Source organism: Streptomyces odontotermitis (genome assembly GCF_050510915.1).
Taxonomy (GTDB): domain Bacteria; phylum Actinomycetota; class Actinomycetes; order Streptomycetales; family Streptomycetaceae; genus Streptomyces.
The window spans coordinates 57,166-170,519 of the sequence record NZ_JBNJLS010000013.1; the positions used below are offsets into that span (position 1 = coordinate 57,166).

At 71.5% G+C, this 113,354-nt stretch carries 101 protein-coding genes, 1 tRNA gene and 1 pseudogene (2 of these 103 only partly in view); 63 read left to right on the top strand and 40 right to left on the bottom strand.

Annotation, left to right across the window (positions count from 1 at the left end; translation table 11 throughout):
* The 7 genes from ssd to ACQB60_RS30045 all read left to right on the top strand — a co-directional run.
* Positions 1–1,022 carry the 3' portion of a septum site-determining protein Ssd gene (gene ssd, locus ACQB60_RS30015; RefSeq protein WP_496929238.1) on the top strand. It extends 94 nt beyond the left edge of the window, so the window shows 1,022 of its 1,116 coding nt (coding positions 95–1,116); the start codon falls outside the window, past its left edge; it ends in the stop codon at positions 1,020–1,022.
* Positions 1,019–2,215: a TadA family conjugal transfer-associated ATPase gene (locus tag ACQB60_RS30020; protein ID WP_496929239.1), complete on the top strand. Its 1,197-nt coding sequence runs from the start codon at positions 1,019–1,021 to the stop codon at positions 2,213–2,215. The genes ssd and ACQB60_RS30020 overlap by 4 nt, the downstream gene beginning before the upstream one ends.
* Positions 2,212–3,060: a type II secretion system F family protein gene (locus ACQB60_RS30025; protein WP_496929240.1), complete on the top strand. Its 849-nt coding sequence runs from the start codon at positions 2,212–2,214 to the stop codon at positions 3,058–3,060. Before ACQB60_RS30020 ends, ACQB60_RS30025 begins: the two co-directional genes overlap by 4 nt.
* Positions 3,057–3,878, top strand: coding sequence for a type II secretion system F family protein (locus tag ACQB60_RS30030; protein WP_496929241.1), 822 nt, complete (start codon positions 3,057–3,059; stop codon positions 3,876–3,878). The genes ACQB60_RS30025 and ACQB60_RS30030 overlap by 4 nt, the downstream gene beginning before the upstream one ends.
* A gap of 70 nt (positions 3,879–3,948) precedes the next feature.
* On the top strand, positions 3,949–4,116 hold the full coding sequence (locus ACQB60_RS30035; protein ID WP_496929242.1) for a DUF4244 domain-containing protein: 168 nt from the start codon (positions 3,949–3,951) through the stop codon (positions 4,114–4,116).
* Complete coding sequence (locus ACQB60_RS30040; protein WP_496929243.1) at positions 4,103–4,546, top strand: TadE family type IV pilus minor pilin; 444 nt, start codon at positions 4,103–4,105, stop codon at positions 4,544–4,546. Before ACQB60_RS30035 ends, ACQB60_RS30040 begins: the two co-directional genes overlap by 14 nt.
* A complete protein-coding gene (locus ACQB60_RS30045) occupies positions 4,543–4,932 on the top strand; it encodes an Rv3654c family TadE-like protein (protein WP_496929244.1) in 390 nt (129 codons plus the stop codon). Before ACQB60_RS30040 ends, ACQB60_RS30045 begins: the two co-directional genes overlap by 4 nt.
* A gap of 120 nt (positions 4,933–5,052) precedes the next feature.
* Here ACQB60_RS30045 and ACQB60_RS30050 read toward each other — a convergent pair whose 3' ends face one another.
* Positions 5,053–7,575 (bottom strand): DEAD/DEAH box helicase, encoded by a 2,523-nt coding sequence (locus ACQB60_RS30050; RefSeq protein ID WP_496929245.1) that lies wholly within the window; start codon positions 7,573–7,575, stop codon positions 5,053–5,055.
* An 81-nt stretch (positions 7,576–7,656) separates the two neighbouring features.
* On the opposite strand from ACQB60_RS30050, the gene bldG reads away from it, so the two are divergent.
* The 11 genes from bldG (at position 7,657) to ACQB60_RS30105 (ending at position 24,244) form a co-directional block, all read left to right on the top strand.
* The gene (gene bldG / locus ACQB60_RS30055) at positions 7,657–7,998 is read left to right on the top strand and encodes an anti-sigma factor antagonist BldG (protein ID WP_003975386.1); all 342 of its coding nucleotides are present in this window, start codon (positions 7,657–7,659) and stop codon (positions 7,996–7,998) included.
* 110 nt (positions 7,999–8,108) lie between these two features.
* On the top strand, positions 8,109–8,558 hold the full coding sequence (locus tag ACQB60_RS30060) for an ATP-binding protein (protein WP_496929246.1): 450 nt from the start codon (positions 8,109–8,111) through the stop codon (positions 8,556–8,558).
* A gap of 509 nt (positions 8,559–9,067) precedes the next feature.
* Complete coding sequence (locus ACQB60_RS30065; protein ID WP_496929247.1) at positions 9,068–11,476, top strand: sodium-translocating pyrophosphatase; 2,409 nt, start codon at positions 9,068–9,070, stop codon at positions 11,474–11,476.
* A gap of 213 nt (positions 11,477–11,689) precedes the next feature.
* On the top strand, positions 11,690–12,277 hold the full coding sequence (locus tag ACQB60_RS30070) for a small secreted protein (RefSeq protein ID WP_496929248.1): 588 nt from the start codon (positions 11,690–11,692) through the stop codon (positions 12,275–12,277).
* Positions 12,278–12,505: 228 nt separating this feature from the next.
* Positions 12,506–14,071: a DUF7059 domain-containing protein gene (locus ACQB60_RS30075; RefSeq protein WP_496929249.1), complete on the top strand. Its 1,566-nt coding sequence runs from the start codon at positions 12,506–12,508 to the stop codon at positions 14,069–14,071.
* Between the two features lie 444 nt (positions 14,072–14,515).
* Entirely contained in the window at positions 14,516–14,713 is a 198-nt protein-coding gene (locus tag ACQB60_RS30080) for a hypothetical protein (RefSeq protein ID WP_384834968.1), read from the top strand.
* Positions 14,714–14,927: 214 nt separating this feature from the next.
* Positions 14,928–17,765, top strand: coding sequence for a type I DNA topoisomerase (gene topA / locus ACQB60_RS30085; RefSeq protein ID WP_496929250.1), 2,838 nt, complete (start codon positions 14,928–14,930; stop codon positions 17,763–17,765).
* Positions 17,766–17,907: 142 nt separating this feature from the next.
* Positions 17,908–21,045: a dTMP kinase gene (tmk, locus tag ACQB60_RS30090; RefSeq protein ID WP_496929251.1), complete on the top strand. Its 3,138-nt coding sequence runs from the start codon at positions 17,908–17,910 to the stop codon at positions 21,043–21,045.
* Between the two features lie 111 nt (positions 21,046–21,156).
* Positions 21,157–22,362 carry a DNA polymerase III subunit delta' gene (locus ACQB60_RS30095; RefSeq protein WP_496929252.1) on the top strand — a complete coding sequence of 402 codons (1,206 nt, stop codon included), beginning with the start codon at positions 21,157–21,159 and terminating at the stop codon, positions 22,360–22,362.
* 129 nt (positions 22,363–22,491) lie between these two features.
* Complete coding sequence (locus ACQB60_RS30100) at positions 22,492–24,066, top strand: alpha/beta hydrolase (RefSeq protein WP_496929253.1); 1,575 nt, start codon at positions 22,492–22,494, stop codon at positions 24,064–24,066.
* Between the two features lie 101 nt (positions 24,067–24,167).
* A tRNA-Thr gene (locus ACQB60_RS30105) sits at positions 24,168–24,244 on the top strand.
* A 43-nt stretch (positions 24,245–24,287) separates the two neighbouring features.
* Here ACQB60_RS30105 and ACQB60_RS30110 read toward each other — a convergent pair.
* The 14 genes from ACQB60_RS30110 to ACQB60_RS30175 all read right to left on the bottom strand — a co-directional run bounded on the left by ACQB60_RS30110 (position 24,288) and on the right by ACQB60_RS30175 (position 37,069).
* Complete coding sequence (locus ACQB60_RS30110) at positions 24,288–25,712, bottom strand: tyrosine-type recombinase/integrase (RefSeq protein ID WP_496929254.1); 1,425 nt, start codon at positions 25,710–25,712, stop codon at positions 24,288–24,290.
* Between the two features lie 61 nt (positions 25,713–25,773).
* A complete protein-coding gene (locus ACQB60_RS30115) occupies positions 25,774–25,974 on the bottom strand; it encodes a helix-turn-helix domain-containing protein (protein WP_496929255.1) in 201 nt (66 codons plus the stop codon).
* A gap of 144 nt (positions 25,975–26,118) precedes the next feature.
* Positions 26,119–27,375, bottom strand: coding sequence for a DUF3631 domain-containing protein (locus ACQB60_RS30120; RefSeq protein ID WP_496929256.1), 1,257 nt, complete (start codon positions 27,373–27,375; stop codon positions 26,119–26,121).
* 367 nt (positions 27,376–27,742) lie between these two features.
* Entirely contained in the window at positions 27,743–28,645 is a 903-nt protein-coding gene (locus ACQB60_RS30125; RefSeq protein WP_496929257.1) for a bifunctional DNA primase/polymerase, read from the bottom strand.
* A gap of 526 nt (positions 28,646–29,171) precedes the next feature.
* Positions 29,172–29,630 carry a single-stranded DNA-binding protein gene (ssb, locus tag ACQB60_RS30130; protein WP_496929258.1) on the bottom strand — a complete coding sequence of 153 codons (459 nt, stop codon included), beginning with the start codon at positions 29,628–29,630 and terminating at the stop codon, positions 29,172–29,174.
* Positions 29,631–29,900: 270 nt separating this feature from the next.
* The gene (locus ACQB60_RS30135) at positions 29,901–30,212 is read right to left on the bottom strand and encodes a hypothetical protein (RefSeq protein ID WP_496929259.1); all 312 of its coding nucleotides are present in this window, start codon (positions 30,210–30,212) and stop codon (positions 29,901–29,903) included.
* Between the two features lie 214 nt (positions 30,213–30,426).
* A complete protein-coding gene (locus tag ACQB60_RS30140) occupies positions 30,427–32,595 on the bottom strand; it encodes a hypothetical protein (protein ID WP_496929260.1) in 2,169 nt (722 codons plus the stop codon).
* Positions 32,595–34,262, bottom strand: a complete 1,668-nt coding sequence (locus tag ACQB60_RS30145; protein WP_496929261.1) for a hypothetical protein — start codon at positions 34,260–34,262, stop codon at positions 32,595–32,597. Before ACQB60_RS30145 ends, ACQB60_RS30140 begins: the two co-directional genes overlap by 1 nt.
* Positions 34,263–34,347: 85 nt before the next feature.
* Positions 34,348–34,581, bottom strand: a complete 234-nt coding sequence (locus tag ACQB60_RS30150) for a hypothetical protein (protein ID WP_496929262.1) — start codon at positions 34,579–34,581, stop codon at positions 34,348–34,350.
* A 27-nt stretch (positions 34,582–34,608) separates the two neighbouring features.
* On the bottom strand, positions 34,609–34,923 hold the full coding sequence (locus ACQB60_RS30155) for a hypothetical protein (protein WP_496929263.1): 315 nt from the start codon (positions 34,921–34,923) through the stop codon (positions 34,609–34,611).
* A gap of 26 nt (positions 34,924–34,949) precedes the next feature.
* Entirely contained in the window at positions 34,950–35,336 is a 387-nt protein-coding gene (locus ACQB60_RS30160) for an RRQRL motif-containing zinc-binding protein (RefSeq protein ID WP_496929264.1), read from the bottom strand.
* On the bottom strand, positions 35,336–36,337 hold the full coding sequence (locus tag ACQB60_RS30165; RefSeq protein WP_496929362.1) for a DUF2637 domain-containing protein: 1,002 nt from the start codon (positions 36,335–36,337) through the stop codon (positions 35,336–35,338). The genes ACQB60_RS30160 and ACQB60_RS30165 overlap by 1 nt, the downstream gene beginning before the upstream one ends.
* A complete protein-coding gene (locus tag ACQB60_RS30170) occupies positions 36,330–36,779 on the bottom strand; it encodes a hypothetical protein (protein ID WP_496929265.1) in 450 nt (149 codons plus the stop codon). The genes ACQB60_RS30165 and ACQB60_RS30170 overlap by 8 nt, the downstream gene beginning before the upstream one ends.
* Positions 36,776–37,069, bottom strand: coding sequence for a hypothetical protein (locus tag ACQB60_RS30175; RefSeq protein ID WP_496929266.1), 294 nt, complete (start codon positions 37,067–37,069; stop codon positions 36,776–36,778). Before ACQB60_RS30175 ends, ACQB60_RS30170 begins: the two co-directional genes overlap by 4 nt.
* A 624-nt stretch (positions 37,070–37,693) precedes the next feature.
* Between ACQB60_RS30175 and ACQB60_RS30180 the strand changes: the two genes are divergently transcribed.
* From ACQB60_RS30180 to ACQB60_RS30200, 5 genes are all read left to right on the top strand, one after another.
* Entirely contained in the window at positions 37,694–38,059 is a 366-nt protein-coding gene (locus ACQB60_RS30180; protein WP_496929267.1) for a GntR family transcriptional regulator, read from the top strand.
* A 242-nt stretch (positions 38,060–38,301) separates the two neighbouring features.
* Positions 38,302–39,516 (top strand): helix-turn-helix domain-containing protein, encoded by a 1,215-nt coding sequence (locus ACQB60_RS30185; protein WP_496929268.1) that lies wholly within the window; start codon positions 38,302–38,304, stop codon positions 39,514–39,516.
* A gap of 52 nt (positions 39,517–39,568) precedes the next feature.
* Positions 39,569–40,018, top strand: coding sequence for an NUDIX domain-containing protein (locus tag ACQB60_RS30190; RefSeq protein ID WP_496929363.1), 450 nt, complete (start codon positions 39,569–39,571; stop codon positions 40,016–40,018).
* Positions 40,019–40,448: 430 nt separating this feature from the next.
* Positions 40,449–41,243, top strand: coding sequence for a hypothetical protein (locus ACQB60_RS30195; RefSeq protein ID WP_496929269.1), 795 nt, complete (start codon positions 40,449–40,451; stop codon positions 41,241–41,243).
* A 40-nt stretch (positions 41,244–41,283) separates the two neighbouring features.
* The gene (locus ACQB60_RS30200) at positions 41,284–41,715 is read left to right on the top strand and encodes a helix-turn-helix domain-containing protein (RefSeq protein ID WP_496929270.1); all 432 of its coding nucleotides are present in this window, start codon (positions 41,284–41,286) and stop codon (positions 41,713–41,715) included.
* Between the two features lie 1,250 nt (positions 41,716–42,965).
* Here the strand turns inward: ACQB60_RS30200 and ACQB60_RS30205 are convergent.
* Both ACQB60_RS30205 and ACQB60_RS30210 read right to left on the bottom strand, forming a co-directional pair.
* The gene (locus ACQB60_RS30205) at positions 42,966–43,859 is read right to left on the bottom strand and encodes a DUF4231 domain-containing protein (protein ID WP_496929271.1); all 894 of its coding nucleotides are present in this window, start codon (positions 43,857–43,859) and stop codon (positions 42,966–42,968) included.
* Positions 43,860–44,485: 626 nt separating this feature from the next.
* Positions 44,486–46,093, bottom strand: coding sequence for an MFS transporter (locus tag ACQB60_RS30210; protein ID WP_496929272.1), 1,608 nt, complete (start codon positions 46,091–46,093; stop codon positions 44,486–44,488).
* A gap of 216 nt (positions 46,094–46,309) precedes the next feature.
* Here ACQB60_RS30210 and ACQB60_RS30215 point away from each other — a divergent pair, with 216 nt between their 5' ends.
* Complete coding sequence (locus ACQB60_RS30215) at positions 46,310–47,047, top strand: TetR/AcrR family transcriptional regulator (protein WP_496929273.1); 738 nt, start codon at positions 46,310–46,312, stop codon at positions 47,045–47,047.
* 93 nt (positions 47,048–47,140) lie between these two features.
* Here ACQB60_RS30215 and ACQB60_RS30220 read toward each other — a convergent pair whose 3' ends face one another.
* Positions 47,141–48,058 carry a pirin family protein gene (locus ACQB60_RS30220; protein WP_496929274.1) on the bottom strand — a complete coding sequence of 306 codons (918 nt, stop codon included), beginning with the start codon at positions 48,056–48,058 and terminating at the stop codon, positions 47,141–47,143.
* A 118-nt stretch (positions 48,059–48,176) separates the two neighbouring features.
* On the opposite strand from ACQB60_RS30220, the gene ACQB60_RS30225 reads away from it, so the two are divergent.
* Positions 48,177–48,581: a hypothetical protein gene (locus tag ACQB60_RS30225; RefSeq protein ID WP_496929275.1), complete on the top strand. Its 405-nt coding sequence runs from the start codon at positions 48,177–48,179 to the stop codon at positions 48,579–48,581.
* A 66-nt stretch (positions 48,582–48,647) separates the two neighbouring features.
* On the opposite strand, the gene ACQB60_RS30230 is transcribed toward ACQB60_RS30225, so the two are convergent.
* Both ACQB60_RS30230 and ACQB60_RS30235 read right to left on the bottom strand, forming a co-directional pair.
* Positions 48,648–49,337 carry a response regulator gene (locus tag ACQB60_RS30230; protein WP_496929276.1) on the bottom strand — a complete coding sequence of 230 codons (690 nt, stop codon included), beginning with the start codon at positions 49,335–49,337 and terminating at the stop codon, positions 48,648–48,650.
* A gap of 69 nt (positions 49,338–49,406) precedes the next feature.
* Positions 49,407–51,095 carry a sensor histidine kinase gene (locus ACQB60_RS30235; RefSeq protein WP_496929277.1) on the bottom strand — a complete coding sequence of 563 codons (1,689 nt, stop codon included), beginning with the start codon at positions 51,093–51,095 and terminating at the stop codon, positions 49,407–49,409.
* A gap of 141 nt (positions 51,096–51,236) precedes the next feature.
* On the opposite strand from ACQB60_RS30235, the gene ACQB60_RS30240 reads away from it, so the two are divergent.
* Both ACQB60_RS30240 and ACQB60_RS30245 read left to right on the top strand, forming a co-directional pair.
* Complete coding sequence (locus ACQB60_RS30240) at positions 51,237–51,779, top strand: hypothetical protein (protein ID WP_496929278.1); 543 nt, start codon at positions 51,237–51,239, stop codon at positions 51,777–51,779.
* Between the two features lie 234 nt (positions 51,780–52,013).
* Positions 52,014–55,379, top strand: a complete 3,366-nt coding sequence (locus ACQB60_RS30245) for an AfsR/SARP family transcriptional regulator (RefSeq protein ID WP_496929279.1) — start codon at positions 52,014–52,016, stop codon at positions 55,377–55,379.
* Positions 55,380–55,458: 79 nt separating this feature from the next.
* Here the strand turns inward: ACQB60_RS30245 and ACQB60_RS30250 are convergent, their stop codons facing one another.
* On the bottom strand, positions 55,459–57,219 hold the full coding sequence (locus ACQB60_RS30250) for a bifunctional 3'-5' exonuclease/DNA polymerase (protein ID WP_496929280.1): 1,761 nt from the start codon (positions 57,217–57,219) through the stop codon (positions 55,459–55,461).
* Positions 57,220–57,518: 299 nt separating this feature from the next.
* On the opposite strand from ACQB60_RS30250, the gene ACQB60_RS30255 reads away from it, so the two are divergent.
* Together ACQB60_RS30255 and ACQB60_RS30260 are read left to right on the top strand one after the other, a co-directional pair.
* Positions 57,519–58,358, top strand: a complete 840-nt coding sequence (locus ACQB60_RS30255; protein WP_496929281.1) for a nitrilase-related carbon-nitrogen hydrolase — start codon at positions 57,519–57,521, stop codon at positions 58,356–58,358.
* Between the two features lie 425 nt (positions 58,359–58,783).
* Positions 58,784–59,272, top strand: a complete 489-nt coding sequence (locus ACQB60_RS30260; RefSeq protein WP_496929282.1) for a hemerythrin domain-containing protein — start codon at positions 58,784–58,786, stop codon at positions 59,270–59,272.
* Here the strand turns inward: ACQB60_RS30260 and ACQB60_RS30265 are convergent.
* Positions 59,235–61,529, bottom strand: coding sequence for an FtsX-like permease family protein (locus tag ACQB60_RS30265; RefSeq protein ID WP_496929364.1), 2,295 nt, complete (start codon positions 61,527–61,529; stop codon positions 59,235–59,237). The two genes, ACQB60_RS30260 and ACQB60_RS30265, sit on opposite strands and share 38 nt — an antisense overlap.
* A gap of 242 nt (positions 61,530–61,771) precedes the next feature.
* Positions 61,772–62,545: pseudogene (locus ACQB60_RS30270) on the bottom strand (ABC transporter ATP-binding protein); the annotation flags it as partial.
* Positions 62,546–62,706: 161 nt separating this feature from the next.
* Here ACQB60_RS30270 and ACQB60_RS30275 point away from each other — a divergent pair.
* Positions 62,707–64,026 (top strand): DUF2786 domain-containing protein, encoded by a 1,320-nt coding sequence (locus ACQB60_RS30275; RefSeq protein WP_496929283.1) that lies wholly within the window; start codon positions 62,707–62,709, stop codon positions 64,024–64,026.
* A gap of 72 nt (positions 64,027–64,098) precedes the next feature.
* A complete protein-coding gene (locus ACQB60_RS30280) occupies positions 64,099–66,408 on the top strand; it encodes an FUSC family protein (protein ID WP_496929284.1) in 2,310 nt (769 codons plus the stop codon).
* Between the two features lie 35 nt (positions 66,409–66,443).
* Here ACQB60_RS30280 and ACQB60_RS30285 read toward each other — a convergent pair whose 3' ends face one another.
* Positions 66,444–66,965, bottom strand: a complete 522-nt coding sequence (locus ACQB60_RS30285) for a hypothetical protein (RefSeq protein WP_384835027.1) — start codon at positions 66,963–66,965, stop codon at positions 66,444–66,446.
* Positions 66,966–67,145: 180 nt separating this feature from the next.
* On the opposite strand from ACQB60_RS30285, the gene ACQB60_RS30290 reads away from it, so the two are divergent.
* The 4 genes from ACQB60_RS30290 (at position 67,146) to ACQB60_RS30305 (ending at position 68,769) form a co-directional block, all read left to right on the top strand.
* On the top strand, positions 67,146–67,523 hold the full coding sequence (locus ACQB60_RS30290) for a VOC family protein (protein ID WP_496929285.1): 378 nt from the start codon (positions 67,146–67,148) through the stop codon (positions 67,521–67,523).
* A 6-nt stretch (positions 67,524–67,529) separates the two neighbouring features.
* Positions 67,530–67,874, top strand: a complete 345-nt coding sequence (locus ACQB60_RS30295; RefSeq protein ID WP_384835033.1) for an ArsR/SmtB family transcription factor — start codon at positions 67,530–67,532, stop codon at positions 67,872–67,874.
* The gene (locus ACQB60_RS30300) at positions 67,871–68,389 is read left to right on the top strand and encodes an SRPBCC family protein (RefSeq protein ID WP_496929286.1); all 519 of its coding nucleotides are present in this window, start codon (positions 67,871–67,873) and stop codon (positions 68,387–68,389) included. Before ACQB60_RS30295 ends, ACQB60_RS30300 begins: the two co-directional genes overlap by 4 nt.
* Before the next feature lie 140 nt (positions 68,390–68,529).
* Entirely contained in the window at positions 68,530–68,769 is a 240-nt protein-coding gene (locus tag ACQB60_RS30305) for a DUF397 domain-containing protein (protein WP_496929287.1), read from the top strand.
* Positions 68,770–68,834: 65 nt separating this feature from the next.
* Here the strand turns inward: ACQB60_RS30305 and ACQB60_RS30310 are convergent, their stop codons facing one another.
* Entirely contained in the window at positions 68,835–69,320 is a 486-nt protein-coding gene (locus tag ACQB60_RS30310) for an ATP-binding protein (RefSeq protein ID WP_496929288.1), read from the bottom strand.
* A gap of 342 nt (positions 69,321–69,662) precedes the next feature.
* Between ACQB60_RS30310 and ACQB60_RS30315 the strand changes: the two genes are divergently transcribed.
* The 6 genes from ACQB60_RS30315 to ACQB60_RS30340 all read left to right on the top strand — a co-directional run bounded on the left by ACQB60_RS30315 (position 69,663) and on the right by ACQB60_RS30340 (position 74,516).
* Positions 69,663–70,520 (top strand): Sco1979 family transcriptional regulator, encoded by an 858-nt coding sequence (locus tag ACQB60_RS30315; protein ID WP_384835042.1) that lies wholly within the window; start codon positions 69,663–69,665, stop codon positions 70,518–70,520.
* A gap of 68 nt (positions 70,521–70,588) precedes the next feature.
* Positions 70,589–72,046 carry an aldehyde dehydrogenase family protein gene (locus tag ACQB60_RS30320; protein WP_496929289.1) on the top strand — a complete coding sequence of 486 codons (1,458 nt, stop codon included), beginning with the start codon at positions 70,589–70,591 and terminating at the stop codon, positions 72,044–72,046.
* Between the two features lie 115 nt (positions 72,047–72,161).
* Positions 72,162–72,707 (top strand): DinB family protein, encoded by a 546-nt coding sequence (locus ACQB60_RS30325; RefSeq protein ID WP_496929290.1) that lies wholly within the window; start codon positions 72,162–72,164, stop codon positions 72,705–72,707.
* Between the two features lie 53 nt (positions 72,708–72,760).
* On the top strand, positions 72,761–73,402 hold the full coding sequence (locus ACQB60_RS30330) for a PadR family transcriptional regulator (protein WP_496929291.1): 642 nt from the start codon (positions 72,761–72,763) through the stop codon (positions 73,400–73,402).
* A 94-nt stretch (positions 73,403–73,496) separates the two neighbouring features.
* Positions 73,497–74,255: a MerR family transcriptional regulator gene (locus ACQB60_RS30335; RefSeq protein WP_496929292.1), complete on the top strand. Its 759-nt coding sequence runs from the start codon at positions 73,497–73,499 to the stop codon at positions 74,253–74,255.
* An 84-nt stretch (positions 74,256–74,339) separates the two neighbouring features.
* A complete protein-coding gene (locus ACQB60_RS30340; RefSeq protein ID WP_496929293.1) occupies positions 74,340–74,516 on the top strand; it encodes a hypothetical protein in 177 nt (58 codons plus the stop codon).
* 42 nt (positions 74,517–74,558) lie between these two features.
* On the opposite strand, the gene ACQB60_RS30345 is transcribed toward ACQB60_RS30340, so the two are convergent.
* The gene (locus ACQB60_RS30345; protein WP_384835060.1) at positions 74,559–74,927 is read right to left on the bottom strand and encodes a YbjQ family protein; all 369 of its coding nucleotides are present in this window, start codon (positions 74,925–74,927) and stop codon (positions 74,559–74,561) included.
* A gap of 152 nt (positions 74,928–75,079) precedes the next feature.
* On the opposite strand from ACQB60_RS30345, the gene ACQB60_RS30350 reads away from it, so the two are divergent.
* The gene (locus ACQB60_RS30350; RefSeq protein ID WP_496929294.1) at positions 75,080–75,769 is read left to right on the top strand and encodes a DedA family protein; all 690 of its coding nucleotides are present in this window, start codon (positions 75,080–75,082) and stop codon (positions 75,767–75,769) included.
* Between the two features lie 93 nt (positions 75,770–75,862).
* Here ACQB60_RS30350 and ACQB60_RS30355 read toward each other — a convergent pair whose 3' ends face one another.
* Together ACQB60_RS30355 and ACQB60_RS30360 are read right to left on the bottom strand one after the other, a co-directional pair.
* On the bottom strand, positions 75,863–77,533 hold the full coding sequence (locus tag ACQB60_RS30355) for a threonine/serine exporter family protein (RefSeq protein WP_496929295.1): 1,671 nt from the start codon (positions 77,531–77,533) through the stop codon (positions 75,863–75,865).
* Positions 77,534–77,665: 132 nt separating this feature from the next.
* Entirely contained in the window at positions 77,666–78,157 is a 492-nt protein-coding gene (locus ACQB60_RS30360) for an inorganic diphosphatase (protein ID WP_496929365.1), read from the bottom strand.
* A 160-nt stretch (positions 78,158–78,317) separates the two neighbouring features.
* Between ACQB60_RS30360 and dacB the strand changes: the two genes are divergently transcribed.
* The 8 genes from dacB to ACQB60_RS30400 all read left to right on the top strand — a co-directional run bounded on the left by dacB (position 78,318) and on the right by ACQB60_RS30400 (position 88,188).
* Positions 78,318–79,766, top strand: a complete 1,449-nt coding sequence (dacB, locus tag ACQB60_RS30365) for a D-alanyl-D-alanine carboxypeptidase/D-alanyl-D-alanine endopeptidase (protein WP_496929296.1) — start codon at positions 78,318–78,320, stop codon at positions 79,764–79,766.
* 150 nt (positions 79,767–79,916) lie between these two features.
* Positions 79,917–81,038 (top strand): zinc-dependent metalloprotease, encoded by a 1,122-nt coding sequence (locus ACQB60_RS30370; protein ID WP_496929297.1) that lies wholly within the window; start codon positions 79,917–79,919, stop codon positions 81,036–81,038.
* Positions 81,039–81,282: 244 nt separating this feature from the next.
* Complete coding sequence (gene tilS, locus ACQB60_RS30375; protein ID WP_496929298.1) at positions 81,283–82,329, top strand: tRNA lysidine(34) synthetase TilS; 1,047 nt, start codon at positions 81,283–81,285, stop codon at positions 82,327–82,329.
* Between the two features lie 64 nt (positions 82,330–82,393).
* Entirely contained in the window at positions 82,394–82,954 is a 561-nt protein-coding gene (gene hpt, locus ACQB60_RS30380) for a hypoxanthine phosphoribosyltransferase (protein ID WP_384835232.1), read from the top strand.
* 199 nt (positions 82,955–83,153) lie between these two features.
* Positions 83,154–85,181, top strand: coding sequence for an ATP-dependent zinc metalloprotease FtsH (gene ftsH, locus ACQB60_RS30385; RefSeq protein ID WP_384835075.1), 2,028 nt, complete (start codon positions 83,154–83,156; stop codon positions 85,179–85,181).
* A gap of 123 nt (positions 85,182–85,304) precedes the next feature.
* On the top strand, positions 85,305–85,910 hold the full coding sequence (gene folE, locus ACQB60_RS30390; RefSeq protein WP_496929299.1) for a GTP cyclohydrolase I FolE: 606 nt from the start codon (positions 85,305–85,307) through the stop codon (positions 85,908–85,910).
* A gap of 116 nt (positions 85,911–86,026) precedes the next feature.
* Positions 86,027–87,022 carry an aldo/keto reductase gene (locus ACQB60_RS30395; RefSeq protein ID WP_496929300.1) on the top strand — a complete coding sequence of 332 codons (996 nt, stop codon included), beginning with the start codon at positions 86,027–86,029 and terminating at the stop codon, positions 87,020–87,022.
* Positions 87,023–87,189: 167 nt separating this feature from the next.
* Complete coding sequence (locus tag ACQB60_RS30400; protein WP_496929301.1) at positions 87,190–88,188, top strand: aldo/keto reductase; 999 nt, start codon at positions 87,190–87,192, stop codon at positions 88,186–88,188.
* Positions 88,189–88,220: 32 nt separating this feature from the next.
* On the opposite strand, the gene ACQB60_RS30405 is transcribed toward ACQB60_RS30400, so the two are convergent.
* The 6 genes from ACQB60_RS30405 to ACQB60_RS30430 form a co-directional block, all read right to left on the bottom strand.
* A complete protein-coding gene (locus ACQB60_RS30405; protein WP_496929302.1) occupies positions 88,221–88,712 on the bottom strand; it encodes a DUF3180 domain-containing protein in 492 nt (163 codons plus the stop codon).
* Positions 88,713–88,761: 49 nt separating this feature from the next.
* Entirely contained in the window at positions 88,762–89,373 is a 612-nt protein-coding gene (gene folK, locus ACQB60_RS30410) for a 2-amino-4-hydroxy-6-hydroxymethyldihydropteridine diphosphokinase (RefSeq protein ID WP_496929303.1), read from the bottom strand.
* Complete coding sequence (gene folB / locus ACQB60_RS30415; RefSeq protein WP_496929304.1) at positions 89,370–89,729, bottom strand: dihydroneopterin aldolase; 360 nt, start codon at positions 89,727–89,729, stop codon at positions 89,370–89,372. Before folB ends, folK begins: the two co-directional genes overlap by 4 nt.
* Before the next feature lie 200 nt (positions 89,730–89,929).
* A complete protein-coding gene (locus ACQB60_RS30420) occupies positions 89,930–90,427 on the bottom strand; it encodes a nuclear transport factor 2 family protein (protein ID WP_496929305.1) in 498 nt (165 codons plus the stop codon).
* Entirely contained in the window at positions 90,424–91,293 is an 870-nt protein-coding gene (folP, locus tag ACQB60_RS30425; protein WP_496929306.1) for a dihydropteroate synthase, read from the bottom strand. The genes ACQB60_RS30420 and folP overlap by 4 nt, the downstream gene beginning before the upstream one ends.
* 116 nt (positions 91,294–91,409) lie before the next feature.
* Positions 91,410–93,230: a phosphatidylglycerol lysyltransferase domain-containing protein gene (locus ACQB60_RS30430; protein WP_496929307.1), complete on the bottom strand. Its 1,821-nt coding sequence runs from the start codon at positions 93,228–93,230 to the stop codon at positions 91,410–91,412.
* A 228-nt stretch (positions 93,231–93,458) separates the two neighbouring features.
* Between ACQB60_RS30430 and ACQB60_RS30435 the strand changes: the two genes are divergently transcribed.
* Positions 93,459–94,616 carry an alpha/beta hydrolase gene (locus ACQB60_RS30435; protein ID WP_496929308.1) on the top strand — a complete coding sequence of 386 codons (1,158 nt, stop codon included), beginning with the start codon at positions 93,459–93,461 and terminating at the stop codon, positions 94,614–94,616.
* 69 nt (positions 94,617–94,685) lie between these two features.
* On the opposite strand, the gene ACQB60_RS30440 is transcribed toward ACQB60_RS30435, so the two are convergent.
* Entirely contained in the window at positions 94,686–95,843 is a 1,158-nt protein-coding gene (locus ACQB60_RS30440; protein WP_496929309.1) for an ABC transporter ATP-binding protein, read from the bottom strand.
* A gap of 155 nt (positions 95,844–95,998) precedes the next feature.
* Here ACQB60_RS30440 and ACQB60_RS30445 point away from each other — a divergent pair, with 155 nt between their 5' ends.
* From ACQB60_RS30445 to ACQB60_RS30460, 4 genes are all read left to right on the top strand, one after another.
* A complete protein-coding gene (locus ACQB60_RS30445) occupies positions 95,999–96,727 on the top strand; it encodes an ABC transporter permease (RefSeq protein ID WP_496929310.1) in 729 nt (242 codons plus the stop codon).
* The gene (locus ACQB60_RS30450) at positions 96,724–97,407 is read left to right on the top strand and encodes an ABC transporter permease (RefSeq protein WP_384835113.1); all 684 of its coding nucleotides are present in this window, start codon (positions 96,724–96,726) and stop codon (positions 97,405–97,407) included. The genes ACQB60_RS30445 and ACQB60_RS30450 overlap by 4 nt, the downstream gene beginning before the upstream one ends.
* A 36-nt stretch (positions 97,408–97,443) precedes the next feature.
* Entirely contained in the window at positions 97,444–98,415 is a 972-nt protein-coding gene (locus tag ACQB60_RS30455; protein ID WP_496929311.1) for an ABC transporter substrate-binding protein, read from the top strand.
* A 242-nt stretch (positions 98,416–98,657) separates the two neighbouring features.
* Positions 98,658–99,809, top strand: coding sequence for a hypothetical protein (locus ACQB60_RS30460; RefSeq protein WP_496929312.1), 1,152 nt, complete (start codon positions 98,658–98,660; stop codon positions 99,807–99,809).
* Between the two features lie 106 nt (positions 99,810–99,915).
* Here ACQB60_RS30460 and ACQB60_RS30465 read toward each other — a convergent pair whose 3' ends face one another.
* Both ACQB60_RS30465 and ACQB60_RS30470 read right to left on the bottom strand, forming a co-directional pair.
* Entirely contained in the window at positions 99,916–101,259 is a 1,344-nt protein-coding gene (locus ACQB60_RS30465) for a PH domain-containing protein (protein ID WP_496929313.1), read from the bottom strand.
* The gene (locus tag ACQB60_RS30470) at positions 101,256–101,765 is read right to left on the bottom strand and encodes a PH domain-containing protein (protein ID WP_496929314.1); all 510 of its coding nucleotides are present in this window, start codon (positions 101,763–101,765) and stop codon (positions 101,256–101,258) included. The genes ACQB60_RS30465 and ACQB60_RS30470 overlap by 4 nt, the downstream gene beginning before the upstream one ends.
* A 98-nt stretch (positions 101,766–101,863) precedes the next feature.
* On the opposite strand from ACQB60_RS30470, the gene ACQB60_RS30475 reads away from it, so the two are divergent.
* Complete coding sequence (locus ACQB60_RS30475) at positions 101,864–103,018, top strand: NADH-quinone oxidoreductase subunit D (RefSeq protein WP_384835125.1); 1,155 nt, start codon at positions 101,864–101,866, stop codon at positions 103,016–103,018.
* Here ACQB60_RS30475 and ACQB60_RS30480 read toward each other — a convergent pair.
* Positions 102,983–104,059, bottom strand: coding sequence for an SAM-dependent methyltransferase (locus ACQB60_RS30480; protein WP_496929315.1), 1,077 nt, complete (start codon positions 104,057–104,059; stop codon positions 102,983–102,985). The genes ACQB60_RS30475 and ACQB60_RS30480 overlap by 36 nt on opposite strands.
* Before the next feature lie 110 nt (positions 104,060–104,169).
* Here ACQB60_RS30480 and ACQB60_RS30485 point away from each other — a divergent pair, with 110 nt between their 5' ends.
* Positions 104,170–105,372 (top strand): sensor histidine kinase, encoded by a 1,203-nt coding sequence (locus ACQB60_RS30485; RefSeq protein WP_496929316.1) that lies wholly within the window; start codon positions 104,170–104,172, stop codon positions 105,370–105,372.
* A gap of 58 nt (positions 105,373–105,430) precedes the next feature.
* Positions 105,431–106,105 (top strand): response regulator transcription factor, encoded by a 675-nt coding sequence (locus tag ACQB60_RS30490; RefSeq protein WP_496929317.1) that lies wholly within the window; start codon positions 105,431–105,433, stop codon positions 106,103–106,105.
* A gap of 75 nt (positions 106,106–106,180) precedes the next feature.
* On the opposite strand, the gene ACQB60_RS30495 is transcribed toward ACQB60_RS30490, so the two are convergent.
* Positions 106,181–107,293: a DUF5937 family protein gene (locus tag ACQB60_RS30495; protein ID WP_496929366.1), complete on the bottom strand. Its 1,113-nt coding sequence runs from the start codon at positions 107,291–107,293 to the stop codon at positions 106,181–106,183.
* 242 nt (positions 107,294–107,535) lie between these two features.
* Here ACQB60_RS30495 and ACQB60_RS30500 point away from each other — a divergent pair, with 242 nt between their 5' ends.
* On the top strand, positions 107,536–107,754 hold the full coding sequence (locus tag ACQB60_RS30500) for a hypothetical protein (protein WP_496929318.1): 219 nt from the start codon (positions 107,536–107,538) through the stop codon (positions 107,752–107,754).
* A gap of 22 nt (positions 107,755–107,776) precedes the next feature.
* Here the strand turns inward: ACQB60_RS30500 and ACQB60_RS30505 are convergent, their stop codons facing one another.
* The gene (locus ACQB60_RS30505; RefSeq protein ID WP_496929319.1) at positions 107,777–108,937 is read right to left on the bottom strand and encodes a threonine aldolase family protein; all 1,161 of its coding nucleotides are present in this window, start codon (positions 108,935–108,937) and stop codon (positions 107,777–107,779) included.
* 160 nt (positions 108,938–109,097) lie between these two features.
* Here ACQB60_RS30505 and ACQB60_RS30510 point away from each other — a divergent pair, with 160 nt between their 5' ends.
* The 4 genes in view from ACQB60_RS30510 to nadC are tightly spaced (each overlapping or abutting the next) and all read left to right on the top strand, a layout consistent with a single transcriptional unit that may run on beyond the window.
* A complete protein-coding gene (locus tag ACQB60_RS30510) occupies positions 109,098–110,150 on the top strand; it encodes a Rossmann-like and DUF2520 domain-containing protein (RefSeq protein WP_496929320.1) in 1,053 nt (350 codons plus the stop codon).
* On the top strand, positions 110,147–111,160 hold the full coding sequence (panC, locus tag ACQB60_RS30515) for a pantoate--beta-alanine ligase (protein ID WP_496929321.1): 1,014 nt from the start codon (positions 110,147–110,149) through the stop codon (positions 111,158–111,160). The genes ACQB60_RS30510 and panC overlap by 4 nt, the downstream gene beginning before the upstream one ends.
* Positions 111,157–112,860 carry an L-aspartate oxidase gene (locus ACQB60_RS30520; RefSeq protein WP_496929322.1) on the top strand — a complete coding sequence of 568 codons (1,704 nt, stop codon included), beginning with the start codon at positions 111,157–111,159 and terminating at the stop codon, positions 112,858–112,860. Before panC ends, ACQB60_RS30520 begins: the two co-directional genes overlap by 4 nt.
* A protein-coding gene (gene nadC, locus ACQB60_RS30525) for a carboxylating nicotinate-nucleotide diphosphorylase (protein WP_496929323.1) crosses the window boundary here: on the top strand, positions 112,857–113,354 show its start. The gene runs 519 nt beyond the window's last position; 498 of the gene's 1,017 nt are visible here — the first part of the coding sequence; the start codon lies at positions 112,857–112,859; its stop codon lies off the right edge, out of view. Before ACQB60_RS30520 ends, nadC begins: the two co-directional genes overlap by 4 nt.

Genomic DNA, 113,354 nt, shown 5'->3' on the forward strand with positions numbered 1-113,354 from the left:
ATCTGCTGAGGCTGTGCGCCGCGGCGGGGGCGCGGCCGGAGGTGCACCACGGGCCGCCCGAGCGCAGAGGCGGCTGGGAGACGGCACCGCTCGTGCTGGTCGGGGACGACGCGGCCGCCCGGGTGCGGTCGGCTCCGCGGCGGCGCGGGGTCGTGCTCGTGGGGCGCGACCAGGACGATCCGGGGGTGTGGCGGCGCGCGGTGGAGATCGGCGCCGACGACGTGCTGCTCCTGCCCGACGGTGAGCGGTGGCTGGTGGACCGCATCGCCGATGTCGCCGAGGGCGCGGGCCGTCCCGCGCTCACGGTGGGGGTGATCGGCGGCTGCGGCGGGGCCGGGACCTCCACGCTGGCGTGCGCGCTGGCCGTCACGGCGGCGCGGGCGGGGCGGCGCACGATGCTCGTCGACGGCGACCCGCTGGGCGGCGGCCTCGACGTCCTCCTCGGCGGCGAGACGGCGGACGGGCTGCGCTGGCCCGCGTTCGCGCAGTCGCGGGGCCGGGTCGGCGGCGGCGCCCTGGAGGAGTCGCTGCCTGAGCTGCACGCGCTGCGGGTGCTGAGCTGGGACCGCGGGGACGCGGTCGCCATTCCCCCGGAGGCCATGCGGGCGGTCCTCGCGGCGGCCCGGCGGCGCGGTGGCGTGGTCGTCGTGGACCTGCCGCGCCGGGTGGACGAGGGCGTGGCCGAGGCGCTGGCGCAGCTGGACCTGGGGCTGCTTGTGGTGCCGTCGGAGCTGCGCGCGGTGGCGGGGGCGCGCCGGGTGGCGGAGTCCGTCGGGATGGTGCTGCGGGACCTACGCGTCGTGACCGCGGGCGGCACGGGACTCGGCGGGCTCGACGCCGAGGAGGTGGCGCGGCTGCTCGACCTTCCCCTGGTGGGCGAAGTGCCCACGGAGCCAGGGCTGTTGGAGGCGCAGGCCGCAGGGGTTCCGCCCGGGGGTGACGCGCGCGGGCCGCTGGCCCGGTTCGGCGCCGCCTTCTGGGAGCGGGCGGCCGTCGCGGAGAGCGCTGGAGGGGGCGTATGAGCGCGGTCGTCGGGGCGCGCCTGCTGGACGGCGTGCGGCAGTGGCTCGCGGAGAAGGGCATCGAGCCGACCCCCGCGCGCGTGGCGGAGGCGCTGCGGGCCCAGGGCGGCGTCCTCGGGGACGCCGAAGTCCTCGGTGTCGCCGCGCAGTTGCGCTCGGAGCTGGTGGGCGCGGGCCCGCTGGAGCCGCTCCTCGCGGATCCGTCCGTGACCGATGTGCTGGTCTCTGCGCCGGACAGGGTGTGGGTGGACCGCGGCGGCGGACTGGAGCTGACCCAGGTGTCCTTCCCGGACGTGACAGCGGTGCGCAGGCTCGCCCAGCGCCTCGCTGCCGTGGCGGGGCGGCGCCTGGACGACGCCCGCCCCTGGGTGGACGCCCGGCTCCCTGACGGGACGCGGCTGCACGCGGTGCTGTCCCCGGTGGCCGTCGGCTCGACGTGCCTCTCGCTGCGGGTGGTCCGGCCGCGGGCCTTCACCCTCGCGGAGCTGGTCGATGCGGGGACGGTGCCCCCCGGCGGCGACCGGATGCTGCGGGCGCTCCTCGACGCCAGGCTGTCCTTCCTGATCAGCGGAGGGACGGGCTCGGGCAAGACGACGCTCTTGAGTGCCCTCCTCGGTCTCGTCGGACGCGGGGAGCGGATCGTACTCGCCGAGGATTCCGCCGAGTTGAGGCCCGATCACCCCCATGTCGTACGGCTGGAGGGCCGGCCGGCGAATCAGGAAGGCGCCGGTCTGGTCGGTCTGGACGACCTCGTGCGGCAGGCGCTGCGGATGCGCCCCGACCGCCTGGTCGTCGGCGAGGTGCGGGGCACGGAGGTCGTCCATCTGCTGGCCGCTCTGAACACGGGCCACGAGGGCGGTTGCGGCACGCTGCACGCGAACGCGGCCTCGGACGTCCCGGCCCGTCTCGAAGCCCTCGGCATGGCGGCCGGGCTCGACCGGGCGGCCCTGCACAGCCAGGTGGCGGCCGCCCTGTCGGTGGTGCTCCATCTCGTACGGGACCGGGCCGGGCGGCGTCGCATCGCCGAGGTGCACGTGCTGGAGCGGGAGGACTCCGGGCTCGTGGTGACGGTTCCGGCGCTGCGGTGGGGAGCGGAGGCGTTCGTCCGTGAGCGGGGCTGGGAGCGGCTGAGCTCCTTGCTCGGGGAGTCCGGGGAGTCCGGGGAGTTCGAGGAGTCGGGGGAGGGGCTGTGAGTGCGGTGGTCGGTGCGGCGGTGCTGTGTGCGGGGGCCGCAGCCTGGCTGACGGTGGGCGGCCGGGACGGGGTGTTGCGGCGGGCGCGGGGGTTGGCCGGGGTCGTGGTGCCCGGCCCGGCGGCGGTCGGGGCGCGGTGGCGTAGGGGGCTCGCGGTCGTCCGGGATCGGTTGCGGCCTGAACTGTGGTGTGCGATCGGCGGGTTGGTGGTCGCGTTCCTGGGGGAGTCCTTGGTGCCGCTGGCCGTGGGTGTGCTGGGGACACCGGTTGTCGGGCGGGCGCGGAAGGCCGGATGGGTGCGCCGGGAGCGGGAGCGGCGGGCCGACCAGGTGATCGCGGTGTGCGGGGCGCTCGCGGGCGAGGTGCGCGCCGGGAGACAGCCGGGAGAGGCGCTGTGCGACGTCGCGGGGGACGGGTTCGGGGCGGCGCGGGGCGCGGTCCTGGCGGCGGCGCGGTTCGGCGGGGATGTGCCGGGGGCGCTGCGTGCGGCGGGGCGGGAGCCGGGCGCGGAGGGGCTGTTGGGGCTCGCCGCGTGCTGGCGGGTCGCGGTGGACCGGGGCGCCGGACTCGCGGCGGGACTTGAGCGGTTGGAGGAGGTACTGCGGACGGAGCGCGATCAACGGTCGGACTTCCGGGCCCAGTTGGCGGGCGCGCGCTCGACGGCGGTGCTGCTCGCGGGGCTGCCCGTGATGGGCCTCCTGATGGGCACGGCCCTGGGCGCGGATCCCCTGCGGGTGCTGCTGCACACGGGCGCGGGGCTCGGTTGTCTGGCCGTGGGCGCGGCACTTGAGGGGGTCGGCGTGTGGTGGGCGGTGCGGATCATGCGGGGAGCGGAGGAGCGATGAGTGTTGTCCACAGGGTGGGGTTGCTCGTGTGGGGTGTGACGGCCGCACTGTGGCTGGTCCTGACGGTGACGGCCGCGCGGCGCGAACGGGTGCTGCGGCGGCGGGGTGCGGTGGTGCTCGGGGTCGTGAGATCTCCGGTGCGGCGATGGCGGTCGGGTTCGGGTTCGGGGCTGAGGCCGGTGCTGGGGCGGCTGGTTCGGTCGGCGGGGATGCGGGGTCCGGCCGTTGTGGCCGGGGTGGGGTGCGCTGGATACGTGCTGGTCGGCGGTGGTGCCGGGGTGCTTGTGGGAGTGGTCGCGGGAGTCGGGGCGTGGTGGCTGCGGCGTGGGCGGGGCCGGGATCCGGAGGCCGGGTTCGACGCCGCCGATGCGGGGCGGCAACTGCCGCTGGCGGCTGACCTGCTGGCCGCGTGCGTGGCGGCGGGGGCGGGGCCGGTCGTCGCTGCGCAGGCCGTGGGGGAGTCGCTTGAGGGGCCGGTGGGGGACCGGCTCGCCCGGGGCGCGGCGGAGGTCCGGCTTGGGGGTGAACCGGCCGAGGCGTGGCGGTGGTTGGGCGAGATACCGGGCGCCGGGCCGCTCGCCCGCCATCTGGAGCGGGCGGGTGCCTCGGGGGCACCCGCGGCGGGGCCGGTGGCGCGGCTCGCCGCGGACTGCCGGGCCGAGCGGGGGCGAGCGGCGACGGCCGGTGCGCGCCGGGCGGCGGTGCTGATGACGGCTCCTGTGGGGCTGTGCTTCCTGCCCGCGTTCATCGCGGTCGGGGTGTTGCCGGTGGTGATCGGGCTGGCCGGCGGAGTGCTGGGTGGCATGACGGGTGGCTGAGACAACTCGGCCGGGAATCTGGGGGATCGGGATGCGGGGAAACAGGTGGGTGCGAGCGGTGTGGCGCCGGATGGTTCGTGCGTGGGGGCGAGAGGCGGGGATGGTGACCTCGGAGTACGCGATGGGGCTGATCGCCGCGGTGGGGTTCGCCGGGCTGCTCTACAAGGTGGTGACGAGTGGGCAGGTGCGGGCTGCGCTGCAGGCGGTGGTGGAGAAGGCGCTCGATGTTCAGTTCTGAGGCCGGCTCCGAGTTCGGCCTCGAGGTCGACCCTGAGTGCGCTTCTCGGTCCGGTGCTGGCGAGCAGCGGGACAGGCACGGTGACGGTGGGTTCGTGACGGCTGAGGCGGCCGTGGTGCTGCCCACGCTGGTGCTGTTCGCGATGGCCCTGGTCTGGGCCCTGTTGGCCGCGGCCGCGCAGATCCAGTGCGTGGACGCGGCCAGGGCGGGGGCCCGGTCGATGGCTCGGCAGGACCCGGAGGGGGTGGCTGTCGCGGCTGCCCGGCAGGCGGCTCCGGGCGGTGCCCGGGTGTCGGTGCGGAGGGCCGGGGACCTGGTGCGCGTCGAGGTCATCGCCGACGCTCCGGGGCCCAGGGCGCTGGGGCTCGGGCTGCGGCTCAGGTCCGAGGCGGTGGCGTTGGCCGAGGAGACGGTGGGGGTGGGTCCGTGAGGGGGAGGGGGGATCGAGGAGCGGCGACCGTGTGGGTCGTCGTGGTGATGGCCGCGCTGTGTGTGGTGTGCGGCGCCGGGCTCGCGCTGGGGCAGGTCGTGGTGGCCCGGCACCGGGCGGGCGGTGCGGCGGACCTGGCCGCCCTCGCGGCGGCGGACCACTGGATGGAGGGGCGTGCAGGGGCCTGTGCGCGGGCGAGACAGGTGGCTGCGGCGCAGGGGACGCGTGTGGTGCGGTGCGCGGTCGTGGGAGAGGTCTCGGATGTGGAGGCCGCGGCGGAGTTCGGGCCGTTCGTCGCGCGGGTCAGGGCGCGGGCTGGGCCTGCGGGGGCGGTGGGGGACGGTGGGGCTGGTGGAGCTGGTGGAGCTGGTGGGGTCAGAGAGTAGGTCAGGGGCGTGGGGGCGTGGGGGTGTAGGGGCTGAGGGGCTGAGGGGCTGGCGAAGGCGCCGAGGGGGGCAGCGGCGAGCGTGGCTGAACCGGCCGGGCAGGGAGGCCAGGTGGGGCCGTCAAGGGCCCGGGGCGGCGGGGCCCGAGTCCGGGTTCTTGTCCGGGTCGGAGCCCGAGTCAGAGTCCGGTTCGACGTCCGGGGCGTCTCGGAGCAGGACCGAGAGGAGGCGGACCGCGCCGCGCTTGTGCAAGGGGTCGTTGCCGTTGCCGCACTTGGGGGACTGGATGCAGGAGGGGCAGCCCGCGTCGCACTCGCAGGAGGCGATGGCGTGGCGGGTGGCCGTCAGCCACTCCCGCGCCGTGTGGAAGGCGCGCTCGGCGAAGCCCGCCCCACCGGGGTGCCCGTCGTACACGAAGACGGTCGGAAGCAGGGTGTCCGGGTGCAGGGGCACCGAGACGCCGCCGATGTCCCAGCGGTCACAGGTGGCGAAGAGCGGCAGCATGCCGATCGAGGCGTGCTCGGCGGCGTGCAGGGCGCCGCCGAGGATCTCCGGGTTCACGCGGGCGGCGTCCAGCTGGTCCTCGGTGACCGTCCACCACACCGCGCGGGTGCGCAGGGTGCGGGGCGGCAGATCCAGCTTGGTCTCGCCGAGCACCTCGCCCGTGATGAGCCTGCGCCGCAGGAAGGAGACGACCTGATGGGTGACCTCGACGGAGCCGTAGCACAACCGCCCCTCGCCCCAGGGGACTTCGACGTCGGTCTCCAGGACGGAGATGGCCGTGGTGTCGCGGGCCGTCGTGGAGTAGGGCGGGGCGGCCTCCTCGACGAGCGCCACCGAGTCCTCCAGGTCCAGGTGGCGGACGAGATACGTGCGGCCCTGGTGCAGGTGGACCGCGCCCTCGTGGACGGTGGTGTGCGCGGCGGAGGCGTCCACGGTGCCGAGGAGGCGGCCCGTGCCCTCCTCGACGATCTGGACGGGCTTGCCGCCCTCGCCGCGGATGTCGGTGAGGTCGGCGGCGCGCTCCCGGCGGGTCCAGTGCCACGCCGTGGTGCGGCGGCGCAGCAGCTTGGCGGCCTCCAGCTGGGGCAGCAGTTCCGCCCCGGCCGGGCCGAAGAGCTCGAAGTCGGCTTCGGTCAGCGGGAGTTCCGCGGCGGCGGCGCAGAGGTGGGGCGCGAGGACGTACGGGTTGTCCGGGTCGAGGACCGTCGACTCCACGGGCTGCCGGAACAGGGCCTCGGGGTGGTGGACGAGATACGTGTCCAGCGGGTCGTCGCGGGCGACGAGGACCGCGAGGGCGCCCTGCCCGGAGCGGCCCGCGCGGCCTGCCTGCTGCCAGAGGGAGGCCCGGGTGCCGGGGTAGCCCGCGATGACGACGGCGTCCAACCCCGAGACGTCGACGCCGAGTTCGAGGGCGGTGGTGGCCGCGAGTCCGAGGAGCTCGCCGGAGTGCAGGGCCCGCTCGAGGGCCCGGCGCTCCTCGGGGAGGTAGCCGCCCCGGTAGGCGGCGACGCGGCGGGCCAGGGAGCGGTCGACCTCGGCGAGCCGCTCCTGGGCGATCACGGAGATCAGCTCGGCGCCCCTGCGGGACCGTACGAAGGCGACGGAGCGCACGCCCTGCACGGTCAGGTCGGTGAGGAGGTCGGCGGTCTCGGCGGTGGCGGTACGGCGGACGGGGGCGCCCTTCTCGCCGTGGAGCTCGGTGAGCGGGGGCTCCCAGAGGGCGAAGACCAGGTCGCCGCGGGGCGAGGCGTCGTCGGCGACCTCGTGGACGGTCAGGCCGGTGAGGCGGCGGGCGGCCACGGCCGGTTCGGCGGCGGTGGCGGAGGCGAGGAGGAAGACGGGCTCGGAGCCGTAGCGGGCGCACAGGCGCCGCAGCCGGCGCAGCACCTGGGCGACGTGCGAGCCGAAGACGCCGCGGTAGGTGTGGCACTCGTCGATGACGACGTAGCGCAGGGCGCGCAGGAAGGAGGACCAGCGCGGGTGGGACGGGAGTATCCCGCGATGCAGCATGTCCGGGTTGGTCAGGACGTAGTTGGCGTACTGCCGGACCCACTCGCGCTCCTCGACGGGGGTGTCGCCGTCGTACACCGCGGGGCGGATCGCGTTGCCGAGGGGGTCCGCGAGCTCGCGGACGGCGCGGCGCTGATCGGCGGCGAGGGCCTTGGTCGGGGCCAGGTACAGGGCGGTGGTGCCCCTGCCGTTGGGGGCCTCGGAGCCGTCGAGGAGGGCGGAGAGCACCGGAGTGAGATAGGCCAGGGACTTTCCGGACGCGGTGCCGGTGGCGACGACGACGGACTCCCCGTCCAGGGCGTGCTCGGCGGCGCGGGCCTGATGGGCCCAGGGGTGCTCGATTCCGGCCGACTGTACGGCGGCGATGACCTCGGCGCGGATGCGGTCGGGCCAGACGGCATACCGGGCCGCCCGCGGGGGCAAGTGCTCCGTATGAGTGACGCGCGCAGCACGGCTCGGCCCCGAGGCCAGCCGGTCAAGGACGGTCCTCGGAGAGGGGCGTGCCGGGGTGTCCGCCGAGGGTCCGCCGGTAGGGGAAAAGTTGGCCATCGACCCCGAGTGTGTCACTGGCGGGATGGACAATGGTCCCAAGGCGTCGTGCTCGCCTGCCGGTAAGTGATTGAATGCCATCGCGGCTGGCGATCCGTCCCGGGGGCGTGGGCCGAGGTGTCCCGAGGGACGACCGCTCGATAGCAAGGTGCTGGAGGATCCGTGGACCTGTCCCTGTCGACCCGTACCGTCGGCGATCGTACGGTCGTCGAGGTCGGTGGCGAAATCGATGTATATACCGCGCCCAAGTTGCGCGAGCAGTTGGTCGAGTTGGTGAACGACGGCAGTTTCCACCTGGTCGTCGACATGGAAGGCGTGGACTTCCTGGACTCGACCGGGCTCGGCGTGCTGGTCGGTGGGCTGAAGCGGGTGCGTGCCCATGAGGGCTCGCTGCGCCTGGTCTGCAACCAGGAGCGCATTCTCAAGATCTTCCGTATCACTGGCCTGACCAAGGTGTTCCCCATTCACACCTCGGTCGAGGAAGCGGTCGCGGCCACTGACTGAGGCCGACCGGATGGGAAGCCCCGGGTCTCGGCCCGGGGCGGCACAGCAGCAGGGGACCGGGCCGCTGGCCCGGCCCCCTGACAGCACGCGCGTATGTCCGAGGGGGATGCATGGCCACCGTTGAACTCCGCTTCAGCGCGCTGCCCGAGCACGTCCGGACCGCCCGCCTGGTGGCGGCCGCGGTCGCGCGCAGGGCCGGAGTGGACGAGGCGGTCCTCGACGAGGTCCGGCTCGCGGTGGGCGAAGCCTGCACCCGCGCTGTCGGACTGCACCAGAGCAGCGGGATCTCCGCGCCGGTGCGCGTCGCACTGATCGAGGACGAGAAGCAGTTCTCCATCGAGGTGGGCGACGAGGCTCCTCGTGCCACGGCCGGTGAGCGGGTGCCGGGGGCCGGGGGCGGCGGCGCCGACGACCCGGACGCCGCCGAGGGCGAGGGCGAGGACGAGATGGGCCTCGCCGTCATCAGCGGGCTCGTGGATGACGTGGAGGTCACCGCGGGCGAGAGCGGCGGCCTGATCCGGATGAGCTGGCCGACGACTCCGGCGACGCTGCTGCCTTGAGTGTCCGGCAGCGCCTTCCGAGCCTTGAGCGTCCGGCAGCGCCTTCCGTGCCCTGAGCGTTCCGAAGTCCCCGGTCCCGGGTGGGCCGATGCCGGACGATGCCGGACTGTGACTGACCTGTTTTCGCCCGGTGGTGAGGGTGTCTCCCGCGGGCCGGGGGCGGTCGTGCGGCGGTCCGGTGGACCTTGACGAGGCCCCAACTCCGTAAGCCTGCTTGAGCGTTGTGCCGTGCGACGCGGGTGTGGATCGTGTCGATGAGCAGGGTATTTCTGCTGGTGGCCGGGGTCCGGAAAATGCTTTTGGACTTTGCCCGGCGCATTGACCTAGATCGTCGATCTTTCGTCAACGCTTTTGGGGCATTACCGCTTTCGGGGGGTAATCGGTGACGTCGATCATTTGCTGAGTAGCAAGGTCACGCCAATTCCGTTTGTGGCGCACTGTTTTGATCAGGTTCCGCTCCCTACAATCCGTCCACATCTTGAGCTCAGCCCAAGCGTCAAGGAGGACGAATGGCGGGGCTTTCTACCCCTCAACAGTTTGACCACCCCTCAACCTTCGCAGCCGCAGTACTGACCGACGACAACCGCCTCATCGTGATGGTCATCGCGGCCGTCGCGGTGGCGGCGCTCGCCGTCGCCTGGGTGCTCGTACGCCAGGTCCTCGCGGCCGGCGAGGGCACCGACAGCATGAAGAAGATCGCAGCGGCGGTCCAGGAAGGCGCAAAAGCCTATCTGGGGCGGCAGTTGCGCACCCTCGGCGTATTCGCCGTCGTGGTGTTCTTCCTGCTCATGCTGCTGCCCGCGGACGACTGGAATCAGCGCGCCGGACGATCGATCTTCTTCTTGATCGGTGCGGCGTTCTCGGCGACCACCGGCTATATCGGCATGTGGCTCGCCGTGCGCAGCAATGTCCGCGTCGCGGCCGCGGCCCGGGAAGCGACCCCCGCGGAAGGTGAGCCGGAAAAGGATCTCACCGCCGTCTCGCACAAAGCCATGAAGATCGCTTTCCGCACGGGCGGCGTCGTCGGCATGTTCACGGTGGGGCTCGGTCTTCTGGGCGCCTCCTGTGTGGTGCTCGTCTACGCGGCCGATGCGCCGAAGGTGCTCGAAGGCTTCGGCCTCGGGGCCGCGCTGATCGCGATGTTCATGCGTGTCGGCGGCGGCATCTTCACCAAGGCCGCCGACGTCGGCGCCGACCTGGTCGGCAAGGTCGAGCAGGGCATTCCGGAGGACGATCCGCGCAATGCCGCGACCATCGCCGACAACGTGGGCGACAACGTCGGCGACTGCGCCGGTATGGCCGCTGACCTCTTCGAGTCGTACGCGGTGACCCTCGTCGCCGCCCTGATCCTCGGGAAGGCGGCGTTCGGTGACTCCGGGCTCGCGTTCCCGCTGATCGTGCCCGCGATCGGTGTCGTCACGGCGATGATCGGCATCTTCGCGGTGGCGCCGCGCAGGGCCGACCGCTCCGGCATGAGCGCCATCAACCGTGGCTTCTTCATCTCCGCGGTGATCTCGCTCGTGCTCGTGGCCGCGGCGGTCTTCGTCTATCTCCCGTCCACGTACGCCGACTTGGACGGTGTCACGGACGCGGCGATCAAGGCCAAGGACGGCGACCCGCGGATCCTCGCGGTCGTCGCCGTCGCCATCGGCATCGTGATGGCCGCGCTGATCCAGCAGCTCACCGGGTACTTCACCGAGACCAACCGGCGTCCCGTCCAGGACATCGGCAAGACCTCGCTGACCGGTCCTGCCACGGTCGTGCTCGCGGGCATCTCCATCGGGCTCGAATCGGCCGTCTACACCGCGCTGTTGATCGGGCTCGGCGTGTACGGGGCGTTCCTGCTCGGCGGTACGTCGATCATGCTCGCGCTGTTCGCGGTGGCGCTCGCCGGTACCGGCCTGCTCACCACGGTCGGCGTCATCGTCGCCATGGACACCTTCGGGCCGGTCTCCGACAACGCGCAGGGCATCGCCGAGATGTCCGGCGACGTCGAGGGCGCGGGCGCACAGGTGCTCACCGACCTGGACGCCGTCGGCAACACGACGAAGGCCATCACCAAGGGCATCGCCATCGCGACGGCCGTGCTCGCCGCGTCGGCGCTCTTCGGCTCGTACCGGGACGCCATCGCCACCGCCGCCAAGGACGTGGGCGAGAAGCTCGGCGACGGGGCGCCCATGAACCTCGTCATGGACATCTCGCAGCCCAACAACCTGGTCGGCCTGGTCCTCGGCGCCGCGGTCGTGTTCCTCTTCTCGGGGCTCGCGATCAACGCCGTGTCCAGGTCCGCCGGAGCGGTGGTCTACGAGGTGCGGCGGCAGTTCCGCGAGCACCCCGGGATCATGGACTACAGCGAGGAGCCCGAGTACGGGCGCGTCGTCGACATCTGCACCAAGGACGCGCTGCGCGAACTGGCCACCCCCGGCCTGCTCGCCGTGCTCACGCCGATCGCGGTCGGCTTCTCGCTCGGCGTCGGCGCGCTCGGTTCGTTCCTCGCGGGCGCGATCGGCACGGGCACGCTGATGGCGGTGTTCCTCGCCAACTCCGGTGGCGCGTGGGACAACGCGAAGAAGCTCGTCGAGGACGGCCACCACGGCGGCAAGGGCTCCGAGGCCCACGCCGCGACCGTCATCGGCGACACCGTGGGCGACCCGTTCAAGGACACCGCGGGCCCGGCCATCAACCCCCTGCTGAAGGTGATGAACCTGGTGGCGCTGCTCATCGCGCCCGCCGTCATCAAGTTCAGCTACGGGGACAACGCGAGCGTCGGGATGCGGGTGCTGATCGCGGTGCTCTCCATCGCGGTCATCATCGGCGCGGTGTACGTGTCCAAGCGGCGCGGGATCGCCGTGGGTGACGAAAGCGACTCCGACCGGGTCGCCAACAAGTCGTCAGCCGATCCAGCGGTGGTGTCGTGAGCGGGTCCGCATAAGACCCGGCACAGCCCAACAGGCGGGCGGACGGCGCTTTTTGAGGCGCCGTCCGCCCGCCTGCGTTTGCCTCCCGTGAGCCTTCTCTCGCCTCGCGCGCCCCGTCGCTCCTTGGTGCAAATGGCTGCAATAGCGGTTGTACCGGACCCCTGTCGTGCAAAGGTCGCCCAGTTGGCGTGTAAGTTCCGGGGCCGAGAGGCCATGGAAGGGACCAATCCGGTGAACAAGAAGCTCGCGGCCGCACTGTCCGGCGGTGCGGTACTGGTACTGGCGTTGTCGGGATGCAGCAGTGACGACGGCAACAAGAAGCTCGACGACTGGGCCAAGAAGGTCTGCGACCAGGTGCAGCCGCAGTCGAAGAAGATCGCGGACGCCAACGCCGCGATCCAGAAGGAGACCTCGGACAACAGCGCGCCGGCAGACGTCCAGAAGACCGACTCCAAGGCGTTCCAGGACATGTCCGACGCCTACAAGGCGATGGGCACCTCCGTGAAGAACGCGGGTGCTCCGCCGGTCGACGGCGGCCAGAAGAAGATGGACGACGCGGTCAAGGAGCTCAACGACATCTCCAAGTCGTACGGGGACTTGAAGAAGAAGGTCGACGGCCTGGACACCAAGGACCAGGCCGCGTTCGCCGACGGCCTCAAGGGTGTCGCGGGTGAGCTGGACAAGTTGAGCAAGAGCGGGAACGAGGCGCTGGACAAGCTGCAGGACGGGGACGTGGGGAAGGCGATGGGCAAGCAGGAGAGCTGCAAGAGCGCGTCTGCCACGCCGTCTTCCAAGAGCTAGGGCGCTCTTCTACGGGGAGTTGGTCTCCCTCTTGCTTGCTCGCCCCCGTCGCCGGTGTGCTCTTCCCGGCGACGGGGGCGGCGTTGTTTCGGGAGGCGCCCGGCGCCGGGGCTGTGCCCACCCGTTCCGCCGTGCGGAACGCCTGCCCACAGCGGGCGGGCTGCCGGGCGGGGTCACGCCTGCGGCACGACTGGCCGCAGCAGCGGACGGTCTCTCGCAGCGGTCACAATGGGGAGCGTGAGTAACAGCAGCCCCTCCTCTTTCCCCTCGTCCGGCCAGCCCGAGATCGCCGCCCGCCTGCGCGACGCGCTGCTCGCCGTCGACTTCACCGCCGACGGTCTGCTCGAACTGCTCGGTGCCCCCGCCTATGCCGCGCTCGCGCGGAGCGAGACCGTGCCTGCCTTGCGGGCGACTCGGGGGGACGGGGCGCTGGCGGCGGTCGTCCGGCTCTTCCTGCTGCAGCAGGCCGTTCCACGCGCGCGCGTGGAGGGGGTCCTGCCGGTGGGCGAGTGCCTGGAGAGCGGGTGGCTCATCGAGGACGAGCACGAGGGCGAGGACGCGGACGGCGACGGTGACGGTGGCTGCGTACGGGCCGGTGTGGATGTGCGGCCGTACGGCGGGCCCGATGGGGAGGACTGGTTCGTCGTCTCCGACCTGGGGTGTGCCGTCGGGGGCGCCGGGGGGATCGGGAGCCGGGACGAAGGGGTCGTGCTCGGGGTCGGAGGGGCGTCCACGACGCTCGCCGGGATCACCGTGCGCACGCCCGTCGCGAGTGCGCTCGATCTCGGTACCGGTTCCGGTATCCAGGCCCTGCACGCCGCCCGGCACGCGACCCGGGTGACCGCGACCGACCTCAACCCCCGTGCCCTGCACATGACCCGGCTCACTCTCGCCCTGTCGGGCGCGCCCGAGGCCGATCTCCGGGAGGGCTCGCTGTTCGCGCCGGTGGAGGACGGAGAGACGTACGACCTGGTCGTCTCCAATCCGCCCTTCGTGATCTCCCCGGGGGCGCGGCTCACGTACCGCGACGGCGGGATGAGCGGGGACGATCTGTGCCGCTTGCTCGTTCAGGGGGCGGGGGAGCGGTTGAACGACGGGGGGTACGCACAGTTCCTCGCCAACTGGCAGCACGTGGAGGGGGAGGAGTGGCAGGACCGGGTGCGGTCCTGGGTGCCGCGCGGCTGTGACGCGTGGATCGTGCAGCGCGAGGTGCAGGACATCACGCAGTACGCGGAGCTGTGGCTGCGGGACGCGGGCGACCACCGCACGGACCCCGCCGAGTACGCGGCCCGCTATGACGCCTGGCTGGACGAGTTCGAGGCGAGCGGGACGCGGGCCGTCGGCTTCGGGTGGATCACGCTGCGCAGGACCGGCGCGGCCGAGCCGTCCGTGACGGTGGAGGAGTGGCCGCACCCCGTGGAGCAGCCGCTCGGCGAGGTGGTGCGCGGGTTCTTCGAGCGCCAGGACTACCTGCGGAGCCACGACGACGCGGCGCTGCTCGCCGGGCACTTCAAGCTCGCCGACGCCGTCGTGCAGGAGCAGGTCGGGCTGCCCGGCGCCGAGGACCCGGAGCACGTGGTGCTGCGCCAGCACCGCGGGATGCGGCGGGCGACGCAGGTGGACACGGTGGGCGCCGGCTTCGCGGGCGTGTGCGACGGGACGCTGAGCGCGGGCCGGATCATCGACGCGATCGCCCAACTCGTGGGCGAGGACCCGGCGTTGCTGCGGGAGCGCACTCCGGCGCAGATCCGCCTCCTGGTCGAGCAGGGGTTCCTGGAGCCGGTTGAGGGCTGAGTCGCTCGGAGCTTGCCTGCCGGTCGGGGGCTGAGTCGCTCGGAGCTTGCCTGCCGGTCGGGGGCTGAGTCGCTCGGAGCTTGCCTGCTGGTTGAGGGCTGACTCCCTTGGAGTCCGCCCGCCGGTCGAGGGTTGAGCCCCTCGCTGCCCGTCCGCCCGTCCGTCCGCCCCGCCTGCCCGTCCCAGGTCCCTCGGGCCCGGGCGGCGGGGGAATCCGGCCAACATCACGGGTACGCGCATCGCGGGTGGACCCGTACGCGGGAAGCGGCAGGCCGTATACGCCGGTGCACAGACGTGCGCGGGTCCGTGCGCAGAAAAGATACGTGCGCCACAGTCGCCACCGGCGCCTCCCGCCGTTCACCCCGAGTTCGCGCTCCCGCCGTCCCGCCGTGTCAGCCTCCCAGGCCGGGGAACCCGCAGCGGTGTCGGAGGGGGAGTCAGGTCATGGAGAGCGCACCAGCGATCTTCGCCGGAACGGTGTTCGCGCTGTTCGGAGCGGCGCTGCTGCTCTGGACGGGGGTGCGCGTGGCCCATCGCTCGCCGGTCGCGCACGGGGTGAGCCCGGTCGCGTCGGCGACGCTCGCCGCGCTGGCCGGGGCGGGGGCGCTGGTCCTCGGGGCGTGGTGCTTCACGCGGCTCTGACCGGGGCCGCGGGTCCCGGCCGACTCCACGGGTCGCCACTCCGGGCGGCAGGAATGGCGGTAGTCGGGTTACCGTTCGAGTGGCCGTTGCGGGCTTTTCCCGTTTGACACGGGGGCGGGATGTACCGTCACACTCCGCAGCGACAGCGCAACGCATACCGCGTACGCAGCGCCGTACGCCTGCCACCGAGCGTCGACCGGAGAGAAGAGCGAAGTTGTCCCCGACCAGCGAGACCGCACAGGGCGGCCGCCGACTCGTCATCGTCGAGTCGCCTGCCAAGGCGAAGACGATCAAGGGCTACCTCGGCCCCGGATACGTAGTCGAGGCGAGCGTCGGGCACATCCGCGACCTCCCGAACGGCGCCGCCGAGGTGCCGGACAAGTACACCGGCGAGGTGCGCCGCCTCGGTGTCGACGTAGAGAACGACTTCGAGCCCATCTATGTCGTCAACGCCGACAAGAAGGCGCAGGTCAAGAAGCTCAAGGATCTCCTGAAGGACTCGGACGAGCTCTTCCTCGCCACCGATGAGGACCGCGAGGGCGAAGCCATCGCGTGGCACCTCCTCGAGGTCCTGAAGCCCAAGGTCCCGGTCAAGCGCATGGTGTTCCACGAGATCACCAAGGACGCGATCCAGGGCGCCGTCCGCAACCCGCGCGAGCTCAACAAGCGCATGGTCGACGCCCAGGAGACCCGCCGCATCCTCGACCGCCTGTACGGCTACGAGGTCTCGCCGGTGCTGTGGAAGAAGGTCATGCCGCGGCTCTCGGCCGGGCGCGTCCAGTCGGTGGCCACCCGGCTCGTCGTCGAGCGCGAGCGCGAGCGCATCGCCTTCCGCTCCGCCGAGTACTGGGATCTGACGGGCACCTTCGGCACCGGCCGCGCCGGTGACGCCAGCGACCCCTCCCAGCTCGTCGCCCGCCTCACCACGGTCGACGGCAAGCGCATCGCGCAGGGCCGCGACTTCAACTCGGTCGGGCAGCTCAAGTCCGACACCCTGCACCTGGACGAGGCGAACGCCCGCGCGCTCGCCGCCGCCCTGGAGCAGACGCAGTTCTCCGTGCGGTCGGTCGAGTCCAAGCCCTACCGCCGCTCCCCGTACGCGCCCTTCCGCACGACGACGATGCAGCAGGAGGCCTCGCGCAAGCTGGGCTTCGGCGCGAAGGCGACGATGCAGGTGGCGCAGAAGCTGTACGAGAACGGCTTCATCACCTATATGCGTACGGACTCCACGACGCTGTCCGACACGGCGGTCACCGCCGCCCGGGCGCAGGTCACGCAGCTGTACGGCAGCGACTACCTGCCGGACAAGCCGCGCACGTACGCCGGGAAGGTCAAGAACGCCCAGGAGGCGCACGAGGCGATCCGCCCCTCGGGGGACCGTTTCCGCACGCCCGCCGAGACCGGCCTGACCGGCGACCAGTTCCGCCTCTACGAGCTGATCTGGAAGCGGACCGTCGCCTCCCAGATGAAGGACGCGACCGGCAACTCGGTCACGGTCAAGATCGGTGGCCGCGCCGCCGACGGCCGCGACGCCGAGTTCAGCGCGTCCGGCAAGACCATCACCTTCCACGGCTTCCTCAAGGCGTACGTGGAAGGCGCCGACGACCCGAACGCGGAGCTGGACGACCGCGAGCGCAGGCTCCCGCAGGTCAGCGAGGGCGACGCGCTGTCCGCCGACGAGATCTCGGTGGACGGCCACGCGACCAAGCCGCCGGCCCGCTACACCGAGGCGTCGCTGGTCAAGGAGCTGGAAGAGCGCGAGATCGGCCGCCCGTCGACGTACGCGTCGATCATCGGGACGATCCTGGACCGCGGCTATGTCTTCAAGAAGGGCACGGCGCTCGTGCCGTCCTTCCTGTCGTTCGCCGTGGTCAACCTCCTGGAGAAGCACTTCGGGCGGCTCGTCGACTACGACTTCACCGCCAAGATGGAGGACGACCTCGACCGCATCGCGCGCGGTGAGGCGCAGGCCGTGCCGTGGCTGCGGCGCTTCTACTTCGGTGAGGGCGAGGGCACCGGCGGCGCCGCCGACGCGGGCAACGGCGACGGCGACCACCTCGGTGGCCTCAAGGAACTCGTCACCGACCTGGGCGCCATCGACGCCCGCGAGGTGTCGTCGTTCCCGGTCGGCAACGACATCGTGCTGCGCGTCGGGCGCTACGGCCCCTACATCGAGCGCGGCGAGCGCGACTCCGAGAACCACCAGCGCGCGGACGTCCCCGACGACCTGGCGCCGGACGAGCTCACCGTCGAGTACGCGGAGGAGCTGCTCGCCAAGCCCAGCGGCGACTTCGCGCTCGGCACCGACCCGGAGTCGGGCCGCGAGATCATCGCCAAGGACGGCCGCTACGGCCCGTACGTCACCGAGGTGCTCCCCGAGGGCACCCCGAAGACCGGCAAGAACGCGGTGAAGCCGCGCACGGCCTCGCTCTTCAAGTCGATGTCCCTGGACACGGTGACGCTCGCGGACGCCCTGAAGCTGATGTCGCTGCCGCGCGTCGTGGGCGCCGACGCCGAGGGCGTCGAGATCACCGCGCAGAACGGCCGCTACGGCCCGTACCTGAAGAAGGGCACGGACTCGCGGTCGATCGAGACCGAGGACCAGATCTTCTCCATCACGCTCGAAGAGGCCCTGGAGATCTACTCCAAGCCCAAGCAGCGCGGGCGCGCGGCCGCGAAGCCGCCGCTGAAGGAGCTCGGCGAGGACCCGGTCAGCGGCAAGCCCGTCGTGGTGAAGGACGGCCGCTTCGGCGCGTACGTCACCGACGGCGAGACGAACGCGACGCTGCGGGCGGCGGACTCCGTCGAGGACATCACTCCGGAGCGGGGCTACGAGCTGCTCGCGGAGAAGCGGGCGAAGGGGCCCGCCAAGAAGAAGACGGCCAAGAAGGCGCCCGCCAAGAAGACCGCTGCGAAGAAGACCGCCGCCAAGAAGACGACGGCCAAGAAAACAGCGGCAAAGAAGACGACGGCCGCGAAGAAGACGACTACGAAGAAGGCCGCTGCCAAGACGACTGCCGCCGCGAAGACGGCTTCGTCCGACGGCGAGTAGGACGCCGCGCAGGAGGGCGAGCAGGACGCCCCGTACGAGTACGCCTCGTACGTCTCGTACGCCGGAATCGTCGCCACCGAAGGGGTGCCCGTATGTTCGGGCGCCTCTTCGGGGAGGCATCCCCTCCAGATAGGCTGGACGGATGACGCGTGCCGAGCAGCCACCGGTCTCAGACCCGGCCCCCGACGACGCCCTGGTCGCAGATTCCCGAGAGCGTGCCGTCCGCGCCCTGCTGCGGGTGCCGCAGCTCAAGCGGTTGTGGAGCGCACAGCTCGTGGGCGGGGTGGGTGACGCGCTCGGCCTGTTCGTCCTGGTGATCCTGGCCCTCCAATCGGCCATCGCCGAGGGCTCCTTCGGGGGCGGCTACCGAGGCGTGGCCTTCGCGGTCACGGCCGTGTTCGGGGCGCGCGTGCTCGCGACGCTGCTCTTCGGGGCGGTGCTGCTCGGGCCGCTGACCTCCCTGACGTCGCCCGACGGGCCCCTTGACCGGCGCTGGACCATGGTCGGCGCGGACGGGGTCAGGGCGGCGCTGCTGATCGTCGCCCCGCTGTGGATCGACTGGACCCCTGACGACGCGCTCGCCATGCTCCTCGTCACCGCCTTCGTCGTCGGCGTCGCCGAGCGCTTCTGGACGGTCGCCAAGGAGAGCGCGGCTCCCGCGCTGCTGCCCGCGCCACCGCTCGAAGGCGCCACGGTGCGGCCGCTGCCGGACCACATGGAAGCGCTGCGGCGCCTCTCCTTGCGGACGAGTTTCGTGGCGCTGCCCCTCGCGGCCGCCACGCTGATCGCGGTCGCCCTCGTCAACAACCTGCTCGGCTCGGGGCTCGACTGGTTCGAGCTGCACCAGGCGGGGCTCTCCTCCTTTGTCGCGGCCGGTCTTCTCGCCGCCTCCTTGTCGATCGTCTACTTCCTGGAGCTGCCCGACGCGCAGACGCCCCGCGCGCGGAGCCCGCTCGAGGGGCTGCGCCGGCCGCGCACCGGCAGCGGCACCGACAAGGGCCGCACCGGCGCGATCCCGCTGCTCGTCGCGGCCTGCGCCGCCGTCGCCGGAGCCATCGCCGCGGCCGTCGCCGTCGCCGTGCTCGAGGCCAAGGACCTGGAGGGCGGGCCCGTCACGTACGGACTGCTCGTCTTCGGACTGACCGGCGGCACCGTCGTCGGCATCCGCATCGCGCCGAAGGTGCTGCCCTCCCTGTCGCGTCGGCGCCTCCTCTCGCTCGCGATCGCCGTCACCGGTGTGGCGCTGCTCGCCGGGGGCCTGGTGCCCGACCCGACGACCGTGCTGCTGATCCTGACGCTCGCCGGAGTGGCCGCGGGCGTCGCCGCCCACACCGGGCACGCGCTGCTCGACCAGGAGGTCGAGGACTACCGCCGGGTGCGCACGACGGAGCATCTCCAGGCCGTCGTACGGCTGTTCATCGCGCTCGGCGCGCTGGCCGCCCCGGTGCTCGCCGCGCTGATCGGGCCGCACCGGCTGGTCAACGGCAAGTTCGTGTTCGACCACGGGGGCGCCTCCTTCACGCTGATGCTGGTGGGCGCGCTGCTGCTCCCGGTGGCCGCCCTGGTCCTCGCCAAGGCCGACGACCGGCAGGGCGTACCGCTGCGCCAGGACCTCCTCGACGCGCTGCGCGGCGGCGACGACCCGGCGCAGGCGCCCGCCGCCGCGGGCTTCTTCATCGCACTGGAGGGCGGCGACGGAGCGGGCAAGTCGACGCAGGCGGAGGCCCTCGCCGAGTGGATCCGCGCCAAGGGCCACGAGGTCGTGGTGACCCGCGAGCCGGGGGCGACGCCCGTCGGCAAGCGGCTGCGGTCGATCCTCCTGGACGTGTCGAGTGCCGGACTCTCGCACCGCGCGGAGGCCCTGCTGTACGCGGCGGACCGCGCCGAGCACGTGGACACGGTGGTGCGGCCCGCCCTGGAGCGCGGCGCCGTCGTCATCTCCGACCGCTACATCGACTCGTCGGTGGCCTACCAGGGAGCGGGCCGCGACCTGTCCCCGACCGAGGTCGCCCGCATCAACCGGTGGGCCACGGGCGGGCTCGTGCCGCATCTGACGGTGCTGCTCGACGTGGCGCCCGAGGCCGCGCGGGAGCGGTTCACGGAGGCGCCGGACCGGCTGGAGTCGGAGCCCGCCGAGTTCCACGCGCGCGTGCGCTCCGGTTTCCTGACCCTCGCCGCCGCCGACCCCGGCCGCTACCTGGTGGTGGACGCGGCCCAGGAGCCGGAGGCGGTCACCACCGTGGTCCGGCACCGGCTCGACGTCGTCCTGCCCCTCTCCGAAGCCGAGATCAAGGCCAAGGAGGAGGCGCGCAAGGCCGCCGAGGAAGAGGCGCGCCGCAAGGCCGAGGAAGAGGCCGCGCGCAAGGCCGAGGAGGAGCGCCTCGAACGCGAGCGCCAGGAGCAGCTCGCCAAGCTCCGCGCCGAGGAAGAGGAGCGCAAGCAGCGCGAGTTGGAGGAGGCGCAGCGCCGCGAGGCCGAGCGCCAGGCCGAGGAGGCCAGGCAGCGCGCCGAGGAGGCCCGGCGCCGGGCCGAGGAGGAGCAGGCGCGCCTGCTCGCCGAGGAGAAGGTGCGCAAGGCCGAGGAGGAGCGCCGCCGCCGGGAGCAGGAGGAAGAGGCGCGGCTGCGGGCCGAGGCCGAGGAGCGCCGGGTCGAGAAGCAGCGCAAGGCGGAGGAGGCGCTGCTGCGCGCGGAGGAGGCGCGGCGCCTCGCGGAGGCGGCTGCGGCCTCGGCGGCCGCGGCCGCGCAGTCCCGGAGCGCGGCGCCTCTCGACAGGCCGCACCTCGACAAGCCGCGCCCTGAGAAGCCGCACTCCGACACGTCGCACCCCGACAACGAGACGACGGTGCCGACGCCGGTCGTGCAGCCGCCCGCGCCCTCCGGTGCGGCGGACGAGACCACGGTGCTGCCGTCCGTACAGCCCGACGCGGAGCAGACCGAGGTGCTGCCGCAGCCGCCCGCGCCGGGTGCGGCCGACGAGACGGCGGTGCTGCCTCCCGTACGGGACGAGCGCCCTGCCGTACGGGACGAGCCTCCGGTCGACAAGGTGCCGCCGGGGTACTTCCGCGACGAGCGGCCCGCCGCCCCGGCCCGGCCTGCGGGCGACGGGAACGACCGGACGCGCGAGCTGCCCCAGGTAGACGCCGAGGGGACGCCGCGCAGGCGCCCCCGCTCGGACTGGGCCGAGGAGACGCCGCTGGACGATCTCCCGTCGCTGGCGGACGAGTTGCTCGGCTCGCCGGACGAGGACGACGAGAGCGGGCGGCGGGGTCGCCGCCGCTGACCTGGGCACATGAGGTGTGGGGCGGCGTTGTCAGTGCTGTGCCCCACAATGAATCCCGCGGCGCGAACCGGGCGTCGCGGGATCGACGGGGCGAAATGAGGGCGGTGACCCATGACCGTATGGGACGACGTGGTGGGTCAGGAGCGCGTCAGCGCGCAGCTCGACGCCGCCGCCCGTGACGCGGACGCGCTGGTCACGGCGGCGGGGACGGACACCCCGCCGCCCGAGGCGTCCAAGATGACCCACGCCTGGCTGTTCACGGGCCCGCCCGGCTCGGGCCGTTCCACTGCGGCGCGCGCCTTCGCGGCCGCGCTCCAGTGCGTCAGCCCGGACCGCGCGCTCGGCGGCGCCCCCGGCTGCGGCTTCTGCGACGGCTGCCACACCAGCCTCGTCGGCACGCACGCGGACGTGGAAGTCGTCCGCACGGACCTGTTGTCCATCGGCGTCAAGGAGACCCGCGACCTGGTCCGCAGGGCCCAGCTCTCCCCGGCGGGCGGACGCTGGCAGGTCATCGTCCTGGAGGACGCCGACCGCCTCACGGAGGGCGCGGGCAACGTCCTGCTGAAGGCGGTGGAGGAGCCCGCTCCGCGCACGGTCTGGCTCCTGTGCGCCCCCTCCATCGAGGACGTGCTGCCCACGATCCGCTCCCGCTGCCGCCACCTCACGCTGCGCACGCCCCCGGTCGACGCGGTCGCCGACGTCCTGGTGCGCAGGGACGGCATCGAACCGGAGGCCGCGGCCGCCGCCGCGCGCGCGACGCAGGGCCACATCGGCCGCGCCCGCCGCCTCGCGACGGACGAGCGGGCCCGCGCGCGCCGCGCCGCCGTCCTCAAGCTGCCCCAGCGGGTCGAGGAGATCGGCGGCTGTCTGCGGGCCGCCCAGGAGCTCATCGACTCGGCCGGGGAGGACGCGAAGCAGATGGCCGAGGAGCTCGACACCAAGGAGACCGAGGAGCTGAAGGCGGCGCTCGGCGCGGCGCAGGGCGGCCGGATGCCGCGCGGCACGGCGGGTGTGATGAAGGAGCTCGAGGACAAGCAGAAGCGCCGCAGGACCCGCACGCAGCGCGACAGCCTTGACCTCGCGCTCATCGACCTGACCGGCCTGTACCGCGATGTCCTCGCCCTCCAGCTGGGCTCTCACCTGGCCCTCGCCAACACGGAGGTGCAGGACATGCTCCAGCGCATGGCGGTCGGTACGTCGCCCGAGTCCACGCTCCGCCGTATCGAGGCGATCGGCGCGTGCCGCACGGCACTCGACCGCAATGTGGCGCCGCTGCTCGCGGTGGAGGCGATGACGGTGGCGCTGCGGGCGGGCTAGCTCTCGCAGGGCGGGCGAACTCTCGCAGGGGGAGGGCTCTCAACGGCCTGGCCGGACGGGCCGGTTGACGAGGTCACTCGTACGAGCGCTCATGGTGACCGTCCGGTCGCGGACGGTTACGCTCGCTTGATGCGCACCAAAGGCTTCCGCCGTGCCAGGCGGCTCCGCACCGCCCCCGCCACCGCCCTCCTCTCCCTCCCCCTCGCCGCTGGGCTGCTCATCTCCGGCTGCTCGGCGGGGAGTTCGTCGGTGGACGCCTCGATGGCCGCGCTGCCCCGCTCGACCCCGCGCGCGCTGTCGGCGTACTACGAACAGCAGTTGAGCTGGCGCGAGTGCGGCGTCCCCGGCTTCCAGTGCGCCACGATGAAGGCCCCGCTGGACTACGCGGACCCCGGCTCCGGCGACATCAAGCTGGCCGTGGCCCGCAAGAAGGCCACCGGCAAGGGCAAGCCGCTGGGCTCGCTCCTGGTGAACCCCGGCGGCCCGGGCGGCTCGGCGGTCGGCTACCTCCAGTCGTACGCGGCGCTCGGCTACCCCGAAGAGGTCCGCGCCCGCTACGACATGGTCGCCGTGGACCCGCGCGGCGTGGCCCGCAGCGAGCCCGTCACCTGCCTCGACGGCAAGCAGATGGACGCCTACACGCAGACCGACATGACCCCCGACGACCCGCGCGAGACGGCCGAACTGACCAGGGCCTTCAAGGAGTTCGCGGCGGGCTGCGAGAAGCGGTCGAGCAAGATCCTTCCGCATGTGTCGACGGTGGAGACGGCCCGCGACATGGACGTGCTGCGCGCGGCGCTCGGCGACGACAGGCTCACGTATGTGGGCGCCTCCTACGGCACCTTCCTGGGCGCGACGTACGCGGGCCTCTACCCGGACCGGGTGGGCCGCCTCGTCCTGGACGGCGCGATGGACCCGGCCCTGTCCGCCCGCCGCATGAACCGCGACCAGACGGCGGGGTTCGAGACGGCGTTCCGGTCCTTCGCGGCGGACTGCGTGAAGCGCGCGGACTGCCCGCTGGGCGGCGGCAGCGCGACGGACGCGGGCACCCGCCTCAAAGCCTTCTTCAAGGACGTGGACCGCAAGCCGGTCCCCGGCGGCGACGGCCGGGAACTGGGCGAGTCCCTGGCCACCACGGGCGTGATCGCCGCGATGTACGACGAGGCGGCCTGGCCCCAGCTGCGCGACGCCCTCGCGGCCGCGATGCGCGACAAGGACGGCGCGGGCCTGCTCGCCCTCTCCGACAGCTACTACGAGCGCGACGGCGACGGCTCCTACGGGAACCTGATGTACGCCAACGCCGCCGTGAACTGCCTGGACCTGGCCCCCTCCTTCACGTCCCCCGACGAGGTCCGCGCCGCCCTCCCCGACTTCGAGAAGGCGTCCCCCGTCTTCGGTGAGGGCCTGGCCTGGGCGTCCCTGAACTGCGCGTACTGGAAGGTGAAGCCCACCGGCGAGGCCCACCGCATCACGGCGGAGGGAGCGGCCCCCATCACGGTGGTCGGCACCACCCGCGACCCCGCCACCCCCTACCGCTGGGCCCGCTCCCTCGCCGCCCAGCTCTCCTCCGGCAAGCTCCTCACGTACGAGGGCGACGGCCACACCGCGTACGGGCGCGGCAGCGAGTGCGTGGACTCGACGATCAACAGGTACCTGCTGAAGGGCACGCCACCCGCGGACGGAAAGCGCTGCTCGCAGGGGTGAGGACGGCCTGTCGGCCGAGCGGGACGGGGGTGTGCGGAGCACCCCCGGAAACTGTGTAGACTTGGCGACGTTGCTGATCGCACCATAGGTGCGGACGGCGTGCCGCCTTAGCTCAGATGGCCAGAGCAACGCACTCGTAATGCGTAGGTCTCGGGTTCGAATCCCGAAGGCGGCTCCACTGGAACCCCAGCTCAGATCGCCCTGAGCTGGGGTTTCGTCGTTCAGCGGATGCGGCGTCGGCGGCGGGAGCGGGCGGCGCGGGTGTCGGGGGTCTCAGTTGTGGTCTCAGTGGGGCCGGACTCCTGCGGGTTGCCTCCCATGCGAGGCAAGATCACAGACATGGGCGGCATGAAGGTCTCTCCCATGCGGCGCATGGCGTCCTTCGAGAGGTGGGAGCGTCCCTTCACATAGCGGCGGGTCTGGCTGATCTGGGTGTGCCGCAGGATCTCCATGATCGTGGGCATGTCGACCCCGAGCTCATTGAGGATCGTGCCCGCTGTGTGACGGCTGCCGTCGTAGAGACGACGGTCGTCGATCCCGGCTTCGGCGAGCAGTTCCTTGAACTCCTCCCAGTCGTCCCGGGGGTCCAGGGGGCGGCCGTCCGGTCGTGAGAACAGGACTTCGTGTTCCTGCCACAGCTCTTCGGCTGCGGTTCGCATCTCCTCCTGTGCTGTGCGATGGCTGAGCAGGTAGGGGATGAAGGCGGACGGGATCGGCACCGGATTGGTGCTCTTCTTCGTCTTAGGGCGGGTGAAGACGAGACCGCCGCCCTTGCGCTCAGGGCAGGCACTGGCGTGCTTCGCGCACGTCTTGGTGCACGGCTTCGGGCAGCCGCGCTTGTAGTTCTTGTGCCGGGTGCAGTTCGGAGGGCAGGGATCGAAGCGGTGGAGGCGCTCGCCGCAGGCGTGCGGGTCGTCGCAGCCGTGCCGCCATTTGAGGCGCTGCAACTGCCACTGGGGGTGGAACAGCTCCGCTTCCAGGTCGACGTAGGGCCAGCGCAGCCCGAGCGTCTCGCCCTGCCGGAACCCCATGCCGACGCCGACGATCCACCGCATGAAGGTGGGCCGCTTCGCGGCGGCTTCGAGGAACGCCTTGGCCTCCTCCTTGGTGAAGGGGTTGGCCTCGGTCTCGTCGATGCTCGGCGGGTCCACGAGGGTGGCGACGTTCTCGCTGATGAGGCGGCGGCGGTGGGCAATCTTCAGGGCGCGGGACAGGATGCGGTGCACCTTCACCACGTGCGAGGGGGCATGCCCGGCATCGAGCATCGCCCGGTACATCCGCTCCAGGTGCTCGGGCTGCAGCTTGTCGATGCGGTGCTGACCGATGCCCGGGATGATGTCGTTGCGGGTCTTGGACCAGTAGTCGTCCAGGGAGCGGGGCTTGAGCTTCAGGCTCGCGATGTCGGTGAGGTAGGTCTCCATCCATTTGGCGATGGTCGGCTTGCGACCCACCTTGGTGGCTCGGCCCTCGTCGCGCTGGCGCTCCAACTCCTTGACCTTGCGCTTGATTTCGGGCTCGGTCTTGGCGCGGCGGTGGCGACGGTCGGGGCTGCCGTCGTCCTTCACACCCATGGTGACGCGGCCGTGCCACCAGCCGTCGCTGCCCTCGTAGATGGACGATTCCATATTGGGCTTGCGGGGGCTCATGCGCTCCTCCGTAAGGGAGGTGGCCCCGAACTTGGTTCGGGGCCACCTCAGTTGGGATGGGTCAGCTGGCCTGGGGGATGAGGCTCGACACGTACGTTTCGAGGTCCGTGCGGCGGATGCGGCGGCAGCGGCCCAGCTTGATGTAGTTCACGACTCCGGCGGCCATGAGTTCGTAGAGGGTCGAGCGGCCGATGGCGAGAGCTTCGGCGGCTTCCTCCGGCGTGTAGAGGAGTCGATCGACGGGTGTGGCGGCGGTGCTCATCCGGGGTGTCTCCTCACGGGCGTGGGACGGGGGCTCTTGGCCCCCGTCCTGTGGGTGCCGCTACTGCCGCTACCTCCGCTACCGCCCTGGTCAGGGGCCTGTTTTCGGTAGCGGGTCGGGTAGCGGTAGCGGATAGGGCGTGGTCTAGCGGCCGATGCGTGGTGATCGGGCGGTAGCGGGTTGGGGGAGCGCGGTAGCGGCCGGAATCGTGCTTCCCGCTACTGGATTCAGGGCCCTGACCTGCGAGGTAGCGGCGGTAGCGGCAGTAGCGGACTTTGCGGGGGGTGGGGGGCAGTAGCGCCGCCAGGCGTCGCTGAGATCGGCGGCGTAGTAGCCCTTGAGGACCCCCGTCCCGGACTTGATGTTGCGGGGTTTGATGGGGGTGAGGTCCTCGGTCGTGTACTCGCCGAGCATCTTCGCCAGGGTCCGTGAGGTGAGGGGCTTGCCGTCCAGGTCGCCCCAGGGGGCCTCGTCCAGGGCGCAGAGGCGTTCGAGGATGGCGACGGTGGGCAGGCGGTCGATGCCGTTGAGGACGTGGTCTCGCAGGTCGGTCAGCAGCCGGACGCCGAGCGATCCCTTGTCGTCGAGCTGGCCTGCGGCGACCAGTTCGACGCAGGCCGCTCGGGCGCGCTCGGGCCAGTGGCCACCGGCCGCGTCGGCGACCGCCAGGAGCGGCTCCCACACATCGGCGGGCCGGTCGGAGACATCCTGGGGCATCTCCGGCCATGCCTCGGCGACCTGGTCGTGCACGGTGGCGGTCCAGTCGGCGAGCCGGTCGCGCAGGGCGTGGCCCTGCTTCTCGTGGACGCGCCGGCGGTAGGGCTCGGCCTTCTCGTTGGGGGCCTTCTTACGCATGCGGATGATGACGGAGCGGGTCAGGATCGTGTCGGGCAGGGAGCCGAGCCCGGCCATGGCGACCGCGCAGAACGAGGAGAACCACTCGGTGCTCTGGTTGGAGCCATCGCCTACGCAACGGAGCGACTTGGCGCCGCGCCGGTAGCCGGAGTTGAGGAACCCACGGACCTCTTCGTTGCCGCCTGCCTTGGGGCCGAAGACGGTGTCGATCTCGTCGAACAGGAGGGTGGGGGTGCCCCCGTCGGCCTCCACGAGGCGGAACAGGGCGTTGGCGGAGGCATTGACCGTGGTCGCCGCGCGTGGGGTGAGGGTTTCCACGATCTCCAGCGCGCGGGACTTGCCCGAGCCGGGTTCCGGGGAGAGGAAAGCGAGGCGGGCGGTGCCGTCGAAGGCGTCGATGAGGTGGGCGTGCGCGTCCCACAAAGCGACGGCGACGTAGGCAGCCTCGGTGGGGAAGACGTTGAAGCGGCGGTGGAACGCTTCGACCTCGTCGAGCAGGGCCGCGCCGTCGATGGTCGGCGTGGGTGAGGTGTTGGTGCTGGTCATGCGGCGTTCCTCCCTTCTGGGGTGGTGCGGAGTGGGCAGAGGGCGCGGTGGACGCTGTGGTCAGCAATCAGGGCGAGCACCTTGGCGCGGCCCACGGCGCTGCGGTCACGGCCGCACAGGCACCGCGAGGTAGCCGTGGGGACGGCATCGCGCGGCGCGCTGATGTGCAGCCAGGCCACGGGAAAACGGCCGTCGCCACGGGGCGGGGCGCTCGGGGCCTGGTCGGTGGGAAGAGCTGAAAGGACGGCCTGACGGCCGTCGCCCTTCGTGCCACGGCCCTCGTCGGGGCCGGCCGCAGACGGGCGTGTACGGCCCGGATGAACGAGCGTGAGGGGCTTTTCAGGGCGGCGGTTCGGGAGTTGGTGGCTCATGCCGTCTGCCGGGGCCGGGCGTTGCGAATGGACCAGTTCAGGGCGGAGCGCAGGGTGGAGCGGCACTCGTACGCCTTGAGTCCGGCCGCCTCCCCCGCCCACTGAAAAGCCTCTTCGACCTCGTGGCGGGAGATGTCGCCCCAGGCCACGAAGCGCCCCATGGCGCGGGCGGAGGTGAACAGCGTCGACTCCCTGGTGCCCTCGGGTGCGGCGGCGATGGCGGCCCGTTCGCGGTCCAGCACCACGCGCGCGAGGCGGGTGGCGTTACGGGGCGGCGCGATGGCGGGCGAGGTGCTGCCCTCGGGCGCGTCCCAGAGCGGGCCGAAGAGCCATCCGGGCAGTTCCGCGAGGGGCACGTCGGCCGTGACTTCGTAGGCGACGCCGTCGACGATGCTGCCTGGGGCGACGACGTAGCCGCCCCAGGCGCGGGTGTCGACCAGGTCAGCGAGGCGGCGGGCGGTGTTGCCTAGGCGGGTGTGGGGCGGGGCGGTGAAGTACAGATGCTGGCCGCCGCTGGGGGTCCGCACCGTGTAGGTGGTGGGGTAGGGCTGCCCGGCGCGCTCGCAGAGCGCCAAGAGGTTTTCCGCGCCGCAAGGCGCGTCCGCACTGCCCTTGCCCTTCGGCACGTCCAGGTCGACGACGACCAGGTTGGCGGGGCCGGTGGCGATGCCGACGTTGAACGGGCTTGTGGCCCAGGCGCGTTGGATGCGCTCGGGGTTGGTGGTGGCGCGCTGCTCCCACTTGCGGTGGCCGGCGGTGCACTCGCCGGTGCCGGTGCAGGTGCGCTCGCCGTGCAGGGCCGGGCTCTTGGCTCCGGGCCGCAGCGGGTGGACGGGCCAGCCGCGGGCGGCAGCCTGAAGCGCTGCGGACAGCAGCGCGGAGGCGTCGGAGTGTGGCATTTTGGAGGTCTCCTGTTCCGTGAAAGGGATGGGGAGGGCCGGGGCGGACGCGGTTCTTTGGCGAGAGAGCGTCCGCCTCGGGCGTGGTGGGATGTGTGCGGGCAGGGCAGACCACGGCGACCGGCAGCCGGGGCGGCGGGCCGTCGCGATCCACGTACAAGAGTCCGGAGGATCCCCGATTTCGGTAGGCCGGGATCCGCTGCTACGCTCCGCCTCTTTGCCCGGACCCGAGGGCTCATCTGCGGGGGCGGCTCGGGCGTCTGCTCGGTGCGTTGAGCAGGACCGATTCGATGGCGCGGCGAGCAAGTTATCCGCGAAGCTACTCTTCGCGGGCCCCGCCAGGGCGGAGCAAGCTGGGCGGGAAGCTACGCTTCCCGCGAGCCCGGCCGGAGGCCGAGCAAGCCATCCCGTTCGCATTGCTTCCGGGAGTCCTGACTGGTCCTCCCCGAGGGCGGGGAGGACCGTAGGCGGGGAGGGCCGGGGAAGCCGTGGTCCTTTGGCGAGAGACCGACCGCCCCGGGCAGAGCTAGAACGGCGGCTCGGCGTCGGCCTTCGCGCCGGTGGACGCGGCGCTGTCCGTACTCCAGGCGTCCGAGCCGGGTGCGGGGGTGGATGCCTGCGGGGCGCGTTCGGGGCGGGCCACGACGAAGCGCAGCGAGGGCCCGATTTCATCGATCTCCAGGGCGAGCATGGAGCGGTTGTCGCCCTCCGGGGTCTGCCAGTTGTGCTGGCGGATACGGCCGAAGGCGACCACGCGCGAGCCCTTCGTCAACGACTCCGCGACGTGCTCGGCGAGCTGGCGCCAGGCCGCGCACTTGAAGAACGTGGAGGTGCCGTCCTTCCACTGGTTGGTGGTCTTGTCGAAGGTGCGCGGGGTGGAGGCGATGGTGAACTTGGCGAGTGCGGTGCCGTTCTCGGTGAACTTCACCTCGGGGTCGGAGGTCAGGTTGCCGACGACAGTGATCGGGGTTTCTCCGAAGGACACGGTTTCTCCCGGTGGGTGTGGTGGGGCCAAAAAGCAGGGCTGATGCGCGGGACGGACTCGCCGTCGTGCACGAGTCATGGTGTGGAGAATCGGGGATTTGACCCGGCCGCAACGTCGCCGTACGGTTCGCCGCTGTCCATGCCTGGCGGAGGCGGGACCGGCGCGAGGCCGAGCAAGCTATACCTTCCGAAACTCCTTGCCACCGTGGGTGGCTGCGGGATTCGGAAGGGGCCTCCCCGAGGGCGGGGCGGCGGTGGCCCGCCGGGCGGGTCAGCCGCTCTTGCGGCCGGCGAGTTTGAGGGTGATGCCGCCGACGCCGATGGGTCCGGCGGCGCCGCTGATGGCGACGGCGGTGTGCACGGCGAAGTCGAGCAGAGTCAGCAGCGCGGCCACCGTCGCGAAGATGCCAAGCGCCCCGGCCGTGGCGAAGGCGATGGGGAAGAGGTAGCTGCCCAGAGGGCGGCCCTCGTGGTTGCTGGTCTGGACGACGATGACGACGGGCTGCCCGGTGGCCTCGGCTCGGCGGTAGGCGTCGGCGGGGATGTGCGGGGCGATGATTCCGGGCGGTGCGCGGTGGGGCATGTGGTGCTCCCTTCCGGCAGTCCAAGGGCACCGCGAGGCGCCCGCACGACGGGTTTGTGCGGGCGCCTGGTGGTGACGGTGTGTGGTTGTACTGGCTAGTGACTACTGGCAAGCGAGGAAAGCCTGTTGAGGGGCGTGGCTTGTCAGTAGCGGGGTTCTACTGGCTAGTGGCAAGTTGGCAGTGGCCACTAGCCAGTAGCTGTGCGTGACCGTTTCAGGCGTGGTCGGGGTGGACGTAGACGGAGTGCGGGCCGTTGTCGCGGTAGACCAACTCCCCGCGTTCGGCAGCGGCCTTGAGCGCGTCGCGCACGGCCTGCCGACTGCGGCCCACGAGGTCGGCCACGGCGGAGGGCTTCATGCCCATCGTCCCGGCGGACTCGATCGCGTCGATCGCTTCGGCCAGCCACTCCGGCCCCTGCGCCTCTGGCTCGCGGGCCGGGGGCTCGGTGTCGTCCTTGCGGAAGGCGGACAGGTTCAGCCCCGGCCGCTGAGGGCGCTCCTCACGCGGCCGGCGGGCGGGTCGGGGTTCCTCGGTGGTACCGAAGTGCTCGTCGATCTGTTCCAGGAACCGTGCGGCGAGTTCGTCCTCCGCGCTGCGCCCGCTCTCGTCGGGCCCGGGGTCGCGCAGGGCGGTCAGGTTCAGCCCGCGCCGCTCCTCCTGCCCGCCGTCGGCCGTATTGACCGGTCCGAGGGCGGCAGGGGTGGCGCCGTCGCGCATCCACGCGATGCGGTCCGCGTCCCAGCGTCGTGCGTACGCGTCCCCGGCGGCCTTGGCGGAGACGGCATCCAGGCGGGGATGCCGGTCGCTGGTGGCGGCGACGATCTCGCGGATCTGGTGGGGCAGGATCCGCCACGCCTTGAACAGGCCGACCGGCGACTCCGGGGTGCCCATGAACCCGGCACCCTTGTACGGGGCCTGCTCCGGGCGCAGGCCCCGTGAGCCGGGGAACATCTTGGAGAGGTCCATGCCCTCGGTCTCGCCGCCGGTCAGGGCGACGCGGACCTTGGCCTCACGGCGGATCATCAGGTTCCCCAGCACGCTGCCGGTGGCGCCGAGGGCGGTGAGGACGGTGCGTACGCCCATGGCGCGGGCGATCCGGATGACTTCGAGGATCTTCTCTCCGAGCTTGCGCACGGACCGGTCGTTGCTGGTGAGGATCTCGGCGCCCTCGTCGATGACGAGCTCGATCTGGGGAATCGACGGGCTGATGGGGAGCAGGTCGGTGTTCTCGCGGGCGAGGAGGTCTTGGTAGGCGACCTTGCGGTAGCGGGCCACCGCGAGCGCGGTGTCCAGCATGAGGAGGGCCTCCTCGTGGGTGGAGGCGAGCCAGTCGATGCCCGGCCGCATCGGCCGCCCCGATCCGGTGGAGTCGAGTGCGGGCAGGACCCAGGGCAGGCCCGCGGATCCGGCGTTGAGGTCGATGACCCAGGTGAGCACGTCGGTGGCGCGGGCGAACCCGGCCAGGATGACGTGCACCATGTTCGTCTTCCCGGAGCCGGTGGGCCCGACCACCAGGGCGCACTGTTCGCGCAGGTGGGTCAGGATCTCGTCGGCGTTGGAGCGGTAGCCCCAGGGGATGCCGGTCAGCACGGAGAGCGGTCCGTAGCCGGTGGGGTAGGCCGTTGCCGTCTCCAGCACGTTGGCGGTGCCGACGTCGATGATGCAGCGGCCCTGGTGGACGCCGGGCCCGGCGGTGACGGTGCAGCCGTGCGGCAGCCGGGCATCCGCCGACAGCGCCGCCGACTTCTTGGCGATGGCGTCGTAGATGGCACCGCCGGGCAGCTCGGCGTCGAGGCTGAACCCGGTCCCGGCCGCCCACTTCTCGACAGCGAGGATGCGTACCCGGATGCCGCAGACCCGCTCGATACGCTCGGCCCACTCCTCGGCGATCGACCGCCGCTCGGCGGACAACTCGGCGGTGATCTGCCGCTGTTCGGCGGCGATGGCCTCCTCCTCACGGGCCTCCTCATGCAGGTTGGTGGAGCGGGTGGAGGCGCCCATGCCGACGCCGATCGCGGCCAGCGAGCCAAGGGCCTGCCAGGTGAGGGGGCCGTGGGTCATGGCCCAGGTGGTCCAGCCTCCGCCGATGAGCCAGGAGGCGGCGCGGGCGGCGATGGTGCGCCCTGCGTTGCGCAGGCGGAGTCCGGCGGCGGCGTGGCCGAGGGCTCCGGCGCCTCCCACGGCGAGGGCCCAGCCGGGCGGCATGCCGGTGGCGGCTCCGCAGGTGGCCACGGCGAAGGCGCCGGTGGTGGCGGACAGGGCGCCGGTCACGGGTCCGTGACCGGCTGCCCAGTCCCACACCGGGCCCGTGCCGAGCTCCACCGCAGACTCTGTCTTCTTGCTGTTCTTGCTGGTCACTTGGGGCTCGGTGTGTGTCGACATCAGTTGACGTTCCAGCCCTTCTCGGCCTCGGTGCCGTTGCGGGGGTCTTCGTGGCGGGCGATGTCGTGCTCGTGGATCTCGCGGAAGCGCGGGCCGAGATCCACGGCGGCGTCCACGGCGGTCAGGAGGGTCTTGTAGATGTCGTCGAAGCCGTCGGCCACCTCCTTCTCGAAGGCGAACTCCTGGTCCGAGCGCTCGGCCAGGATCAGGAAGGTCTTGGCGACGCACTCCAGCGCGGCGGGAAGGTTGTCGATCATGTCGACGACCTCCATGTTGCCGTCCGGGCTGTAGTTGGCCGCGGCGTTCTGCATCTCGGATGCGGCCTCTTCGAACTTGAATCCAGACACGTTCTCGACCTCCGAAACAGTCGGGTAGCTGTGCGGAACCAGGTGGGCGGGACGCTCGACGCGGTCCCCGATCTCGGACTGACCGGCGGCGTCGGCGTCGGCTTCCTCGGCGGCGCGGGTGGCGCGGATCTGCCAGTCCCGCATGGCCCGCTTGGCGTGGGCCTTGGCCATCAGGCGCCGGTACAGGCGCCGTCCGGGGTGGATGAGCCAGGGGATGCCGAGCTTGCGGCCGAGGGGGCTGGTCAGGCAGCCCACCAGCCCCAGCGCGCCTCCCAGGACCCCGGCGAGCAGGCGCTTGCCGAACAGGCGGGCTGCCGAGCGCCACAGGGCCCACCGGGCCTTCCTGCGGGCGGGCGCCTTACGCACCGCATCCCGCTTGGCGGCCAGTGCGGCGTCGGTCTTGCGGTCCTGGCGGGCACGGGCCTTCTCCAGCAGCGCACGCGCCCCGGAGGCGGCTTTGCGCCCGCCCCAGGCCGCGGCCCGGCCGAGCGGGCCGCGGCCGCCGTTGGCGTCGCGTTTGGCCTGCTTGGCAGCGGCCTTCGCATCCCGGCGGGCGTCAGCGACGGCGCGGCGGTCTTCCTTGGCCTGCTGGCGGGCGGCCGAACGGGTCGGCGTCTGCTGCTTGTTGGCCGCCCGCAACGCGCGGGCCTGCGCCAGCTTCCCCGCCCCCGCACGACCAGCACCAGAACGCCCCGCGCCGCCCGGACCGGAACGCCCACCCAGCGACTTGCGGGCGCCGCCCCGGCCGGACGGAGCCCGGTGCTGACCGGCACCGCGCCCGCCACCCGAAGGCGTGCGGGAGGTGGTTCCTCGGCTCGAAGTCGTGGGCCGTGTGCGGGGGCTGGTCGCGCGGCTTCCCCCGGCTGTGTTCCTGCCGGTGGTTGTGCCGGTGGCCGCTCGCGTGCCGCGCCCCTGGCCCGGCAGCGGGCGGCCCGGCCGTACGGTGTCGGCGCGGGCAGGCTTCTTGGCCTCGGGTTTGGTGGTGTCGCGGCCGGTTGTGGTGCGCAGGTCGGCGTCACGGTCTTCGGCGGCCAGGCGGCGGGCGCGGACCACGGCGGCGACCGTGCCGACCACCGCCAGGCCCCCGGCGGCAGCGGCGGCACCCAGCGGGCCACCGACCAGACCGCCCGCGCCCACCAGCCCGGCGGTCGTGTTCGCTCCGGACAGGGCCAGTGGCATCACCGGATAGCCACCCGGCGCATGCGCCAACTCCCCCGTCGGCTCCGGTTCGGGGGCGGGGTCGCTGGTGGGCGGTGGGTCGGGGGGCGGGTCCGGTGTGGCCGTGGGGGCCGCTACCGGTTCGGTGCTGAGGTCGGTCATGCTGAGCACACTCCTTTGGGAGAAAGGCCCCGGCCGGATCTGTGGAAGGTGAGGGCCGGGCCCGACTGGTGCCGAACAGGGCAGGTCACAGCTGCTGACGTTCGAGGGCGAAGAACACGACGGTGAACCCGCCGTAGCCGAACTCGCGCGCCGCGTACGCCCGGATCTCCTTGTAGAGCCGGGAGCGGGTCGTTCGGCTGGGGTCGACGTGGATGACGTCGGAGATCGTGGCGTGGCCCGCGCTGCCCAGTTGGGCGGTGAGGATGTAGTGGAAGCTGACCAGCTCAGAGGCCGTGTCGGCTTCGGGAGCCGTGGTCACTGCGTGCTCCTCGCGGAGGTCGGCCGGTCAGAGGGTGAGGTGGTTGGGGTGCGCGGCGGCGATCTCCTGCCAGCGGCGGCTCTCCGCCGGGTCCGCGTTCTGCACGCGGACCTCGAAGGTGCAGCCCTTGACCGTGCAGCGGTGCACCGTGCTGGCCAGCGCCCTGCTCACGTCCATCAGGAGCCACAGGGCGGAGGAGAGGACCGCGAGCACGCACGGGGTGATCAGGCCGACCGGCACACCGTAGGAGCGGAGGCGTACGCCGATGGAGACAGCCACCGCACCCGCAGTGGCGATGATGAGGAGTCCGGCGACACGGCGCCGGATCGGATTCTGTGCCATGGAACACTCCGGGTCAGAAGGGGAGTTCAGGCAGCGCGCTGTTCCTCGGCGTTGGCGCACAGCACGCACATGCCGAGCGAGGTCGGCAGGCAGTAGCTGTAGGTGAGGCCGCAGACGAGGCAGGTGCGGCGGGCGAGCATCGCCAGCGCGAGCGCACCCCACTTGCGCGACGTCATCGGCCGCACCGGCAGCGCGCGGTCGACGCGGTAGAGGAAGGCCACGGCCGCACCGGACTTGCGGCGGCGCGTACGGCGCATGAGCTGCGCCGCTATTGGCTGACCACCCGGCCGCAGCCCCTTCTCACGCAGCTGGCGACGGGTACACAGCCCCTCGGGGGCGAACTTCCACGGGTAGGTGGGGAGGCCGTAGCGGGCCCCGGTGGGGTCGAAGCACTCGGCGTAGGCGGTGGGCATCAGCCCTCACCGCCCACCGCCGTGAGCTGCGGCTGGGGGCGCAGTTCGTGGTAGCGGGCGGTAACCCAGCCCACCGACCAGCCACACAGCTCGGCCGCCGCGCGCACCGTCAGATCCGCCTCGAAGGCGGCCCGTACGGTCTCACGCGCCACCACCTCCGACTGGCGCTCCCGCGCGGGCCCGGCTTGTAGCAGTTGGGCGCGGCGCTGTTCGGCTTCCTCCTGGCGACGCCGCTCGGCAGCCTCCTGCCGGGCCCGTCGTTCGGCCGCCTCACGCCGCTGGCGCTGCTCGGCCTCGGCCCGTTCCCGCTCGGCCTGTTCACGGGCCAGGCGCTCACGTTCACGCTCCCGCTCGGCCTGTTCACGCTCGCGCTGCTGCTGTTCACGCTCGCGTTCGGCTTGTTCACGGGCGAGTTGGGCGATGTGCTCGCGCTCTTCGCGGGCCATCTGCGCTTCGTGCTCGCGCTGCTCGCGAAGGCGCTGCTGCTCGGCCTGGCGGATGGTCTCGCGTTCCTGCCGCTCGGCCTGCTCACGCTCCCTGAAGGCCCGTTCACGGGCCTCCTGGCGGGCCGCAGCGTCGGCCTCCTGGCGGGCCAGGGCGGCCGAGAGGGCGCGGCGGTAGGCGAGTCCGGCCTCAGCCGTGACGATCAACAGCAGCGGCGCGACGCAGTGGATGGCCACCCCGGTCCCGTCGCGCTTGAGGGCGGAGTCAGCGATGTTCAGGCTGAGGGTCATCAGGCCGGTCATCCACCGCAACACCACAGGCCAGCGGCCCCCATGGGCCTCCAGGCGGGCCAGGACGGAGTCGAGGCGCACCACGATGACCACGGCGGTGTCCACCACCAGCGGCAGCAAAGGAGCTGTCCAGCGCCACTGTTCGGCGGTGTGCGCGGCGACCAGCGGCGTGACCGTGAGCACGGAGTAGACCACCGCCCCGCACACGATCATCCACGTGCCCGCGCTCAGGGTGCGCTCGATGGACTTCAGGGTGCGGCTATCCATCCGCGTCACCGCCCGCACGTCCCGTGCCGTGAACGCCGTGAACACGGCGAGGGCGGTCGTGAACACTGGCGGTGCCGTCGTGAACACCGGGCTGCGGCGCCTCGTCGACCCCGCTCTGTTGGCTGCGGTGGGGGTAGGTGTGCAGGGCCGCGCCGATGGCCACCAACTCCACTTCGACGCCCGCGAAGTCGCCGTGCCCTTCCAGCGTCCACAGCTCTCCGTCGCGCAACTCCGTGAAGTCGACGTCTTCGGGGTCGATGCCGAGCGCGGCGCGCCACGGTTCGAAGGCGCCCAAGTCGTTGTGGAGGAAGAGCCGTACGCGCTTGGGGCGCAGCGGGGAGACCTGTACGTCGGGGGCGGGCAGGCCGGGGAACTCGGGGGCCAGCCACCGTGCGGCCCGCAGGGCCGTGGTCAGGTCATCGATCGTCGGATTCGTGCTCATGCCGCGACCCCCGTCTGCGGGCTGCGGCGCTGCGGCACGCTCGGAAGGGGCTGCGGCACCAGCCGCAGCAGGCCCGCCTCATCCAGCGTCCGCGCGGCCACCTGCACCGCACGATCCGGCAGGTCCGGGTAGTCGGCGAGGATGTCGCGCGCCGCATCCAGCCGCGCCGCCCGCTCCTGCTCCGACTCCCCCTCCACGGGGCCGAGCCAGAGCTCCAGCGGTGTGCCCAGGGCGAGTTCGACGAAGTCTTCGGCGCTCTCGGCGCGATGGCCGTTCACGTAGGTGCGCATGTCTGCTCCTGAAGTCGTAGGGAGGAGGGCCGGGGCGGCTGCGGTTCTTTGGCGAGAGAGCAGCCAGGCCCCGGGCGCAGCCGCAGCCGCAGAGCGCGGCGGGCCACAGTGCCCCGACCAGGAGTCGAACCCGGCCTACGACCATCGGGGCAGTCATGCGAGACGGCTTCGCCGGTACACCGTTGCCACGGCGTATCGGCCCCGAGCCGCAAAGATCGGGCGCGTCATCGTCACTGCTCTGACGCCAGCAGGGCGGCGCGCACCAGGTGGAATCCCAGGGGCTGACCTCCAAAACAGAAGGGCCGATCCCCAGGGGGCATCCAGAGCTGACACGCAGGACAGGACAGGTTCGCCTGCCACGAAGTGGCCGCCGGCGGCCATCACCCGGGCCGTTGCGGGGACGGGGATCGAACCCCGTCGAACAAGTCCACTGTTCAGTTCTCAAGGAACGTTGCGCTTCCTTTGAGCCGAAGCTCTCCGGGCGTTGTTTGTGCAGGTCAAGCCAGGTACGAATAGGTAACCTAGGTCACTTGCTCACGTCGAGAAAGTTACCTAGGTCGCTTGGGGTCGTCAAGCCCCCTCACGCCACCGAAGGAAATGACCTAGGTCGGTTACGCTCTAGAGATGGATTGGACGCCTGAGAAGCCGCCGACCGCCAAGGACATCGCTGCCAAGTTCCGCGACGACATCGCCGATGGCGTGTACCCCGCGGGTCGCCAACTGCCGGGCGCCAAGGGCCTTGCCAAGGAACTTGGCGTGGCGCTCATGACGGTGCAGAACGCGTACAAGGAGCTCGCGGCGGACGGGTTGGTCGCGGGCCGACAGGGCAGCGGGACGTACGTGCTCGACCCTCGCAAGGGCGAAGCCACCGCACAGGAGACCGCCTTGGGTCTCCGTGAGCTTCAGCAGCAGCTGAAGCACGTCACCTCCCAGCTCGGCGAGCTCTCCGCGCGAGTAGCGGAGTTGGAAGCCGACAGGAAGTCGGGCTGACCAGCTCGGCCAAGCTCCGTGCCCTCTCGGTGAGTTGAGCACTTCCGCTGAGGCATACGAGCGGGCCATCATCAACTGGTGCCGTTCATCAGCCTTCAGAGACATAGCAGTACCTCCTCGCCGTCCGTTCCGGATGTCTAGCTCCCGACACCGAGAACGCTATGGCCGCCCTCTGATCCGACCCCGGAAAAACCTTCCGGGGTCTCTCCGCGAACCGAGGTGACGCTGAAGTCATGAGAGGAATGACTCAGCATCTGACGATCGGCGAGCGCGTGGCGTGGTACCGCCATCGACGCGGCATGTCCCAAGAGGTGTTGGCCGGACTGGTCGGCCGCACCGCAGACTGGCTCGGCAAGGCGGAGAACAACCGCATTGAGCTGGATCGGCTATCCGTGATCCGCTCCCTGGCTTACGCGCTGGACGTGTCCGTCGGGGACCTCATCGGTGAACCCACCCTCCTGGAATGGTCCAACGAGAGCGGCCGCCGCACAGTCCCCGTGCTGCGTGAAGCGCTCATGGACTACCGCCAGTTGACGCCCCTCCTGGGTGCGCCCACCGATGGCGAGCCGCCAATTCTGGCGAACCTGCGCTCCGATGTGGGTGAGGTCTGGGACGCGTACCAGGAATCGCGGTACGGCTTCGCCACTCGACAGCTCCCGCTACTCCTGGCGGACGCACTACTCGCGGTGCGCACGTACGCGGGCGAGGAGCGGGAGGAGGCGAATGCACTGCTTGCGCTGACGTACCAGGGCGCGGCGATGGTGCTCGGCAAGCTGGGGGAGAACGAACTGGCCTGGATGGCCGCAGACCGAGGGCTCGCCGCCGCACAGCAGAGCGGGAACGACGTCATCACGGGATCGCTCTTCCGCTCCGTGACGCACTGCCTGCTCTCCACGGGCCGGTACGAGACCGCCGTCCAGCTCGTGAGCGACGCGGCCGGGCTTCTGGAACCGGGGCTCAGGGAAGCGACGCCGGCGTATCTCTCCGTCTACGGGACGTTGTTCCTCACTGGGTCCATGGCTGCTGCTCGCGCGGAGGACCGCGCGACGACGCAGGCATTCCTCCGCGAGGCGGAAACGGCGGCCACGCGACTCGGTGCCGACGCCAACCACATGTGGACCGCCTTCGGGCCCACCAACGTCGCCATCCACAAGGTGGCCACTGCTGGCGAGCTCGGAGACTTCCAGGTCGCTTCAGACCTGGGTCCGCAGGTCGATACGAGCGGCCTTCCGATCGAACGCCGTGTGAGGCACGACCTTGAGGTTGCGCGGGCTCTCACCGCACGGAACCGTGCGGACGAGGCGCTCGCCGTGGTGCTCGAAGCCGAGGAGATGGCGCCGGAGCAGGTCCGGCACCACTACATGAGCCGCGAACTCGTGCTCGGCTGGGTCCGTGGCACTCGTGGCCGACCGAGTCGCTCCGTCGCTGACCTGGCCGAGAGGCTTCGAGTGGTCTGACCTGGTTAGGCTCGGTCGCGTGAGCGAGACCGAGAGCGAACACGAAGCCAAGATGGCGCGCCCGCGGATGGCTGCGGGCGCGCTGTTCTTTGATGAGCACGGGCACGTCATGCTCCTTGAGCCGACGTACAAGGACTACAGGGACATCCCAGGGGGTTACGTCGAGACCGGTGAGTCTCCGCTCCAGGCGTGTGTGCGCGAAGTCCATGAAGAGCTCGGTATTGCGCCTGGGATCGGCCGATTGCTGGTCGTCGACTGGGCGCCGAGCCCTTCCGAGGGGGACAAGGTGCTCTATCTCTTCGACGGCGGCACCCTCGCTGACCAGGTCCGGGCACAGATCAGGTTGCAGGCGTCTGAGATCAAGGCGTACGAGTTCCACCCCGTCGGGGCAGTAGACGACCTCACCATTCCCCGCCTTGCACGCCGCATCCGAGCGGCTGCAGTTGCTCGAGATGAAGGCGCCGTGGCGTACCTGGAACATGGCCTACAGGCCAATCAGTGAGCGTCCGCGACCTTGGGTCCCATGCCCTGCTGTTTCCTCCCAGGCTCCTGGTTGCGGACCGCAGTGGAGATACCCCGGAGGGGCGTAAACACGCTAGGCGGCGGCTTCAAGATTTGCCCTCGTATTTGGTACGCGGCGCACCCTGAAGAGTGACGTAGCTTGATCGGTTAGCAGGTCAGGCCCTACTCCTACGCATGTCGAAGATCAACGCCGAAGGGCGACTGCACATCGTCTGCGGCATCACTGCGAAGGAGCAGAGCCTGATGAACTTCACTCTCGCATCAACCGGTCTCGGTTGGAGAATCGTCTCTATCGGCTCTACCGCCCCAACCGTCCGCACCAGGACGGACGGGGTCCGATGACTACGCTGCCGTTCCGTGACTCCGTCGGAGCCGGGCCCATCGTGAGGGTCTTGCTCACCGTGGAGCGCATGGTCGAGATCATCGCGAAGACCAAGGAGCACGGGTGCAACCCGCGCTCCTTCAGCCCACGTCATTCAGAGCACATCTCCGAAGAGATGCGTGCGGGGCGCTGGGACAGCGACAACCCCGACCCCATCTGCCTGTGCAGCCACGGTGGCTGCATCAACGGGATCCACCGGTTGAATGCCGCGGTGATGGCAGGTATCCCGCTGGAAGCGTGGCTCGCCACAGAAGTGCCGCACAAGGTGTTCACCAAGATGGATACGGGACGCCGGCGGTCGCCCGGTGATGCGTTGGGCATGACCGGAGTTGTGACTAACCGGCGCCTCATTGCTTCGGCAGTCCGGCTGACTGGTCTGTATGACTTCCGTCGGGACGTTCCCTGGACCTCTTGGGGTTCTGAGTACGTCTCCAACCCCTGCATCACGGAGTGGTACACCGAGCACTACTCCGACATCACGGAACTCCGGTCGACGGCCCACTCTCTTCGCAATCACGTCAAGGCGTGCCCGTCAGCCAGCCTGGCGGCTGTCTACTTGATCAGCCGTGAGGCGCCGGAAGGCCCGGCCGAGGCGTTCTTCGAGGGGGTCTCCAGCGGCGCCAACGTAGCCGGGCCGCGGCTCGCGTTGCGCAACGAAATTCTGGCTGGCACCTCAACCAGAGGGCCCAGGCAGTTGGGGATGTTCATCAAGGCGTGGAACACCTTCGTTACAGGCAAGGGGCGGACCGTCAAGATGTCCATCGGCGAGCCGATGCCCGACATCGTGCCCTGTCGACACCGGGAGTTGAAGCTGGGTGCGTAGAACCGGGCCAGACCCATGCCCTGGATTCTCTCCAGAGCTGATGCGCAAGCACCGAGAAAGGCAGCCAGAGCTGATGTCGCTCAGGGACTTGGACGCTGCTGGGGGTCTCGCTAGCGGCCAGGCAGCCAAGGTCGAGTCAGGTCAGGTGCGACCGAGGCCGCAAACCGTGGTGAAGATCGCCCAAGGGCTGGCTGTTCTGCCGAGAGACCTATTCACCGTCCCAAAGGACGAGGTGACTCTCGTACACCTGAGAGTATGGGCCGGATTCTCGCTGGAGCAGGCCGCTGCCGAGCTTGCTTGGCCGTCGTACTCGCTCGGTCGCATGGAACAAGGTCATACTCCCTGGCAGCCCCACGGAAGTAGACGGTCGTGGCGCAAGCTGGCAGACGTCTACCGAGTTGAGGAGTACGAGGCTCGGGCCGCCTGGCGCAACAGCAGTCGCATTCGTCTCGCGGCGAAGGCCGTCAGCTGAGATGAATCGATGGGCCGGGCACGCGTCAATGCGTGTCCGGTCTTGCCAAGTTGCCAGCTAGCCTTAGGTGTTCAGGCAGAGCCGATGCGCATGATCGTTTCTATTTTCTGGCGCGGACTTGCTTCACGCGGCAATAGACTCCGGGCATGATGAGTTGCTCGGACTGTGGCGCGAGCCTGGACGAGACGCCCGTTGGCCAGCCGTGCCCGAGCTGTGGCGGCCATGGACGTAGTGCGACGGCGTATGCAGAGGCTGCACTGAGCGCGAGTGCGTCGCTTCACGTTGCTGCCAGCGTTGGCTACAACCCGCAAAGACCATGGCAACAGAAGTGGCGCGACATCAACGGAGATCTAGAGGATCTTCAAGCCACCTACCGGCTGAACGACCTTGATAACGAGGCAGTGCGTCGGCAGGTCGAGGCATTCTTCAAGCACTGCCGTGAACTAGCCGACTGGCTCGCTAAGCAAGCGGGTGAGGCTGAGGCCATGAGTTATGTGCACACGGATCCGAGTCTGAAGCTCTGCGACGGTATGGCTCAAACGACGAAACACCACACTAGGCATTCCAGTGGCGGGGACCCGATCACCGCAAGGATCTCTGCAGTCCACGGGGGACAAGGGGTTAGAGCTGTGATTGAGTGGTCCACGCCCAGTGGCCTGAGTGGTACCGAAGATGCTCTCGATCTCGCTCAGCGTTGTAAGTCCGCGTGGGAGCGGTTCTTCGCGCGACAAGGGATTACGCTGTAACCAGGATGCTGTATAGAGCCACGGTGGCGGGCGGTATCAGTCGTCATTGCGACCATGTCCAGTGTTTGATCCAGGTCGCCGCCTTCGGTTCTGAACGACTATGGAGGCGGCGTGGCTTCCCGGCGGTAAAGACCATTCTGTCACGCTGAGGCCAGCGAGCTCAATCAGTTCCTCGGTGATGCCTAGCCTGTACAACGGCGTCTCGGCGTGGCGTCGTAACCACTTTAGACGCCTATTTCTCTCGGTTTCGCTTAGCCTGATCCAAACATCTACAAATACTCGCCCGCCAGTCTCTCGCCCTTTAGGTAGCGACCGGCGTATGTAGGGGAGCGATGCCGGATCGGAGGCCAGGATTACCAGTAGCCATGCCGTCTCGTATCCCAGCTGCGAACCGTGATGCGAAGCCAGCCTGTAAGCACGCCACTGGCTTATGGGGGCCAGTAGCCATCGCCATATCTGAGGCATGTGCTCTTCCCCTGCGGGTTTCAATAGAACTCAGGCCGTTCAGCTCGCCCTTTCTTCGCGAGCTGAACTCGACTGTTCGAGTTGGAGCTCACGCTTCCTCTGCTCTTCCTTGAGGCGCTCTATATATCTGGCGAACAGGCGAAGGCGATCGGCTTCGGCCAGGGGTGCACCGTCCTGGCTGGCATATTCATCGAGCATGAATTGAGAAGCGTTGTAGTGCTTTTCGATTTCGTCGGCAGTGGACTGAAGGTTGTACCCGCGTTCCCGGAACTTGAAGTACCCGGTTACGCCAGCAGAAATCCCGACAAGGGCGCTCAGCGCGGAGGTGCTGATGGAGAGGGGCCCATTGCTACCCTCGTTCATCGCCGTGAGAGTCGACGTGACGATGGATCCACTAATTATTATCAATTGGAACGCGTTATGAACCCTTCTGTTTTTAGCTGCTCCTTTTCGGTACTGTGTAATCAGGTCAAGCGACGCTTCACGATAGATCCGAAGGCCAGACGGCGAGTCCAGCGGCAAACGCGCTGCGGCTGATTGCCGGTCCTGTAATGCATTGCGGAGAGAGCCTGTGCGAGTAACTATCTTCTTGCGGTTCTTCCAGATTACCCAAGTTAGGGATATCCAGAGGAATAGAATTATTACCAGGCCAGCCCAGCGGGTAAAGTTGGGTTTTGATTCCCAGAGTCCAACTATTACCGTGTAGCCCAGCAGGAAGGCGAGCACGATAGCGCCCACTAGGCACAGGATGAAGATGCGCTGAAAGGTCTTGGATGCGCGCAGATCGTCTTCTATTTCATCGAATTCTTTGACGAGCTTTCGATAGTCTTCCTGTAATCGTCGCTCTTCCTCTTCTGTTAGATCAGGTGGACTGTTCTCGGTCCCTCCGGACCGGCGTCCGCGCCCATCTGTTCCACCCTGTCCGCTGACCACGGCGCCCCCCCCGTACTCCGCTTCCTAACTTTGACTTTGGGAGGTTACGGACTGCTCTAGTTACCTACAATGGCGCATTGTCGCTCGTGGGGGAGGAGGTGGCTATGTGGCGAATGTTTCTCAAGTTGCGCGAGCGCTGATCAATTTTCGGCCATGTCAAGCACAAATTCCCTCTGCTGCGAGATTGTCCAACTGCGTAGAAATGTAGATGCATGATCGCGAACAAACGCGTACGCCCAGTGGGGGATCATGCCTGGGCGAACCGAGGCCGCACCTCCCTCATGGCACTTCGTACCGAGGCGCGAGGGTGGCTGGTGGATCCGTGTACCGGGAAGATGCACTCGGGGGTGGATGCCGACCGGACCGGGTGCCGTCACGGGTCTCAGTTGGGGTCTCAATTGCCTGCCGCTCCGGGGAGGTCTTCTGTCGTCCGCGGCGGTCCAGTAGCCCCTCTGACCAGGCACGCGAGCTGCGAGCCGGACACTCGTGGACGCTGCCGGAACAAGATCGGACAACTCGTAATGCGTAGGTCTCGGGTTCGAATCCCGAAGGCGGCTCAACTGGAACCCCAGGTCACGGAATCCGTGACCTGGGGTTCTTTGTGTGGGCCGGTCGGTGCTGTGGGGTCAGGCGGTGGTGACCAGGTCGCGCTCGGTCTCGGTCTCGGACTTGGTCTCGGTGGTGGTCTCGGTCTGGTTCGTGGGCTCCGGCTCCGGGTTCGTCGTCGGGGTCGTCTCGTTCGTGGGCTTGCTGTCCCGCATGACGAACAGGGCCAGGGCCGCTGCCGCGAGGACCGCTGCCGCCGCGACCGTGAAGCCGGTCGACATCGCGGAGGAGAAGGCGTCGCGGGCCGAGTCGACGAGGCCGGTGTCGTGGGTCTTGGCGGCCGTGTCGAGGGCGTCGCCGATGGAGTGGGTGGCGGACTCGGGGGTGCCCGCGGGCATCGAGTTCGCGAAGGTGCTGGTGACGACCGAGCCGAGGATGGCCACGCCGAGGGCGGCGCCGAGCTGCTGGATGGTGTCGTTGAGCGCGGAGCCGACGCCCGCCTGCTCCTCGGGGACGGTGGCCATCAGGGCCGCGATGGCGGCCGGGGCCGCGAGGCCGCCGCCCGCGCCGAGCAGGAAGAGCGCTACGGCGAGGAGGGCGAAGCCGTCGCCGGCGGAGAGGGTCGCGAGGACGGCGAAGCCGATCGCGCTCACCACGAGGCCGCTGACCGCGAGGAAACGGTTGCCGATCTTGGCGCCCAGGGTGGCGGCGAGGGTGTTGAAGAGGAGCGATGCGACGGCCAGCGGGATGAAGGCGAGGCCGGCCTCGGTGGGGGAGTAGCCGAGTACGGACTGGAGGTACTGGGTCAGGATGAGGAGCAGGCCGCCGTTGCCGATCTGGACCAGGGTGAGGGAGAGGCTGCCGCCGGTGAAGTTGCGGTTGCGGAAGAGGCTCAGCGGGACCATCGGGGAGCCGGTGCGGATCTCCCAGGAGATGAAGGCGGCGAGGGCGGCGACCGCGGTCGCGGCCGTGGTGAGGGTGGCGGGGGCCGTCAGGCCGTGCTTCGGGAGCTCGTTGATCGTCCAGACCAGGGCGGTCATGCCGATGACGGAGAGGATCGCGCCGACCGGGTCCGGCTTCTGCCAGGGGCCCTTGGACTCGGGCATCAGGAGGACCGCCGCGAGGATGGCCACAGCCGCGATCGGCACGTTGATGAAGAAGATGGCGCTCCAGGAGAACCAGGCGATCAGCGCGCCGCCGAGGACCGGGCCGCCCACCAGGCCGAGCATCGCGACCGCGCTCCAGGCCGCCATGGCCTTGCGGCGCTCGTCGTCGTCGAAGACGGTGATGAGGATCGAGAGGGTGCTGGGCATGACGAGCGCGCCGCCGATGCCCATGACGACGCGGGCCGCGATGAGTTGGCCGGGGGTGGCGGCGAAGGTGGCCGCCAGCGAGGAGAGGCCGAAGGACGCGAGGCCGATGATCATGACCTTCCGGCGTCCGAACCGGTCCGAGAGGCTGCCTGCCGTGAGCAGCAGGCCCGCGAAGACCAGCATGTAGGACTCGAGGATCCACTGGGTGTCCTGGGCGCCGGCGCCGAGGTCCTCGGACATCGACGGGATGGCCACCGTCAGCGCCATGTTGTCGATGATCAGTGCCAGCGTGCTCAGGCACAGCACGATCAGGATCAGCCAGCGGCGCGGGTTCCGTGCTGTCTGTGCCGCTTGTGCCGCTTGTACTGCTTCCATCGTGCACCTCTCGGGGGTGTCGGTTGCTTCGTCGGTGGCTTCGTAAGGCGTTGGTCCTCGAGGGTGCCGTACGGCGTTCCCTCGATGCGAACACTGTACGCACGATGGAACGTCGTGCGCAAGGGCGTACGCTGTGCTTGATGGCCGTTGTCTTTCGGCCGTTCGTCCCCTGCGTACGGTGTCCCCTACGGTGACCAGGAAGAAGGAGGAGGCCACGTGTCAGCCGACAAGCAGCAGACGATCTCATCGGTGTGGACCCGGCCGCGTCGGCGGGAACAGCAGGCGCTGAGCCAGGAGCAGATCGTCGCCGAAGCGGTCCGGCTCCTGGACGCCGAAGGGGTCGAGGCGCTGAGCATGCGCAAGCTCGGCATCAGGCTCAACGCCGGTGCCACCTCGCTCTACCGGCATGTGGCCAACAAGGACGAGCTCATCGAGCTGGTCGTCGACGAGGTGTACGGCGAGCTCGAGGTGCGGGCCATCGACGACCCCGCGGACTGGCGCGACGCGGTCGCCGAGTCCGCGTGCAGCCTGCGCGCGATGGCGCTGCGCCACCCCTGGCTCGCCTCCGTGCTCGGCCAGATCGGCTTCTCGGACCTCGGGCCGAACCTGATGGGGATGTCGGAGCGGCTGCTCGCCGTCTTCGAGAAGGCGGGCTTCGAGCTGAAGGTCGCCGACCAGTCGATGAACACCGTCATCGCGTACGTGGTCGGGACGGTCACCAGTGAGGCCGCGTATCTGTCGCTGCTCGCCCGCAGCGGGATGACCGAGGAGGAGTGGGTGCACAGCCTGCGCCCGGTCGTCCGCGAGGCGACCGAGGGGCACCCGCGGGTGCGCACCGGTTTCGAGGCCGTGCAGGACCAGGACCCCCGGCAGATCCGCGACGACAACTTCGAGTTCGGGCTCAACCGGGTGCTGGACGGGCTCGAGTCGCTGCTGGCCAAGCAGGTGGGCTGAGCACTCAGGTCTCTTGGACCTCTTGGGCCTCTCGGGCCTTTTGGGTCCCTTGGCTCCCTTCGGGCTCTTGGGTGGGGGCCTGTCGCGGCGTCGTTAGCGGGTCTGGAGGCGGCCCAGGCGTGGGACCGGGCCGAACTTTCCGCGTTCGTAGTCCACGTACGCCTGGTAGATCTCCGACTCGCTGTTCATCACGAACGGGCCGCCCGCCACGACCGGTTCGCGCAGGGGCTCGCCCGCGAAGAGGAGCAGGCGGCTCTGCGCGGTGGCGCGGCCCGTGGCGAGGCAGAGGGCGCTGACGCCGCCGTCGTCCGCCGCCTCGACCGGGTCCGTCCACGCCGTCTCGCCCTCCGCGACCCGGCGGCCGCCGATGGTGACCTCTCCGGAGATGACGTACGCGAAGGCCCGGTCGTGGGCGGCGAGCAGCTGGATGTAGTCGGTCTCCGGGTCGAGGGTGATCAGCAGGCCGAGGACCGGGTGCTGGTTGATGGCCGGGCCGCGTTCGCCGCCCGTCTCGCCCGAGACGACCTTCACGGTGACGCCGGGCTCGGTGTACGTCGCGTACGTCTTCGCGTACAGGTCCTGGTAGTGCGTCTCGGTCAGCTTCGACGTGGCGGGGAGGTTCAGCCAGAGCTGGAGGGTGTGCACGTACTCGTTCTTGTAGGCGAGTTCGCGGTGGATGATGCCGCGGCCCGCCGTCATCCACTGGATGTCGCCCTCCTCCAGGGCGCCCGCGTTGCCGAGGCTGTCGCCGTGTTCGAGGACGCCGCCGAGGACCACCGTCACCGTCTCCAGGCCGCGGTGCGGGTGCCAGTCGAAGCCCGTCTGGGAGAACCAGTCCTCGGCCATGAGGAGAAACGGATCCGTGCGGCGGAAGTCGCCGGGCGCGATGACCAGGGCCTTGTTGTCGACCTGGCTGTCGGGGCCCGCGACCAGGCGGCGCTCGATGCGGTCGACGGAGCGGGTGGCGACGGGGTCGGTGCCCGGCTCGGGGACGGGGGCCGTGGGGGACATCCGGGGGCTCCTTCGGGGGTACGAGGGAGGGGCTCGCTCGGGGTGCGAGGGAGGGGCTCTCTTCAGTTTCGGGGGAGGGGGCGCCATCGGCCACAGGAGCGTCGTCGATACTGCCGGGATGACCTCGACCTATGTGCGCTACCAGGGGACCGTCCGGCATGAACGCGGCCATTTTCCAGGGGTGTTCGTCCTCGTCAACGGCCTTGCGAGGGACGGCCTTCTGACCGAGGAGCAGGAGCGGTTCCGGCGTGCCAACAACGACTGGTACGACGCCGCGTACCTGAACCCCATGCACGTGGACGACACCGTCTACGACCGCGAGATCAATCCGGGCGCCGTGGCCTGGTTCAAGCTCACGGCCACCCATCTCCTGGAGCGGGTCCCCGGCTATCTGGAGATCCTCGCCGCGCACGGCGTCGAGTGCCGGATGGTGTGCTCGGACGACCCCGGCCGGGTGGTGTACGAGGACGACGTGCAGGTCGTGGTCGTGCCGTACGGCGACGACCGTCAGCATGTCGACTGACGGACGGCCGTCAGCGCGTCGACTGACGGATGGCCGTCAGTACGTCGGCTGACGGCCGCTAGCGCCTCAACTGGCCAGCCCCGCCTGGTGTGCGAGGAGCGCCGCCTGGACCCGGCTGTCGCTGCCCGTCTTGTCGAGGATCGCGCCGACGTGCGTCTTGACCGTGCCGAGGCCGATGCCGAGACGGAGGCCGATCTCCACGTTGGGCAGGCCCGCGCCGAGCATCGCGAGGACCTCGCGTTCGCGGGCGGTGAGGGTGGCGAGGCGGTCCTCGGGGGCGGGCGCGCCCGCCGGGGAGCCCGGGGCGGTGCCGCCCGCCAGCATGCGCTTGATCACCGTTCCGGTGACGCCGGGGGAGAGGACCGCGTCCCCTGCCGCCGCGGCCCGCACGGCGCGGATCAGCTCGTCGGGGCTCTCGTCCTTGAGCAGGAAGCCGCTCGCCCCGGCCTGGAGCGCGCGCATCACGTTCTCCTCGTCGCCGAACGTGGTGAGCATGACGACCTGCGGTTTCGGGTCGAGCGCGACCAGCGGGGCGATCGCCGCGAGGCCGTCGAGGACGGGCATGCGGATGTCGACCAGGGCGACGTCCGGGTGCAGCTCGGCCGCGAGGGTCACTGCCTCGGCGCCGTTGACCGCCTCGCCCACGACCTCGACGCCGTCCGCGTGCTGCAGGATCATGTCGACGCCGCGGCGGATCATCTCCTCGTCGTCGGCGAGGAGGACGCGGACGGGGCCGGGCTGCTCTTCGTTCGGCATGGGCGCTCCTCCTGCGGGTGGGGCCGTGGGCTCCTGCTGGTCCTACGGGTCCTACGGGTCCTACGGGCCCTACGGGTGGGCCAGCGGGACCGTGAAGTGGTCGATGGCCGTAAGAACATCTCCGTTGAAACAGTAACGGGTCACCTCAAAACGGTCACTGTCAGTGGTGCCGGTCGAGCCATACCCCGACGGGTACAGACAGCTCGTCGTCCCCTCCGGGTAGGCGGGGCCATGCCCGGCCGCCGCCGCCCGCACCGCCTCGTTGTCCCCGTGGACCACCCGCTCGACCTCGGACTTCGTCATCCCGACCGCGAGCTCGTGCTGGGGCGCGAGGTCCGGGCCCGGCCTGGCCTCGTCCACCAGGCTCAGGCCGAGCCCGAGCATCAGGGCCACGCCCGCCATGCCGAGCCCGGTCGTCAGGACGCCTGCGAGCCTGCGCTGGAGGTCGCCGCCGGGGCTGTCGACGGCGGCGATCTCCGGGGGCAGGTCCGGGTCCTTGGTTTCATGTGAAACAGGGACCGGACCGCGTGCCTCCGGGCCGGTGGGGATCGCCGCCGTCACCGTGAAGCCGCCCTCGGGCGCCGGGCCCGCCTCGAAGGTGCCGCCGAGCAGGGTCACGCGCTCGCGCAGGCCGGTCAGCCCGCGGCCGGTGCCGAGGCCGGTGGTGGCGGCGGGCTCGGTGGGCGGCTCCTCATTGCGTACGGAGATGCCGACGCGCTCGGGCGTGTGCGTGACCGTCACCGTGACCGGGGCCCCCGTCGCGTACCGGTGGACGTTCGTCAGGGACTCGCGGACCACCCGGTGCACCGCCCGGCGCACCGAGGGGCCGTCGGCCGGGTCCAGGTCGGGGCCCTGCCAGGTCAGGGTCACGGGGATGCCGCCGCCGCGCGACTCCTCGACCAGGGCCTCGATGTCGGAACGGGTGCCGGTCGCGTCGGTGAGGGCGTCGGTGCCGGTGTCACGGCCGAGGGGGCCGAGCACGCCGAGGACCTCGCGCAGCTCGCGCATCGCGTCGCGGGTCGCGCCGCGCAGCAGGGTGGCCTCCTCGCGCAGCTCGGGCGACTGGCCGGCGAGGGCCAGCTCCAGGCCGCCCGCGTGCAGCGAGATCAGGCTGAGGCGGTGGCCGACCAGGTCGTGCATCTCGGCGGCGATGCGGGAGCGCTCGTGGATGCGGGACTCGCTCTCGGTGAGGCGGCGGGCCTCCTCGGCCGCGGCGGTGCGCTCCCGCAGCGCCCGTACGAGACGGTCCTGCTGGCCCGCGGCCGTGCCGACGAGGCCCGGCACGATCACGGTCACGGCCGCGAGCACCGCCCCGAGCGCGAGCCCGAACTGCCAGCTCCCCATGGACAGCGGCCGGGCCGTCGCCGCGCACACCAGCATGGGCAGGGCGGAGGCGCCGAGCAGCGTGGTGAGGCGGTGGTGCGGGTTCGCCTGGCGGCGGGCGGCCAGATAGGCGGCGACGGCGACCAGGAGTCCGGCGGGCGGGAGCAGCCCGGCGAGCGCGGCGAGGAACAGCAGGCTGAGGGTCGGGTATCGGCGCCGGGCCACGAGGGCGACGATCGCGGTGAGGCCGAGCGCGATCTTCACCGAGTGCGGCAGGGCGCCCGCGCCGATCGTGGCGCCCTCATACGCGAGGAGGAGCAGCAGACCGGAGGCGAGGACCTCCAGGGCGATGCGCAGCAGGCGGTGGGGAGCGGGCCGTGGGCCGCGGCGTGGGGCGGAATCAGGGGGGAGGGGCTCGGGGCGCGGGGCGGACATAACGCCAAGTATTGGACAGGGAATGCCGCCTTCTCGTACATCTTGAGGCGGATGGCCTCTGCCTTAGGGCAGAGGCCGGGGCGGCCGGGATTCGTCCCACGGCCGTACGAAACGGGGCCGGGCGGGCCGAAGACTGGACGTATGCCCGCTGAGAAGAAGAAGTCCCGCACCGCCGTCGTCGCCACCGTCACGCTCGCCGCCGTGGCCGCGGCTGGCGGTGCCGTCGCGTTCGCGGGGCCGGGGCTCAGGAACAGCGCGTTCGTGCCGGACGCCGTGAGCGAGCACGTCTTCAAGGAGAAGACGAAGTCCTTCGCGACCGCCGCCGACGCCCCCAGGAAGGGCGACCTGGCGTTCGTGCTGCCCGAGTGGATGCCGAAGGACGCCAAGAACATCAAGGTCAAGGTCAGGACGACCGGTGACGCCAAGCTGATCCGGTTCACGCTGGGTGCCGAGTCGCTGCCGGAGGACGGTGGGTGCAAGGGGACGGGTGCGCCTCAGGGCAAGGGCGTGGACGCTCCCGACCTGGGGGCCAGCTGGTGGCGGGACAGCGTGATCAAGAAGTCCCGGCCGCAGTGCGGTGACCACCTCGCGTACCGCGTCGCGGTCCAGGGCAAGCAGGTCTACGCGTGGACGAACGGCGAGCTCGCACCGCGGAGTGGCAGCGGAGATGCAGCGCAGAAATAGCGAGGAAGTAGCGCAGGAGCGGCGCAGGAGCGGCGCAGGAGCAGCGCGAAAATGCGCAGGAACAGCGCAGAAAGTGAGCGGATCCGGCCGCCGTTGCGGCACTCCCCCGAGCTTTTCGCGTGACGCGAGCGGCGGCGGCCGGATCCGATGAACAGAGCACATCAGGCGCCGCCAACAGATCGCTAACATGTTCCCCACGTGAGGGCCTGCGGAAGGCTGCGAAGGGGTTCAGACATGGCGGGCGGACTGCGGTTCGGACTGCTCGGCCCGGTCGTGATCCATGACGCCGAGGGAGAGCCGCGCCCGGTGCGCAGCCCCAAGGTCCGCGCCCTGCTGGCCGCGCTGCTGCTCGAACCGGGCCGGGTGGTCTCGGTCGAGTTCCTCAAGGACGCCCTGTGGAGCGGCGCCCCGCCGGTCTCCGCGCACGCCTCGCTGCAGAACCACGCCACCCGCCTGCGCCGCCTCCTGGACGACCCGGACCGGCTGCGCGCGGTGCCGCCCGGCTACCGGCTGCGGGTCGGCGAGGGGGAGTTGGACGTACGGGTCTTCGAGCGGCTGATCGGCCGGGCCCGCGCCGCGCACGCCGCGCAGGACTGGGCCGGGGCCGCACAGGACGCCGCGGACGCCCTCGCCCTGTGGCGGGGCACGCCACTGTGCGGGCTGCCCGAGGACCTGGCGGGCCATGCCCTCGTACCGCGGCTGGAGGAGGCGCGGCTGCTCGCCCTCGAATGGCGGCACGAAGCGGACCTGGCGCGCGGCCTTGAAGTGGCGCGCCTGGCGACGGAGTTGGCGGAGCTGGTCGCCGAGCATCCGCTGCGGGAGGCGTTCCACCGCCAGCTGATGCTCGCCCTGCACCGCACCGGCCGCCAGGCGGAGGCCCTCGCCGTCCACCGCGAGCTGCGCGCCCGCCTGGTGGAGGAGCTGGGCATCGAGCCGGGGGCGGGGGTGCGGGAGGCGCATCGGGAGGTGCTGCGGACGCCGACGGGGGCGGGGGCGGGGGCGGCGGCGGACGCTGCGGCATCCCCCGTCTCCGTCTCCGTCTCCGTCTCCGCCTCCGCCTCTGCCTCCGCTGAATCCTCCGTGTCGGGCTCGGCGCCGCCGTCCTCGGCATCGCCGTCGTCGGCATCGCTGTCGTCGGGCCGGCCGCCGGTCGCTCAACTGCCGCCCGCGCCCGCCCACTTCACGGGCCGGGACGCGGTCGTACGAGGGGTGGGCGAGGTCCTCGCCGGGGGCGGCGGGCCCGGGGTGCCCCGCGTCGCCGTGGTCTCCGGGATGGCCGGGGTCGGCAAGAGCGCGCTGGCCCTGCACGTCGCGCACGGGCTGCGCGAGGCGTTCCCGGACGGGCAGTTGTACGTGAACCTGCGCGGCGCGACGCCCGGCATGACGCCGCTCTCCCCGAAGCAGGCCCTCACCGCGCTGCTGCGCGACGTCGGTGCCGACACCCGGCAGATCCCGGAGTACGGCGAAGATCCAGCCGGGGCGGCCGCGTTGCTGCGCTCGCTGCTCGCGCCCACCCGCACCCTGATGGTCCTGGACGACGCCGAGAGCGCCGCGCAGGTGCGGCCGTTGCTGCCCGGCGGGTCCGGCTGCGCGGTCGTCGTGACCAGCCGCTCGCCGCTCGCCGCGCTCGACGGCGCCACCCGCTTCCCGCTGGAGCCGCTCACCGACGGGGACAGCGCGGCGCTGCTGCGCGCCGTCTCCGGGCGGGACGGGCTCGACGCCGGGCACCCGCTCGTCGGGCTCGCCGGGCGGCTGCCGCTCGCGCTGCGCATCCTCGCGGCCCGGCTCGCCGCGCGCCGGGCGCTCACCCCGGACGCGCTCGCCGACCTGCTCACGGCACGCGGCGGCCGGCTGCACCACCTGGAGTACGACGACCTGAGCGTGCGCCGTTCGCTGGCCGTCGCCCTGGACGCGCTGCGCGCCTCGGACCGGCGGGCCGACCGGGACGCGGCGGCCGCGCTGGTCCACATCGGCGCGCTCGACCTGCCGACGTACGGAGTCCCGCTGCTCGCCGCCCTGTTGGGCACGGACGAGCGCGCCGCCGAGTCGGCTCTCGACCGGCTCGTCGACGTCGCCCTGCTCGACGAGACGGCGTACGGGCGCTACGCCCCGCACGACCTGGTGCGCGAGTTCGCCCGGGAGACGGCGCGCGAGGAGGGCGGCGCGGACGTCGTCGTGGCGGCGGCGCTGTGCTGGTACGCGGGGTCGGCGCGGCAGAGCCTGCTGGCGATCATGGAGGAGGGGCTGGACCGCGAGGACCGGTTGCGGGGGGTGGCGGAGCGGTTGGCTGAGGGGTGTGGGGGTGGTGTGCTCGGCGGTGGGGCGCCCGGAGATGGGGCGCCCGGAGATGGGGCGCTTGGGGCCGAGTCACTCGGACGCGGGGCGCTCGAGGTTGGGTCGGTCGGGGAGGGGCAGCCTGGGGTCGGGTCGCTTGGACGTGGTGTGGACGGGGCGCTTGGACGTGGTGTGGACGGGGCGCTCGGACGGAGTGCGGACGGGGTGCCTGGACGTGCTGTGGACGGGGCGCCTGGACGTGCTGCGGACGGGGCGCTGGGACGTGGTGTGCTCGGTGGTGGGGCGCTTGGGGGTGGGGTGGCGGAGATGACCACCGAAGGGGCCTTCGCCTGGTGTGACACCGAGCTCGCCAACATCCTTGCCCTTGCCGGGCGGGAGGAGCGCGAGCGCCGTGACTCGCCGCTGGTGTCCGTCCTCGTCCGGTGTCTGTGGTCGTACCTCGTACGGCGCGGCCGGATCACCGAGGCGGAGGCGCTCGGCGGGATCGCCCTGACCGTCGCGGGCCGGCTCGGGGACGACGAGGCCAGGGCACAGGCCCTCGTCGACCTCGCCGGGCTGCACTACATCTCAGGCCGCAGCGGCGCCGCCCTCGACCTCAACGACGAGGCGCTGGCCCTGTACCGGAAGCTCGACCTCGTGTCGTGCGTCCACCGGGGCTCCACCAACCGCGGCCTGCTGCTCGAAGCCCTCGGCCGCGACGAGGAGGCCGCCGACGCGCTGCGGGAGAGCCTCGATCTGTCGAAGGACCAGGGCGACCTGCTGGGCGAGGCGTTCGCCCTCAGCCACCTCGGCAATCTGTACGAGCACACCGACCCGCGCTCCGGAATCACCCTGCACGAGCGGTGCCTGGAGATCGGCGCGGAGATCGGCGACACCAACATCCGCCAGCACGCCCACCGCAACATCGGCATCGCCCGGCTCGCGCTCGGCGAACCGGAGGCCGCGCTCGACCACTTCGAGGAGTGCCTGCGCGTCCACGGCAGCTTCGAGAACTGGCACAACGAGTCGCAGGCTCGCCTCGGCCTGGTCCGCGCCCTGCGCGAGGTCGCACGCCCGGCCGACGCGGCGCGCGCGTGCGCCGACCTGCTGGAGCTCGCCGGGCAGCGCGCCGACGCCCACATGGAGGGCCTCGCCCGGCACCAGCGGGGGCACCTGCTGTACGCCGAGGGGCGCGCCGAGGAGGCGTACGAGGACTGGCGCGCGGCCCTGGCGGCGCTGGACGGGACGGACAGCAGCCAAGTGGTGGGGGAGTTGCGGGAGTTGCTCGCCGCCCCCGGAGGCGGTGGCGGTAACCGCCCTCTTTAGCTGGGACTCCTCTTTAGCGGGGACTCCCCTTTAGCTGGGAAACTTCTCTTGCGAGGGTGCTCCTTCAGCGAGAGACCTCCTACTTCGCATCCGCGTAGCACTCCACCACCGCCGTAGTGAACGGGAACCGCACCGGCGTCTCGCCGAACGCGATGCGCCCCGCCAGGTTCCCCGCCTCCTGGATCGCCGCCACCACCGCCTCGGCCTCCTCCTCCGGGCAGTGCACGATCACCTCGTCGTGCTGGAAGAAGACCAGCTCGGCGGCCATCTGCGCGGTGGCGCGGCGGAGTGCGGCGAGCATCAGCAGGGCCCAGTCGGCGGCGCTGCCCTGCACGACGAAGTTGCGGGTGAAGCGGCCCCGCGCGCGGGTGTTGGTCGAGGCGTAGCCGGGTGTGAACTCGCCTTCGGGGGAGGGGACTTCGGAGCTGCCGGGGCTCCCGGAACTCCCGGAACTCCCGGAACTCCCGGAACTCTCCGGGTTCTCCTGGGGGAGGCCCGCCTCGCCCGCCGCCTCGTCCGGGTCGCCCGAGGTCACCGCGGGCGGGCTGGTGCGGCCCAGCCAGGTGCGCACCAGGCGGCCCTCCTCGCCCGCCTGGGCGGCGTCGTCCACGTACGCCACCGCGAGCGGGAAGCGGCGGCGCAGCGCGGCGAGGTTCTTCAGGCCGTCCCCGGACGTCTGGCCGTAGATGGCTCCCAGAAGCGCGAGCTTCGCGTGCTCGCGGTCGCCGGAGAAGGCCCGGTCGGACAGGGTGGTGTAGAGGTCGCCGCCGCTGCCCGCGACCTCCATCAGGCCCCGGTCGCGGGAGATCGCGGCGAGCACGCGCGGCTCCAGCTGGTCGGCGTCCGCGACGACGAGACGCCGCCCGGGGTCGGCCACGACCGCGCGCCGGATGGCCTTGGGGATCTGCAGCGCCCCGCCGCCGTTGGTCGTCCAGCGGCCGCTGACGGCGCCGCCCGGCGTGTACTCGGGGCGGAAGCGGCCGTCACGCACCCAGTCCTGCAGCCAGCCCCAGCCGTGGGCGGTCCAGACGCGGTAGAGCTTCTTGTACTCGATGAGCGGGGCGACCGCAGGGTGGTCTACCTCCGCGAGCTCCCAGCGGCGCGTCGAGCGCACCTTGATCCCGGCCTGCGCGAAGGCCCGCACCACGTCGGCGGGCAGGTCCGGGCGGACGCGGCGGCCGAAGGCGGCCGAGACCTCGTCGGCCAGCTCGGCGAGGCGGCGGGGCTCGCCGCCGCCCGCGTACCGCTCGCCGAGCAGCTCCTCCAGGACCTGCCGGTGCACGTCGGCGCGCCAGGGCAGGCCCGCCGCCTTCATCTCGGCGGCGACGAGCATGCCCGCCGACTCGGACGCGGTGAGCAGCCGCAGCCGGCCCGGGTGCGCGCTCGCGTCATGGCGGCGCTGCTGGTCCGCGTACACCTCCAGGAGCTCCGCGAGCGTGACGGGGACCGACTGCGGTTCGAAGAGGGAGGACTGGGAGCCGGGCTCGGCGGTGCGCGGGGGCGGATCGGGCGGTACGGGGCGGTGGCGCAGCCGGGCCAGGGCGGCGGCCGCGGAGCGGGGCTCCCCGAGGCGGCCCTCGTGGCCGAGCAGGAGCAGCTCGGCCGCCTCGATGTCGTAGCACCGCTCGACGCGGACGCCGGCGGCGAGCAGGCGGGGGTAGACCCCCGAAGGGCCGGACGTGGCCCGCCACACCCAGCGGTCCACGCCGGGCCGCACCCGCACGGCCTCGACCAGGTCCGGCTCGCGCAGCACGGGCCCCGCGGGCAGCCCGTCGTCCCCGAGGGCGGCGAGCTCGGCCCCGCCGCCCTCGGTGGCGGCAAGGGCCCACCTCTCGGTCATGAGCGCGAGTGTGGCACCCGGCACTGACAATCCCCGGATTCCGCGCGGGCGCCTGACCTGATGCCCTGACCTGATGCCCTGGCCTGATGCCCTGGCCTGATGCCCTGACCCGGCGCCTGACCCGGTGCCTTGACCCGGTGCCCCTTGGCCCGGGGCCTGACCCGGCGCTGCGCCTGGCGCGGAGCTTGCCCCGGCGTCCGTCCCTGCTCCTGCTCCTGCCCTTACCCCCGCCCCCGCCCCTGCGCCTGATCGGCCGGTCACCGGATGCCGGAGGGGCGAGCCTTTGCGAGGCTCGCCCCATGAGAGTGGCGCTGGCACAGACCGACTGTGTGCTCGGTGAGGTGGACGAGAACATCGCGGTGGCCGAGGAGCAGATCGGCCAGGCGGCGGCCCAGGGCGCCGACCTCGTGGTCTTCCCCGAGCTGAGCCTGCACGGCTACCACCTGGGCGCCCTGAAGCGGGACACCTCCGTCGACGCCCGCGACCCGCGCCTGCTCGACCTCTCCCGGCTCGGCCCGGACGTGCTGGTCGGTCTGCACGAGCACACGAGCCTGCGCGCGTACAACACGTCGGCGTACTACTCCGAGGGCCAACTCCTGCACGCCCACCGCAAGTTGTACCTCCCCAACTACCTGGCCTGGGAGGAGCGCAAGCACGTCAGCCCCGGCCAGCACCTGCGCGCGTACGACCTGCCGGGCGGGCACGGGCGCGCGGCCACGCTGGTCTGCAACGACGCGTGGCAGCCGGTCCTGCCGTGGCTGGCCGTGCAGGACGGCGCGGAGGTCATCGTCGTCCCGACCAACAGCGCCGCGAGCCTCGACCCGGAGGCCATGGACACCGGCCTCTACTGGGACACGCTGCTCTCCTACACCGCCCGCATGCTCCAGTGCTGGGTCGTGTTCGTGAACCGGGTCGGCAACGAGCACGGGGCGTCCTTCTGGGGCGGCTCCCGCGTCGTCGACCCGCGCGGCACGGTCGTCGCCCAGGCTCCGAAGTGGGAGCCGGGCCTGGTCACGGTCGACATCGACGTGAGCGAGGCCCGGCGCCAGCGCCGCGCGGTTCCGCTGGTCGCGGAGGCGCGTCTCGGGTTGGTCGACCGGGAGGTACGCAGGCTCATCGACGAGGGCGGGGACAGCTAGACCCTGCGGGCGGTGGCGGTGGCGGTGGCGGCGGTGACAGTGGCAGTGGCGGTGGCAGCGGTGGCGGGGACAGCGGTGGCAGTGGTGGCGGGGACAGCTTGAACCCTTTGACAGGGGGCGGGGGAGCTGTCTCTAATGGGTACGCGCCGCGTGGCGCCGGTCAGAGAGCAGTGGGCAGACCGGTGGCCGGGCGAGCGCCTTCACCAAGGGATATGCCTTGAGTTCCTTCTTCTTCGCGCGCTTGCGCTCCGTGCGCCTGTAGGCCGCGGGTTTTCCTTCCGGCTCGTTTCGCTTCGCCGATCCTCCGGCGTGCGCGTCTGCCATGAATTCCGCCGTTGGCCTGTGCGGGTTCGTCGTGGCTGGTCGCGCAGTTCCCCGCGCCCCTGGCAGGGCGCCCCCTCGCCTCATGGAGACCAGAGAACCCCATGCCCACACCCGTCACCACCCTCGCCGACAAACTCCTCGAAGTGCACACCTGGCTGCGTGAGCAGCTCGCCGAGATACGGGACGAGGCGGCCGCGCACCTCGATGCGCGGGCCGCCCACGACGGCGACGACCCTCAACTCCCGCCCCCCGGACTCGGTTTCCAGATCCGCCGACGCTGCCTCGCCTTCTGCGACGCCCTGACCTTTCACCACACCGGCGAGGACGGCGCCGTCTTCCCGGGGGTCGAGCGGTACCACCCGGAGCTGATCCCCGTACTGGACCGGCTCCGGGCCGAGCACCGCGAAGTGGCCCGCATCAAGGAGGAGTTGCTCGCTCTCCTCGCCGACCTCGCGACGCCCGAACCGGACGAGCTCCTCGCGCACATCGACCGGCTCACCAAGGAGCTGACCGTGCACCTCGACTACGAGGAGGAGTGGCTGGTCCCGGTGCTCACCGACGTCCCGTTCCCGCCGCCCGCGCAGCCGTAGTTCCATGCGCAGCCGTGGCTCCACGCGCAGCCGTAGTTCCACGCGCAGCCGTAGTTCCACGCGCAGCCGTAGCCACCCCCGCAGCCAGAGCCACCGCCCAGCACACCGCCGCACACGCCCCCACCGTCCCCCACGGCACCCCCGCCAGGCCGGTGACCGGGGCGGAGAGCCGGGCGAGGGCCGTGTTCAGGCCGCCCAGGTTGACCAGTGTGACGGCGAGGCCGAGCAGGGCGCCGACCGCGACCGCCACGGTGGCCTCACCGGCGGCGACCAGGCGTATCTGTGCCCGTGTTGCGCCCGCCAGGCGCAGCGACCGCAGCTCGGGACCGCGTACGGACGAGGCCATCAGCAGCGTGCTCGCCAGTGAAATGGCCGTGTAGAGAAGGGAGATGCCCAGGAGCATCAGCAGACCGAGGCGGGTCTGCTTCTTGGCGCGCGGATGCGTGGCCGCCAGCCACGCGTCCGCCGTGCGCACCTCGCCGCCGGTCGCCGCGCGCAGCGCCCGTGCCACCGCGGCCCGGTCGGCACCCGCGTCCAGGCGTACGTCGATACGGTCGACCGCTCCACCTGAACCGCCGCTGGCAGCACCCGAGTTGGCTGTCGTCACATACGCCCCGTTGTCGCCCGTGCCCTGCGCGAGCACCGCCGCGATCCGCAGCGTGACGGGGCGCCCGTCGCCCAGCCAGACCCGCACGCGCTCGCCGACCCGGTGGTGTTCCCACTCCTCGTTCACCACGATCGACCGGTCGTCGAGGTCGCGCACGTCGCCCGCGACCACGGGGAGCCGGGCCGTTCGCGCGAGGGCCGCCGGGGCGGACACCGCGCGGGCCTCGGAACGGATCAGGGCGGTGCCCTCTTCGCGTACGTAGACGGAGGTCGAGACGGAGGGAGAGAGTGCCCGTACGCCCTGGACCGGGCGGGCCGGGACCTTCAGGTCGGCGCCCGAGGCAGCGCCCGAGGTGGCGCCCGAGGCGGTGCCCGAGACGGCGCCCGAGGCGGCGCTCACGTCACGTGCGGTCACGACCAGTTGGGCCCGCGTCCGCTCCCGCGCCTCCGCCGCCTTCGCCTCGCCCACCGACGTCGCCGAGCCGAGCAGCGAGCCCGCGAGGGCGACGGTGACCAGGACCGGGGCGGCGACGGCGGCGGTGCGGCGCACGGAGGTCGCGGTGTTCTCCCGTACGAGGAGTCCGATCGCGCCCGGCAGACGCACGGCGCGCACCAGGGGGCGGACGAGGACCGGCGCGAGCGCGGCGACGGCCGTGATCAGGATCATCGGCTGTGTCGTGTAGGTCTTGCGCTTCAGCAGGTCCGACGGGTCCGTCCACAAGGTCCACGCGAGCAGACCGAGTCCGGTCGCGAGCAGTGCCGCACCCACGAGGCGGCGGCCGGGCGGCATGACGCCCGTGTCGACCGACGCCTCCCGCAGCGCCTCCACGGGCCCGGTCCGCCCCGCCCGCCGCGCCGCCGTCCACGCACCGCTGAACACCACCGACACCCCGGTCCAGAAGGCGACTTGATACGGCCAGGCCGTCCAGGTGAGCGCGGGCACGGCGAACCACTTCGGGGCGATCCCCGCCTCCACCAGGGCGTCCCCGAGCAACGGTGCCGCCCACGCCCCCGCCGCGCACCCGGCCACGGCCGCCAGGCACCCGACCGTCACGGCCTCGGCCAGCAGCAGCCTCCGCACCTGCCCGGGCGTCGCCCCCGCCATCCGCAGCAGCCCCAACTCCCGCCGCCGCAGCGCCACGACGAAGGCGAACGTGGCCGCCGTGACGAAGACGGACACGAAGGCCGCGACGCCGCCCGCCGTGCCCAGGAAGGAGTTGACGGCCACGAGGGCGCGCTCGTCCCGGTCCGGGTCGGGGTTGGCGCGGGCGCGGTCGGCGCCGGTCAGGACCTGGGCACGGTCGCCGACGACGGCGCGGACCCGTGGCGCGGGCGCGGTGACACCGACGGCGTCGGGGCGCTCGTCCCGGGCGACGGGGCCGAGGGCGCGGAGGTCGCGCAGAAGTTCGATATCCACAGGGTGTGGATGAGCGAGCCGCCGACTGTCGTCGCCGACCCGCAGGGTGTCGTGGCCCATGACGATCACGGGCGACGAGGTGAACCGCTCGGGGGCGCGGCGCGGGGCGTCGGCCGCCGCGGCGAGCCCGAGCCCCATGCCCGCGACGAGGGCGACACCGATCGCGACGGCGACGAAGGCCCCGATGAGGCTGGTCCAGCGGGTCCGCAGGGAGGAGAGCACCACCACCATCATCATCGTCCGGCCGCCTCGACGAGGTCCGGGCCGGACCGGTGAGCGGTGCTCGCCCCACCCGTCTCCGCCCTGCCCGTCTCCGCCTCAGCTGTCTCCGCCCCGCTCGTCTCTGCTCCGGCTGTCTCGGGCCTGGCTGTCTTCGCTCCGGCTGTCTCCGCCCCGCTCGTCGCCGCCCTGCCCGTCTCGGGCCTGGCCGTCTCCGCCCTGCCCGTCTCCGGCGCCGCCACTCGCTTCGTCTCTGGCGCGGTCCCCCGCTTCGTCTCCAGCGCGGCCATCCGCTCCGCCACCGCCTCCGCCATCACCTCCGCCATCACCTCCCCCTCCGCCTCCGCCGCTCCCAGCTCGTCCGCCACCCGCCCGTCGACCAGGAACACCACCCGGTCCGCGTACGACGCCGCCACCGGGTCGTGCGTCACCATCACGGTGGTCTGCCCCTCTTCGTCCACCAATTGCCGCAGCATCCCGAGGACTTGACGGCTGGTCACGGTGTCGAGGGCGCCCGTCGGCTCGTCCCCGAACAGCACCGCGGGCCGGGTGATCAGCGCACGGGCGAGCGCGACCCGCTGCTGCTGGCCGCCGGAGAGCTCGGCGGGCCGGTGCCGGGCGCGGTCGGCGAGGCCCACGCGGGCGAGGGCGCCCCGGACCTCCGTACGCGAGGGGCGGCGCCCGGCGAGCCGCAGGGGCAGCGCGACGTTCTGGGCGGCGCTCAGCGACGGGACGAGGTTGAAGGACTGGAAGACGAAGCCGATCCGCTCCCGCCGCAGCAGCGTGAGCCGCCGCTCGCTCAGCCCGCTCAGCTCGGTCCCGCCGATCTCCACGGACCCCGACGTGGGCCGGTCGAGGCCCGCCGCGCACTGCAGAAGCGTCGACTTGCCGGAGCCTGAGGGGCCCATGATCGCGGTGAAGGTCCCGGCGGGGACGGTCAGGTCGACGCCGTCGAGGGCGGCGAGGTCGCCGTACCTGCGGTGGACGCCGGAGAGCCGTACGGCGGCGATACGGGAGTCTGTTGAGGTCATGGCTCCAGCGAACCGTCCGGGACGGAGCCGATCACGACCACTGGAGGGCGTCTCGGAGGTAGGGCCAGCCCTACCCGTAAGGGTCCTCCCGGCCCCGTATCGGTTCCCTCAACCCCGTAAGGGTTGTCCCGACCCCGTACAGGCCCTGAGATCATCGACCCATGAGCGAGAACGACCGCCCGCAGACCCCGTTCGAGAGGGCGCTGGGCTCCGCGCTCTACTCGGACGACGACGCCGCCCTGGACGCGGCCGCCTCCCACCTCGCCGCCGCCCCGTCGTCGGACGGCGAACTCGCCCGCAGGGGGCGGGAGTTCGTGCGCCGCGCATGGGAGCGCGGCTGGCAGCCCGCCGACGTCGTACGCCTGGTCGTGCGCGACCTGGACCCGGTCCACGTCACCCTGGCGGCGGACCTCATCAGGTCCGAGACCGGCGCGTACCCGACCCCGCTCCCGCCCCGCTGGCAGTCCCAACTGGCCGACCTGCCCGTCGGCCCGCCCCCGGGTCCGCCCACCGGCCCGCCCCCGGACCGCTTCTCCCGCGCGACGGCGACCCTGGAGCTGTACCGCCTCCTGGTCCGGCTGCCTCCGGTCGAGCCGGTCGGGCCGGTGCCCGGCACCCCCCTCCCGGCGCCCGCCGAGGGCGAGCCCCGCGCCCTCACCCGCATCCGCGCCCTGCTCGCCAAGGCGGAGGCGACCGGCTACCCGGAGGAGGCCGAGGCCCTCACGGCGAAGGCCCAGGAGCTGATGGCCCGCCACTCCCTCGACGAGGCGCTGCTCGCGGCCCGCACGCACGCGAAGGACACCCCGGGCGCCTGCCGGATCGGCGTGGACGCCCCGTACGAGACGGCGAAGGCGACGCTCCTGGACGCGGTCGCGCGCGCCAACCGCTGCCGGGCCGTCTGGAACAGCGAGTTCGGCTTCTCCACCGTCGTCGGCTTCGAGTCCGACCTGGAGGCGGTGGAGCTGCTGCACACCTCGCTCCTCGTCCAGGGCACGGCGGCGATGACGAAGGCGGAGGCGCGGCAGCGGGCCGGAGGCCGCAAGCGGACGAAGACGTTCCGGCAGTCGTTCCTGATGGCGTACGCGCACCGGATCGGCACCCGGCTCGCGGCGGTGAGCGAGCACGTCGCCGAGCAGGTCACCGAGCAGGTCACCGAGCACGTCACGGAAGACGCAGCCGAGGAGGGGGCGACCGCCGCGCCGCCCGGCTCACTGCTGCCCGCACTCGCCGCCCGGGACGTCGCGGTCACCGCACACGCGGAACGCATGTTCCCCGAGACGACGACGGCCCGGGTGCGCGGCGTGACGGACGGCGCGGGCTGGACGGAGGGCGCGGCGGCCGCGGACCGGGCGGAGGTGGGCGGCCGGGGGAGCCGGGGGAGCCGGGGGAGCCGGGGAGGCGGAGGAGGCGGGGGAGGTAAGAGGCGAGCCGAGCTGAGGGGCAAGAGAAGCCAAGCGAGCCAAGGGAGCCAAGGAAGCTAAGGGAACCAAGGGAACCAAGGGAACCAAGGAAGCCAAGGGGGCTATGGGTGACTTGCCCCGTATCCTGGCGAGGTGAGCTGGTTCCGGGCGCTGAAGGAGACCACCCGCTCGGGGCTGTCGGTCGAGCGGAAGCGTCTCGAACCCCTGGTGGCGCTGCGCGGCGCGCTCGGCCTCGCGATCGTCATTGGCCTCAGCCTCACCCTCTTCGGCCCGGCCGTCGCCGCGAGCTCCGCCTTCGGCGCGTTCCAGGCGGCCATCGCCACCTTCCAGCGCAGCTGGCGCCCCCGCCCCGAGCTGGCGCTCGCCTCCGGTGTGAGCCTCGCCGTCTCCACCTTCCTCGGCTATCTCACCGGCGCCCACCTGCTCCTCTTCCTCGCGCTGCTGTGCCTGTGGACGTTCCTCGCGGGGCTGAGCTGGGCGGCGGGCCCGACGGTCGGCATCATCGCCTCGTCGAACGTCGCGATCATGCTGGTGACGGTCACGCTCCCGACGTCGGTCGCCACGGCGGCCGGGCACGCCGCGATGATGGTGGTGGGCGGCGGTGTCCAGGCGGCGCTCGTGATCCTTCTTCCGGTACGGAGATGGGGCGCCCACCGGGACGCGCTGGCCGACGCGTTGGCGGCCGAGGCGGACTACGCGCGGCGGCTGCGCCACGACCCGGTCGCGCCCTTCGACCCGGAGCCCCTGATGGCGGCCCGCGCCGCGGCCGCGCTCACCCCGCGCCAGGCCCGCACGCGCCCCGCCGAACTGCACGGCGCCCGGGGCGTCGCCGAGCGCATCCGCCCCGTGCTCGCCTCCCTCGCCGACCCTTCGGTGGGCGTGCCCGAGGAGGGCAGGGAGCGCGACCGGGTGCGCGAACTCCTCGCCGCGGCCGCCTCGGTCCTGGACGCGGCGGCCCGCGCGATCCGCCAGGGCGAGCCGGTGAAGATCCCCCCGCAGGCCCTCGCCGCCCTGCGCACCCCCGACACCGGCGCCATCCTCTCGGGCCCCCCGCACCGGGCGGCGACCCGCCTCGTGGCCCTGCTCGGAGACGTGGTCGAGACGGCGGGCAGCCCCGTCGCCCCCGCCCCACCGGACACGGAAACAGGCACGGGTACAGGCACCGGCACCAGCACGGGCACAGGCCCGGACGCAGCCACCCCCGCACCCACGAACACCGCCACCCCCACACCCCCGGACACCGCCACCCCCAAACCCATACCCACCTCCACACTCGCCCCCACCCCCACCCCCACCCCGCACCGAACCCGCCCCACCCTCCCCGCCCTGGTCCCCGGCGTCCTGCGCGCCATGCGGGCCGAGCTGCGGTACGAGTCGCCCGTCACGCGGCACGCGATCCGGGTCACCGCCGTCGCCGCCACCGGCTACCTCATCGGGCACTGGCTCCCGCTCGGCCACGGCTACTGGGCCCCGATGGCCTCGGTCATGGTGATGCGCCCGGACTTCTCCCAGACCTACTCCCGCGCCGTGGCCCGCTTCGGCGGCACCCTCGTCGGCGTCGCCCTCGCCACCGGCGTCGTCCAGCTCACCGACCCGGGCCCGCCGCTCTCCGGCACCCTCGCCGTGCTCTGCGCCGGGATGATGTACCTGCTGATGCGCACGGGGCAGGTCGCCGCCCAGGCGTGCGTCGCCGCGTACGTCGTCTTCCTGCTCGGCATGGGCGGCCAGGAGTGGACGCAGACAGTGCCGGAACGGGTCGAACTCACCCTGCTCGGCGGCCTGTTGGGGATGATCGCGTACGCCCTCTACCCGGCCTGGGAGACCCCGCGCCTGCGCACCCGCCTCGCCGACTGGCTGATCGCCGACGGCCGGTACGCCGCCGCGGTCGTCGGCCACTACGCCCACCCCGCCGGCCGCGCCTGCCCCGACGTCCGCGAGGCGCTGCTCGACGCCCGCGCCGCCCGCATCGCCTGGCAGGACGCCGTGGCCCGCGCCAAGAACGAGCCGGTGCGCCACCGCGGCCTCTCCCGCTCCGCCGCCGACGACGCCGAGCACGCCCTGGCCCAACTCGCCCGCGTCGCCATGCTGATGGAGGCCCACCTCCCGGACCGCGGCGCCACCCCCGTCCCGGCCGCCGCCCGCCTTGCCGAGGCCCTGCGCACCGCCACCGAGCAGGGCGCCAAGGCCGTGCGCGAACGCCGCGTGCCGCAGTGGGGCGCCGTCGAGAAGGCCATCGACGCGTGGGACGGCGAGGGCGTCCCCGACCGCGTCGTCCGCAGAGGGGCGGGCCTGCTCCTCACCACTCTCGAAGAGCTCTCCGACGCCCTGGACACCGCACCCGCGCCGATGCTGGTCGACGGCACCGGGTCGAAGGCCGCCCCGCCGGACGAGGACAAGCAGAACGGGCCGCGAGACCCTCAAGGTCCCGCGGCCCGCGCTTGATTGATGCCGCGTCAGCGAAATGCTGCGCCGCTGCGTCAGGAAGTCGGCAGGTCCGCCGTCGGCAGCCCGCTGGGCAGCTTCCCGCCCTCGGTCTTCGTGAAGGTGTCCGTGCCGACCGCGTCCCAGTCGACCTTCAGGGTCTTGTCGTCGACGGACGTGACCTTCCCCATGGACCGGTCGTCATTGCCCTTCGCGCACTTGAGCATGAGCATCTGCGAACCCGAGCCGCCGCTCACGGTGCCCGTGCACAGGACGTTCTCGCCGACGAGCGACGCGGTCTTGCCGGTGACGGCGAGCGCGAGCGGCTTCCCGTCGGCCGTCGTGACCCAGGACCCGTCGAGGCTGCCGCCCTGCGAGCCGCTGTCGCCGCCGTCGCCCGGCGCCGACGACTCGCCGCTGCTGCCCGCGGACGAACCGCTGTCGGAGGCGGACGAGTCCTTGCCCTTGTCGCCGTCGTCGCTGTCGCTGCTGCAGCCCGTCAGCACGAGGGCCGCGGCCGCGACCACGGCCGCCGCTCCGATACGGACCTTACGAGCGTTACGTACGTGCTTGCGCACAGAAGTCCCCCTATATCGCGGTGTGTTGCGGGTGGTACTGGACGTGCTGTCGATACGCCATGGCGAATCGCGCGCCAAGCTACCAGGCCCCTCACCCGCCTCCGCAGCCAGACGGAACGGGACAGGTAGGAATTTCCCTACGTTTGACAGGTAGGAAAACGCCTACCTATCGTCGTGTCCATGAACATCACCCACGCCTCCTTCGTCACCCTCCCCGTCGCCGACCAGGACCGGGCCCTGCGCTTCTACGTGGACGTGCTCGGCTTCGAGGTCACCGCGGACCGGCAGATGCCCCCCGGCCGCTGGCTCCAGGTCGCACCCCGGGGCGCGCAGACCGTGTTCACGCTCTCCGGCCCCGGCATGGGCGGTTTCGTGCCCGGCTCCGCGCGGGGGATCATGCTCCTCACGACCGATGTCGACGCCGACTGCGCACGGCTCACCGCGGCCGGTGTCGAGGTCAGCGGCCCGGACGAGCTGCCCTGGGGCCGGATGGCCGCCTTCCGGGACCCCGACGGCAACGGTCTGATGCTGCTGACGGAGACGACGGAAGGCGACTGACACCCCATGGTCACCACCGGTGAGCGCGAGGACCGGCTGTTCGCCGCGCTCGCCAACGGCACCCGGCGCGAGGTCCTGCGCCTCCTGCGCGACGAGGGCCCGCAGCCCGTGCAGGCGCTCGCCGACCACTTCGACATGCGCAGGCCCAGCCTCTCGGAGCACCTCAAGGTGCTCCGGGACGCGGGCCTCGTGTCGGAGGAGCGCTCCGGGCGGCAGCGCATCTACCGCCTCGAGGCGGTGCCCCTCGCCGAGGTGCAGGACTGGCTCAGCCCGTACGAGCGGTTCTGGCGCGACCGGCTGAAGGGGCTCGGCGACCTGCTCGACCGGATGCCCGACGATGACCCGTCATGAGCACTCCTGACGACCCCGGCGCCCCCGATGGCCTGAACGCCCCTGGCGCCGCCCCCGACGACGACCTCACGACCCTCCGCGTCGACCAGTTCTTCCCCCACCCGCCCGCGAAGGTCTGGCGCGCCCTCACCGACCCGGAGCTCCTCGCCCAGTGGCAGATGCCCGGCGCGGACGGCTTCCGCCTGGAGGTGGGCCACCGGTACGTGCTGACCTCCGTGCCCCGCCCCAACACGAACTTCTCGGGAACGATCGACGTCCAGGTCCTGGCGTACGAGCCGGGGCGGATGCTCAGCGTCCGCTGGGCCGACGCGGAGCCGGACCCGCGGGCTCCGAACCCCGCGGACTGGACCATTACCTGGACAGTGGAGCCAGAAGGGCGCGGCACGCGTCTGTTCCTAGTACATGAGGGGTTCGATCCGGACGATCCGGCGCAGCAGATGGCGCGGAAGATCATGGACGGGGGCTGGCGTTCGCATGTCATGCGGGCATTGGGGCAGGTGCTTGCGGGGATCTAGCGAAGGTCCAGGCAAAGCTGTAACCAAGAGACCACCCCGCGTGCACGTGCATCTGCCCATGCATCGGCATGTGAACACAGCTATGATCCGGACCAGTTGGCGGCTGCAACAACAGCCACGGCACCACCGGGGAGCGACCTGTGCACCACGTGTTCAACGGCATGGCGGCCACGGAACTTCACGGGGTGGTCTGGCAGAAGAGCAGGCACAGCAACTCGCAGGGCTCGTGCGTGGAGTTCGCGAAGCTGCCGGGCGGCGATGTCGCCGTGCGCAACTCGCGGTTCCCCGACGGGCCCGCGCTCGTCTATACGCGCGCCGAGATAGAGGCGATGCTGCTCGGGATGAAGGACGGCGAGTTCGACCACTTGATCAGCGGCTGACCCCGAAGTTGGTCCCGAAGGGGCAGCCCTCGGTCGCAAATTGACCGAACGTCAAGCGAGTTGGGTCACGCCAGCGTGAAGAGGGCCCACACGACCTTGCCGTTGAGCGTGCCCGCGAGCGGGTGCCAGCCCCAGCTGTCGCTGAAGGAGTCGACGAGGAAGAGGCCGCGCCCCGACTCGGCGGCGAAGTCCTCCTTCGCCTCGCGCGCCACCGGACTCTCCTCGCTGGGGTCGCGCACCGCGCACACGAGGCGCTCGGTCCAGTGCATCAGGTGCAGCCGCACGGGCGGGTCCTGCTCGCGCGGGGTGTCCGAGGGCAGTGCGTGACGCAGGGCGTTGGTGACGAGTTCGGAGACGACGAGCGCTATGTCGTCGAACCGCTCCTCGAGTCCCCACTGGCCGAGCGTCGAGCGGGTGAACTGCCGTGCGCTGCCCACCGCTTCGTAGCGGGCGGGCAGGGAGCAGGCGGCCGCGCTCGACACGGCCGAGGGGTCGAGTGGGGGTAGCCCCTGCCGTAACGGCTCGAGCATGGTCGATCCATTCGTCCCCATGCGAGGCACTCCCCGGTTTCGCGGTACATAGCGATGGAGCGGTGGCGCGGTCGGTACAGCGATGGTGCGGTCAGTACAGCAGTGGCGCGCGGACCATGGTTCCGAATGCGTACAGCAGATGCAAGGGCAGATGCACGTGCACGCGCCCGACTTGGACACTCACGCGCTACTTCTTGCCCATTTCTTCCTACGACTTCTTGTGGAGAGCGTTCGAAGGCTTTCCCTTTCCGTAACCGATCGTGTACGGCCCGAAGCGTTTAATGGCAGACTGCTGGCTTCCGGAAGCGATGGGGAGGACTGAGGGCAGTGGCCGCAGGGGAGTCGTGGGGTTCCGCCCAGGCTTTGAGCAGTGGCGGTGGATCGGTGGTGCGCCGCATCCTGCTCGGCTCACAGTTGCGGCGCCTGCGGGAGTCGCGCGGCATCACCCGCGAAGAGGCCGGCTACTCGATCCGGGCCTCCGAATCGAAGATCAGCCGCATGGAGTTGGGACGGGTGAGCTTCAAGTCGAGGGATGTCGAGGACTTGCTGACGCTCTACGGAGTCACGGAGGAGTCCGAGCGGAACGCGCTCCTCTCGCTGGCCAAAGAGGCCAACCTCACGGGCTGGTGGCACAGTTACTCGGACGTCCTGCCCGGCTGGTTCCAGACGTACGTAGGTCTGGAGGGTGCCGCCTCTCTCATCCGTGTCTATGAAGTCCAGTTCATCAACGGCCTGTTGCAGACGGAGGCGTACGCGGCCGCCGTCGTCGCCCGCGGCATGAAGGGCGCGAGCAAGGCCGACATCGAGCGCCGCGTCGCGCTGCGCCTGGAGCGCCAGAAGCTCCTCGTCTCCGAGAACGCCCCCAAGTTCCACTGCGTGCTCGACGAGTCCGCGCTCCGGCGCCCCTACGGGTCCCGTGAGGTGATGCGTGGCCAGATCCAGCACCTCATCGACATCTCGGAGCGGGAGAATGTCACGCTTCAGGTGATGCCGTTCAGCTTCGGCGGGCACGCGGGCGAGAGCGGGGCGTTCACGATGCTGAGCTTCCCGGAGTCGGACCTCTCCGACGTCGTGTACCTGGAGCAGCTCACCGGCGCCCTCTACCTCGACAAGAGGGAGGAAGTCGCCCAGTACGAGCGGGTGGTGAGCCAGCTGCAGAAGGACAGTCCGAATCCGGCCGACAGCCGCGATCTGCTCCGTGGTCTACTCCAACTCACGTAGAACACAAGTAGTATGACGGAATCTCAGGTTTCTGCTTCAGTCTGCGTCTGCGGCAAGGGGTCCGTCACATGTCCTTCTTCACTGACTTGGCTTACCAGTACATAGACGGTGAGTGGAGGGACGGCTCGGGCTCCTGGGACATCATCGACTTCAACCCGTACGACGGGGAGAAGCTCGCCTCCGTCACGGTCGCGACGGCCGACGAGGTGGACCAGGCGTACCGCGCGGCGCAGCGCGCACAGGAAGCCTGGGCGAACACCAACCCGTACGCCAGACGAGCCGTCTTCGAGCGCGCCCTGCGCATCGTCGAGGACCGTGAGGCCGAGATCACCGAGGCCATCGTCCAGGAGCTGGGCGGCACCCTCCTCAAGGCGGCCTTCGAGCTGCACCTCGCCAAGGAATTCCTGCGCGAGGCCGTGCACTTGGCGCTCGCCCCCGAGGGGCGCATCCTGCCCTCGCCCGACGACGGCAAGGAGAACCGCCTCTACCGCGTCCCGGTCGGCGTCGTCGGCGTCATCAGCCCCTTCAACTTCCCCTTCCTGCTCTCGCTGAAGTCGGTCGCCCCGGCCCTCGCCCTCGGCAACGCGGTCGTCCTGAAGCCGCATCAGAACGCCCCGGTGCTCGGCGGCAGCCTGGTGGCCCAGATCTTCGAGCAGGCGGGCCTGCCCGCCGGGCTGCTCAACGTGGTGATCACGGACATAGCCGAGATAGGCGACGCCCTCATAGAGCACCCCGTCCCGAGCGTCATCTCCTTCACCGGCTCGGACGCCGTCGGCCGCCACGTCGCCACGGTCTGCGCCGCGAACTTCAAGCGCTCGGTCCTGGAACTCGGCGGCAACAGCGCCCTGATCGTCCTCGACGACGCGGACGTGGACTACGCGGTGGACGCGGCCGTCTTCAGCCGCTACGTCCACCAGGGACAGGTCTGCATGGCCGCCAACCGCGTCCTGGTGGACCGCTCGGTGCAGGCGGAGTTCACCGAGAAGTTCGTCGCCAAGGTCAGGACGCTGAAGGTCGGCGACCCGGCGGACCCGGCGACGCACATCGGCCCGCTCATCAACTCCTCGCAGGCGGACGCCGTTTCGTCGGTGGTGAAGCAGACGGTGGAGGCGGGCGCGACGGCCCTGCTGCACGGCCGCACGGACGGCAATCTGGTCGCCCCCTCGGTCCTCACCGACGTCCCCGCCGACTCCCCGGTCCTGGCCCAGGAGATCTTCGGCCCGGTCGCCCTCCTCGTCCCCTTCGACGGCGAGGACGAGGCCGTCCGCATCGCCAACGACACCCCGTACGGCCTGAGCGGCGCCGTCCACACCGGCGACGTCGAGCGCGGCGTCCGGCTCGCGAAGCGCCTGCACAGCGGCATGATCCACATCAACGACGGCACCGTCCACGACGAGCCGATCGTGCCCTTCGGCGGCGAGAAGCGCTCCGGCATCGGCCGCCTGAACGGGGATGCGACGGTGGAGGCGTTCACCACGCACAAGTGGATCTCGGTGCAGCACGGGCGCTCGCGGTTCCCGTTCTGAGCTCTCCCCGGCTTCCCCGATCCCGTACGGACTTGCGGACAGAACCTGACCGCAAGGGTCCGTAACGTGGGTGGTGTCGGAAAGCCCGGCAGCACCCGAGCAGGGAGAGGTCACCATGCCTACTCACGTCAACGCAGAGGCCCACGGCGACGAGCGCGGCGCGCTCCTCAACTTCGTGGAGGCCCAGCGCGGCGGCCTGCGCAGGTCCGTGCTCGGCCTCACGGACGAGCAGGCGGCGCAGACCCCCAGCGCCAGCGAGCTGTCCCTCTCGGGGCTCGTCAAGCACGTCGCCGAGGTGGAGCTGAACTGGCTGCGCATGGCGCAGCAGCGTCCGAACGAGCGGCAGCGCACCGAGGAGACCTGGAGCGAGGGCTTCGTGCTCACTGGCGCCGAGACGGTCGCCGGTGTCCTCGCCTTCTGGGACCAAGTCGCCCAGGAGACCGAGGAGTTCATCCGCAAGGTGCCCAGCCTCGACGACACCTTCCCGCTGCCGCCGGCGCCCTGGTTCCCCAAGGACGGCGTCGTGTCGATGCGCTGGCTGATGCTGCACCTCGTCGAGGAGATCGCCCGGCACGCGGGCCACGCCGACATCATCCGGGAGTCCCTCGACGGCAAGACCGCGTTCGAGCTGGTCGCCGAGGAGAGCGGACAGCGGGGCTAGCCCCGGCGTACCCTAGTCAAAGTTGAAGACTGAGGGGTACGAAGGGTTACGAGATGTCAGCGATCCGGCTCCTGGTCCTGGGCGCGGTGCGCCAGCACGGCCGCGCCCACGGCTACCAGGTCCGCAACGACCTGGAGTACTGGGGCGCCAACGACTGGTCCAACGCCAAGCCGGGCTCGATCTACCACGCCCTGAAACAGATGGCGAAGCAGGGACTGCTGCGCGCCCACGAGATCGCCCCGTCCACGGTGGGCGGCCCGCCGCGCACGGAGTACGAGATCACGGAGCAGGGCACCGAGGAGTTCCTCGCCCTGCTCCGCGAGTCCCTCACCGCGTACGGTCAGAAGCCCGACGTCCTCGCGGCGGCGCTCGGGTTCATGGTGGACCTGCCGCGCGCGGAGGTCGTCGGCCTGCTCCAGGAGCGGGTGCACCGCATCGCGGCCTGGCGCACCTCCGTCACCGAGTACTACACGCCCGAGGACGGCCCCGAGCAGCTGGGCCACATCGGCGAGATCATGAACTTCTGGGTGAGCTCGGCGGACAACGGCGCCGAGTGGACCAAGGAGCTGATCGCCCGCATCGAAGGCGGCGCCTACACCTTCGCGGGCGAGGGCGAGCCCTTCGTGGGGGTGCTCGCGGAGGGCGAGGAGAACCCGTACGCGACGGGGGAGCGGCACCCCGGGGACGAGCGCTAGGAAGTCCCGTGGCGGCTGGACTTGCACCTCACGCGACGTGAGGACCCAGGCTGAAGCGCGTACGAAGAAACACGAGCCAGAGGGACCGGACGCCATGAGCTACTCCGTGGGACAGGTCGCCGGATTCGCCGGGGTCACGGTGCGCACGCTGCACCACTACGACGAGATCGGCCTGCTCGCCCCGAGCGAGCGCAGCCACGCGGGCCACCGCCGCTACAGCGACGCGGACCTGGACCGGCTGCAGCAGGTCCTGTTCTACCGGGAGCTCGGCTTCCCCCTCGACGAGGTGGCGAGCCTGCTCGACGACCCGCGGGTCGATCCGCGGGCGCATCTGCGGCGCCAGCACGAGCTGCTGACCGACCGCATCGAGAAGCTCCAGAAGATGGCCGCCGCCGTCGAAAATGCCATGGAGGCGCGGAAGATGGGCATCAATCTCACGCCCGAGGAGAAGTTCGAGGTCTTCGGGGACCACGACCCCGACCAGTACGCGGACGAGGTCGCCGAGCGCTGGGGCGACACCGAGGCGTACCGCGAGTCGCAGCGCAAGGCGGCCTCCTACACGAAGGAGGACTGGAAGCGGATCAACACGGAGATGGAGGCCATCCACGCGCGCATGGCCGACGTCCTCGCACGCGGCCTGGCCGCGGACTCCACGGAGGCGATGGACGTCGCCGAGGAGCACCGCCTCTTCATCACGCGGTCCCACTACGCGTGCCCGCACGAGCTGCACTCCTGCCTCGGCAGGATGTACGTGGACGACGAGCGCTTCACGGCCGTCTACGAGGCGATCCGGCCGGGCCTCGCGGTCTTCATGCGGGACGCGATCCTCGCGAACGAGGCGCGGGCGGCCTGAGGGGCGCCGCCGCCCCGTGACAGAACGGGGCGGCGGGTCGACACTGCGGGGATACGGGGGTTCGCACCGACTCCAGGAGGCGTCATGTCCGGACTGCTCTCCCGCGTCACGAAGTTCGCCCGCAGCCCCGAGGGGCGGCGGGCGGTGCGTGAAGCCCGCCGCGCCGCCGACGACCCCAAGAACCGGGCCGAGGCGAAGCGGCTCATCGGCAGGCTGCGGGGCGGAAAGAGCGGGAAGAGCGGGAAAGCCGGCAAGAAGTAGTAGCGGTTCCCGGCGGGGCAGGAGCAGTGGGCCCCGGTGGGGCTACGGCTGCGCCTCGATCACGACGGCCGTGCCGTACGCGCACACTTCCGCCGCTCCGTCCATCGCCTCCGTGACGTCGAAGCGGAACATCAGCACGGCATTCGCCCCACGCGCGCGTGCCTGCTCGATGAGCCGGTCCATGGCCTGGTTGCGGGTCTCCACGAGGGTCTTGGTGAGCCCCTTGAGCTCGCCGCCGATCATGGACTTCAGGCCCGCGCCGATCTGGCTGCCGAGGTGCCGCGACCGCACCGTGAGGCCGAAGACCTCCCCGATGACCCGCTGCACGCGGAAGCCGGGGACGTCGTTGGTGGTCACCACGAGGACGTCGGACTGGGGGTTCAGGCCGCCGCCGAAATCGTCAATGCTCATGAGCACAGCTTTGTCCTGGTTCGCGCGCAGTGCACCCTGGGGAGAGCAGTGGAACCTGGTGGCGACACCTGGCGTTGATAGTTTTGGGCGGCCACACCGGCCGCAACGCCCCGCTGGCGGCATCGCCCCCTCACCCTCAGGAGCCCGGAACCGTGACGACGCTTGCGCTCGGACCAAGCTGGCTGGATCCGGATTACCTGCTCAACCAGTTCGGCATCTGGGGCCTGCTCCTGATCGTCTTCGCGGAGTCGGGCCTGCTCATCGGCTTCTTCCTGCCGGGCGACTCGCTCCTGTTCACCACGGGCCTGCTGATCACGACGAACAAGCTGGACTTCCCGCTCTGGCTGGCCGTCGTGCTGATCTGCGTCGCCGCGATCGTCGGCGACCAGGCGGGCTACCTGTTCGGCAAGAAGGTCGGGCCCTCGCTCTTCAACCGCCCGGACTCCAAGCTCTTCAAGCAGGAGAACGTGGTCAAGGCCCACGAGTTCTTCGAGAAGTACGGCGCGAAGTCCCTGGTCCTGGCCCGTTTCGTGCCGATCGTGCGCACGTTCACGCCGATCATCGCGGGCGTCAGCGGCATGCGCTACCGCTCCTTCATCACCTTCAACATCCTCGGCGGCATCCTCTGGGGCGCCGGCGTCACCCTCCTCGGCGCCTGGCTGGGCAACATCGAGTTCGTCCACAAGAACATCGAGGCGATCCTGGTCCTCATCGTCCTGATCTCGGTGGTCCCGATCGCCATCGAGTTCCTGCGGGCACGCAGCAAGGCGAAGAAGGAGCGACCGGCGGCGGGCGAGACCGCGGCCCCCCAGCCGACCCGGGGCAGGCACGCCAAGCGCTGACCCCGCTGCCCTGACCCTGCGGCTCCGGCCCTGCGGCTCCGTCCCTGCGGCTCCGTCCCTGCGGCTCCGTCCCTGCGGCTCCGGCCCCGCGGCTCAGAACCCTCGCGTCCGCTTCGCCGCCCGGCGGTTCGCGGCCGCGGCCGTGGGCGCCGTGAGGAACAGCCGGGAGATCTCGCTCCCCAGGTTCACGCCGATCGCGATCGCCAGGGCGGTGGCCACCGCCTTGGTGAGCGAGCCGAGCCCCCGGTTCATGTCGTTCTGCGCCAGCGCCAACAGCCCGAAGTACGTGGCGCTACCCGGCAGCAGGGGCCCGATCGCCGCCGTCACATAGGGCAGCGACGAAGCGAACCGGTACCGCGAGAAGAGCTGCCCGAACAGCCCCACGAGCCCGGCCGCGATCGCCGTCGCCGCGACCGGCGACAGCTTCAGGTTGGTCTGCGCCAGGGCCCCGTACATGATCCAGGCGACGCCCCCGTTGAGGGTCACGGCGAGCACGGTGTTGCGCTCCTGCTGGAGCAGGATCGCGAAGGCGAGGCTCAGCGCCATGGACGCCAGGATCTGCACCACGGGCCGCGTGGGGACCTGCTCGAAGGTCGTCTCCGGCTTCAGCCCCGTCGCGTCCAGCATCACGCCGAGCGAGAGCACGAGCAGCACGCCGCAGACGATCGCCACGATCAGGTAGACGACCTCCAGGAGCCGTGCGGCGGCGGTGATGTAGTAGCCGGTCAGGCCGTCCTGCACGCCCGCCACCAGCGCCCGCCCCGGGATCAGCGCGAACAGCCCACCGGTGATGACCGCGGACGCCCGTACCTCCTGGGTGTGCGAGAGGCTCAGCGCGACGCCGAGCGCCGCGGGCGGCATCGCGGCCACCACGAACTGGTAGAACTCCGGCAGCCCGCGCCCCGCACACAGCCAGGCGAGCCGGTCGCCGAGCATCGCGCCGCACGCCGCGATCACGAAGACCAGCACCCCACCGCCGACCAGCACGGACGCCGCGCCCGCCAGCAGCCCGCTGGCCGCCGTCAGGGCCCACCCCGGGTAGGGGTGGCGGTTGCGGCGGATCTCCGCGAGCTGCCGGTACGCGTTCTCCAGGGAGACGTCGACCTCCGGGTCGCTGATGTCGTGGACCAGCTGGAAGACGGCCGCGAGCCGCGTGTAGTCGGTGCCGCGGCGCCGCACCGTCCGGGACGCCGTGACCGGGTCGTCCACCAGGGACGGCTGGTACGAGATCGACAGGAGCGTGAACGTCACGGTCGGCTCGACCCGGTCGAGCCCGTAGCTGCGGCAGACCGCGAACATCGCGGCCTCCACGTCCTCGGCGCCCTCGCCGCCCGCGAGCAGCAGCTCCCCGATACGCAGCGTCAGGTCGAGCACGCGCGGCACCGGAAGCCCCGCGTCGTCCTCCTGCTTCTGCGAGGGCTCGGGCGCGGGCCGCTCGGCGACCGGCAGGCGCAGCATCGTGCGCATCTGGTCCTGCCAGGGCACGTCCTTGGTGAGCCGCACCATGGGTATGCCCTGCGCCGGGGTGAACGCGGGCGGGGGATTGCGCGAGCTGTAGGTGTGCGGCGTGCTGAAGGCCGACCGCTCCGTCTCCTGGGTGGACGAGGCGGGCGTGGCGAGCCCGTCGGGGAGCGCGAACTCCGACGTCGTCTGCGACTCGTCCTCCGGTGCGGGTGTCTGCGCGATCACCCCGCTGGGCTGGCTGAAGGCGCTGCGCGCCTCGTCCGACTGCGGCTTGCGGTCTTCCGCGTCCGGCTCCGCCACGACCTGCCCTCGCTCCTCACTTGGCGCGTGCGTACCCCACGTACGTCTCGTACGTCAGTATGCGCACGAATACGCGAACGGGCCGCCCGACCCCCAGGGGTCGAGCGGCCCGTCGGCCAGGAAGGGGGGTGCTCAGTGGCCGCCCTCGTCCTTGAAGCGCTTGTAGGAACGCTCGATCTCGGCCTCGGCGTCCGAGCGGCCGACCCAGTCGGCACCCTCGACGGACTTGCCGGGCTCCAGGTCCTTGTAGACCTCGAAGAAGTGCTGGATCTCCAGACGGTCGAACTCGGAGACGTGGTGGATGTCGCGCAGGTGCTCCACGCGCGGGTCCGAGGCCGGGACGCACAGCAGCTTGTCGTCGCCGCCCGCCTCGTCGGTCATCCGGAACATGCCGATGGCGCGGCACTTGATGAGGCAGCCGGGGAACGTCGGCTCGTCCAGGATGACCAGCGCGTCCAGCGGGTCACCGTCCTCGCCGAGGGTGTTCTCGACGAAGCCGTAGTCCGCGGGGTAGCTGGTGGACGTGAAGAGTCGACGGTCAAGGCGGATGCGGCCGGTCTCGTGGTCCACCTCGTACTTGTTCCGCGAACCCTTCGGAATCTCGATGGTGACGTCGAACTCCACGGGTGGCTCCTCCATGATCAGCACATACTTCGGGTGGTTAAGTGTCCCTCACGCACGTGTGTGATCGCGAAAGGGGCTGGTCGTCGTGCCCGAGCTCAAACCATCGCAGCTCTTGAGTCGGCTTCCGAAGCCTCCTGTCCGGAAGCTGTCGGAGCGCGCCGTGAAGCTCAAGACCTGGCAGCTCACGGCGGGTGCCGCCGGTGTCGGGCTTGCGATCGCGGCCGGGGCTGTGGCCGCGGCCGGTCCCTGGGACTCCTCGGGTCAGCGTACGGCGGAGCGCGACTGGGCGGCCTCCCAGGAGGCCGGGGGTGGCGCAGATCACGACGGCGGTACGGTCGCGGGGGCGCCCGAAGCGGCCCCGAGCGCTCCTTCCGTGCTCAGCGGGCTCGGTGCCCCCGCGGGCTCGGCGCCCGCGCCGACGGGCCGCGCCCTCGCGGACGTCCTGGACCCCCTCCTCAAGAACCACGCCCTCGGTCCGCACCGCTCGGCGGTCGTCCTCGACGCGGCCACGGGGGAGCGGATCTACGGCAAGGAGGCGGGCGCGGCGGCGACGCCCGCGTCCACGATCAAGATCGCCACGGCGGTCGCGGCCCTCTCCGCTGCGGGCGCCGACCACCGCATCGCCACGAAGGCGGTCATCGAACCCGGCACCAAGGAGGTCGTCCTGGTCGGCGGCGGCGACCCCACGCTGACCGCCCGCAAGGACGGCAAGTACGTGGCGCAGTCCGCGAGCCTGCGCGACCTCGCCGAGGACACGGCCCGCGCCCTGAAGGACCGCGACGAGAGCAAGATCAAGCTCTCGTACGACACGTCGCTGTACTCGGGCCCGCCCCTGCACCCCATCGGCCCGAACGAGAACCTCTCGCCGGTCAGCGCCCTGATGGCGGACGAGGGCCGGCTCGACGACTCCTCCTCGGGCCCCGCCCCGCGCGCGGGCGACCCGGCGGCCGACGCGGCCAAGAAGTTCGCGGACCTCCTGCGCGACGAGGGCGTGGACGTCTCCTCCGACGCCCCTGGCCCCTCCAAGGCGTCCGGCAACGCCGAGTCCCTCGCCAAGGTCGAGTCCCCGCCCCTGTCCTCCCTGGTCGAGCGCATGCTGACGCACAGCGACAACGACATCGCCGAGGCCCTCGCCCGCCAGACGGCGCTCGCCTCGGACGAGCCGGCGAGCTTCGACGGCGGCGGCAAGGCCGTCGAGAAGCAGCTCGGCAAGCTCGAACTCCCGCTCTCCGGGACGAAGTTCGCCGACGGCAGCGGCCTGGACCGCGCCGACCGCCTCTCCGCGGAGCTGCTCTCCACCCTGCTCGCCCGCGCGGCCGACCCCGCCCACCCCCAGCTCCGCTCCGTGATCACGGGCCTCCCCGTGGCGGGCTTCACCGGCACCCTCGTCGACCGCTACCCCAAGGAGTCCCCGGGCACGGGCGTCGTCCGCGCCAAGACCGGCACGCTCACGGGCGTGAACACCCTCGCGGGCACGGTCGTGGACGCGGACGGCCGCTTCCTGGTCTTCGCCTTCATGGCGGACGGCACGACGGACCCCCAGGCGGCGCAGGCGGCCCTGGACCACATGGCGTCGTCCTTGGCGAACTGCGGCTGCCGCGACGAATAGGCCCGTCCGGCGATTGAGGGGGAGGCCGAAGGCCGACGGGGGACCGGGGGCGAAGCCCCGGGGGCCGCCCCACCCTTAGGGGCAAGCCAGGAGCAACCTCGGGGACCAACCCCCCTCCCCAGGCGGAGCCGACCACGTACCGTTGACGGCATGACGAGCATCGGTGGTGCCGAGATGGTCGACTGGAATCTCGCGGTGGCGACCGCGACCCGGCTCGTGCGGCCGGGCCCCGAGGTGAGCCGGGACGAGGCGCGCGCGGTGGTCGCGGAGCTGCGGCGGCACGCCAAGTCCTCGGAGGAGCACGTCCGTTCCTTCACCAGGATGGGGACGGACGAGACCCACGACACCCCCGTCCTCGTAGTGGACCGAGCAGGCTGGGTCCGGGCGAACGTGGCGGGGTTCCGGGAGATCCTCAAGCCCCTCCTGGAGAAGATGCAGGACAAGCGCGGCAGCGGCCCCGGCGGCGCGATGCTCGGCGCGGTCGGCGGCAAGGTCACCGGCGTGGAGCTCGGGATGCTGCTCTCCTTCCTCGCCTCCCGCGTCCTCGGCCAGTACGAGACCTTCGCCCCCGCCACCCGAGAGCTCCCGGCCGGGGAGAACGGCGGCGGCAGGCTCCTCCTCGTCGCCCCGAACATCGTCCACGTGGAGCGCGAACTCGACGTGGACCCGCATGACTTCAGGCTCTGGGTCTGTCTGCACGAGGAGACGCACCGCACCCAGTTCTCGGCCGTCCCCTGGCTCCGCGACCACCTCGAGGGCGAGATCCAGTCGTTCCTGGGCGAGACCGAGGTCGACCCGACGACGGTCCTGGAGCGGGTGCGCGAGGCCGCCCAGTCGTTCGCGGGCGGCCGCCCCGAGGGCGAGCAGGACGACGGCGGCCGCTCCATCGTCGAGCTGGTGCAGACCCCCGCCCAGCGCGAGATCCTCGCCCGCCTCACCGCCGTGATGTCCCTTCTGGAGGGTCACGCGGACTTCGTGATGGACGGTGTGGGCCCGGCCGTGGTGCCGTCGGTGGCCGAGATCCGCGAGAAGTTCAAGGAGCGCAGGGCCCGCGGCGCGAGCCGCCTCGACCAGGCGCTGCGCAAGCTCCTCGGCCTGGACGCGAAGCTGCGCCAGTACCGCGACGGGGAGCGCTTCGTGCGCGCCGTCGTGGAGGAGGTCGGCATGGACGGCTTCAACCGCGTCTGGACCTCTCCGAACACGCTCCCGACCAAGGCGGAGATCGCCAAACCGGCGGACTGGGTCGCGCGGGTGCACCGTAAGGCAGAGTGAGGAACTGGATGCGGCCGGTGGCAGGAGAACGCCCCCGCAATCACCCGTCCGAGGGACCGTGAGCCATGGGTAGGCGTGCGATGCTCGGGTAACGGCTCGGCTCTGTCACCATCGACACACTCTGAGTGACCGAACTCTCGGGGCGTCCGGGTCCTTCCGGGGCGTGACGAGACTCGGTTTCCCCAGTTGGTCTTCAGTGACTGGTCCGAGGCTCACACCGACATTTCCTGAAGGGATACCGGACATGGGTCCCCATCCTGCGGTCGCGGCGATACGCCTGGCGGTCCGCCGCGTACTCCACGACGTACTGACCGAACACGCCCAGCGCATCGAGCACGTCCCCCCACAGACCCCACACGAGCCGCCGCCCCCGCCGCTCGTGCTCGTCGCATGCTCCGGCGGCGCCGACTCCATGGCGCTGGCCTCAGCCCTCGCCTTCGAAGCCCCCAAGCTCGGCATCCGCGCCGGCGGCATCACCGTCGACCACGGCCTGCAGCCCGGCTCGGACCTGCGTGCCGCGGAGGTTGTCGCCCGGCTCACCGGCCTGCGCCTGGACCCGGTGGAGTCCGTGGCCGTGGACGTCGGCCGGGACGGCGGCCCCGAGGCGGCCGCCCGCGACGCCCGCTACGCCGCGCTCGACGCCGCCGCAGAGCGCCTCGGCGCCGCCGCGGTCCTGCTCGGCCACACCCGTGACGACCAGGCAGAGACGGTCCTGCTCGGCCTGGCCCGCGGCTCCGGCATCCGCTCGCTGTCCGGGATGGCCGCCGTCTCCGGCACCTCCGGGGCGCCCCGCCGCTACCGCCGCCCCTTCCTGCACATCGACCGGCAGACCGCCCGCAAGGCGTGCATGGTCCAGTCCCTCGCCGTCTGGGACGACCCGCACAACACCGACCCCGCGTACACCCGCTCCCGCCTGCGCCACGAGGGCCTGCCCGCCCTGGAGAAGGCGCTCGGCAAGGGCGTCGTCGAGGCCCTCGCCCGGACGGCCCAGCTGTCCCGGGACGACGCCGACGCGCTCGACGAGTGGGCCGCCCAGGCCGAGTCGACGGTGCGCGATCCCGCCGGGCTCCTGGAGTGCGCCAAGCTCTACGCGCTGCCGCCCGCGGTACGCCGCCGGATCCTGCGCCGTGCCGCCATCGAGGCGGGGGCGCCGGCGGGTTCGCTGTTCGCGCGCCACATCGAGGAAGTCGACCGGCTGATCACGGGCTGGCGAGGCCAGGGAGCCATCAATCTCCCCGGCAAGGTGGTCGCTCAGCGGCAGGGTGGCAGACTGGTCATCCGGCAAGGCTGACGAGGGTCCTGTTCCGCAGGGGGATCAGGGAGACCCGGCCCGGCCGGTGGGACGACCGAAAGTGATGCGGGTGGACGCGAAAGACATGGGCACCGACCTTCAGTCGGTGCTCATCACCAAGGAAGAGATCGACGCGAAGCTGGCCGAGCTGGCCGCGAAGATCGACGTGGAGTACGCGGGCAAGGACCTGCTGATCGTCGGTGTCCTCAAGGGCGCCGTGATGGTCATGGCGGACCTGGCGCGCGCCCTGTCCACCCCGCTCACGATGGACTGGATGGCCGTGTCCTCGTACGGCGCGGGTACCCAGTCCTCCGGAGTGGTCCGCATCCTCAAGGACCTGGACACCGACATCAAGGGCAAGCACGTCCTGATCGTCGAGGACATCATCGACTCCGGGCTGACGCTGTCCTGGCTGCTCTCCAACCTCGGCTCGCGCGAGCCCGCCTCCCTCAAGGTGTGCACGCTGCTGCGCAAGCCGGAGGCCGCCAAGGTCGCGATCGACGTGGAGTGGGTCGGCTTCGACATCCCGAACGAGTTCGTCGTGGGCTACGGCCTGGACTACGCGGAGAAGTACCGGAACCTGCCGTTCGTCGGCACGCTCGCGCCGCACGTGTACGGCGGCTGAGCGGCGCCGCTGGCGCAAGGCTCAACCTCTGTAGGACGCTTGGGAACCCTCACCCGTTTCCCGCCGTTGGAGCATGCGAAGGCGGGATTGGCAGCCGTCCCGTGCGGCTTCGGGTGACAATGCTGGGGTACCGTCCGAAGAACAGTCTTTATCAAACTCACTATGGCAGGAGGGACGGGGCGAATTCCGCTCCGTATGGATGGACGTGAAGCGATACTTCCGTGGGCCAGTCATGTGGATCGTGCTGGCCGTCCTTGCCGTGGTCGTGTTGATGCAGGTCGTCGGTTCGTCCGGCGGCTACAAGACGGTGGACACCGGCCAGGTCGTGCAGGCGATCAACGACAACAAGGTCGAGTCCGCCAAGCTCACCACCGGTGATGAGTCGATCATCAAGGTCGAGCTCAAGGACGGCCAGAAGGTCAAGGACAGCAGCAAGATCCAGGCGAGCTACATCGGCGACCAGGGCGTCGAGATCGCCAAGACTCTGCAGGCCAAGTACCAGGACAAGCAGATTCCGGACGGGTACACCGTCTCGCCGTCGAAGCAGAACCCCTTCGTCGGGATCCTGCTCTCGCTGCTTCCCTTCGTCCTCATCGTCGTCGTCTTCCTGTTCCTGATGAATCAGATGCAGGGCGGCGGCTCCCGGGTCATGAACTTCGGGAAGTCCAAGGCCAAGCTGATCACCAAGGACACCCCGAAGACGACCTTCTCCGATGTGGCGGGGTCCGACGAGGCCGTCGAGGAGCTCCACGAGATCAAGGAGTTCCTCCAGGAGCCGGCGAAGTTCCAGGCCGTCGGCGCCAAGATCCCCAAGGGTGTGCTGCTCTACGGCCCGCCCGGTACCGGTAAGACGCTGCTCGCGCGTGCCGTCGCCGGTGAGGCCGGGGTGCCGTTCTACTCGATCTCCGGTTCCGACTTCGTCGAGATGTTCGTCGGTGTCGGTGCCTCCCGAGTCCGTGACCTCTTCGAGCAGGCCAAGGCGAACGCCCCGGCGATCGTCTTCGTCGACGAGATCGACGCGGTGGGACGTCACCGCGGCGCCGGTCTCGGCGGTGGCCACGACGAGCGCGAGCAGACGCTCAACCAGCTGCTCGTCGAGATGGACGGCTTCGACGTGAAGGGCGGCGTCATCCTGATCGCCGCCACGAACCGCCCGGACATCCTCGACCCGGCTCTCCTGCGCCCCGGCCGCTTCGACCGGCAGATCGCCGTCGACCGCCCGGACATGCAGGGCCGTCTGGAGATCCTCAAGGTCCACCAGAAGGGCAAGCCGGTCGCTCCGGACGTGGACCTGTCCGCGGTCGCGCGCCGTACGCCGGGCTTCACGGGTGCGGACCTGAGCAACGTCCTGAACGAGGCCGCGCTGCTCACCGCCCGCAGCGACAAGAAGCTGATCGACAACTCCATGCTGGACGAGGCGATCGACCGCGTCGTGGCCGGTCCGCAGAAGCGCACGCGGATCATGTCCGACAAGGAGAAGAAGATCACCGCGTACCACGAGGGCGGTCACGCCCTGGTCGCGGCGGCGTCTCCGAACTCGGACCCGGTCCACAAGATCACGATCCTGTCGCGCGGCCGGGCCCTGGGCTACACCATGGTCCTGCCGGACGAGGACAAGTACTCGACCACGCGCAACGAGATGCTGGACCAGCTCGCGTACATGCTGGGCGGCCGCGCGGCCGAGGAGCTCGTCTTCCACGACCCGACGACGGGCGCGGCCAACGACATCGAGAAGGCCACGACCACGGCCCGCGCGATGGTCACGCAGTACGGCATGACCGAGCGCCTCGGTGCGATCAAGTTCGGCGGCGACAACAGCGAGCCGTTCCTCGGGCGCGAGATGGCGCACCAGCGGGACTACTCGGAAGAGGTCGCCGCGCTGGTCGACGAAGAGGTCAAGAAGCTCATCGAGACCGCGCACAACGAGGCGTGGGAGATCCTCGTCGAGAACCGCGACGTTCTCGACAACCTGGTCCTCCAGCTCCTCGAGAAGGAGACCCTCGGCAAGGAGCAGATCGCCGAGATCTTCGCGCCGATCGTGAAGCGCCCGGCCCGCCCGGCGTGGACCGGTTCCTCGCGGCGTACGCCCTCGACCCGCCCGCCGGTGCTCTCCCCCAAGGAGCTGTCGCTGACGAACGGGGCGAACGGCGCCACCCCCGCGGTGACCGCCGCCCCGGGTGAGACCCAGCCCATCGAGGTGGCCCCGGAGGACCGCCCCGAGAGCTGATCCCACCTGCCCCAGCAGGCCCGGAATGGATGCCGCGCCCCCCAGGTTTTAGCCTGGGGGGCGCGGCGGCGTTTTCCGGCCGCGCGGTGAACCAGGCGTGACACGCACAGGAACGAGGCACAGATGACCGACCCCGTGACGCTCGACGGCGAGGGCACGATCGGTGAGTTCGACGAGAAGCGGGCCGAGAACGCCGTGCGGGAGCTCCTGATCGCGGTCGGTGAGGACCCGGACCGGGAGGGCCTCAGGGAGACGCCCGGCCGCGTGGCACGCGCGTACAGGGAGATATTCGCGGGTCTGTGGCAGAAGCCCGAGGACGTCCTGACGACGACGTTCGACCTGGGGCACGACGAGATGGTCCTGGTGAAGGACATCGAGGTGCAGAGCAGCTGCGAGCACCACCTGGTGCCGTTCGTGGGCGTCGCCCACGTCGGCTACATCCCGTCGACGGACGGGAAGATCACCGGCCTGTCGAAGCTGGCCCGCCTGGTGGACGTGTTCTCGCGCCGCCCGCAGGTGCAGGAGCGTTTGACCACGCAGATCGCGGACTCCCTGATGGAGATCCTGGAGCCGCGCGGGGTGATCGTCGTCGTCGAGTGCGAGCACATGTGCATGACGATGCGCGGGGTGCGCAAGCCGGGCGCCAAGACGATCACGTCGGCGGTCCGCGGCCAGCTGCGGGACCCGGCGACGCGCAATGAGGCGATGAGCTTGATCATCGGGCGCTGATCAGAGGATTTCTCTCAACTTCCCTTCTGTTGCAGGGGACACCGATCCGTGGTGAGGAAGACTGGTGGTCGTGGGGGATCACGGTCTGACGTACATCACGGACGGAGATTCCTTTCATGGATCCGCAGTCACTGCCCACCCGTCGGCTCGGCGGTCTCGAGGTGTCCGCGCTCGGCTACGGTGCGGTGCCCCTCTCGCCGGGGATCTACGGGGAGGTCGACGACGAGTGCGGTGAGCGTGCGCTGCTCGCGGCGGTCGACGCGGGCGTCACGTTCATCGACACCTCGGACGACTACGGCCCCGACGGGCACAACGAATGGCTCATCGGGAAGGCTCTGAAGGGCCGCCGCGAACAGGTCGTGCTCGCCACGAAGTTCGGCCTCCAGCTCGTGGAGGGCGCCGAGCCGCACCCGTTCCCTGTGGGGTACTCCTTCGGCGAGCTGGTGGTCAACGGCGACCCGAGGTACGTACGCGGCTATGCCGAGGCCAGTCTGCGCAGGCTGGGCACGGACTACATCGATCTGTACTACCCGCACTTCCCCGACCCGCAGGTGCCGTTGGCGGAGACGGTGGGGGCGGTCGGCGAGCTGATCGACGCCGGTCTCGTACGGCATGTGGGGCTCTCCAACGTGACGGCTGAGCAGCTGCGGGCGGCGCATGCCGAGCGTCCGGTCGCGGCAGTGCAGAACGAGTGGGCGATGTGGCGGCCGATCGATGCGGAACTGCTGGAGGCGGCGCGGGAGTTGGGTGTCGGTCTGGTGCCCTGGTCGCCGCTCGGGGCCGGCTTTCTGACAGGGCAGGTCGACAGGGTCGACGAGGGCGACTTCCGGTGGAACGCGCCGCGCTTCGGCGCCGCCAACCTGAAGATCAACAATGACCGGTTCGTGCCCGTGCGGGGCTTCGCCGCCGAACTGGGCATCACCCCCGGTCAGTTGGCGCTCGCCTGGCTGCTGCACCAGGGCCCGAATGTGGTGCCGATCCCGGGCAGCCGCACGCCGAAGCACATCGAGGAGAACCTCGCCGCGGCACAAGTGGCCCTCGGCCCGGATGTGTTGGCGCGGCTCGACGGGATCCTCCAGGAGACGCCGGTCGAGGGTGCGACGCTGCTGTAGCCGGGGGCGTTCCCCAGGAGGGGCCCTCCAGGAGGAACCCCCTTTCATAGCCGGAGGTTATGGGAAGAGGCATTGGACGGCGGTGTCGGGCGGCGGAAGACTCTGGGGCGTAACGGATCACTGTTACGGACCTGTTCTTGCGTATGTCCCGGACGGAGATGCCTGTCATGGCTCAGCAGCAGTCACTGCCCACCCGCCGGCTCGGCGGCCTTGAGGTTTCCGCGCTCGGCTACGGAGCGATGGTGCTCTCGCCCGGCGTGTACGGGGAGGTCGACGACGAGCGGGGCGAGCGAGCCCTGCTCGCCGCGCTCGACGCGGGTGCCACGCTCATCGACACCTCGGACGGCTATGGCGCCGACGGACACAATGAGCGGCTCGTCGGGAAGGCCCTGAAGGGCCGCCGCGAACAGGTCGCGATAGCCACCAAGTTCGGCTTCCGGCTTCCGGAGGGCGTCGAGGCGCACCCGTTCCCCGTGGGGTACGCCTTCGGGGAGCTGGCGGTCAACGCCGAGCCCAAGCATGTGCGCGGCTATGCCGAGGCCAGCCTGCGCGGGCTCGGGACGGACTACATCGACCTGTACTACCCGCACTTCCCGGACCCGCAGGTGCCCTTCGAGGACACCGTGGGGGCGGTCGCGGAGCTGATCCAGGACGGTCTCGTACGTCATCTGGGGCTCTCCAACGTGACGGCTGAGCAGCTGCGGGCCGCGCACGCCGTGCACCCGGTCTCCGCGGTGCAGATCGAGTGGTCCATGTGGCGGCCCGCCGAGGCGGAATTGCTCGCGACGGCACGGGAGTTGGGTGTCGGTCTGGTGCCGTGGTCGCCGCTCGGGGCCGGGTTCCTGACGGGGCAGGTCGGCAAGGTCGACGAGGGGGACTTCCGGCAGAACTCGCCGCGCTTCGACGCCGCGAACCTGAAGGCGAACAACGACCGCTTCGCCCCGGTGCGCGGCATCGCCGAGGAACTCGGCATCACCCCGGCGCAGTTGGCGCTCGCCTGGCTGCTGCACCAGGACCCGAACGTCGTGCCGATCCCGGGCAGCCGTACGCCCGGTCACATCGAGGAGAACCTCGCAGCCGCGCGCGTGACGCTCGACGCGGGGGTCCTCGCGCGGCTCGACGGGATCCTCGACGAGACGCGGGTCGAGGGCGGGACGCTGCTGTAAGGGCGGGCGTGGTGGGCTGGTGCGGGGCGTGGTCAGACCGGGGAGGCCGCGCCCCCGTGGCCGTCCTCGTCGTCGTCCTCGGGGAGCTTGCAGACGCGCTCCATGAAGAAGGCGGTCGCTATCACCGCGATGCCCGCGAGGGTCGAGAACCCGGCGTAGATCGCCTGGTCGCGGCGGGCCGGGACGTCCAGATACGAGAGCAGGAAGATGCCCGTGCCGCCGTACATCCCGGCGACGAGGGCGGCGACCAGGGCGCTGGCCTGGCCGAAGACGACGGCGCGGGCGGCCATCATCGGCTCCACGCCCTTGGCGCCGGGGCGCCGCTCGCGCTGGGCGCGCAGCCGGGCACGGAGCGAGAGGGCCGTCGCCAGCAGCACCGCGGCGATCACCGCGAGGACGATGGGCGCGGCCAGCGGGACGCGCGGCAGCGAACCGACCGAGTCCCACAGGCGGGCACCCGCCCAGGACAGCACGCCGGCCACCACGAAGAGTCCGGCCAGCGTCCGGACGCGCAGCTGCTTCACGGTGCCCTATCCCCTGTTCCCTGTGCGAGTACCCGGTAGACCCTAACGATTACTCGGGCAGCCGGAGTTCCAGGTCGGCGCGGGCTGCGACGCCCTCGCGGGTGACGGTGTCGAGGAGCTGGGCGACCGGGCCGCGGCCGGCGAGCTGCGCCTCGGGCTCGATGTCGTGCCAGGGGGCGAGCACGAAGGCACGTTCATGCGCGCGCGGGTGGGGGAGGGTGAGCGCCGGGTCGTCCGAGACGACGTCCGCGTACGCCACGATGTCCACGTCGATCGTGCGGGGGCCCCAGTGCTCGTCCCGGACGCGGTGGAACGCCTCCTCGACGGCGTGGGCGCGCTCCAGGAGGGACGAGGGCGGGAGGGTCGTCTTCACCACGACGACCGCGTTGAAGTACGTCGGCTGGGTGCCCGGCTCGACGCCCCAGGGCTCCGTCTCGTACACCGGGGAGACGGCCTTCACGCGCAGGCCGGGGGTGTCCTCGAGGGCGTCGATGGCGCCCTGGAGAGTCTCCAGGCGGTTGCCGAGATTGCTGCCGAGGGAGATCACGGCGCGTTTCGGGTTCGACAGGGTCGTGTCGGCGGCATCCACCTGCTCCACGACGGAGGCAGGCACCGGCTGGACGGTCGGGTCGCTCTGACCTGCTTTGAAGGGCGCAGTCATACTCGGCTCCGGGTGATCGTGATGGTCACGTCGTCGAACGGGACGGTGATCGGGGCGTCCGGCTTGTGCACGGTCACCTCGACCTCCAGGACGCCGTCGTGCTTCAGGCAGGCTTGGGCGATGCGCTCGGAGAGCGTCTCGATCAGGTCGACGGGCTCGCCCTGGACGACGGCCACGACCTCCTCGGCCACGATGCCGTAGTGCACGGTCTTCGCCAGGTCGTCGTCGGCCGCGGCCGCCCGGGTGTCCAGGCCAAGGACAAGATCCACGATGAAGGTCTGGCCCTCTTCGCGTTCCCGCGGATAGACACCGTGGTGCCCGCGGGCCTTCAGGCCGCGCAGCGCGACACGATCCACGCGAATCACTCCTGCAGTCGTCGGTAACGGCCGTCCTGTACCGAGTGCGGTCGGCACAGCAGCCTCAATCGAATCTACCTGCGAGCACCGACAGCGCTCGCCCGCGGGGGGCCCGACCCCTCGCGGAATACGGCGGTCCGGGCTGGTAGCCGCCCCTACCCAGGCGGTGTGATCCCAACCACTTCTTGGCCCCTACCCACTCATGAGGGTGTCTCGTCGCTCTCGGAGTCGTCGGATTCGGCAAGCACGGGTGACGCGTGGTGTGACCAGAGCTTCCAGCCCTCGGATGTGCGCCGGAACACATTCGTGGCGACGACGAGCTGGCCGACGAGCGGGCCGAGCTCCTCGCCGGCCTCGGGGGCGGGGCCGCCGCTGAGGATGTTCTCGGTACAGGTCACCAGGGCGGTGTCACCGGCGACGCCGATGTGCACGTCGGTCAGGAAGAACTGGATGTACTCCGTGTTCGCCATGATCAGCGCGTACGACCTGAGGACCTCGCCGCGGCCCGTGAGCACCGGCCAGCCGGGGTGCACGCAGGAGATCTCGGCGTCCTCGTGGTACTCGCCGTCCTCCAGCCAGAGGCCGGACACCGCGTCGAAGTCGCCGCGCTCCAGGGCTTCGTAGAACGCCGTGTTGGCGGTCTCGACCTGCTCGGCGTCGGTCTCCTTGGGAGCCGAGGCGCCCGACGCGCCCGTCATCGGACGGCCGCCGCTCCGGTCACGGCGCGGGCCACGCGGACGGCGTCGGCGGTCGCCCGCACCTCGTGCACGCGCACCGCCCAGGCGCCCTGGTGGGCGGCGATGGCGGAGACGGCGGCGGTGGCGGCGTCGCGCTCGCGGGCGGGCGGCGGGGCGCCCTCGGGGCCCGCGAGGACACTGCCGAGGAACCGCTTGCGGGAGGCGGCGACCAGGAGGGGGCGGCCGAGCTCCTGGAGCCGGTCGAGGCGGGCCAGGAGCGCCAGGTCGTGCTCGGCCTCCTTGGAGAAGCCGAGGCCCGGGTCGACGACGATGTGCTCCGGCGCGATGCCGCCCTCGACGGCGGCCTCCACGCGCGCGTGGAGCTCGGTGACGACTTCGGAGACCACGTCCTCGTACACCGGCTTGACGTTGATGTCGGTGAGGAAGCCGCGCCAGTGCATGACCACGAAGGGAGCCCCGGCGGCGGCCACGGAGGGGACCATGGCGGGGTCGGCGAGGCCCCCGCTGACGTCGTTGACGAGGACGGCGCCCGCGGCGAGCGCCTGCCGGGCGACGGAGGCGCGCATGGTGTCCACGGAGACCGTGACGCCCTCGGCGGCCAGACCCCGCACGACGGGGACCACGCGCCGCAGCTCCTCGTCCTCGTCCACGCGCGTGGCGCCGGGCCGGGTCGACTCGCCGCCCACGTCCACGAGGTCGGCGCCCTGGGCGGCCAGGTCCACGCCGTGCTTGACGGCGGCCGTGGTGTCGAACCAGCGGCCGCCGTCGGAGAAGGAGTCGGGCGTCACGTTCACGACGCCCATGACCGCACAGCGGTCCCACTCGGGCAGCCCGGCGACTTGGCCCCGCCCACGCAACGTACTCATGCCTCCAGCCTAGGCCGTGTCGTCACATCCCCCGCCTGCCTCCGGGCGACGACGAGGGATGTGACGACACGGCCTGGCCCGCGCGCGGGGCCGCCATGCCGCTCCGGGAGCAGGCCCTAGGCCGCCTGCACCTCGTGGTCGTGGGCGTGGTGCGGGCAGGGGCGGCGCTTGGGGGTGCCGCGACGCAGGAAACCGGGGAGGCCCAGCGTCACGAAGCCCTCGGCCTGCATCGCGGCGAAGCCGATGCGGGGCAGGTCCTTGGAGGAGCGGTAGACCACGAAGCGGGGCTCCCAGCGCGGCCGGAACTTCGCGTTGAACTTGTACAGCGACTCGATCTGGAACCAGCGGGAGAGGAAGACGAGCAGGCCCCTCCAGGCGCGCAGGACCGGGCCCGCGCCGATCTTCTCCCCGCGCGCGAGTGCGGCGCGGAACATCGCGAAGTTGAGCGAGACGCGGGCGATGCCGAGCTTCGGGGCGGCCTGCAGGGCGGCCACGATGAGCAGCTCGTTCATGCCCGGGTCGGCCGCGCGGTCGCGGCGCATGAGGTCCAGGGAGACGCCGTCCTTGCCCCAGGGGACGAAGTGGAGGACGGCCTTCAGGTCCCCGTACGGGCCCGGCTCCTCGTCGGCCTTGTGGGCGGTGGCGATCAGGCAGTCCCCGTCGTTCGGGTCGCCGATGCGGCCGAGCGCCATGGAGAAGCCGCGCTCGGTGTCGGTGCCGCGCCAGGCGTCGGCGGCGAGCTGGATGCGCTCCAGCTCGGCCTCGCCCAGGTCACGGATGCGCCGGACCCGCGTCTCGTAGCCATTGCGCTCGATGCGCTTGACCATCTGGCGCACGTTGCGCATCGCGCGCCCGGACAGGGAGAAATCCGCGACGTCCACCACCGCCTCGTCGCCCAGCTCGAGGGCGTCGAGGCCGGTCTCGCGGGTCCAGACCTGGCCGCCGGTCTCGGAGCAGCCCATGACGGCCGGGGTCCAGGAGTGGGCCTTCGCCTCGTCCATGAAGCGCTCGATCGCGCCGGGCCATGCCTCCACGTCGCCGATCGGGTCGCCGCTCGCGAGCATCACTCCGGAGACGACGCGGTAGGTGACCGCCGCCTTGCCGCTGGGCGAGAACACGACGCCCTTGTCGCGGCGGAGCGCGAAGTGGCCGAGGGAGTCGCGGCTGCCGTGCTTCTCCAGGAGGGCGCGAAGGCGGGCCTCGTCGTCGTCGGTGAGGCGGGCGGCCGGGTGCTCGGGGCGGAAGGCCAGGTAGATCGTGGTGATGGCGGTGAGCAGGCCGAGGGCGCCCAGGGAGGCGCCGACCGTCCAGGAGGTGTTCCCGGCGTAGTCGACGGGGCCCTCCAGGCCGAACAGGCCGTACATGACGTGGGCCAGTCGGTCCGTGATGCTCGGGTCGCCGACGACCTTGTTCGGGTGGGCGCTCACGATCACCAGGCCGAGGCCGATGGAGCCCGCTCCCAGGAGCACGAAATTGGCCAGTGCCCGCCAGCGGCTGCGCGGGTCGGGCAGGGCCTTGAACTCACCCGGATGGCGCAACAGGAGCGCGAGAAGGGCGACGGAGATCAGCACGCCGATGACCGAGTGCCGGTACGCGAACTGCGCCACCGCGCCCGCGGGCAGCAGCACCACGGCGGCCCGCCAGGCCCGCCGCTTGTTGCGCCGCAGGCCGTGGGCGAGCAGGAGCAGCAGGACGCCGCAGCTGAGCGCCAGAGCGGCGGCGAAGGGGCCGAGGGCGCCGGGCAGGACCTCGGCGATGGCGTGCATCCGGCTGTGCCGGAAGCGCGGGAAGACGCCTGCCGCGATGTTGAGCAGGCCGACGAGCGTGCAGGCTCTCGCGACGAAGGTCGGGACGGCCTCGGGGCGCGGGCCGCGAAGGATCCGCCTGATCCGGCTGGCGTCGGTCCGGCTGTCGTCAACCGGAACCGTGCCCGACATTTCCCCATCTATCCTGACAGACATCGCATCCCGTGGTTCTGCGAGAGACCTTGATTCCGGTGCCAAAGCGGCATCCGGCGACATTGCGCCCTCTAGGACGTCGGGTCGGGGACGTGGGTTCACTCCCCTTGGCAAAAGCGACCGAAAACTGTCTCCTGCCGGATCGACAAACGCGTCCCGCGGGACCGGGCGCGAGCACCAGGAAGAAAGCGCAGGCAGGATCTCCTCATGGGTCTCACGAGTAACAAAGTGCTGGCACTTGCGGTGCTACTGGCCGTCGTCCTGTTCATCGGGACGGTCTGGCTGTGGCCCCGGCTGGCCCGGCGTTCCTGGAAGGCCGTGACCGGCCGAGTGGGGCTGCTGCTCGCCACCCAGGTGGCGATCTTCGCCTCCGTCGGCCTCGCCGCCAACCAGGCGTTCGGCTTCTACGCGACGTGGGCCGACCTCTTCGGCCAGGAGACCGAGCAGGGCGTGGTCGTCGACCACGACACCGGTCCGGGCGCGCACGGGCCCGTCAAGGTGGACGGCAAGCAGGCCGTGAACGTGCCGGGCGGCGGGACGCCCAGGATCGGTGGCCAGATCCAGAAGGTGAAAGTCTCCGGACTGAACTCGAACATAGCCAGCCAGGCGTACGTCTATCTGCCGCCCGAGTACTTCCAACCGCAGTACAAGGACCGCACGTTCCCCGCGTCCGTCGTGCTCACCGGCTACCCCGGCACCGCCGAGGCCCTCATCAAGGGGCTGCACTACCCGCAGACCGCCCACCAGCAGGCCAAGGACGGCAAGATGCAGCCGATGATCCTGGTGATGCTGCGGCCGACCGTCGCGCCGCCCCGGGACACCGAGTGCGTGGACATCCCCGGCGGCCCGCAGACCGAGACGTTCTTCGCGAAGGACCTGCCCGGGGCGATATCCGACCACTACAGGGTCAGCAAGAAGCCCGGCAACTGGGGCATCATCGGCGACTCCACGGGCGGCTACTGCGCCCTGAAGCTCGCGATGCACCACCCCGACGTCTACGCCGCGGGGGCGGGCCTGTCCGCCTACTACAAGGCGCCCATCGACGTCACGACGGGCGATCTCTTCCACGGGAACAAGGACTTGGAGAACCGCGCGAACCTGATGTGGTACCTCGACCACATGCCGCCGCCCAAGACCTCCCTCCTTGTCAGCAGCAGCAAGAAGGGCGAGGACAACTACCACGACACCTTGAAGTTCATCGACAAGGTGAAGTCACCCACCAGGGTCTCGTCCATCACGCTCGACAGCGGTGGGCACAACTTCAACACGTGGCGGCGCGAGATCCCCGCCACCCTCCAGTGGATCAGCGGGCGGCTCGGAGACCAGGCGCCCGGCTCCGCGGGCGCGGCGAAGCCCCAGACCTAGCCCCGGCTCCGGAGCCCCGCAGTCCCAGAGTTCCGCAGTCCTAGAGTCCCGCAGCCCCGAGAGCCCCGCTCACGCTCCGGCGACCGACGTCACCGACTCCAACTCCACGTCCCCGCGCGCGATGTCGCGCGCGTCGGCCGCCGTCGAGCGCCGCAGCGCCTCGTGCAGCCGGGCCGGTGTGAGGACCCCGAGGAAGCGGCCCTCGCTCTCCTTGTCGATGACGGCGATCCAGCCCGCGTCGTGCTGCAGCATCGTGGCGAACGCCTGCTTGAGGCTCGCGCCGACCGGCAGCCACGCCTCCATGCGGCGGGCGTGCTCGCGCACCGTTCCCTTGCCGAGGCGTGCGTGCTCGGCGGAGAGCCAGCCGTGCAGGTTGTTCTCGCTGTCCAGGACGACCGCCCAGCGGGCGTCCAGCGTCGCGGGCAGCGGGTCGTCGAGGTGCACGACGGGCGGCTGCTCCAGGTCGCCCTCCTCGATCGGCGTCACGGAGAGCCGCTTCAGACCGCGGTCCGCGCCGACGAAGTCCGCTACGTAGTCCGTGGCGGGCGCGCCCAGAACGGTGGACGGGGTGTCGAACTGCTCGATGCGGCCGTGCCCGTAGACGGCGATGCGGTCCCCGAGCCGGACGGCTTCCTCGATGTCGTGTGTGACGAACAGCACGGTCTTGCGTACGGCCTGCTGGAGGCGGAGGAACTCGTTCTGCAGCCGCTCGCGTACGACCGGGTCGACCGCGCCGAACGGCTCGTCCATCAGGAGCACCGGCGGATCGGCCGCCAACGCCCGGGCCACGCCGACGCGTTGGCGCTGGCCGCCGGAGAGCTGCTCGGGGTAGCGGGAGCCGAACGTGGCCGGGTCGAGGCCGACCAGGTCGAGGAGCTCGGCGGCGCGCTCGCGGGCCTTGGCGCGCTTGACGCCGAGGAGGTGCGGGACGGTCGCGGTGTTCTCCAGGACCGTCTTGTGCGGGAAGAGGCCGACCTGCTGGATCACATAGCCGATGCGGCGCCGGAGTTGGACCGGATCGACGTCCGCTATGTCCTTGTCTTCGAGGAATATCCGGCCGGACGTGGGCTCGATGAGCCGGTTCACCATCTTCATCGTCGTGGTCTTGCCGCAGCCCGACGGGCCGACCAGCGTGACGAGTTCACCCTCCGCGACCTCGAAGGACAGGTCGTCGACGGCCGTGGTGCCGTCCGCGTACCGCTTGGTGACGTGCTCGAACCGGATCATGATTCCCCATTGTGGCGGGCGGAGTGTGAAGGCCATGTTGCGCCAGGACGACGAGTCTCACCGATTGTCAGTGCTGGGGGTTAGGGTCGCCAGACACGGGGGAAAAGCGTCCGGGCGTTCGGCATACGGCCGCGGATTCGGGGGAGGTGGGGCGCGTGAGCGAGCAGAACTGTCTGGTGACGAACGACTGGATCTGCGGCGAATATCTCCGCACCCGCAGTCAGGAGCTGACCGACGCGACGTTGCAGCACGTGGGGATCACCGTGGCCGCGGTCGCCATCGGGGTCGCCGTCTCGCTGCCCCTCGCGCTGCTCGCGCGGCGCTGGCCGTTCCTCGGCGGCCCGATCCTCGGTGTGACGACGGTGCTCTACTCGATCCCGTCCCTCGCGATGTTCTCGCTGCTGCTGCCGTTCTTCGGGCTCTCGGCGTCCCTCGTCGTGACGGGCCTGGTGCTCTACTCACTGACGATCCTCGTGCGGAACATCCTGGCGGGCCTCAGAGCCGTCCCCGAAGAGGCCAGAGACGCCGCGCGCGGCATGGGGTACGGGCCGCTGCGCCTGTTGTGGGAGGTGGAACTGCCGCTGGCGCTGCCCGCCCTGCTGGCCGGCGTCCGCATCACCACGGTGTCGACGGTGGCCCTGACCACGGTCGGCGCGATCGTGGACCACGGCGGCCTCGGCACGCTGATCCTGGACGGCCTCGACACGTCCTTCAAGGCGCAGGTCCTCACGGCATCGGTCCTGTGCGTCCTCCTGGCCGTCGTCGCCGATCTGCTGTTGCTCGGCCTCCAGCGGCTGCTCACGCCGTGGACGAGGGCCCATCGCATACGTCCCGGCCGCGCCTCCCGCAAGGCGGACCCGGTCAAGGTGGCTGAACCCGCATGAACGCGATATCCGGTGCGTACGACTGGCTGACCACGGGCGCCAACTGGCAGGGCGAGAAGGGGGTGTGGCACCGCCTCGCCGAGCACCTGTACTTCAGCGGCGTGTGCCTCGCGGTGGCCTGCGCGATCGCGCTGCCCCTCGCGCTGCTGCTCGGCCACATCGGCAAGGGCGGCACCCTCGCGGTCAACATCTCGAACGTGGGCCGTGCGGTCCCCACCCTCGCCCTGCTGATCCTGCTCACGCTCACCCCGCTCGGGGAGCACGGGGACGCGCCGACGCTGATCGCCCTGGTGCTCTTCGCGATCCCGCCGCTGCTCACCAACGCCTACATCGGGATGCGCGAGGTGGACCGGTCGGTGGTCGAGGCCGCGCGCGGGATGGGCATGAACGGCCGTCAGCTGTTCCTGCGCGTCGAACTGCCGCTGGCGTACCCGCTGATCATGACCGGGGTCCGCTCGGCCGGGGTGCAGGTGGTGGCCACGGCCACGCTGGCCGCGATGGCGGGCGAGGGGGGACTCGGGCGGATCATCACGGCCGGGTTCAACCTCCAGAACACGCCGCAAGTGGTCGCCGGCGCCTTCCTCGTGGCGATGCTCGCCCTCGCCGTGGAGGGGGTCCTGGTGGTCACCGGGCGGGTCTTTGATCCCATGCGGGGACGGTCGAAGGCCGCCGCGCGCTGAATGTCGATTCTCCAGATCTCGAATGGTGGTTCACCGATGAAGAGCAACACGCGTCGCGCGCGACGGATGGCAGGGGCGGCCGTGGCCGTCGTGGCGCTGACCGCGGGGCTCACCGCGTGCGGCGGGGACAGCCTGGAGAACAAGGACAAGGGCTCGGACAAGGCGGGCGGCGACAAGAAGGGCTCGCTCGTGGTGGGTTCGGCCCGCTTCACCGAGCAGAAGGTCCTCGCCGAGCTGTACGCGGGCGTGCTGCGGGACGCGGGATATGACGCGTCGGTGCAGATCGTGCAGAACCGCGAGGTGTACGAGCCCCAGCTCAAGAAGGGCGCGATCGATGTCGCTCCCGAATACGCCGCGACGCTCGCCGAATTCCTCAACCTGAAGAAGAACGGCCCGAAGGCGAAGCCCGTGGCGTCGAGTGATCTTGACGCCACGGTGGGCGAGTTGAAGAAGCTCGCCGGCCCCCAGGGTCTCAAGGTGCTGCCCGCCGGCGGCGCGGTCGACCAGAACGCGTTCGCGGTGACCAAGGAATACGCGGCCGAGCACAAGCTCAAGACCCTTTCGGATCTCGGGAAGTCGGGCCAGAAGGTCAAGATCGCGGCCGGTGACGAATGCGAGACGCGGCCCTTCTGCGCGCCGGGCCTGAAGAAGAAGTACGGCATCGACGTCGACGGAATCGACCCCAAGGGCGTCGGCACCACCCAGTCCAAGCAGGCCGTGAAGAACGGCACGGACCAGATGATGCTGACCACGACGACCGACGCGACGCTCAAGGGCTACGGCCTGGTGCTTCTCGAGGACGACAAGAAGCTGCAGAACGCGGACAACATCCTTCCGGTCGTGAATGCCGAGTCCGCGGGCGACAAGGGCATAGCCGACGCGCTCGCCAAGCTCACCAAGACGCTGACCACAAATGATCTTGTTGAACTCAACAGGAAGGTCGACGAGCAGCGCGAGAAGGAAGCGGATGTCGCCGAGGAGTATCTGAAGTCGAAGGGCCTCATCTGACCCGCTGAGGCGGACGGGGCGTTGACGGGCTTCAACTGCCCGACCGGTCCGGGGAAGGGCCGGACGGTCAGTTGAAGCGGCCGCCGGTCAGTTGAAGTGGCCGTCGATCAGTTGAAGTTTCGACTGAACTTTCGTCGAAGTGTGCCCCTTGGGAGGGGAGTTGAGCGAAGATATTGGTGAGCTGCCCGTATTTTTGCTAGGCGGGGCACCAGACTTCGCCTACGCGCGGTAAGTTTCTGGCCATGCCACGTGGACGTCACCGCCATTCCCCACCCCTGCACAGGCTGCTTCCTCCCTCGGCGGTCGCAGGCTTCTCCGTCCTCTGCGCCGGCGGCGCCTGGGCCTTCACGGAACCTGTCGTGCTCCGCGGCCTGGTCTCGGCCGCCGCGGCGGCGGCCGTCGTCGGCTCCTTCGTCATGCGCCGCTGGGACCTCACAGCGGGCAAGCGCGTCGCCGACCTCGCCAGGTCCCGGGCGAGCGACGAGTGGCGGCACGAGGAGCGGATAGCCGAGTTCGAGTCCGACCTCGAGGAGTCCCGGGAGCTGCGGGGCAAGCTGGAGACGAAGCTGCGCTCGAAGCGGGCCGAGCTGGCGGCGCTGCGCAACGAACACGCGGCGCTGCTGCGGCGGTACGCGACCGCGGAGACCGAGCGGGCCAGCGCGCTGGAGGGGCGCCGTCTCCTCGCGATCGAGGCGTCGGCCCCGGCGCGGGCGCTGCCGCCGGGCGCTCCCGGTGGGGACGCACGGACCACGACGACCGGGCTCGAGCCGGCCGCGTGCCCGGCTCCCACGGCCCAGCAGGCCCAGCAGGCCCAGCCGACCCCTCCGGCCCGCCATGCCCGTCCGGCCACCAGCCCCACGCCGTCGCTCTACCTGCGCGCCAACGCGGCGTTGGCGCGTCTGGAGAAGGGCGGTTCGGCGGGGGACGCGCGGGGCGCGCGGGACGCGGGGGAGGCTGCCGCGGAGAGCGGCACGGGCGATGCCCCGTCGGGGGCGGCCGAGGGACAGGCCGAGGGGAAGGCCGAGGGCCACGACCGGGGCCAGGAACACCCGGTCGCCGGGCAGCACTTCACGGTTCCGGCCGCGGCCGCCGTCGTGCCGCCCGCGCCGGTGCGGCGCCCGGCCGTGGAGGGCGGCTTCGACTTCTTCGGTACGAAGAGCGTGGCGAAGGCCGCGGCGGCCCCGGCCGCCCTGGAGGCCGTGCAGAACGAGGACCTCGCCGACGTGGTGGGCGAGGAGGCCCTCGCGGTCCACAAGGCGGAGTCCGAGGCGGAGTTCAAGCAGGGCTCGCCCGACGACGCCGAGCGGGGCGTGGGCCAGGTCATCGACCTCACCGCGCACGACGAGACCGAGCAGATCGACGTGGGCCGGCTGCGGACGGCACTGCAAGCCTGAAGAAGTCCGCGAAACCTGAAGACCGACGAAGCCTGACGAAGCCCGAGGAAACCTGAGGGAGTCCGAGGGAGCCTGAGGGAGAGCTCTCCCTCACGTCATCTCTCCCTCACGTCATCCATCGGTCCGGGGCCGCCTCCCTGCGTCCCGTACGGGAGCGGTCGGCCTGGGCTTCGAGGAGCCGGGCCGCCTCCTCCGCGGGGCGCAGGCGGGCGGTCACCGTCTTGTTGGCGCCCGTGTCGACCAGGATGTCGGCGACGCCCCTGTAGCGCTCCCAGGGGCCCTGCGTCAGCCGCACGCTCTGCACCTTCGCGTGCGGTACGAGCGAGGTGCGGCGGCGCAGCAGGCCGTGCCGGGCGGCGAAGACCGTGTCGGTGACCGCGAGTCCGAACCCCCGCCACCAGACGGGAACGCACCACCACGCGCGCGTGGGCGGCCGGGAGAACTCTTCGGGCGCCGGGACCCGCACCCCGGGCAGGATCCCGGAGATCACCGACTCCGCGACCTCGCGCGTCGCGACCGGCACCAGGACGCTGTTGGACGAGCCCGCCACGTCCAGCTCCACGCGCACCCACCCGCGCCGCCGCCACAGCATCGGCTCCACGACACGCACCGTCTGCACCCGCCCCGGAGGCACCGTCTCGTGGGCCTTGTCGAGCAGGCCGTGGTCGATGCGCAGCCCGTCCGGGGACTCGCCCACCCGCCAGTCGTACTCCCCGATGAAGCGTCCCGCGCTGGAGGCGAACGCGCCGCCCAGCATGGGCAGCCCCGTCGCGATGACCGTCCACACGCTGTGGGTGGCCATCCACAGCAGGGGCGGCACGACGAGCGCGGCGACGAGCATCGCCCACGGTCCGCCGGTGAGCAGCAAGGAGACGGCGAGCATGCGCGGCGGCACATGGAGGAGGCCGCGCACCGGTGCCTCGCCGACCTCGCGGGCCTGCTCGGGGGCGAACCCGGCCGCCCGCGCGAGGAGTTCGGCCCGCAGCACGGCGGCCTCCTCCTGACCGAGATAGGCCAGCTCGTCCTTCTTGTCCGCGCCGACGACGTCCAGCTTCAGCTTGGCGACGCCCGCGATCCGGGCCACCAGGGGCTGGGTCACGTCCACGGCCTGGAGCCGGTCAAGGCGGATGTGGGCGGTGCGCCGGAACAACAGGCCGGTGCGGATGCGCAGTTCGGTGTCGGTGACCGCGAAGTGCGTGAACCACCAGCTGAGCAGGCCGTAGACGGAGCCCGCCACGAGGATGCCGGCGAGGATCAGCAGGAGCGTGGTCGCGGTCAGTTCGGCGGCCCGCTGCTGTGCCCCGCTCGGGTCGTGCACCGCCCAGCCCACCACGACCGCGACGGGCGCCCAGGCGCGGCGCAGGGGCGTGAAGGGGTGCAGGCGCCGCTCTCGTACGTCCTCGGAGCCCGGCCGGTCCGGGGCCTCCTCCGACTCGCGTACGTCGCTCACAGCCCCGCCGATCGGGCCTCGCCCAGCTCCGTGAGCCGGTCGCGGAGGCGCTCGGCCTCCTCGGGGAGCAGGCCGGGGATGCGGGCGTCGGTCGCGGCGGCGGCCGTGTGGAGCTGCACGCTGGCCAGCCCGAAGTGCCGCTCCACGGGGCCGGACGTCACCTCGACGAGCTGCATGCGGCCGTACGGCACGATCGTCTCCTCGCGCCAGAGCACGCCCCGGCTGATCAGGAGGTCGTCCGACCGCTCCGCGTACCGCCACGAGCGCCAGTTGCGCCCCAGCATCGGCCAGCCCCAGACCAGGGCGGCGAGCGGCAGCACCGCGAACGCCGCCCACACCGGCCCGACGAACAGGCCGAGCAGCACGCCGAGGGCCACCGCGATCGGCACCATCCACACCACGAGCAGGAGCCGCCGCATCGAGAGCAGCCCCTTCGGCAGCCCCGTCCACACCGGTTCGGGCCGCTGCCCCGGTGGTTCCGCCGTCTGTGCCGTCCCCGTTTCCATGCCTCAAGCGTACGGACCGCGCCCGACAGCGCCCCCGGGCCGGGAGGCGGGGCGGGACGGAAGGTCACACCCGCGCGCGCGTACGACAGACTGTGCGCATGAGCCCCTCGACGGAGACGACCACGTTCGGCATCGGCGGTGCGGCGGAGAGCACCGACATGGTGCTCAACATCGGCCCCCAGCACCCGTCCACGCACGGCGTGCTCCGGCTGCGCCTGGTCCTGGACGGCGAGCGGATCGAGCACGCCGAACCGGTCATCGGCTATATGCACCGAGGCGCGGAGAAGCTCTTCGAAGCGCGCGACTACCGGCAGATCGTGATGCTGGCCAACCGGCACGACTGGCTGTCGGCGTTCTCGAACGAGCTCGGCGTCGTGCTCTCCGTGGAGCGCATGCTCGGCATGGAGGTGCCCCCGCGCGCGGTGTGGACGCGGACGCTGCTCGCCGAGCTGAACCGGGTCCTGAACCATCTGATGTTCCTCGGCTCGTACCCCCTCGAACTGGGCGGCATCACGCCGGTGTTCCACGCGTTCCGGGAGCGCGAGGAGCTCCAGAACGTGATGGAGGAGATCTCCGGCGGCCGCATGCACTACATGTTCAACCGCGTGGGCGGCCTCAAGGAGGACCTGCCCGCGGGCTGGACGTCCCGCGCGCGGGCGGCGGTCGCGTCGGTGCGCTCCCGCATGGACGTGTACGACCGGCTGGTGCTCGGCAACGAGATCTTCCGGGGGCGGACGCGCGGCGTGGGCGTGCTCTCCGAAGAGGCGGTGCATGCCTACGGAGTGAGCGGTCCCATCGCCCGCGCCTCCGGAGTCGACTTCGACCTGCGCCGCGACGAGCCCTATCTCGCGTACGGGGAACTGCAGGACACCCTGAAGGTCGTCACGCGCGAGGAGGGCGACTGCCTGGCCCGCTTCGAGTGCCTCCTGGAGCAGACCCACAACGCCCTCGACCTCGCGGACGCCTGCCTCGACCGGATCGCGGACCTCCCGCAGGGCCCGATCAACCAGCGCCTCCCGAAGGTCCTGAAGGCGCCCGAGGGGCACACGTACGCGTGGACGGAGAACCCGCTCGGCATCAACGGCTACTACCTGGTGTCCAAGGGCGAGAAGACCCCGTACCGCCTGAAGCTCCGCTCGGCCTCGTACAACAACATCCAGGCCCTCGCCGTGCTGCTGCCCGGCCAGCTCGTCGCCGACATGGTGGCGATCCTGGGGTCACTCTTCTTCGTGGTCGGGGACATCGACAAGTAGGGGACCGGCCGGGGGCGGGTCGAGGGGCAGCGGGTCCGCGGTCCCGACCGCCTGGCTCAGCCATCCGAAGTCGCCGAGGCCGCCGCGCGCCGTCAGCTCGGCGGCCTCGCCCGCGCGCGTGAGGGCGCGCACGTACCCGGCCGGGTCGCTGGAGGCGAGGGACAGCGGCGGGCGTCCGCCGCTCACCCCGAGGGCGCCGAGCGCCGTCCGCTGGGTGCGCAGCCGCCCGCCGGGAAGCCCGGAGGCGGCCGCGCAGGCGTCGAGCGCCACATGGGCCGTGACGTCCGCCGTGCCGTCCGGGACGGGCGCCGTCTCGCGGCCCTCCCTGAAGCCCGCCAGCGTCCCGAAGGGCGGGCGTGCGCCGCGCTCGTGCGCATAGTCCACGGCGACCGCGAGGCCCCGCTCCAGCGACGCCACCGCCGTCGCCCACGCCGCGTCCCGGGGGCGCCCGATCTCGGCGCGCAGGCCCGGCTCCGGCGGCAGCGGCCACCACCGCTCCAGCCACTCGGCGTCCGCCCCGGCGACGGGCTCCCCGAGGTGTTCGGTGCCGTCCTCGCGTACGAGAACCAGGCGGGCCGTGCCGTCGGGGGCGACCTCCGCGACGTCCAGGGGGACGTTGTCGAGCCACTCGTTGGCGAACAGGAGGCCGGTGGCGCCGGTGGGCGGAGCGGAGACCCATGTGATGCGCGGGTCGACGTCCTGAGGGCGCTCGGCCAGTTCCACCGCGTACGCACGCGTGCGTGCCGCCACGTCGGCGGGCAGCGCGGCCAGCACGCCCGCCGTCAGCTCGCCGCGGCCCGCCCCCAGGTCGACGAAGGTCAACTCGTCCGGGTGGTCCAGGATTTCGTCCACGCGGCACAGCAGCCGCGCCACCGCGCCCGCGAACAGCGGTGAGGCGTGCACCGAGGTGCGGAAGTGCCCCGCGGGTCCCTCGGGGCGCCGGTAGAAGCCCGAGGGCCCGTACAGCGCGGCCTCCATCGCCTCGCGCCAGCCGCGCGAGCCCTGCCGCGTGTCCCGATTCGTCCCCTGGGCCTCGTTCATCACAGCGAGAAGGCTAAGCCGGGCCTCCACCTTGGGGAGTACGCGTTCGAGGCACGGATCGGACCTCCGGTTGACCCCGGGGCGCCGTGAGCCTGCCTACGCTGGGTTACGTGCAGCGCCTCTACGACTTCCTCCGCAGACACCCGACCGGGGTCGACAGCTTCTGGGCCGTCATCCTGCTCGGGATCTCCGGCATGAGCCTGGTGGCGCAGACCAACGCGGAGCAGCAGGAACCGCGACTCGTCGCGCTGCCCGTGCTGCTGGCTCTCTGCCTCGTCGTGGCGCTGCGCCGCCGGGCGCCGGAGAAGATGCTGCTGCTCGCCGCGTTCACGGGCGTGGTCCAGCTGATCGTCGGGGTGGAGACGAACGTCGCGAACTTCGCGATGCTCGTGATCATCTACACCGCCGCGGCCGACGGCCCGAAGTGGGCCTCCCGGTTCGCCCTCGTGGGCGGCCTGTGCGCGGCCCCGCTCGCGCAGCTGCGCTGGCCCGAGAGGAATGCCAGCACCTTCGGCCAGATCTTCTTCACGGGCTTCCTGATAGTGCCGTTCGCGCTCGCCTGGGTGCTCGGCGACTCCATCCGCACCCGGCGCGCCTACCTCGCCCAGCTCGAGGAGCGCGCCGACCGCCTGGAGAAGGAGCGCGAGGCGCAGTCGAAGGTGGCGGTGGCGGCCGAGCGGGCGCGCATCGCGCGGGAGCTCCACGACGTCGTCGCGCACAACGTCTCCGTGATGGTGGTCCAGGCCGACGGTGCCGCGTACGTCCTGGACACCGCCCCCGACCAGGCCAAGCAGGCCCTGGAGACGATCTCCGGGACCGGCCGCCAGGCGCTCGCCGAAATGCGCCGCCTCCTTGGTGTGCTGCGCACCGGAGAGCACCAGGAGAGCGGGGAGTACGTCCCGCAGCCCGACGTCGAGCAGCTCGACGAGCTCATCGAGCAGGTGCGCACCGCGGGCCTGCCCGTGGACTTCAAGGTCGAGGGCACCCCGCGCCCGCTGCCCAGCGGCGTGGAGCTCACCGCCTACCGCATCGTCCAGGAGGCGCTCACCAACACCCGCAAGCACGGCGGCGAGAACGCCGGGGCGAGCGTTCGGCTCGTCTACTTCGACGACGGCCTGGGGCTGCTCGTCGAGGACGACGGCAAGGGCGCGCCGCACGAGCTCTACGAGGACGGCGGCGCCGACGGCAGCGGGCACGGCCTGATCGGCATGCGGGAGCGGGTCGGTATGGTCGGCGGCACGCTGGACGCGGGGCCGCGCCCCGGCGGGGGGTTCCGCATCAGCGCCCTGCTGCCGCTCAAGCCTGCACACTGACACCTGTCATCAGCCCACACCCCACTCCTTGTCGCCGATTTCCCTGAAGGGACCCCCGATGTCGATCCGCGTGATGCTCGTCGACGACCAGGTGCTGCTGCGCACCGGGTTCCGGATGGTGCTGGCCGCGCAGCCGGACATGGAGGTCGTCGCGGAGGCGGGCGACGGCGTCGAGGCCCTGGAGGCGCTGCGGTCGACCCCGGTGGACGTGGTCCTGATGGACGTCCGCATGCCGAAGCTGGACGGCGTGGAGACGACCCGGCGGATCTGCCAGGACCCCAACCCTCCGAAGGTCCTGATCCTGACCACCTTCGACCTCGACGAGTACGCCTTCTCGGGGCTCAAGGCGGGCGCGTCCGGCTTCATGCTGAAGGACGTGCCGCCCGGTGAGCTGCTGTCCGCCATCCGCTCCGTGCACAGCGGTGACGCCGTGGTCGCGCCGTCCACGACGCGGCGGCTGCTCGACCGCTTCGCGCCGATGCTGCCGAACGCGGGCGGCCCGCCGCAGCTCAAGGAGCTGGAGCGGCTCACCGACCGCGAGCGCGAGGTGATGGTGCTGGTCGCGCAGGGCCTGTCGAACGGCGAGATCGCCGCGCGGCTCGTCCTCTCCGAGGCGACGGTGAAGACGCATGTGGGGCGGATCCTGACCAAGCTCGATCTGCGCGACCGGGTGCAGGTGGTCGTCCTCGCGTACGAGACGGGTCTGGTGCGGGCCGGGGGCGGCGGGGCCTGAGCGACGCCTCCGGTCACCGGAGGGTGCCTCTTCTGCACAGAGGATGCCTGCCGGCTACCGGAGGATGCCTGTCCGCTACCGGAGGATGCCCTCCAGGAAGTCGCTGCCGAGCCGTGCGACCACCGTGACGTCCAGCTGGTGCATCACGTACCGGCCGCGGCGCTGGGTGGTGACCAGGCCCGCCTTCTTGAGCACCGCGAGGTGCCGGGAGACCTCCGGCGCACTCAGGTCGTTCGCGTGCGCCAACTCCCCTGTCGTGTACGGCGCGCGGGCTATGTTCCGGCAGAGCCGCAGCCGCACCGGGTGGGCGAGCGCGGTGAGGCGCTTCTCCAGGGTCTCCACGGAGGTGGGGTTGGTGAGCTCGGGCGCGGCCACCGGGTAGTGCACGACGGGGCGCCAGCCGGGGGCGTGCAGGACCATCAGGTGCGGCCAGGCGAAGTGCGAGGGCACGAAGAGGAGCCCGGCGCCGACCGCGGGGTCCACAGCCGTCGTGGAGCCCAGGGGAAGCTTGTCGACGACGATGCGCTGCGCCCGCTCGTCCAGGGAGAGCGCCCTGGAGACCGTCGACAGCATCTCGGCGAGGCCCTTGTGGCGCAGCACCTCGGTCTTGTGGCGGGCGTCGGCGGCCAGCTCCAGGCGGACCCGGCGCCAGGTGTCCGCGAAGAACGCCTCGTCGCAGTCCTCCAGGAGGCGGCGGACCCAGGCGCGGACGGTCTGCGGGTCGAGGAGCAGCCGCTCGGCGAAGTCCAGCTGCTTGGTGCCCCGGGTCGCGGCCAGCTCCAGGGCGCGCTCGCGGCGGTAGCTGTCGACGAGGGGGGACGGCGCCCCCACGTTGTACGAAGTGCCGCAGGTGAACTCCAGGGCGGCGGCGACGAATCGCTCGTCGCCCAGGCGGTCCAGGAGGTCCAGCTCCTCGGTGAGCGTCGCGCCCGGGCGGCCGGTGCCGTCGGTGAGGCCGGCGAACGGCATGAAGATGTCCGAGAACGTGTTCCGCCACAGGAAGTCGGCCTCGTGCAGCCGGTCGGCGAGGTCGGGCTTGAGCGAGGCGGTGGTCGCGGTGGCCCAGCCGTGCAGGCCCGGGTGGTGGCCGGGCTCGGCGAGGGCGTGCAGGGCTACGCCCAGCTCGGCCAGGGGCGACGGCTCGAAGAAGATCCGCTCCTGCGGCAGTCCCGCGATCTCGATGTGCACGCTCATGACGCCATGGTGCACCCGGCCACCGACAGCGCCGCCGTCGATTGACGATCGCCGTCAATCGACGCGACGGGGCCGGTGCGGCGGGCGCAGTGTGGTGGTCACCGGGACAACCCCGGTCGGCGCCCGCCACAGCCGGGCCGCCTCTGACCCATCCATCTGACTTCTTGCCCGCACCCGGCCCACACTTGGCTTACGGGTGTCCGGTAAGCGGCCTTTGTCATGAAAGGCGAGACGCCATGAGCCTCACCCAGCAGTACCTGCTCGACACCTACCGTGCCGCCCAGCACCAGGCCCCGACCCCGCCCGCCCCCGGGCAGCACGACTGGCAGGCGGTCCGCGAACTGCGCGACTACGGCCGCTTCCAGGCCGTCGTCCAGGAGCGCAACGCGCACGGCCGGTTCCGCGCCGCCCTCGCCCGCTTCCTCACCGGCCATCGGGCACCGCACCACACGTAACGTCCGGTGCGGTGCCGGGAGGTCACCGGGGCAGCCGGGCCAGGAAGTCCAGGGCCGCCGCCTTCACGTCGGCGGCCATCCAGGCCAGGCCCGGCTCGCCCACGGTGACCTCCGTGACGGACAGGCCGTGCGGCCCGTCCGCGAACCAGCGCCCGAACAGCAGGGTCTTCGTCTCCTCGGCCTGGCGCACCGACGTCTCGGTGAGCACGTCCGCGTCGTACGGCAGCCAGACCTGGAACTGGTGCGTGTACGGCCGCTCCGGGCGCACGCGGAACCAGGGCAGCCCGGCCTCCTGGAAGCCCTCGTGCAGTGCGTCCGCGACCACGCGCGCGTGGTCGACGTACTCGGGAAGGCGCGGCAGCACGTGCTCCAGTCCGAGGAGCGCGGACACGGCGGTCGGGAACTGCTGGAAGACCTGGCCCCCGTAGCGGTGCCGCCACGCCTTCGCCTCCTCCACGAGGGCGCTCGGCCCGGCGAGCGCGGCCCCGCCCAGGCCGCCGAGCGACTTGTAGAACGACACGTACACGGTGTCCGCGAGCGCGGCGATCTCGTCCAGCGGGCGCCCGAAGTGCGGGGTGCACTCCCACAGGCGTGCCCCGTCGAAGTGCACCACGGCGTCCCGTTCGCGGGCCGCCGCCACCGTCGCCTCCAGCTCCTGCCAGGTCGGCAGGGCGAAACCGGCCTCCCGGAGCGGCAGTTCGAGCATCAGCGTCCCGAAGGGCTCCTCGAAGTCCCGCACTTCGTCCGCCGTCGGCATCCGGGGCTCGTGCGTCGGGTGCACCACCCGTAGCCCGCTGACCACTTGGAGGGCGTCCCGCTCGTGGACCTCGGGGTGGGCGAGCGGGTGCAGGGCGACCGTCGCGTTCCCGGTGCGGCCCGCCCAGGAGCGCAGGGCGACCTGCTGTGCCATCGTGCCCGTCGGGAAGAAGGCCGCAGCCTCCTTGCCGAGCACCTCCGCGACCCGCTCCTCCAGAGCGGCGACGACCCCGTCCCCGTACATGTCGGGCCGCTGCTCCGCGCCCACGACGTCCGCCGCCCGCGCGGCCAGGTCCGCGAGGCGCACCCCGATCGGCGTGAAGAGGGGCTGGTCGGCCAGCAGGCGCTCGGCCCCGCGGACCGCGGCCTGGCGCCGCTCCGGGGTCACTTCGGCGCGCTCGGCGGGCGCCTCGTCGTTCGCAGTCATCCACAGATCATCGCTCCCGGTCGTACGAATGCCCACAGCCTGTGGACAGCGCTCGACGCGCCCTGAAGCATTCGCGTTAACATGACGAGAAATGGTCCGGCCCCTCTCGGGCCGGAGGCGTCCGGTACCCCGAGCGGACTGGAACGGAAGGCGTCAGCACGTGAACGCACCTCAGCAACCGGCCCCCGGGGACCGCCCAGGCCCCCGGCAGCACCCCGATCCGAGGGACCGTCCGGCCCGGCTCACCGTCGGCGTCGTGGGCGCGGGCCGCGTCGGCCCCGCGCTCGCCGCGTCCCTGGAGCTCGCGGGGCACCGCACCGTGGCCGTCTCCGGCGTCTCGGACGCCTCGGTCCGCCGGGCCGCCACGATGCTGCCCGACGTCCCGCTGGTCCCGCCCGCCGAGGTCCTCCAGCGCGCCGACCTGGTGCTCCTGACGGTGCCTGACGACGCGCTGCCCGGCCTCGTGGAGGGCCTCGCCGAGACCGGCGCCGTCCGCCCGGGCCAGCTCCTCGTGCACACCTCGGGGCGGTACGGCACGAAGGTCCTGGACCCCGCGCTGCGAGCCGGGGCGCTGCCGCTCGCGCTGCACCCCGCCATGACCTTCACCGGCACGCCCGTGGACGTCCAGCGGCTCGCGGGCTGCTCCTTCGGCGTGACCGCGCCCGAGGAGCTGCGGCTCGCGGCCGAGGCGCTCGTCATCGAGATGGGCGGCGAGCCCGAGTGGATCCAGGAGGAGGCCAGGCCGCTCTACCACGCGGCGCTCGCGCTCGGCGCGAACCACCTGGTCACGCTGGTCGCCGAGTCCATGGAGCTGCTGCGGGACGCGGGCGTCCAGGCCCCCGACCGCATGCTCGGCCCGCTGCTCGGCGCCGCGCTCGACAACGCCCTGCGCTCGGGCGACGCGGCGCTCACCGGACCGGTCGCGCGCGGGGACGCGGGCACCGTGGCGGCCCACGTCGCGGAGCTGCGCAAGCACGCGCCGCAGACGGTGGCCGGATATCTGGCGATGGCCCGCGCCACCGCGGACCGCGCGCTCGCCCACGGCCTGCTCAAGCCGGAGCTCGCCGAGGACCTCCTCGGGGTCCTCGCGGGCAGCGTGGGCGGCGGCACGGGCCCGCGCGGGGGGACGGGAACGGACGGGACCGGCACCGAAGGACCGGGCACGGACGGACCGGGCACGGACGGACCGGGCACGGACGGGGGAGACCGATGACCGCACTGCTGCACACCGCCGACGAGCTGCGCACCCGCGCGCGGGGCGACGGCCGCCGCGTCGTCGTGATGACCATGGGCGCCCTGCACGAGGGCCACGCCACGCTGATCCGCACCGCGCGCCGCATGGCGGGCCCCGAGGGAGCGGGCGGCGAAGTCGTCGTGTCGGTCTTCGTGAACCCGCTCCAGTTCGACGAGAGCGCCGACCTCGACCGCTACCCGCGCACCCTGGAGGCCGACGTGAAGACGGCCGAACAGGCGGGCGCGGACGTCGTGTTCGCGCCCTCCGCGGAGGAGGTCTACCCCGGAGGCGAGCCCCAGGTCCGCATCAGCGCGGGCCCCATGGGCGCCCGGCTCGAAGGGGCCGCACGCCCGGGCCACTTCGACGGGATGCTCACCGTCGTCGCCAAGCTGCTCCACCTCACCCGCCCCGACGTCGCCCTGTTCGGCCAGAAGGACGCCCAGCAGCTCGCCCTCATCCGCCGCATGGCGGCCGACCTGAACTTCGACGTGGAGATCGTCGGCGTGCCCACGGTCCGCGAGCCCGACGGCCTGGCGCTCTCCAGCCGGAACCGCTTCCTGTCGCCCGCCGAGCGCCGCACCGCCCTCGCCCTGTCCCACGCCCTGTTCGCGGGCCGCGACCGGCACGCGGCCGAGGAGGCCCTCCGCGCGCGGGCCGCCGAGGCACCCGCCACGCACGCGCGTGCCGCGGCCCTCGGTGCCCTGGGCGAGTCCCGCGCGGCGGCCGACGCGCACGCGGTGGCCCAGTCCGCCCCGCGCACCTCGCCCGGCGGCCCCGCTGCCGTCCGCGCCGCCGCCCGGCTGGTCCTGGACGAGGCCGCCCGCAGCCAGCCACCGCTGGAGCTGGACTACTTGGCGCTCGTCGACCCGGCCGACTTCACGGAGGCCGGGCCCGACCACACCGGCGAGGCGGTCCTCGCCGTCGCGGCCCGGGTCGGCGCCACCCGCCTCATCGACAACATCCCGCTGACGTTCGGAGCCCGAGTATGAGTGCCACCGGAATACGGCTGCACGCCCCCGCACCAGGCTGGTCCCTCGCCGCCGACGTCGTGGTCGTCGGCTCGGGAGTGGCCGGACTGACCGCGGCGCTGCGCTGCTCGGCGGCCGGCCTGAAGACCGTCGTCGTCACCAAGGCCCGCCTGGACGACGGCTCCACGCGCTGGGCCCAGGGCGGCATCGCGGCGGCGCTCGGCGAGGGCGACACCCCCGAACAGCACCTGGACGACACGCTCGTGGCGGGCGTGGACCTCTGCGACGAGGAGGCCGTGCGCACCCTCGTCACCGAGGGCCCCGGCGCGCTGCGCCGCCTCATCGAGGCCGGCGCCCACTTCGACAAGGACTCCGAAGGCGGCATCGAGCTCGCCCGTGAGGGCGGCCACCACCGCCGCCGCATCGCGCACGCGGGCGGCGACGCGACCGGCGCCGAGGTCTCCCGGGCCCTCGTCGAAGCGGTCCGCGCGCGCGGCGTACCGACGATCGAGAATGCCCTGGTCCTGGACCTGTTGACGGACGCCGACGGCCACACGGCCGGGGTCTCCCTGCACGTCATGGGCGAGGGCCAGCACGACGGCGTCGGCGCGGTGCACGCCCCCGCGGTGGTGCTCGCCACGGGCGGCATGGGCCAGGTCTTCTCGGTGACGACCAACCCCTCGGTGTCGACCGGTGACGGCGTCGCGCTCGCCCTGCGCGCGGGCGCCGAGGTGAGCGACCTCGAATTCGTGCAGTTCCACCCGACGGCGCTCTTCCTCGGCGCGGACGCGGAGGGCCAGCTGCCGCTGGTCTCCGAGGCGGTACGGGGCGAGGGCGCCCACCTCGTCGACGCGGACGGGGTCCGCTTCATGGTGGGCCAGCACGAGCTCGCGGAGCTCGCCCCGCGCGACATCGTCACCAAGGGCATCACGCGGCGCATGCAGGAACAGGGCGCCGAGCACATGTACTTGGACACCCGGCACTTCGGCGCCGCCATGTGGGAGAACCGCTTCCCCACGATCCTCGCCACCTGCCGCGCCCACGGCATCGACCCGGTCACGGACCTCATCCCGATCGTCCCGGCCGCGCACTACGCCTCCGGCGGCGTCCGCACCGACCCGCGGGGCCGCACCACGGTCGCGGGCCTGTACGCCTGCGGCGAGGTCGCCTGCACCGGCGTCCACGGCGCCAACCGCCTCGCCTCCAACTCCCTTCTGGAGGGCCTGGTCTACGCGGAGCGGATCGCGGCGGACATCGTCGAGAGCCACCGTGAGAACACCCTCCACGCGCGCGTGCCCACGGAAACCGTCGCCATGGAGACGCCGGTCCACCCCCTGCTGCCCCCGGAGTCCCGCTTCGCCATCCAGCGGATCATGACCGAGGGCGCCGGAGTGCTCCGCTCCGCCGAGTCCCTGACCCAGGCGGCCGCCCAGCTCGCCCGCATCCACGCCGAAGCGGCCGGCTCCCTCGACGAGGAGGGCAAGACCGCCGAGCCCGGCGTCGACACCTGGGAGGCCACCAACCTCCTGTGCGTGGCCCGGGTCCTGGTGGCCGCCGCGCTGCGCCGCGAGGAGACCCGGGGCTGCCACTGGCGTGAAGACCACCCCGAGCGGGACGACGACACCTGGCGGCGCCATATCGTCGTACGCCTGAATCCCAACAGGACCCAGGCCGCGTACACCACCGAGACCGCCCGATTCCCCCGCACCCAGGAGAAGTGACCGTGAGCAGCACCCCCGACGAGCTCCCTCTCGCCCCGACCGGCGGCGGCTGCGGCGACGCCTGCGGCTGTGGCGCCGGATCCGACGCCGAGGCCCTCGGCATGGAGGAGTGCGGCCTCGACCCCGCCCTCGCGCAGGCCCTCGCCGAGGCGGGGCTCGACCCCCTCCAGGTGGAGGACCTCGCCCATCTCGCGATCGCCGAGGACCTGGAGTTCTCGCCGGAGAACGTGGACGTGACGACGGTCGCCACGATCCCCGAAGACGCCGTCGCCACCGGCGACTTCACCGCGCGCGTGGCGGGCACCGTCGCGGGCCTGCGGGTCGCCGAGGCGGTCCTCTCCGTGGTCTGCGCGGAGGAGTTCGAGGTCGAGCGGCACGTCGAGGACGGCGACCGGGTCGAGGCGGGCCAGCCGCTCCTGAGCGTCACCACCCGCACCCGCGACCTGCTCACCGCCGAGCGCAGCGCCCTCAACCTCCTGTGCCGCCTCTCCGGC

Bases quoted from the DNA above. Each gene is read 5' to 3' on its own strand.
- ACQB60_RS30020 (WP_496929239.1), top strand. From the start codon at position 1,019: ATGAGCGCGGTCGTCGGGGCGCGCCTGCTGGACGGCGTGCGGCAGTGG.
- ACQB60_RS30420 (WP_496929305.1), bottom strand. From the start codon at position 90,427: ATGACGGGCGCGTCGGGCGCCTCGGCTCCCAAGGAGACCGACGCCGAG.
- ACQB60_RS30060 (WP_496929246.1), top strand. From the start codon at position 8,109: ATGGCCACCGTTGAACTCCGCTTCAGCGCGCTGCCCGAGCACGTCCGG.
- ACQB60_RS30275 (WP_496929283.1), top strand. From the start codon at position 62,707: ATGAGCGAGAACGACCGCCCGCAGACCCCGTTCGAGAGGGCGCTGGGC.
- ACQB60_RS30460 (WP_496929312.1), top strand. From the start codon at position 98,658: ATGCCACGTGGACGTCACCGCCATTCCCCACCCCTGCACAGGCTGCTT.
- tilS (WP_496929298.1), top strand. From the start codon at position 81,283: ATGGGTCCCCATCCTGCGGTCGCGGCGATACGCCTGGCGGTCCGCCGC.
- ACQB60_RS30330 (WP_496929291.1), top strand. From the start codon at position 72,761: ATGTCAGCGATCCGGCTCCTGGTCCTGGGCGCGGTGCGCCAGCACGGC.
- ACQB60_RS30400 (WP_496929301.1), top strand. From the start codon at position 87,190: ATGGCTCAGCAGCAGTCACTGCCCACCCGCCGGCTCGGCGGCCTTGAG.
- ACQB60_RS30480 (WP_496929315.1), bottom strand. From the start codon at position 104,059: ATGAACGAGGCCCAGGGGACGAATCGGGACACGCGGCAGGGCTCGCGC.
- ACQB60_RS30075 (WP_496929249.1), top strand. From the start codon at position 12,506: ATGGGGAGCGTGAGTAACAGCAGCCCCTCCTCTTTCCCCTCGTCCGGC.
- ACQB60_RS30070 (WP_496929248.1), top strand. From the start codon at position 11,690: ATGGAAGGGACCAATCCGGTGAACAAGAAGCTCGCGGCCGCACTGTCC.
- ACQB60_RS30370 (WP_496929297.1), top strand. From the start codon at position 79,917: ATGACGAGCATCGGTGGTGCCGAGATGGTCGACTGGAATCTCGCGGTG.
- ACQB60_RS30120 (WP_496929256.1), bottom strand. From the start codon at position 27,375: ATGACCAGCACCAACACCTCACCCACGCCGACCATCGACGGCGCGGCC.
- ACQB60_RS30250 (WP_496929280.1), bottom strand. From the start codon at position 57,219: ATGACCGAGAGGTGGGCCCTTGCCGCCACCGAGGGCGGCGGGGCCGAG.
- ACQB60_RS30260 (WP_496929282.1), top strand. From the start codon at position 58,784: ATGCCCACACCCGTCACCACCCTCGCCGACAAACTCCTCGAAGTGCAC.
- ACQB60_RS30145 (WP_496929261.1), bottom strand. From the start codon at position 34,262: ATGACCGACCTCAGCACCGAACCGGTAGCGGCCCCCACGGCCACACCG.
- ACQB60_RS30295 (WP_384835033.1), top strand. From the start codon at position 67,530: ATGGTCACCACCGGTGAGCGCGAGGACCGGCTGTTCGCCGCGCTCGCC.
- ACQB60_RS30245 (WP_496929279.1), top strand. From the start codon at position 52,014: ATGGCGGGCGGACTGCGGTTCGGACTGCTCGGCCCGGTCGTGATCCAT.
- ACQB60_RS30300 (WP_496929286.1), top strand. From the start codon at position 67,871: ATGAGCACTCCTGACGACCCCGGCGCCCCCGATGGCCTGAACGCCCCT.
- ACQB60_RS30290 (WP_496929285.1), top strand. From the start codon at position 67,146: ATGAACATCACCCACGCCTCCTTCGTCACCCTCCCCGTCGCCGACCAG.
- ACQB60_RS30030 (WP_496929241.1), top strand. From the start codon at position 3,057: ATGAGTGTTGTCCACAGGGTGGGGTTGCTCGTGTGGGGTGTGACGGCC.
- ACQB60_RS30210 (WP_496929272.1), bottom strand. From the start codon at position 46,093: ATGGAAGCAGTACAAGCGGCACAAGCGGCACAGACAGCACGGAACCCG.
- ACQB60_RS30265 (WP_496929364.1), bottom strand. From the start codon at position 61,529: ATGATGGTGGTGGTGCTCTCCTCCCTGCGGACCCGCTGGACCAGCCTC.
- ACQB60_RS30185 (WP_496929268.1), top strand. From the start codon at position 38,302: ATGACTCAGCATCTGACGATCGGCGAGCGCGTGGCGTGGTACCGCCAT.
- ACQB60_RS30190 (WP_496929363.1), top strand. From the start codon at position 39,569: ATGGCGCGCCCGCGGATGGCTGCGGGCGCGCTGTTCTTTGATGAGCAC.
- ACQB60_RS30195 (WP_496929269.1), top strand. From the start codon at position 40,449: ATGGTCGAGATCATCGCGAAGACCAAGGAGCACGGGTGCAACCCGCGC.
- ACQB60_RS30500 (WP_496929318.1), top strand. From the start codon at position 107,536: ATGAGCCTCACCCAGCAGTACCTGCTCGACACCTACCGTGCCGCCCAG.
- ACQB60_RS30035 (WP_496929242.1), top strand. From the start codon at position 3,949: ATGGTTCGTGCGTGGGGGCGAGAGGCGGGGATGGTGACCTCGGAGTAC.
- ftsH (WP_384835075.1), top strand. From the start codon at position 83,154: ATGGACGTGAAGCGATACTTCCGTGGGCCAGTCATGTGGATCGTGCTG.
- ACQB60_RS30310 (WP_496929288.1), bottom strand. From the start codon at position 69,320: ATGGGGACGAATGGATCGACCATGCTCGAGCCGTTACGGCAGGGGCTA.
- ACQB60_RS30395 (WP_496929300.1), top strand. From the start codon at position 86,027: ATGGATCCGCAGTCACTGCCCACCCGTCGGCTCGGCGGTCTCGAGGTG.
- ACQB60_RS30235 (WP_496929277.1), bottom strand. From the start codon at position 51,095: ATGTCCGCCCCGCGCCCCGAGCCCCTCCCCCCTGATTCCGCCCCACGC.
- ACQB60_RS30095 (WP_496929252.1), top strand. From the start codon at position 21,157: ATGACCGTATGGGACGACGTGGTGGGTCAGGAGCGCGTCAGCGCGCAG.
- ACQB60_RS30170 (WP_496929265.1), bottom strand. From the start codon at position 36,779: ATGAGCACGAATCCGACGATCGATGACCTGACCACGGCCCTGCGGGCC.
- ACQB60_RS30040 (WP_496929243.1), top strand. From the start codon at position 4,103: ATGTTCAGTTCTGAGGCCGGCTCCGAGTTCGGCCTCGAGGTCGACCCT.
- tmk (WP_496929251.1), top strand. From the start codon at position 17,908: ATGACGCGTGCCGAGCAGCCACCGGTCTCAGACCCGGCCCCCGACGAC.
- ACQB60_RS30110 (WP_496929254.1), bottom strand. From the start codon at position 25,712: ATGAGCCCCCGCAAGCCCAATATGGAATCGTCCATCTACGAGGGCAGC.
- hpt (WP_384835232.1), top strand. From the start codon at position 82,394: ATGCGGGTGGACGCGAAAGACATGGGCACCGACCTTCAGTCGGTGCTC.
- ACQB60_RS30135 (WP_496929259.1), bottom strand. From the start codon at position 30,212: ATGCCCCACCGCGCACCGCCCGGAATCATCGCCCCGCACATCCCCGCC.
- ACQB60_RS30050 (WP_496929245.1), bottom strand. From the start codon at position 7,575: ATGGCATTCAATCACTTACCGGCAGGCGAGCACGACGCCTTGGGACCA.
- ACQB60_RS30340 (WP_496929293.1), top strand. From the start codon at position 74,340: ATGTCCGGACTGCTCTCCCGCGTCACGAAGTTCGCCCGCAGCCCCGAG.
- ACQB60_RS30175 (WP_496929266.1), bottom strand. From the start codon at position 37,069: ATGCGCACCTACGTGAACGGCCATCGCGCCGAGAGCGCCGAAGACTTC.
- ACQB60_RS30455 (WP_496929311.1), top strand. From the start codon at position 97,444: ATGAAGAGCAACACGCGTCGCGCGCGACGGATGGCAGGGGCGGCCGTG.
- ACQB60_RS30155 (WP_496929263.1), bottom strand. From the start codon at position 34,923: ATGGCACAGAATCCGATCCGGCGCCGTGTCGCCGGACTCCTCATCATC.
- ACQB60_RS30180 (WP_496929267.1), top strand. From the start codon at position 37,694: ATGGATTGGACGCCTGAGAAGCCGCCGACCGCCAAGGACATCGCTGCC.
- ACQB60_RS30140 (WP_496929260.1), bottom strand. From the start codon at position 32,595: ATGTCGACACACACCGAGCCCCAAGTGACCAGCAAGAACAGCAAGAAG.
- ACQB60_RS30505 (WP_496929319.1), bottom strand. From the start codon at position 108,937: ATGACTGCGAACGACGAGGCGCCCGCCGAGCGCGCCGAAGTGACCCCG.
- ACQB60_RS30160 (WP_496929264.1), bottom strand. From the start codon at position 35,336: ATGCCCACCGCCTACGCCGAGTGCTTCGACCCCACCGGGGCCCGCTAC.
- ACQB60_RS30220 (WP_496929274.1), bottom strand. From the start codon at position 48,058: ATGTCCCCCACGGCCCCCGTCCCCGAGCCGGGCACCGACCCCGTCGCC.
- ACQB60_RS30125 (WP_496929257.1), bottom strand. From the start codon at position 28,645: ATGCCACACTCCGACGCCTCCGCGCTGCTGTCCGCAGCGCTTCAGGCT.
- ACQB60_RS30100 (WP_496929253.1), top strand. From the start codon at position 22,492: ATGCGCACCAAAGGCTTCCGCCGTGCCAGGCGGCTCCGCACCGCCCCC.
- ACQB60_RS30115 (WP_496929255.1), bottom strand. From the start codon at position 25,974: ATGAGCACCGCCGCCACACCCGTCGATCGACTCCTCTACACGCCGGAG.
- ACQB60_RS30520 (WP_496929322.1), top strand. From the start codon at position 111,157: ATGAGTGCCACCGGAATACGGCTGCACGCCCCCGCACCAGGCTGGTCC.
- ACQB60_RS30435 (WP_496929308.1), top strand. From the start codon at position 93,459: ATGGGTCTCACGAGTAACAAAGTGCTGGCACTTGCGGTGCTACTGGCC.
- folP (WP_496929306.1), bottom strand. From the start codon at position 91,293: ATGAGTACGTTGCGTGGGCGGGGCCAAGTCGCCGGGCTGCCCGAGTGG.
- panC (WP_496929321.1), top strand. From the start codon at position 110,147: ATGACCGCACTGCTGCACACCGCCGACGAGCTGCGCACCCGCGCGCGG.
- ACQB60_RS30230 (WP_496929276.1), bottom strand. From the start codon at position 49,337: ATGCCGAACGAAGAGCAGCCCGGCCCCGTCCGCGTCCTCCTCGCCGAC.
- ACQB60_RS30475 (WP_384835125.1), top strand. From the start codon at position 101,864: ATGAGCCCCTCGACGGAGACGACCACGTTCGGCATCGGCGGTGCGGCG.
- ACQB60_RS30165 (WP_496929362.1), bottom strand. From the start codon at position 36,337: ATGGATAGCCGCACCCTGAAGTCCATCGAGCGCACCCTGAGCGCGGGC.
- folK (WP_496929303.1), bottom strand. From the start codon at position 89,373: ATGACTGCGCCCTTCAAAGCAGGTCAGAGCGACCCGACCGTCCAGCCG.
- ACQB60_RS30200 (WP_496929270.1), top strand. From the start codon at position 41,284: ATGCGCAAGCACCGAGAAAGGCAGCCAGAGCTGATGTCGCTCAGGGAC.
- ACQB60_RS30225 (WP_496929275.1), top strand. From the start codon at position 48,177: ATGACCTCGACCTATGTGCGCTACCAGGGGACCGTCCGGCATGAACGC.
- ACQB60_RS30240 (WP_496929278.1), top strand. From the start codon at position 51,237: ATGCCCGCTGAGAAGAAGAAGTCCCGCACCGCCGTCGTCGCCACCGTC.
- folE (WP_496929299.1), top strand. From the start codon at position 85,305: ATGACCGACCCCGTGACGCTCGACGGCGAGGGCACGATCGGTGAGTTC.
- ACQB60_RS30255 (WP_496929281.1), top strand. From the start codon at position 57,519: ATGAGAGTGGCGCTGGCACAGACCGACTGTGTGCTCGGTGAGGTGGAC.
- ACQB60_RS30080 (WP_384834968.1), top strand. From the start codon at position 14,516: ATGGAGAGCGCACCAGCGATCTTCGCCGGAACGGTGTTCGCGCTGTTC.
- ACQB60_RS30335 (WP_496929292.1), top strand. From the start codon at position 73,497: ATGAGCTACTCCGTGGGACAGGTCGCCGGATTCGCCGGGGTCACGGTG.
- ACQB60_RS30490 (WP_496929317.1), top strand. From the start codon at position 105,431: ATGTCGATCCGCGTGATGCTCGTCGACGACCAGGTGCTGCTGCGCACC.
- ACQB60_RS30470 (WP_496929314.1), bottom strand. From the start codon at position 101,765: ATGGAAACGGGGACGGCACAGACGGCGGAACCACCGGGGCAGCGGCCC.
- ACQB60_RS30320 (WP_496929289.1), top strand. From the start codon at position 70,589: ATGTCCTTCTTCACTGACTTGGCTTACCAGTACATAGACGGTGAGTGG.
- ACQB60_RS30450 (WP_384835113.1), top strand. From the start codon at position 96,724: ATGAACGCGATATCCGGTGCGTACGACTGGCTGACCACGGGCGCCAAC.
- ACQB60_RS30440 (WP_496929309.1), bottom strand. From the start codon at position 95,843: ATGATCCGGTTCGAGCACGTCACCAAGCGGTACGCGGACGGCACCACG.
- ACQB60_RS30065 (WP_496929247.1), top strand. From the start codon at position 9,068: ATGGCGGGGCTTTCTACCCCTCAACAGTTTGACCACCCCTCAACCTTC.
- ACQB60_RS30430 (WP_496929307.1), bottom strand. From the start codon at position 93,230: ATGTCGGGCACGGTTCCGGTTGACGACAGCCGGACCGACGCCAGCCGG.
- ACQB60_RS30345 (WP_384835060.1), bottom strand. From the start codon at position 74,927: ATGAGCATTGACGATTTCGGCGGCGGCCTGAACCCCCAGTCCGACGTC.
- ACQB60_RS30325 (WP_496929290.1), top strand. From the start codon at position 72,162: ATGCCTACTCACGTCAACGCAGAGGCCCACGGCGACGAGCGCGGCGCG.